At 26.7% G+C, this 115,343-nt stretch carries 112 protein-coding genes and 1 other annotated feature (1 of these 113 cut by a window edge); of the genes, 62 read left to right on the top strand and 50 right to left on the bottom strand.

What is annotated here, in order from left to right; translation table 11 throughout:
• Positions 1–103: 103 nt before the first annotated feature.
• Positions 104–898: an HAD family hydrolase gene (locus Q0G30_RS01085; RefSeq protein WP_294385375.1), complete on the top strand. Its 795-nt coding sequence runs from the start codon at positions 104–106 to the stop codon at positions 896–898.
• A gap of 58 nt (positions 899–956) precedes the next feature.
• On the opposite strand, the gene dusA is transcribed toward Q0G30_RS01085, so the two are convergent.
• On the bottom strand, positions 957–2,000 hold the full coding sequence (gene dusA, locus Q0G30_RS01080) for a tRNA dihydrouridine(20/20a) synthase DusA (RefSeq protein ID WP_294385373.1): 1,044 nt from the start codon (positions 1,998–2,000) through the stop codon (positions 957–959).
• A gap of 196 nt (positions 2,001–2,196) precedes the next feature.
• On the opposite strand from dusA, the gene Q0G30_RS01075 reads away from it, so the two are divergent.
• A complete protein-coding gene (locus tag Q0G30_RS01075; protein ID WP_294385370.1) occupies positions 2,197–2,760 on the top strand; it encodes a hypothetical protein in 564 nt (187 codons plus the stop codon).
• 150 nt (positions 2,761–2,910) lie between these two features.
• Here Q0G30_RS01075 and Q0G30_RS01070 read toward each other — a convergent pair whose 3' ends face one another.
• The gene (locus Q0G30_RS01070) at positions 2,911–3,345 is read right to left on the bottom strand and encodes a MarR family winged helix-turn-helix transcriptional regulator (protein WP_294385367.1); all 435 of its coding nucleotides are present in this window, start codon (positions 3,343–3,345) and stop codon (positions 2,911–2,913) included.
• A gap of 98 nt (positions 3,346–3,443) precedes the next feature.
• Here Q0G30_RS01070 and Q0G30_RS01065 point away from each other — a divergent pair, with 98 nt between their 5' ends.
• Positions 3,444–4,841, top strand: a complete 1,398-nt coding sequence (locus Q0G30_RS01065) for an MATE family efflux transporter (protein WP_294385365.1) — start codon at positions 3,444–3,446, stop codon at positions 4,839–4,841.
• A gap of 42 nt (positions 4,842–4,883) precedes the next feature.
• On the opposite strand, the gene greA is transcribed toward Q0G30_RS01065, so the two are convergent.
• Positions 4,884–5,348 carry a transcription elongation factor GreA gene (gene greA / locus Q0G30_RS01060; protein WP_294385363.1) on the bottom strand — a complete coding sequence of 155 codons (465 nt, stop codon included), beginning with the start codon at positions 5,346–5,348 and terminating at the stop codon, positions 4,884–4,886.
• A gap of 309 nt (positions 5,349–5,657) precedes the next feature.
• Here greA and Q0G30_RS01055 point away from each other — a divergent pair, with 309 nt between their 5' ends.
• On the top strand, positions 5,658–6,176 hold the full coding sequence (locus tag Q0G30_RS01055) for a CarD family transcriptional regulator (protein WP_294385360.1): 519 nt from the start codon (positions 5,658–5,660) through the stop codon (positions 6,174–6,176).
• Between the two features lie 56 nt (positions 6,177–6,232).
• Here Q0G30_RS01055 and Q0G30_RS01050 read toward each other — a convergent pair whose 3' ends face one another.
• Complete coding sequence (locus Q0G30_RS01050; protein WP_294385357.1) at positions 6,233–7,276, bottom strand: nitronate monooxygenase; 1,044 nt, start codon at positions 7,274–7,276, stop codon at positions 6,233–6,235.
• A 420-nt stretch (positions 7,277–7,696) separates the two neighbouring features.
• On the opposite strand from Q0G30_RS01050, the gene Q0G30_RS01045 reads away from it, so the two are divergent.
• From Q0G30_RS01045 to htpG, 14 genes are all read left to right on the top strand, one after another.
• Positions 7,697–8,674, top strand: a complete 978-nt coding sequence (locus Q0G30_RS01045; protein WP_294385355.1) for a beta-ketoacyl-ACP synthase III — start codon at positions 7,697–7,699, stop codon at positions 8,672–8,674.
• A gap of 67 nt (positions 8,675–8,741) precedes the next feature.
• Positions 8,742–8,969 carry an acyl carrier protein gene (acpP, locus tag Q0G30_RS01040; RefSeq protein WP_294385352.1) on the top strand — a complete coding sequence of 76 codons (228 nt, stop codon included), beginning with the start codon at positions 8,742–8,744 and terminating at the stop codon, positions 8,967–8,969.
• A 16-nt stretch (positions 8,970–8,985) separates the two neighbouring features.
• A complete protein-coding gene (gene fabK, locus Q0G30_RS01035; protein ID WP_294385349.1) occupies positions 8,986–9,912 on the top strand; it encodes an enoyl-[acyl-carrier-protein] reductase FabK in 927 nt (308 codons plus the stop codon).
• Between the two features lie 19 nt (positions 9,913–9,931).
• Positions 9,932–10,885 carry an ACP S-malonyltransferase gene (gene fabD / locus Q0G30_RS01030; protein WP_294385537.1) on the top strand — a complete coding sequence of 318 codons (954 nt, stop codon included), beginning with the start codon at positions 9,932–9,934 and terminating at the stop codon, positions 10,883–10,885.
• Positions 10,879–11,622 (top strand): 3-oxoacyl-[acyl-carrier-protein] reductase, encoded by a 744-nt coding sequence (gene fabG, locus Q0G30_RS01025; RefSeq protein ID WP_294385345.1) that lies wholly within the window; start codon positions 10,879–10,881, stop codon positions 11,620–11,622. The genes fabD and fabG overlap by 7 nt, the downstream gene beginning before the upstream one ends.
• 13 nt (positions 11,623–11,635) lie before the next feature.
• Complete coding sequence (fabF, locus tag Q0G30_RS01020) at positions 11,636–12,871, top strand: beta-ketoacyl-ACP synthase II (RefSeq protein WP_294385342.1); 1,236 nt, start codon at positions 11,636–11,638, stop codon at positions 12,869–12,871.
• Between the two features lie 5 nt (positions 12,872–12,876).
• Positions 12,877–13,356 (top strand): acetyl-CoA carboxylase biotin carboxyl carrier protein, encoded by a 480-nt coding sequence (gene accB, locus Q0G30_RS01015; RefSeq protein ID WP_294385339.1) that lies wholly within the window; start codon positions 12,877–12,879, stop codon positions 13,354–13,356.
• Between the two features lie 91 nt (positions 13,357–13,447).
• Positions 13,448–13,864: a 3-hydroxyacyl-ACP dehydratase FabZ gene (fabZ, locus tag Q0G30_RS01010; protein WP_294385335.1), complete on the top strand. Its 417-nt coding sequence runs from the start codon at positions 13,448–13,450 to the stop codon at positions 13,862–13,864.
• A 16-nt stretch (positions 13,865–13,880) separates the two neighbouring features.
• Positions 13,881–15,224 (top strand): acetyl-CoA carboxylase biotin carboxylase subunit, encoded by a 1,344-nt coding sequence (locus tag Q0G30_RS01005; RefSeq protein WP_294385334.1) that lies wholly within the window; start codon positions 13,881–13,883, stop codon positions 15,222–15,224.
• Between the two features lie 12 nt (positions 15,225–15,236).
• Positions 15,237–16,106, top strand: a complete 870-nt coding sequence (accD, locus tag Q0G30_RS01000; RefSeq protein WP_294385332.1) for an acetyl-CoA carboxylase, carboxyltransferase subunit beta — start codon at positions 15,237–15,239, stop codon at positions 16,104–16,106.
• Entirely contained in the window at positions 16,099–16,890 is a 792-nt protein-coding gene (locus Q0G30_RS00995; protein ID WP_294385330.1) for an acetyl-CoA carboxylase carboxyltransferase subunit alpha, read from the top strand. The genes accD and Q0G30_RS00995 overlap by 8 nt, the downstream gene beginning before the upstream one ends.
• A 257-nt stretch (positions 16,891–17,147) precedes the next feature.
• A complete protein-coding gene (locus Q0G30_RS00990) occupies positions 17,148–17,822 on the top strand; it encodes a biosynthetic peptidoglycan transglycosylase (RefSeq protein WP_294385328.1) in 675 nt (224 codons plus the stop codon).
• 171 nt (positions 17,823–17,993) lie between these two features.
• Positions 17,994–19,343 (top strand): alpha-amylase family glycosyl hydrolase, encoded by a 1,350-nt coding sequence (locus Q0G30_RS00985; protein ID WP_294385326.1) that lies wholly within the window; start codon positions 17,994–17,996, stop codon positions 19,341–19,343.
• 370 nt (positions 19,344–19,713) lie between these two features.
• Complete coding sequence (gene htpG / locus Q0G30_RS00980; RefSeq protein WP_294385322.1) at positions 19,714–21,594, top strand: molecular chaperone HtpG; 1,881 nt, start codon at positions 19,714–19,716, stop codon at positions 21,592–21,594.
• 99 nt (positions 21,595–21,693) lie between these two features.
• Here the strand turns inward: htpG and Q0G30_RS00975 are convergent, their stop codons facing one another.
• The gene (locus tag Q0G30_RS00975; protein WP_294129716.1) at positions 21,694–21,996 is read right to left on the bottom strand and encodes a hypothetical protein; all 303 of its coding nucleotides are present in this window, start codon (positions 21,994–21,996) and stop codon (positions 21,694–21,696) included.
• Positions 21,997–22,227: 231 nt separating this feature from the next.
• On the opposite strand from Q0G30_RS00975, the gene Q0G30_RS00970 reads away from it, so the two are divergent.
• On the top strand, positions 22,228–22,755 hold the full coding sequence (locus Q0G30_RS00970) for a hypothetical protein (RefSeq protein ID WP_294129717.1): 528 nt from the start codon (positions 22,228–22,230) through the stop codon (positions 22,753–22,755).
• 20 nt (positions 22,756–22,775) lie between these two features.
• On the opposite strand, the gene Q0G30_RS00965 is transcribed toward Q0G30_RS00970, so the two are convergent.
• The gene (locus Q0G30_RS00965) at positions 22,776–23,681 is read right to left on the bottom strand and encodes a radical SAM protein (protein ID WP_294385321.1); all 906 of its coding nucleotides are present in this window, start codon (positions 23,679–23,681) and stop codon (positions 22,776–22,778) included.
• A gap of 126 nt (positions 23,682–23,807) precedes the next feature.
• Here Q0G30_RS00965 and zapA point away from each other — a divergent pair, with 126 nt between their 5' ends.
• From zapA to Q0G30_RS00850, 23 genes are all read left to right on the top strand, one after another.
• Positions 23,808–24,818 (top strand): cell division protein ZapA, encoded by a 1,011-nt coding sequence (gene zapA, locus Q0G30_RS00960; protein WP_294385318.1) that lies wholly within the window; start codon positions 23,808–23,810, stop codon positions 24,816–24,818.
• Positions 24,819–24,973: 155 nt separating this feature from the next.
• Complete coding sequence (locus Q0G30_RS00955) at positions 24,974–27,334, top strand: U32 family peptidase (RefSeq protein ID WP_294385316.1); 2,361 nt, start codon at positions 24,974–24,976, stop codon at positions 27,332–27,334.
• Between the two features lie 10 nt (positions 27,335–27,344).
• Positions 27,345–27,680, top strand: coding sequence for a hypothetical protein (locus tag Q0G30_RS00950; protein ID WP_294385313.1), 336 nt, complete (start codon positions 27,345–27,347; stop codon positions 27,678–27,680).
• 20 nt (positions 27,681–27,700) lie between these two features.
• Positions 27,701–30,058, top strand: coding sequence for an endonuclease MutS2 (locus Q0G30_RS00945; RefSeq protein WP_294385310.1), 2,358 nt, complete (start codon positions 27,701–27,703; stop codon positions 30,056–30,058).
• A gap of 77 nt (positions 30,059–30,135) precedes the next feature.
• Positions 30,136–30,600: a DUF523 domain-containing protein gene (locus Q0G30_RS00940; RefSeq protein WP_294385309.1), complete on the top strand. Its 465-nt coding sequence runs from the start codon at positions 30,136–30,138 to the stop codon at positions 30,598–30,600.
• A complete protein-coding gene (locus Q0G30_RS00935) occupies positions 30,587–31,597 on the top strand; it encodes a hypothetical protein (RefSeq protein ID WP_294385306.1) in 1,011 nt (336 codons plus the stop codon). Before Q0G30_RS00940 ends, Q0G30_RS00935 begins: the two co-directional genes overlap by 14 nt.
• A gap of 140 nt (positions 31,598–31,737) precedes the next feature.
• Positions 31,738–32,553, top strand: coding sequence for an amino acid ABC transporter substrate-binding protein (locus Q0G30_RS00930; RefSeq protein ID WP_294385303.1), 816 nt, complete (start codon positions 31,738–31,740; stop codon positions 32,551–32,553).
• 53 nt (positions 32,554–32,606) lie between these two features.
• Positions 32,607–33,248, top strand: a complete 642-nt coding sequence (locus Q0G30_RS00925; protein WP_294385535.1) for an amino acid ABC transporter permease — start codon at positions 32,607–32,609, stop codon at positions 33,246–33,248.
• Between the two features lie 10 nt (positions 33,249–33,258).
• A complete protein-coding gene (locus Q0G30_RS00920) occupies positions 33,259–33,957 on the top strand; it encodes an amino acid ABC transporter ATP-binding protein (RefSeq protein WP_294385300.1) in 699 nt (232 codons plus the stop codon).
• Between the two features lie 182 nt (positions 33,958–34,139).
• Positions 34,140–34,376, top strand: coding sequence for a DUF1292 domain-containing protein (locus Q0G30_RS00915; protein ID WP_294385297.1), 237 nt, complete (start codon positions 34,140–34,142; stop codon positions 34,374–34,376).
• Positions 34,377–34,546: 170 nt separating this feature from the next.
• Positions 34,547–35,428 carry a DMT family transporter gene (locus Q0G30_RS00910; protein WP_294385294.1) on the top strand — a complete coding sequence of 294 codons (882 nt, stop codon included), beginning with the start codon at positions 34,547–34,549 and terminating at the stop codon, positions 35,426–35,428.
• A gap of 109 nt (positions 35,429–35,537) precedes the next feature.
• Complete coding sequence (locus tag Q0G30_RS00905) at positions 35,538–38,414, top strand: SNF2 helicase associated domain-containing protein (protein ID WP_294385292.1); 2,877 nt, start codon at positions 35,538–35,540, stop codon at positions 38,412–38,414.
• 30 nt (positions 38,415–38,444) lie between these two features.
• Complete coding sequence (locus Q0G30_RS00900; RefSeq protein ID WP_294385288.1) at positions 38,445–39,224, top strand: tetratricopeptide repeat protein; 780 nt, start codon at positions 38,445–38,447, stop codon at positions 39,222–39,224.
• Between the two features lie 51 nt (positions 39,225–39,275).
• On the top strand, positions 39,276–39,638 hold the full coding sequence (locus tag Q0G30_RS00895) for a hypothetical protein (protein WP_294385284.1): 363 nt from the start codon (positions 39,276–39,278) through the stop codon (positions 39,636–39,638).
• Positions 39,639–39,755: 117 nt separating this feature from the next.
• Positions 39,756–40,289, top strand: coding sequence for an isopentenyl-diphosphate Delta-isomerase (idi, locus tag Q0G30_RS00890; protein ID WP_294385281.1), 534 nt, complete (start codon positions 39,756–39,758; stop codon positions 40,287–40,289).
• Positions 40,290–40,385: 96 nt separating this feature from the next.
• The gene (locus Q0G30_RS00885) at positions 40,386–40,730 is read left to right on the top strand and encodes a hypothetical protein (protein ID WP_294385280.1); all 345 of its coding nucleotides are present in this window, start codon (positions 40,386–40,388) and stop codon (positions 40,728–40,730) included.
• 47 nt (positions 40,731–40,777) lie between these two features.
• Positions 40,778–41,031 (top strand) — a binding site (T-box leader).
• A 111-nt stretch (positions 41,032–41,142) separates the two neighbouring features.
• Positions 41,143–41,691, top strand: coding sequence for a tryptophan transporter (locus Q0G30_RS00880; protein WP_294385279.1), 549 nt, complete (start codon positions 41,143–41,145; stop codon positions 41,689–41,691).
• Between the two features lie 155 nt (positions 41,692–41,846).
• The gene (locus Q0G30_RS00875) at positions 41,847–42,260 is read left to right on the top strand and encodes a hypothetical protein (protein ID WP_294385276.1); all 414 of its coding nucleotides are present in this window, start codon (positions 41,847–41,849) and stop codon (positions 42,258–42,260) included.
• 237 nt (positions 42,261–42,497) lie between these two features.
• Positions 42,498–45,695 carry a type I pullulanase gene (gene pulA / locus Q0G30_RS00870; RefSeq protein WP_294385273.1) on the top strand — a complete coding sequence of 1,066 codons (3,198 nt, stop codon included), beginning with the start codon at positions 42,498–42,500 and terminating at the stop codon, positions 45,693–45,695.
• A gap of 138 nt (positions 45,696–45,833) precedes the next feature.
• Positions 45,834–46,802 carry a DUF523 and DUF1722 domain-containing protein gene (locus tag Q0G30_RS00865; RefSeq protein WP_294385271.1) on the top strand — a complete coding sequence of 323 codons (969 nt, stop codon included), beginning with the start codon at positions 45,834–45,836 and terminating at the stop codon, positions 46,800–46,802.
• Between the two features lie 123 nt (positions 46,803–46,925).
• On the top strand, positions 46,926–47,741 hold the full coding sequence (locus Q0G30_RS00860) for a TerC/Alx family metal homeostasis membrane protein (protein WP_294385266.1): 816 nt from the start codon (positions 46,926–46,928) through the stop codon (positions 47,739–47,741).
• A 125-nt stretch (positions 47,742–47,866) separates the two neighbouring features.
• Entirely contained in the window at positions 47,867–48,814 is a 948-nt protein-coding gene (locus Q0G30_RS00855; protein WP_294385263.1) for a hypothetical protein, read from the top strand.
• A gap of 87 nt (positions 48,815–48,901) precedes the next feature.
• Positions 48,902–49,819 carry an LD-carboxypeptidase gene (locus tag Q0G30_RS00850; RefSeq protein WP_294385262.1) on the top strand — a complete coding sequence of 306 codons (918 nt, stop codon included), beginning with the start codon at positions 48,902–48,904 and terminating at the stop codon, positions 49,817–49,819.
• 97 nt (positions 49,820–49,916) lie between these two features.
• On the opposite strand, the gene Q0G30_RS00845 is transcribed toward Q0G30_RS00850, so the two are convergent.
• A complete protein-coding gene (locus Q0G30_RS00845; RefSeq protein ID WP_294385259.1) occupies positions 49,917–50,873 on the bottom strand; it encodes an alpha/beta hydrolase in 957 nt (318 codons plus the stop codon).
• Positions 50,874–51,062: 189 nt separating this feature from the next.
• Between Q0G30_RS00845 and pyrE the strand changes: the two genes are divergently transcribed.
• Positions 51,063–51,734 carry an orotate phosphoribosyltransferase gene (gene pyrE, locus Q0G30_RS00840; protein WP_294385256.1) on the top strand — a complete coding sequence of 224 codons (672 nt, stop codon included), beginning with the start codon at positions 51,063–51,065 and terminating at the stop codon, positions 51,732–51,734.
• 67 nt (positions 51,735–51,801) lie between these two features.
• Here the strand turns inward: pyrE and ilvA are convergent, their stop codons facing one another.
• Entirely contained in the window at positions 51,802–53,001 is a 1,200-nt protein-coding gene (gene ilvA, locus Q0G30_RS00835; protein ID WP_294385253.1) for a threonine ammonia-lyase, read from the bottom strand.
• A gap of 251 nt (positions 53,002–53,252) precedes the next feature.
• On the opposite strand from ilvA, the gene Q0G30_RS00830 reads away from it, so the two are divergent.
• From Q0G30_RS00830 to Q0G30_RS00765, 14 genes are all read left to right on the top strand, one after another.
• Positions 53,253–53,993 carry a pseudouridine synthase gene (locus Q0G30_RS00830; protein ID WP_294385249.1) on the top strand — a complete coding sequence of 247 codons (741 nt, stop codon included), beginning with the start codon at positions 53,253–53,255 and terminating at the stop codon, positions 53,991–53,993.
• Between the two features lie 10 nt (positions 53,994–54,003).
• Positions 54,004–54,543: a class I SAM-dependent methyltransferase gene (locus tag Q0G30_RS00825; RefSeq protein WP_294385246.1), complete on the top strand. Its 540-nt coding sequence runs from the start codon at positions 54,004–54,006 to the stop codon at positions 54,541–54,543.
• Between the two features lie 114 nt (positions 54,544–54,657).
• Positions 54,658–55,554 (top strand): MurR/RpiR family transcriptional regulator, encoded by an 897-nt coding sequence (locus Q0G30_RS00820; RefSeq protein WP_294385243.1) that lies wholly within the window; start codon positions 54,658–54,660, stop codon positions 55,552–55,554.
• 81 nt (positions 55,555–55,635) lie between these two features.
• Positions 55,636–56,850 carry an NAD(P)/FAD-dependent oxidoreductase gene (locus Q0G30_RS00815; RefSeq protein WP_294385240.1) on the top strand — a complete coding sequence of 405 codons (1,215 nt, stop codon included), beginning with the start codon at positions 55,636–55,638 and terminating at the stop codon, positions 56,848–56,850.
• Between the two features lie 155 nt (positions 56,851–57,005).
• A complete protein-coding gene (gene cmk, locus Q0G30_RS00810; RefSeq protein ID WP_294385533.1) occupies positions 57,006–57,668 on the top strand; it encodes a (d)CMP kinase in 663 nt (220 codons plus the stop codon).
• Positions 57,669–57,712: 44 nt separating this feature from the next.
• The gene (locus Q0G30_RS00805) at positions 57,713–58,558 is read left to right on the top strand and encodes a 4-hydroxy-3-methylbut-2-enyl diphosphate reductase (protein ID WP_294385238.1); all 846 of its coding nucleotides are present in this window, start codon (positions 57,713–57,715) and stop codon (positions 58,556–58,558) included.
• Between the two features lie 2 nt (positions 58,559–58,560).
• Positions 58,561–59,619 (top strand): 30S ribosomal protein S1, encoded by a 1,059-nt coding sequence (gene rpsA / locus Q0G30_RS00800; RefSeq protein ID WP_294385236.1) that lies wholly within the window; start codon positions 58,561–58,563, stop codon positions 59,617–59,619.
• A 93-nt stretch (positions 59,620–59,712) separates the two neighbouring features.
• A complete protein-coding gene (locus Q0G30_RS00795) occupies positions 59,713–60,648 on the top strand; it encodes a GNAT family N-acetyltransferase (protein WP_294385234.1) in 936 nt (311 codons plus the stop codon).
• 201 nt (positions 60,649–60,849) lie between these two features.
• Positions 60,850–62,193, top strand: a complete 1,344-nt coding sequence (miaB, locus tag Q0G30_RS00790) for a tRNA (N6-isopentenyl adenosine(37)-C2)-methylthiotransferase MiaB (protein ID WP_294385232.1) — start codon at positions 60,850–60,852, stop codon at positions 62,191–62,193.
• A gap of 222 nt (positions 62,194–62,415) precedes the next feature.
• On the top strand, positions 62,416–65,148 hold the full coding sequence (mutS, locus tag Q0G30_RS00785; RefSeq protein ID WP_294385229.1) for a DNA mismatch repair protein MutS: 2,733 nt from the start codon (positions 62,416–62,418) through the stop codon (positions 65,146–65,148).
• A 10-nt stretch (positions 65,149–65,158) separates the two neighbouring features.
• Positions 65,159–67,174, top strand: a complete 2,016-nt coding sequence (mutL, locus tag Q0G30_RS00780) for a DNA mismatch repair endonuclease MutL (RefSeq protein WP_294385227.1) — start codon at positions 65,159–65,161, stop codon at positions 67,172–67,174.
• A 13-nt stretch (positions 67,175–67,187) separates the two neighbouring features.
• Complete coding sequence (gene miaA / locus Q0G30_RS00775) at positions 67,188–68,114, top strand: tRNA (adenosine(37)-N6)-dimethylallyltransferase MiaA (RefSeq protein ID WP_294385225.1); 927 nt, start codon at positions 67,188–67,190, stop codon at positions 68,112–68,114.
• Positions 68,115–68,164: 50 nt separating this feature from the next.
• Positions 68,165–68,401 (top strand): RNA chaperone Hfq, encoded by a 237-nt coding sequence (hfq, locus tag Q0G30_RS00770; RefSeq protein WP_195469187.1) that lies wholly within the window; start codon positions 68,165–68,167, stop codon positions 68,399–68,401.
• 126 nt (positions 68,402–68,527) lie between these two features.
• A complete protein-coding gene (locus Q0G30_RS00765; RefSeq protein ID WP_294385223.1) occupies positions 68,528–69,805 on the top strand; it encodes a methionine gamma-lyase family protein in 1,278 nt (425 codons plus the stop codon).
• A 43-nt stretch (positions 69,806–69,848) separates the two neighbouring features.
• Here the strand turns inward: Q0G30_RS00765 and Q0G30_RS00760 are convergent, their stop codons facing one another.
• A complete protein-coding gene (locus Q0G30_RS00760) occupies positions 69,849–70,763 on the bottom strand; it encodes a DUF3267 domain-containing protein (protein ID WP_294385219.1) in 915 nt (304 codons plus the stop codon).
• A gap of 66 nt (positions 70,764–70,829) precedes the next feature.
• Positions 70,830–71,438: a transcriptional repressor LexA gene (lexA, locus tag Q0G30_RS00755; RefSeq protein WP_294385217.1), complete on the bottom strand. Its 609-nt coding sequence runs from the start codon at positions 71,436–71,438 to the stop codon at positions 70,830–70,832.
• Positions 71,439–71,583: 145 nt separating this feature from the next.
• Here lexA and Q0G30_RS00750 point away from each other — a divergent pair, with 145 nt between their 5' ends.
• A complete protein-coding gene (locus Q0G30_RS00750) occupies positions 71,584–71,982 on the top strand; it encodes a hypothetical protein (protein WP_294385215.1) in 399 nt (132 codons plus the stop codon).
• Positions 71,983–72,103: 121 nt separating this feature from the next.
• On the opposite strand, the gene Q0G30_RS00745 is transcribed toward Q0G30_RS00750, so the two are convergent.
• The 6 genes from Q0G30_RS00745 to purB form a co-directional block, all read right to left on the bottom strand.
• Positions 72,104–73,051 carry a tyrosine recombinase XerC gene (locus Q0G30_RS00745; RefSeq protein WP_294385531.1) on the bottom strand — a complete coding sequence of 316 codons (948 nt, stop codon included), beginning with the start codon at positions 73,049–73,051 and terminating at the stop codon, positions 72,104–72,106.
• Between the two features lie 554 nt (positions 73,052–73,605).
• Positions 73,606–73,794, bottom strand: a complete 189-nt coding sequence (locus tag Q0G30_RS00740) for a hypothetical protein (RefSeq protein ID WP_294385212.1) — start codon at positions 73,792–73,794, stop codon at positions 73,606–73,608.
• A gap of 109 nt (positions 73,795–73,903) precedes the next feature.
• Complete coding sequence (locus Q0G30_RS00735) at positions 73,904–74,515, bottom strand: acetate uptake transporter (RefSeq protein WP_294385207.1); 612 nt, start codon at positions 74,513–74,515, stop codon at positions 73,904–73,906.
• Positions 74,516–74,585: 70 nt separating this feature from the next.
• The gene (locus Q0G30_RS00730; RefSeq protein ID WP_294385205.1) at positions 74,586–76,511 is read right to left on the bottom strand and encodes an ABC-F family ATP-binding cassette domain-containing protein; all 1,926 of its coding nucleotides are present in this window, start codon (positions 76,509–76,511) and stop codon (positions 74,586–74,588) included.
• 115 nt (positions 76,512–76,626) lie between these two features.
• A complete protein-coding gene (locus tag Q0G30_RS00725) occupies positions 76,627–78,465 on the bottom strand; it encodes a hypothetical protein (protein ID WP_294385202.1) in 1,839 nt (612 codons plus the stop codon).
• Between the two features lie 135 nt (positions 78,466–78,600).
• A complete protein-coding gene (gene purB, locus Q0G30_RS00720) occupies positions 78,601–80,031 on the bottom strand; it encodes an adenylosuccinate lyase (RefSeq protein WP_294385200.1) in 1,431 nt (476 codons plus the stop codon).
• A gap of 138 nt (positions 80,032–80,169) precedes the next feature.
• On the opposite strand from purB, the gene Q0G30_RS00715 reads away from it, so the two are divergent.
• Positions 80,170–80,382 (top strand): DUF378 domain-containing protein, encoded by a 213-nt coding sequence (locus tag Q0G30_RS00715; protein ID WP_294385198.1) that lies wholly within the window; start codon positions 80,170–80,172, stop codon positions 80,380–80,382.
• A 66-nt stretch (positions 80,383–80,448) separates the two neighbouring features.
• Here the strand turns inward: Q0G30_RS00715 and Q0G30_RS00710 are convergent, their stop codons facing one another.
• From Q0G30_RS00710 to Q0G30_RS00670, 9 genes are all read right to left on the bottom strand, one after another.
• The gene (locus Q0G30_RS00710; RefSeq protein WP_042398687.1) at positions 80,449–80,709 is read right to left on the bottom strand and encodes an HPr family phosphocarrier protein; all 261 of its coding nucleotides are present in this window, start codon (positions 80,707–80,709) and stop codon (positions 80,449–80,451) included.
• A 139-nt stretch (positions 80,710–80,848) separates the two neighbouring features.
• Positions 80,849–81,109 (bottom strand): stage V sporulation protein S, encoded by a 261-nt coding sequence (locus Q0G30_RS00705; protein WP_005212907.1) that lies wholly within the window; start codon positions 81,107–81,109, stop codon positions 80,849–80,851.
• A 163-nt stretch (positions 81,110–81,272) separates the two neighbouring features.
• Positions 81,273–82,808 carry a ribonuclease Y gene (rny, locus tag Q0G30_RS00700; RefSeq protein WP_294385529.1) on the bottom strand — a complete coding sequence of 512 codons (1,536 nt, stop codon included), beginning with the start codon at positions 82,806–82,808 and terminating at the stop codon, positions 81,273–81,275.
• Positions 82,809–83,081: 273 nt separating this feature from the next.
• Entirely contained in the window at positions 83,082–84,125 is a 1,044-nt protein-coding gene (gene recA / locus Q0G30_RS00695) for a recombinase RecA (protein ID WP_294385196.1), read from the bottom strand.
• A gap of 168 nt (positions 84,126–84,293) precedes the next feature.
• Complete coding sequence (pgsA, locus tag Q0G30_RS00690) at positions 84,294–84,881, bottom strand: CDP-diacylglycerol--glycerol-3-phosphate 3-phosphatidyltransferase (RefSeq protein ID WP_294385194.1); 588 nt, start codon at positions 84,879–84,881, stop codon at positions 84,294–84,296.
• On the bottom strand, positions 84,865–86,202 hold the full coding sequence (gene rimO / locus Q0G30_RS00685) for a 30S ribosomal protein S12 methylthiotransferase RimO (protein WP_294385189.1): 1,338 nt from the start codon (positions 86,200–86,202) through the stop codon (positions 84,865–84,867). The genes pgsA and rimO overlap by 17 nt, the downstream gene beginning before the upstream one ends.
• A 73-nt stretch (positions 86,203–86,275) precedes the next feature.
• Positions 86,276–88,657: a DNA translocase FtsK 4TM domain-containing protein gene (locus Q0G30_RS00680; RefSeq protein ID WP_294385186.1), complete on the bottom strand. Its 2,382-nt coding sequence runs from the start codon at positions 88,655–88,657 to the stop codon at positions 86,276–86,278.
• Positions 88,658–88,784: 127 nt separating this feature from the next.
• The gene (locus Q0G30_RS00675; protein WP_294385180.1) at positions 88,785–89,555 is read right to left on the bottom strand and encodes an ATP-dependent Clp protease proteolytic subunit; all 771 of its coding nucleotides are present in this window, start codon (positions 89,553–89,555) and stop codon (positions 88,785–88,787) included.
• 52 nt (positions 89,556–89,607) lie between these two features.
• Complete coding sequence (locus Q0G30_RS00670; protein WP_294385178.1) at positions 89,608–90,282, bottom strand: hypothetical protein; 675 nt, start codon at positions 90,280–90,282, stop codon at positions 89,608–89,610.
• Between the two features lie 497 nt (positions 90,283–90,779).
• Between Q0G30_RS00670 and Q0G30_RS00665 the strand changes: the two genes are divergently transcribed.
• Positions 90,780–91,169, top strand: a complete 390-nt coding sequence (locus Q0G30_RS00665) for a PadR family transcriptional regulator (protein WP_294385176.1) — start codon at positions 90,780–90,782, stop codon at positions 91,167–91,169.
• A 14-nt stretch (positions 91,170–91,183) separates the two neighbouring features.
• Here Q0G30_RS00665 and Q0G30_RS00660 read toward each other — a convergent pair whose 3' ends face one another.
• Positions 91,184–91,804, bottom strand: coding sequence for a hypothetical protein (locus tag Q0G30_RS00660; protein ID WP_294385173.1), 621 nt, complete (start codon positions 91,802–91,804; stop codon positions 91,184–91,186).
• Positions 91,805–91,949: 145 nt separating this feature from the next.
• Here Q0G30_RS00660 and Q0G30_RS00655 point away from each other — a divergent pair, with 145 nt between their 5' ends.
• Positions 91,950–92,381: a hypothetical protein gene (locus Q0G30_RS00655; protein ID WP_294385169.1), complete on the top strand. Its 432-nt coding sequence runs from the start codon at positions 91,950–91,952 to the stop codon at positions 92,379–92,381.
• A 19-nt stretch (positions 92,382–92,400) separates the two neighbouring features.
• Here the strand turns inward: Q0G30_RS00655 and Q0G30_RS00650 are convergent, their stop codons facing one another.
• A complete protein-coding gene (locus tag Q0G30_RS00650) occupies positions 92,401–93,417 on the bottom strand; it encodes a hypothetical protein (RefSeq protein WP_294385168.1) in 1,017 nt (338 codons plus the stop codon).
• 301 nt (positions 93,418–93,718) lie between these two features.
• On the opposite strand from Q0G30_RS00650, the gene Q0G30_RS00645 reads away from it, so the two are divergent.
• Positions 93,719–94,519 carry a tyrosine-type recombinase/integrase gene (locus Q0G30_RS00645; protein WP_294385165.1) on the top strand — a complete coding sequence of 267 codons (801 nt, stop codon included), beginning with the start codon at positions 93,719–93,721 and terminating at the stop codon, positions 94,517–94,519.
• 104 nt (positions 94,520–94,623) lie between these two features.
• On the opposite strand, the gene Q0G30_RS00640 is transcribed toward Q0G30_RS00645, so the two are convergent.
• The 23 genes from Q0G30_RS00640 to Q0G30_RS00535 form a co-directional block, all read right to left on the bottom strand.
• The gene (locus tag Q0G30_RS00640) at positions 94,624–94,872 is read right to left on the bottom strand and encodes a spore coat protein (RefSeq protein ID WP_195467576.1); all 249 of its coding nucleotides are present in this window, start codon (positions 94,870–94,872) and stop codon (positions 94,624–94,626) included.
• A gap of 12 nt (positions 94,873–94,884) precedes the next feature.
• The gene (locus Q0G30_RS00635; RefSeq protein ID WP_195467577.1) at positions 94,885–95,070 is read right to left on the bottom strand and encodes a hypothetical protein; all 186 of its coding nucleotides are present in this window, start codon (positions 95,068–95,070) and stop codon (positions 94,885–94,887) included.
• Between the two features lie 38 nt (positions 95,071–95,108).
• Positions 95,109–95,780 carry a manganese catalase family protein gene (locus Q0G30_RS00630; protein WP_195467578.1) on the bottom strand — a complete coding sequence of 224 codons (672 nt, stop codon included), beginning with the start codon at positions 95,778–95,780 and terminating at the stop codon, positions 95,109–95,111.
• 164 nt (positions 95,781–95,944) lie between these two features.
• On the bottom strand, positions 95,945–96,874 hold the full coding sequence (locus tag Q0G30_RS14380; protein WP_366013232.1) for a molybdopterin cofactor-binding domain-containing protein: 930 nt from the start codon (positions 96,872–96,874) through the stop codon (positions 95,945–95,947).
• A 12-nt stretch (positions 96,875–96,886) separates the two neighbouring features.
• On the bottom strand, positions 96,887–98,128 hold the full coding sequence (locus Q0G30_RS14375) for a molybdopterin cofactor-binding domain-containing protein (RefSeq protein WP_366013230.1): 1,242 nt from the start codon (positions 98,126–98,128) through the stop codon (positions 96,887–96,889).
• Between the two features lie 25 nt (positions 98,129–98,153).
• A complete protein-coding gene (locus Q0G30_RS00620) occupies positions 98,154–98,630 on the bottom strand; it encodes a (2Fe-2S)-binding protein (RefSeq protein ID WP_294385161.1) in 477 nt (158 codons plus the stop codon).
• The gene (locus tag Q0G30_RS00615; RefSeq protein WP_294385159.1) at positions 98,623–99,471 is read right to left on the bottom strand and encodes an FAD binding domain-containing protein; all 849 of its coding nucleotides are present in this window, start codon (positions 99,469–99,471) and stop codon (positions 98,623–98,625) included. The genes Q0G30_RS00620 and Q0G30_RS00615 overlap by 8 nt, the downstream gene beginning before the upstream one ends.
• Before the next feature lie 51 nt (positions 99,472–99,522).
• Positions 99,523–100,803: a guanine deaminase gene (gene guaD / locus Q0G30_RS00610; protein WP_294385157.1), complete on the bottom strand. Its 1,281-nt coding sequence runs from the start codon at positions 100,801–100,803 to the stop codon at positions 99,523–99,525.
• Between the two features lie 24 nt (positions 100,804–100,827).
• A complete protein-coding gene (gene xdhC / locus Q0G30_RS00605; RefSeq protein WP_294385151.1) occupies positions 100,828–101,307 on the bottom strand; it encodes a xanthine dehydrogenase subunit XdhC in 480 nt (159 codons plus the stop codon).
• 11 nt (positions 101,308–101,318) lie between these two features.
• On the bottom strand, positions 101,319–102,182 hold the full coding sequence (xdhB, locus tag Q0G30_RS00600) for a xanthine dehydrogenase subunit XdhB (RefSeq protein ID WP_294385150.1): 864 nt from the start codon (positions 102,180–102,182) through the stop codon (positions 101,319–101,321).
• Between the two features lie 11 nt (positions 102,183–102,193).
• Positions 102,194–104,485: a xanthine dehydrogenase molybdenum-binding subunit XdhA gene (gene xdhA, locus Q0G30_RS00595; protein WP_294385148.1), complete on the bottom strand. Its 2,292-nt coding sequence runs from the start codon at positions 104,483–104,485 to the stop codon at positions 102,194–102,196.
• Positions 104,486–104,606: 121 nt separating this feature from the next.
• Positions 104,607–105,107: a hypothetical protein gene (locus tag Q0G30_RS00590; RefSeq protein WP_294385147.1), complete on the bottom strand. Its 501-nt coding sequence runs from the start codon at positions 105,105–105,107 to the stop codon at positions 104,607–104,609.
• Positions 105,108–105,260: 153 nt separating this feature from the next.
• Positions 105,261–106,091, bottom strand: a complete 831-nt coding sequence (locus Q0G30_RS00585) for a deoxyribonuclease IV (protein WP_294385144.1) — start codon at positions 106,089–106,091, stop codon at positions 105,261–105,263.
• A 165-nt stretch (positions 106,092–106,256) separates the two neighbouring features.
• Positions 106,257–106,529: a hypothetical protein gene (locus Q0G30_RS00580; protein WP_294385141.1), complete on the bottom strand. Its 273-nt coding sequence runs from the start codon at positions 106,527–106,529 to the stop codon at positions 106,257–106,259.
• Positions 106,530–106,535: 6 nt separating this feature from the next.
• The gene (locus Q0G30_RS00575; RefSeq protein ID WP_294385138.1) at positions 106,536–106,688 is read right to left on the bottom strand and encodes a hypothetical protein; all 153 of its coding nucleotides are present in this window, start codon (positions 106,686–106,688) and stop codon (positions 106,536–106,538) included.
• Positions 106,689–106,898: 210 nt separating this feature from the next.
• Positions 106,899–108,284, bottom strand: coding sequence for a peptidoglycan binding domain-containing protein (locus tag Q0G30_RS00570; protein ID WP_294385135.1), 1,386 nt, complete (start codon positions 108,282–108,284; stop codon positions 106,899–106,901).
• Positions 108,285–108,417: 133 nt separating this feature from the next.
• Positions 108,418–109,962, bottom strand: coding sequence for a cardiolipin synthase (cls, locus tag Q0G30_RS00565; protein ID WP_294385133.1), 1,545 nt, complete (start codon positions 109,960–109,962; stop codon positions 108,418–108,420).
• Positions 109,963–110,027: 65 nt separating this feature from the next.
• On the bottom strand, positions 110,028–111,191 hold the full coding sequence (locus Q0G30_RS00560; RefSeq protein WP_294385130.1) for an SAM-dependent methyltransferase: 1,164 nt from the start codon (positions 111,189–111,191) through the stop codon (positions 110,028–110,030).
• A gap of 399 nt (positions 111,192–111,590) precedes the next feature.
• Complete coding sequence (gene cax / locus Q0G30_RS00555; RefSeq protein ID WP_294385127.1) at positions 111,591–112,634, bottom strand: calcium/proton exchanger; 1,044 nt, start codon at positions 112,632–112,634, stop codon at positions 111,591–111,593.
• Between the two features lie 105 nt (positions 112,635–112,739).
• Positions 112,740–113,384 carry a pentapeptide repeat-containing protein gene (locus Q0G30_RS00550; RefSeq protein WP_294385124.1) on the bottom strand — a complete coding sequence of 215 codons (645 nt, stop codon included), beginning with the start codon at positions 113,382–113,384 and terminating at the stop codon, positions 112,740–112,742.
• A gap of 140 nt (positions 113,385–113,524) precedes the next feature.
• Positions 113,525–113,878, bottom strand: a complete 354-nt coding sequence (locus Q0G30_RS00545; protein WP_294385122.1) for a DUF1667 domain-containing protein — start codon at positions 113,876–113,878, stop codon at positions 113,525–113,527.
• 1 nt (position 113,879) lies between these two features.
• Entirely contained in the window at positions 113,880–115,130 is a 1,251-nt protein-coding gene (locus Q0G30_RS00540) for an FAD-dependent oxidoreductase (protein WP_294385120.1), read from the bottom strand.
• A 17-nt stretch (positions 115,131–115,147) separates the two neighbouring features.
• A protein-coding gene (locus tag Q0G30_RS00535; protein WP_294385117.1) for an NAD(P)/FAD-dependent oxidoreductase crosses the window boundary here: on the bottom strand, positions 115,148–115,343 show its 3' portion. The gene runs 1,232 nt beyond the window's last position; 196 of the gene's 1,428 nt are visible here — the last part of the coding sequence; its start codon lies off the right edge, out of view — the gene reads right to left on this strand; it ends in the stop codon at positions 115,148–115,150.

Here is a 115,343-nt window from a genome sequence, read left to right as displayed (position 1 = left end):
ACTTCTTATTTATTCCCATTTTAGTATACTATTCTTATTAAGTCAATTGACAATAAGGAATGAGTGGGATAAAATAGGAATAAATAGGAGTGGAGGGGATTTAATGAAAAAAGCTATATTTTTTGATATTGATGGAACATTATTAGACTACTTTGGTGGTATAACTGATATGACTCCCGTAGTTAAGGAGTCAATTCGTTCTCTTCAAAAAGAAGGACATTATGTATTTATATCAACTGGAAGACCATATGCATTTTTAAGTAAATCTATATTAGATTTTGGATTTGATGGTTATATTTTAGCAAATGGAGCACATGTAATTATAAATAATGAGGTAATACATAGCGATCAGATGGATAGAAAATTTATAAAGAATCTAATAAATGAATTAGATGAACTTAATATTCAATATATATTAGAGGGTGAATACTATTCTTATATGGATAAAAAATTCAAGGAATTCTATGAGTTTTATGACACAGTTGGTGTTTCTAAGGAATTAATTAAAAGTGAATTTTCTTTAGATAAAATTAAAACTTATAAAATTGAGATGATGTGTCCAAATGATGAAGTAGTTGATTCATGCTTAAAAATAGTTCAAAGAAATGAAGAATATGACTATGTTAATAGTATTGCTTTAAAATCTTTTGAACTATATTCAAAGAAGAATACAAAAGCAACTGGAATACTAAAGGTTTTAGAATACCTTAATATTGATATTCAAAATAGTTATGCTTTTGGTGATGGTAAAAATGATATAGAAATGCTTTCAACTGTAGGATGTGGAATAGCTATGGGAAATGCCAATGATGAAGTAAAAAAATATGCTAATAAAATTACAGATACGGTTCATAATGATGGTGTTGCAATTGGTATAAAAGAGTTTGTATTTAGCTAAAATTGATAAAAAGTACTTATAATTTACCGTAGTAAATTATAAGTACTTTTTTAATTCTTTACAAGTTCCATAACACGTCCTGTGGCATAATTTCCAATATATTATTTAAGATTTCTATTAGAGTTTCTCTTTTTACATTAGATGAAGATAGCAATTGTTTAAATTTTCTACTTCCTTTTTGACCTTGAAATAAACTTTGAAGTGGAGCAGATAAGGTATGTACATTACTACCTTTTTCAAGTTCTTCAGCAATATATGGAATATATAGTTTTATAATTTCCCCACGGGATATTGGTTTTATATTTTTATTTTCTTCATTAATTTTATGCAAATTAGCTAAAAGATAACAGTCCTCATATGCAGCTCTTCCAATCATAACTCCATCTACTTTGTCTAATGCATTATTAATACTTTCTAAACTCTTAAATCCACCATTTATCTCTATATTTAAATAATTAAAATCTTTTTTCAATCTATAAACCATATCATAATCTAATGGTGGGATTTCCCTATTATCCTTAGGACTTAGTCCTTTTAATATAGCTGAACGTGCATGAACAGTATATCTATCAGGTTTTGCCTTAGATATTGTATCTAAAAAGTCCAATAGATCTTCATATCCATCCATAATAATCTTATTATTTTTACTATCAATTACTCCAGTCCCATCAATTCCGATTCTATGTTTTATAGTAATGGGTTTATCTGTTGCTTCCTTCATTGCCAAAAGTATTTCATATACTAAACTCTTATCAGACATTAGTGCTGCTCCCATTAAATTACCTGATACTCTATCTGAAGGGCAGCCACAGTTTAAGTTGATCTCGTCATAATTATAATTTTCAGCAAGTTTAACTGCCTTGTAGGCATCCTCAGGATTTGAAGCAGCTATTTGAAGTGCAACAGCACCTTCATCCTCTCTAAAATAAAGAATTTTATCTAAATCCCCATTAATTATTGCTTGTGCAGTAACCATTTCTGTATAGAGTAGTGCTTCTTTATTCATTATTCTACAGAAATATCTAAAATGTCTATTAGACTTATCCACCATTGGAGCAATACTTATCTTAGGTGTTTTTATATTAGAAATATATTTTTCCATCTTTTGTATCCTTTCAAATTTAAGAAATTTATTATGATTTATTATAGCATATAAAGGTTTAATTATATAAATAAGATTAAATTTTTATATTAATTAATATAAAATATAGATTTTATTACCAATTTAAGTGTATAATTTGATTATACATAATAAAATATAATTTAAGAATCTTCTTATAATAAAAAGGAGGAAATCTATGAAAAAAATTATATTATTAAATTTAGTTATTTTGTTAAATTTATTTCTTATAGGCTGTGTAGAATCTACAGTTTATTTAAATAAAAATAATGAAAAATTAAAGAATATCGATAAAGAAAAATTAGAAAATATAGTTGATGAGTATAGTCTTTATGTTATAGATGAAATCTATGTTGCAGATACGAAAATAGTTGGCTTTTCAACGGATAGTATGCACGGAGTTTTTGTTTATGAAAAAGATAATAAAGGAGATTATGTATTAAATCAAGCTAATAAATTAGAAATAGATACAAATGACTTAGGAATATCAAATTATAGAATAATTTATCAAAACTATAATGATATAAAAAACGCTAAATACGGTTATATTATAATATCTAATGGTAAAAAAGTTTCTAGAGTTGAAATTACAATAAATGATATTTATAAATATAATGCCGATTTAGAAATTGGAAAAGCCTCTATGGTTCTAATAAAAGAAAATTTAACTTCTGAAGAAAGTGCTGGTATACGTTTAGAGGTAAAATATTTTGATGAGAACAACAATGAATTACTTCAATAAATAAAGTTTTAGTTTATTGGACAAATAAATATATAGATTTTATTTATATAGAGTGGAAAGCATTTATAAAAGTATTTCTATTTAATGATTTTGGATTTATAAATTGAATAAGTAATTAAAAAAGCAATTATTTAATAATTGCTTTTTTAATTACTTTAAAGCATTTTCTGAAAAGTGTTGAATTACATCAAGATACTTTTCTATATCCTTTTTATCTATTCCTTCTGTAATTTTATTTACAAATTTACTTTGCATCTCATGTAGTTTTATTACTATGGGCTTAGACTTTTCTGTTAACTTTAAATGTTGGCAACGTCTATCATCTTTATCAACTTCAACTTTTATAAATCCTTTTGATATTAATGGTTCTACTGCCTTAGAAACATATGCTTTAGAAAATCCTTTTAATTTAACTATATCTCTTGCCGTATCACAAGATGGATTATTATTTAGAAAAGCTAGTATATCTGCCTCAGGCTTACTAATTCCACATTCATATGCTGTTTTTACAGATAAGTTATAGTATAAATCATTTATATTTTTTATTGAGTATAGTATTTCTGTAATATCAAATTTAGTTTTCATCATTACCTCCAATATGGTTGACAAATAAACAGTTTCTTTATAAACTATTTTATAAGAATTATTATTTTTTGTCAATTTTATTAAAGGAGAAAGATATTATGCAACAAAATCGCACAGAAGAATTAGGAAGCTGTAGTGTAGGAAAATTACTTCTAAAACTAGCCGTTCCTGCAATTGCAGCACAAATTATTAATTTATTATACAATTTAGTAGACCGTATGTATATTGGTCATATAGCTGAAGTTGGTAAATTAGCACTTACTGGAGTTGGAGTATGCTTACCACTTATTATGCTTATTTCAGCATTTGCTGCTCTAGTAAGTATGGGTGCGGCTCCAAGATCTTCAATTTTTTTAGGAAAAGACGAACATGAAAATGCAGAAAAGACATTAGGAAATTCATTTTCACTATTAATCATTTTATCTCTTACTATTACAGTTATATTCTTTTTCTTTTCAAAAGACTTGCTTTTATTATTCGGAGCAAGTGAAAATACAATACAATATGCAGTAAATTATATGAAAATATATAGCTTAGGAACTATTTTTGTTCAACTAACTCTTGGACTTAATGCATTTATAAGTGCCCAAGGCTTTGCTACAGTTAGTATGATGACTGTTTTAATAGGGGCTATAAGTAATATTATTCTTGATCCTATATTTATATTTGGATTTAATATGGGAGTGTCCGGTGCTGCTTTAGCTACAATAATATCTCAATCATTCTCTATGATTTGGATACTATTTTTCTTAACAGGTAAGAAATCAACCTTAAAATTAAAAAAGAAAAACTTTCGATTATCAAGGGAAATTATTATACCTTCAATAATGTTGGGATTAGCACCTTTTATAATGCAATCTACAGAAAGTTTAATAGCAGTATGTTTTAATTCTTCATTATTAAAATATGGTGGTGATATTGCAGTAGGAGCAATGACAATTCTTACAAGCGTAATGCAATTTTCAATGCTTCCTTTAACAGGATTAACTCAAGGTGGACAGCCAATAATAAGCTATAACTATGGTGCTAAAAATCCAACTCGTGTAAAAAAAGCCTTTAAAATATTACTTATTTCTTGTATATCTTATTCAGTTATATTATGGGCATTAGCAATGATAACTCCTCAAACATTTGTATTAATATTTAATAACGATCCAGAGCTAGTTAAGTTTACAAGTCATGCTCTTAGAATATATATGGCTGTTTCATGTGTATTTGGTATACAAATTGCTTGTCAGCAATCTTTTATTGCATTAGGAAATGCAAAAACATCATTATTTTTAGCATTATTAAGAAAAATAATATTATTAATACCGTTAATTTATATTATGCCTATATTTATGGCAGATAAAACAACAGCAGTATTTATGGCAGAACCTGTAGCAGATTTATTAGCAGTTTCTACTACAGCAATATTATTCTTCTTACAATTTAGAAAGGCTATGAAAGAGATTTCTAATCCTATAGTCTCACAGAATGAAATTAAAGCATATTAAAATAATGAGGTTATATCATAATGTTGATATAACCTCATTATTTTAAAGTATTTCTAAAATTTTTACAGAATAATTTTCCCCAGGTGCTTCAACTTCAACTATATCTCCAACTTTTTTACCTGCTAATGCTTTTCCAAGTTCAGATTCGATGCTTATTAGCATTTCCTCAGGTTTTGCATCTAATGTTGTTACTAAAGTAATAGTATCTTCAAAACCATCATCAATAAATTCAATTCTAGCTTTGGTGTTTATTCCTAAAATAGATTTATCAATACTTTCATCTTCTATAACTGTAGCTGTAGTTATAAGAGTTAATAGATGTTGAATTCTATTATCATTTTCTCTATACTCTTCACAAGCAGCCTTATACTCAGCATTCTCTGATCTATCTCCATGCGCTGCTGCAATTAGCTTTTCTTTAGCAATCTCAGCTCTTCTTACAGTCATTCTGTAATCTAATTCTTCTTGTAATTTTTTAATATTAGATTCTGTTAATATTTTACTCATAAAATAAAAATCTCTCCTATAATATATTATGATACTATTATAAAGACTTATTAAAGAAAATGAAAGATAACATTAAAATATAAAATAAATTATTCTTATATTTTGATTGTATATATTTTAAAAATTATTAATTTAAACTATAAAACTTTGAAAAAATATTATTTTAAATGTATAATAATAGTATAGAAATAATGTTGAGTTTATTCAATATGTAAATTATAAAATAAACAACGTGTAGTTTGTCGATATACAACGTAAGTCCAGTTGTCGGTAAATTTACACGTTTTTTTATTAAGGAGGAATAATATAATGTTTGCAAAAAATGACTATATTATTTATGGTACAACAGGAGTATGTAAGATAACTGGTATAGAAAAAAGGAAATTTAATAATATAGAAAAAGAATATTATATTCTTAAACCAGCTTATGATTCTAATTCAACAATTTATGCACCTATTGATAACGATATGATAAATATTAGAAAAATTATGACAGTGAAGGAGGTGTATGATTTAATAAGAACAATGCCAGATAATGGACCTATATGGATTGACGATATTAATCTTCGTAAAGAAAAATATAATGAAATTTTAAAGAAAGGTAATAAGGTAGAGCTTGTTAAACTAATACGCACTTTATACCTAGAAAAAGAAAAGAAAAAAACTGAAGGTAAGAAACTATATGTTGGTGATGAGAAAATAATGGCTGAAGCTGAAAGATTATTACATGAAGAATTTGCCGTAGTTCTTAATATAAAAGTTGATGAAGTATTACCATTTATATTAGGAGAATTAGAGCCTACTGAAAAATCTAATATTAATTTATAAAATATAATATAAAGGCAAGTAGGAGAGTTAGATTTAAACATCCTACTTGCTTCTTTCTAAACAATTAATTCATCTAGCAATTCTTTAACTGACAACATTTTATTAATTCTATACGCATTTGCCCCACAAAATATTAATCCATTATCAATATTCCCTCGAGCCGCATTTATTAAGGCCTCACTTATGCAATATGGGGTAGTAGATGGATTACATGGAACTAAGCAATTATAACATTTACTTATTTTATTATTTTCATTATTAATTTTTTTAAAAAAATTATTATTTATTGCTCTTCCTGGCATACCAACAGGACTTTTAACGATTTTAATATCATTTTTAGTACAATTTAAATAAGCTTCTTTAAATTTAATATGAGCATCACATTCATATGTTGCAACAAATCTACTTCCTATCTGAACTCCATTAGCTCCTAATTCCATGTATCTTTTTATATCATTAGAATCAAAAACTCCCCCTGCAACAATTACAGGTATTTTTTGGCCATATTCAATTTCTAAATTTTTAACTGTTTCTAATATATCTTTAACATTATTTTCAAATTTATTTATATCACTTTCTATACTATCAGCCTTAAATCCTAAGTGACCTCCAGCTTCAGGGCCTTCTATAATAATACCATCTGCAATTTTATTATAATGTTTTTTCCAATATGATAATATAAGCTTTGTTGCTTTAGATGATGATACTATTGGTAATATTTTTATTTCACTATTTTTTGTATATTCAGGTAACTTTAGTGGTAATCCGGCACCGGATATTATTAAATCTGCTCCACTCTCAATACTAGATTTAACTAATTCCTTATAATTTTTCATTGCCACCATTATATTTACACCGATTATTCCATTGTTACTTATTTCTTTTGCTTTTATTACATGTTTTTTCAATGCTCTTATATTTGCTTGCAATGTATTCTTTTCAAAGTCTTCTTCAAGATAGCCAGGGTGTGCTGCAGAAATGACTCCTATAGCACCATGTTTTGCAACATTTCCAGCTAAACTTGAAAGTGAAACTCCAACTCCCATACCACCTTGTATTATTGGTAATTTCGCTATTAAATTTCCTATTTTTAATTCCATATGATTCTCCTTCACTTAAAATACTTTGATAATCAAAATATATTTAAAAGTATAATATATACTTAACGAAAAGGCAATATTGTAAAAAAATATTGACAAAATTTAAAAGTAGAATTATTATAAAGATGTTTGATAATCAAAATATTTGAAAGGAGAGTGGATAATTTTAGAAGTTAAGTCGCTATTTGAATTATTTTTATATGAGACAGTAAATCTACATTTATTGTTATTTCGGAATTATTTTTACTTTATATAAACTTTTACAATAATCTACTATTATATTTTTTGTTAAATATAATAGCAACTTATTATTTATTATGAGATTAACTAAGGAGAAATATTAAAAAATTTAATATTTCATATTTTTAACAATATTATTTGATTATCAAATAATTATATTTTTAAAACAAAGGTGCTAAGATGAGTATAGTAAAAATAGTAGGTGTTGGACATTATTGTCCAGAAAATGCTGTAAGTAATGATCAATTATCAACTTTAGTTGATACATCACATGAATGGATAGTTAAGAGAACTGGGATATCTGAAAGAAGGATTTCAAAAGGTGAAGGTACAGTAGATTTAGCTGTTAAAGCAGCAATTAATGCTATGGATATGGCAAGATGTACACCAGAAGATATTGATTTAATTATAGTTGCAACGACTTCACCAGATAGAATTATGCCATCTACAGCTTGTAGTGTTCAAAGTATATTAGGTTGTAATAATGCAGCAGCATTTGATATAACAGCTGCTTGTTCAGGTTTTTTATATGCAACAATAATTGCTAATTCATTAATGAAAAATGGAGAGGGTAGCAAAGCTTTAGTTATTGGTAGTGAAGTTCTTTCAAGAATAGTAGATTGGAATGATAGAAATACTTGCGTATTATTTGGTGATGGTGCTGGTGCCGCTATTCTAGAAATAAGTACTGATAATAGTAGAATAATAAGTACTTATTTTGGCTCTGATGGAAAAACAGGTGCTAAAGCATTGACTGCTAATCAATTTCCAATTGAAACACCATTTGCAGATACATCTTTAAAAAGAGAAGAATATATACAAATGGATGGTAGAGAAGTTTTCAAATTTGCTATATCAATAATTCCTAAGGTAGTAAATAAGCTACTAGAGAATTCAAATGAAGATATATCAAATATTAAATATATTATTCCACATCAAGCAAATCTTAGAATAATAGATGATGCTGCTAAAAAGTTAAATATAAGTAAGGACAAGTTCTATGTTAACTTAGAATCTTATGGAAATACTTCTGCAGCTAGTGTACCTATAGCTTTTAGTGAAGCTATTAACAAGGGTTTACTTAATAAAGGTGATAAAGTTATTTTAGTTGCTTTTGGTGGTGGATTAACTTGGGCTGGAATATTACTAGAATTATAATATTTCGTTAATTGTTAAATTTATAAAATAAATAAAAAAATAGTTAAATTTTTAGGAGGAAATTAAAATGATATTTGAGAAAATTAGAGAAATAATCGTAGAACAATTAGGGGTTAATGAAGAGGATGTTAAATTAGAAACAAGTTTCATAGAAGATTTAGAAGCTGATTCGTTAGATTTATTCCAAGTAATAATGGAACTTGAAGATGCTTTTGATGTAAAAGTTGAAGAGGTGGAAAATATAAAAACAGTTTCAGATGCCGTGAACTTCATTGAAAAAGCAACAGCAAAATAGTATTGGAGGTAAATATATGAAAAAGGATATATGCGGTATTTTAGGTATTAAGTATCCTATTTTTCAAGGTGGAATGGCTTGGGTTTCAGAAAGTACTCTTGCTGCAGCAGTTTCCAATGCTGGAGGTCTTGGTATTATAGCAGGAGCAAATGCTCCTGCTAGCCATATAAGAGATGAAATAAGAAAAACTAAGAAGCTTACAGATAGACCTTTTGGACTTAATATAATGCTCTTATCTGATAATGCTGATGAATTAGCAGATATTGCAATTGAAGAAGGAGTTAAAGTTATAACTACAGGTGCAGGTAACCCCGGTAAATTTATGGATAAATGGAAGGAAGCTGGTATTGTAGTGATTCCTGTTGTAGCTTCTGTTGCATTAGCTAAAAGAATGGAACGTTGCGGAGCTGATGCTATTATAGCCGAAGGTTGTGAGTCAGGTGGGCATGTTGGTAAGCTAACTACAATGGCGTTATTACCACAAGTCGTTGATGCCGTAAATATTCCTGTTATAGGTGCTGGTGGCATAGCTGATGGAAGGGGTATTACAGCTGCATTTGCTCTTGGAGCTAGTGGTATTCAAGTAGGTACTAGATTTTTAGCATCAGAAGAATGTCAAATTCATGATAATTATAAAAATGCTGTAATAAAATCGAAGGATATTGATACTGTAGTTACTGGAAGATGCACAGGACATCCAGTTCAAGTGCTAAAAAATAAGCTTGCAAAAGAATATTTAAAACTTGAAAATGCTAATGCAAGTATTGATGAACTTGAAGAATTGGGTAAGGGAGCTCTTAAAAAGGCCGTAGTAGATGGCGATATTGAAAATGGTTCATTAATGGCAGGGCAAATATCTGGAATGGTAAAAAAGGTTCAAAGTGTTAAAGAAATAATTGAAGAAATGTTTAATGAATACGAAGAAGTAAAAAGAAGTTTATAACTAATAGATTAATGGAGGAATTATGAAGATAGCATTTATTTTCTCAGGTCAAGGTTCTCAATATATAGGAATGGGAAAAGAATTATATGATAATATTCCTAGTTGTAAAAAAATATATGATAAAGCTAATGAAGTTTTAGGATTTGATTTAAAAGAATTAATATTTAATGGCGATAAAGAAGATTTAAATATTACTGAAAATACACAACCTGCAATATTAACAACTTCTATAGCAATTCTTCAAGCTATAAAGGATAAAGGTATTAATCCAGATATAGTTGCAGGATTAAGCTTAGGAGAGTATTCTGCACTTGTTGCTAGTGAAGCTTTAGATTTTGAAACAGCAGTTTCTTTAGTAAAAAAAAGAGGCCGTTTTATGCAAGAAGCAGTACCACAAGGTATTGGTTCAATGGTTGCAGTAATTGGATTAGATGAAAATAAAATAAAGAAAACATTAAAAGTGGCTAGTGAAAAAGGAGTAGTGGAGATAGCTAACTATAATACTAATAATCAAATAGTAATAGGTGGAGAAAAGCAAGCTGTTGAATTTGCAAGTGAACTACTTAAAGAATGTGGTGCAAGAAGGGTTATTCCCCTAAAAGTATCAGGACCATTCCATACTTCATTATTAAACGAAGCATCTATAAAATTAAAAAATGAATTTAAAAATATACATTTTAATGATCCAAAAATAAAGACAATAACAAATGTTACAGCAGATTTTATTGAAAATGGAAGTGAAATTAAAAATTTATTAATAAATCAAGTTAAGTCTTCTGTAAGATGGAGTGAAACTATTGAAAGAATGATTGATGAAGGTATAGATACATTTATTGAAATAGGACCTTTAAAAACTTTAAGTAGTTTTGTTCGTGAAATAAGCAAAGAAAAAAAAGCTACAGTAAAAATCTTTAATGTAGAAGATTTAAAATCGCTTAATAAGACACTAGAAGGGATGGAAGCTATATGTTAAAAGGAAAAAATGTAATAGTAACTGGTGCTACAAGAGGAATCGGTAAGGAAATTGCATTAACTTTAGCACAAAATGGAGCTAATATAGCTATGAATTATAGGAACTTAAATAGTGAAGTAGAAGATTTAATCAATGAAATTAAGAGTTTTGGTGTAGATGTTTTAGCAATAAAATGTGATGTAAGTATTACTGATGAGGTTGATAACTTTGTAAAGGAAGTAAAGTCTCATTACAATACAATAGATATTTTAGTTAATAATGCTGGTATCACTAAAGATGGATTAATTCTTAGAATGAAAGAAGAAGACTTTGATGATGTTCTAGATGTTAATTTAAAGGGGACTTTTAATACTACAAAAGCAGTTTCTTCTATTATGGTTAGGCAAAAATATGGAAAGATAATAAATATTTCTTCTGTAGTTGGTATATCAGGTAATGCAGGGCAATGTAATTATGCGGCTTCAAAAGCTGGAGTTATTGGCTTCTCTAAATCAGTAGCAAGAGAGCTTGCTTCAAGAAATATAAATGTTAATGTAGTAGCTCCAGGATATATAAATACTGATATGACTAAAAACCTACCTGATAAGGTTAAAGAGGAAATAATTAAAAGTATACCTATGAAAAAAATAGGTGATCCAAAAGAAGTTGCTAATTTAGTATTATTCTTATCATCAAATTTATCAGACTATATTACAGGCCAAGTAATAAATGTTGATGGTGGAATGGTAATGGCATAAAGGAGGCATTAAATTGAAAAGAAGAGTAGTAATTACTGGACTTGGAGCTATAACTCCAATAGGAAATAATGTAGAAAGTTTTTGGAAAGGTATTAAATTAGGCAAAAACGGAATAGATGAAATATCTTTATTTAATGCCGAAAATTTAAAAGTAAAAATGGCTGCTGAGGTTAAAGATTTTGACCCTAGCAACTTTATAGATAAAAAAGAAGCAAAAAGAATGGATAGATACACTCAATTTGCTATTATAGCAGCAGAAGAATCTATCAAGGATAGTAACCTTGATTTTAATAATTTAAATAAAGAAAGAGTCGGAGTAATGTTTGGATCCGGTATTGGTGGACTTTGTACTATTGAAAGCCAAATAAGAACTTTAGCTGCTAAGGGGCCTAATAGAGTATCTCCTCTTACTATTCCAATGGCTATATCAAATATTGCTTCAGGTACTATTGCAATAAAATATGGTATTTTAGGAAGTACATTAAGCTTAACTTCTGCATGTGCTACTTCAACTCATTGTATAGGTGAAGCTTATAGAAGTATAAAAGATGGTTATCTTGATGTTATTGTCGCTGGTGGCGCTGAAGCATCTATATGTGAATTTGGTATTGCAGGCTTCCAATCACTTACTGCATTAAGTAGAAGTGAAGATAAAAACAGAGCATCAATTCCATTTGATAAAGAAAGAAATGGCTTTGTTATGGGTGAAGGCGCTGGAGCATTAATATTAGAAGACTTAGACAGTGCTTTAAAAAGAGGTGCCAAAATTTATGCTGAAATAGTTGGTTATGGTTCAACTTGTGATGCTTATCATATAACATCACCTTGCTTAGATGGTGATGGTGCATATAGGGCTATGAGAGATGCATTAAATGATGCTGATATAAGTTCTGATAAAATATCATATATAAATGCACATGGTACATCAACAGAAATTAATGATAGAGTTGAAACTTTAGCTATTAAAAAAGCTTTAGGTGATAATTATATGAATGCATATGTTAGTTCTACTAAATCAATGACAGGTCACTTATTAGGTGCTGCTGGTGCTATTGAAGCCATTGTTTCAATAAAATCACTACAAGATAATTTTGTTCCAGCAACAATTAATTATGTAAATAGAGATGAAGATTGTGATTTAAACCTTGTTGTTAATGAAGGAAAAGAATGTAACGTAGAATATACAATGTCAAACTCTTTAGGATTTGGTGGACATAACGGCACTCTTATATTTAAAAAATGGAGGTAGTTAGAATGTTAGACTATAACCAAATAAAAGAGCTTATTAAAGAGATAGATACATCATCTCTAAGAGTATTTGAATTAGAAAATAGTGATATAAAATTAAAGCTTAGTAAAAACGAAGAAAACTCTTCATATAAAGAAAATATTATTAATACAACATCTTTTGAAAATTCTACAGCCTTTAAAAAGGAGACTACAACTTCACCTGAAGAAACTTTAGTTGAAACTGAAGAATTAATAGAAGAAAACTTAAATATAGTTAGATCACCATTAGTTGGAACTTATTACGCATCTTCAACTCCTGGAGGCGCTCCATATGTTGAGGTTGGATCTAAAGTAAAAAAAGGTGATGTACTTTGTATAGTTGAAGCTATGAAGATAATGAATGAAATCACATCAGAAGTTGATGGTGAAATTGTTGAAGCTTTAAGAAGTGATGAAGAAATTGTTGAGTTTGGAATGGAATTATTTAAAATTCGTTCGTTATAATAAATATATTATAGATATCGGTGGTGGTGAAAATCTAATAATATTTTTACTGCCACTTATTAAAATATCTATTATTTAAGGAGATTTTAAAATGGATATTAAGGAAATTATGGATATAATACCTCATAGATATCCTTTTCTTTTAATAGATAAGGTTATAAAAATTGAGGAAAATAAAATAACTGCAATAAAAAATGTTACAGCAAACGAACATTACTTTCAAGGTCATTTTCCAACTGAACCTGTTATGCCAGGTGTTTTAATAATTGAAGCCTTAGCACAGGCTGGCGCTGTAGCTCTTTTAAGTAAAGATGAATTCAAAGGTAAGATTGCATATTTTGCAGGAATAAATAATGCTAAATTTAAAAGAAAAGTTGTTCCAGGTGATACATTAAGATTAGAAGTTGAACTTACTAAAATACGTGGCAAAGCTGGTATAGGATACGGAATTGCTTATGTTGAAGATAAGAAGGTTTGTGAAGGAGAATTAACCTTCATGGTAGGTTAATAAAAAGAGGTGTTTTATGATTAGAAAAGTTTTAATAGCTAATAGAGGTGAAATTGCTGTAAGAATTATAAGAGCTTGTAGGGAGCTTGGACTAAAAACTGTTGCTATTTATTCTGAAATTGATAAAGATGCCATGCATACAGAACTTGCAGATGAAGCTATTTGTGTTGGAACTTCAAAATCTAAAGATTCTTACCTTAATGAAAGTAATATCATCAGTGCAGCAGTAGTAACAGGTTGTAACGCAATTCATCCAGGCTTTGGATTTTTATCAGAAAAAGCTAGCTTCGCAAGTATGTGTGAAGACTGTAATATTAAGTTTATTGGCCCAAGTAGTGAAACAATAAATATTATGGGAAATAAATCAGCAGCAAGAGAAATAATGAAAAATGCAGGCGTTCCAGTTATTCCTGGTAGTGATGGTCTTATTGAAAATATTGAAGTGGCTAAAATAGAAGCTAAAAGAATTGGATATCCAATAATGATTAAAGCTTCCTTAGGCGGTGGAGGAAAGGGTATAAGAATTGTTACTAATGAAGATGAATTAGAAAATTCGTTTTTTACTGCAAAAACGGAAGCCAAAAATAACTTTGGTGATGATTCAGTATATATGGAGAAATTCATAGAAAATCCAAGACATATAGAATTTCAAATTTTAGGAGATATCTTTGGTAATGTTATTCATCTTGGCGAAAGAGATTGTACTATTCAAAGAAGGAATCAAAAGGTCCTTGAAGAGGCCCCATCTTATATATTAAATGATGAATTAAGAAAACAAATGGGTGAATTCGCAATTAAAGCTGCAAAGGCAGTTAATTATGTCAATGCTGGTACAATTGAATTTTTAGTAGATAAGCATGGTAACTTTTATTTTATGGAAATGAACACAAGAATACAAGTTGAACATCCTATAACTGAAATGATAACCTCTGTTGATATAGTAAAGGAGCAATTAAAAATTGCTAACGGCGATGAATTACAATTTACACAAGATGATATAAAAATAGAAGGTCATGCTATTGAGTGTAGAATAAATGCTGAAAATCCAAAGAAGGCATTTGCTCCTTGCCCTGGTAAAATTAATTTTTTAAACATACCAGGAGGTAATGGAATTAGAGTTGATACGGCTGTTTATACTGGTTATACTATTCCACCAACTTATGATTCTATGATAGCAAAGCTTATTGCTCATGGAAAAACTAGGGAAGAGGCAATTAATAAAATGTTGCGAGCTCTAGATGAATTTATTATTGAAGGAATAGAAAGCAATATAGACTTTCAAATTGATATTTTAAATAATAATATATTCCGCTTAGGAACTTATGATACAAGTTTTATAGGCAAAGAATATAATCTATAAGTTGGTGAAATTATGGGTATTTTTAAGAAAAAACAATATGGTGTAATAAATATGCCGTCTGTTGATAATAATGATACTCCTATTGTTCCTGATGGAGCATGGGTAAAGTGTGATCATTGTGGAAAGATTTTATATAAAAAAAATTTAGAAGAAAATTATAAAATGTGTCCTAATTGTAATTATTATTTTAGACTAACTGCAAATGAAAGAATATCTTTAATTTGTGATAAGGATACATTTGTTGAATTTAATAAATGTCTAAAATCAAAAAATCCAATGAACTTCCCTGGCTATGATAATAAATTAAAAGTAAATAAAGAAAATTCCAAAATTAATGAAGCTGTTATAACTGGTAAATGCGAAATTAATGGAAATAAATCTATCATTTGTGTAATGGATTCTAGCTTTATGATGGGAAGTATGGGTACTGTTGTTGGTGAAAAAATAACTTTTGCTATAGAAAAAGCAATTAGTGAAAAACTTCCTATAATAATCTTTACTGCTTCTGGTGGAGCTAGGATGCAAGAAGGAATTCTTTCATTAATGCAAATGGCTAAAATTAGTGCTTCACTAGCAAAACATAGTAAAGAAGGATTACTTTATATTACAGTTTTAACCGATCCTACAACTGGTGGAGTTACTGCGAGCTTTGCAATGTTAGGAGATATAATTCTTGCAGAACCAAAAGCTTTAGTAGGATTTGCAGGAAGAAGAGTTATTGAAGGAACTATTAAAGAAAAATTACCTGATGATTTTCAAAGTGCAGAATTCTTATTAGAAAAGGGATTTGTAGATAGTATTATAGATAGATCTGAATTAAAGACTACACTATCCCTATTATTAGAATTACACAAACCTCAAGGAGGTGAATCATTTGAGTAAAAAAATTAAAGCATGGGATAGATTAACAATTGCTAGAATGGTTGAAAGACCTAACGCTGAAGATTATATAAAATTAATTTTTAATAACTTTTTTGAATTACACGGAGATAGAAACTATAGAGATGATAAATCTATCATTGGAGGAATAGGGTTATTAGAAAATATTCCAGTTACTATAGTTGGTATCCAAAAAGGTAAAAACTTAAAAGAAAATATGGAAAGAAATTTTGGCTCTCCTTATCCCGAAGGATATAGAAAAGCATTAAGATTGATGAAGCAAGCTGAAAGATTTAACAGACCTATTATTTGTTTTATAAATACTTCAGGAGCATATTGCGGTGTAGAAGCTGAAGAACGTGGCCAAGGAGAAGCTATTGCTAGAAACCTATTGGAAATATCTCAACTTACTGTACCTATTATTTCTATAATTGTAGGTGAAGGAGGTAGTGGAGGTGCTATAGCATTAGCTTGTGGTGATAGAGTATGGGCATTAGAAAATTCTATATATTCTATTTTATCACCTGAAGGGTTTGCTTCTATATTACTAAAGGATTCATCAAAAGCTCAAGAGGTTTCAGAAATAATGGGAATAACATCTTATGACTTATTAGAAAAAGGAATAATTGAAAAGATTATTAAGGAGCCTATTGGTGGAGCTCAAAATGACATTGCTTTTGTTGCAAATGAAATTAAAGATAATTTAATAAATGAAATTAAAATTTTGCAAAATAAAACTGTAAGAGAACTTTTAAACGAAAGATATTTACGTTATAGAAGCTTTTAATAAATAAAATAGATGAGCAGGTAATTTTAAAACCTGCTCATTTATTTTAAGGTAATTATACAGAGGTATGTGTTGCTCAATACACTAAATGTATCTACATTAAAGATTATTACCACTTTTCTTATTTTATACACAATATTAATATTTTTTTATTATTAAATTACTAAATTGTAATTTAAATTAAATGTATTTATATGGATATATTGCGAGTTTTTGTTGTATAATGTATTTATAATTAAATTAAAGAGAAGGAATTTATGTGTATGGCGAAAAAAGTTAGATTTAAACTACTAAAATTTTTATTTATTTTCATTATTTTAACATGCTTTACTTCTGTATTAATAATTTCTAGTGTTTATCGTTCTATTATTAATGATATAGAAATTCAAAATATAGTTAACGAAATACAAGCTAGTTCTAATTATGTACAAGTTGAAGATATCAATGAAATTTTTTTGGATGCAATTGTTGCAATTGAGGATCATCGCTTTTATAAGCATGGTGCAATTGATTTAATTTCTATAGCTCGTGCAACATTCATCAACATAAAAAATAAAGATATTGTTGAGGGTGGAAGTACTATTACTCAACAATTAGTTAAAAATTTATTTCTAAATATGGAGCAAACTTTAGAAAGAAAGCTTAATGAAATATTTATAGCCTTTGAACTAGAAAAATTATATTCTAAAGAAGAAATTTTAGAACTCTATGTTAATATTGTGTATTATGGAGATGGATTTACAGGAATAAAATCTGCATGTAATGGTTATTTTAATAAGGAACCAAAAGATTTAAGTAAAGATGAAGCAACTCTTTTAGCAGGCTTACCACAAGCTCCAAGTGCTTATGCTTTGAATAGCAATTATGAAAAAGCGCTTGAAAGACAACAACAAGTTATTGAAGCATTAAATAACTTAAATATTACTTATTAAATATTATATAATAAACTTATAACTATAAAATGTATGCCTTTTGGATAAAATAATTATTTAAAATCCAAAAGGCTTTATTTATAGGAGAATATTATGAGTTTTTTTATATTATATATTATATTGTGAATAGTTATATTTATGATAATAGTAAATGTTTTAGGAGGGTATTAGATGTTAACTTCAATAAAAGATGCAGTATTTTATCACATTTATCCATTAGGATTCTGTGGAGCTATAAATAATGGAAAAGATATATCGTCAACTTCTGGTTTTAATAAATTTGATGATAGATGGATAAAACACTTAAAAAATATGGGTATAAATGCAATTTATTTTGGACCTATATTTAAATCTAGCTATCATGGCTACGATACAATAGATTATCTAAAAATAGATGATCGCTTAGGAACCAATGATGATTTTAAAAATATAGTAACTAAACTTCATGATAATAATATAAGAGTTATTATTGATGGAGTATTTAACCATGTAGGAAGAGAATTTTGGGCTTTTGAAGATGTTAAAAATAACAAATCAAATTCTCAATACGCTTCTTGGTTTAACATCGATTTTAATGGCAATAGTAACTATAATGATGGTTTTTATTATGAAGGTTGGGAAGGACATTATGATTTAGTTAAACTAAACCTATATAATAAAAATGTAAAAGATTATTTACTTCATGTTGTTGAATATTGGATTGATAAACTCGATATCGATGGTATAAGGTTAGATGTTGCATATTCATTAGATAAAAACTTTATAAAAGAATTAAGATTTGCAACAAATAAATTAAAAAAGGATTTCTGGTTAATGGGAGAGATGATTCATGGAGATTATAACTCTATAGTTTCACCAGAAATGCTACATTCTGCTACGAATTACGAATTATATAAGGGATTATATTCAAGTCATAATGATAAAAATTATTTTGAAATAGCTTATTCTCTAAATAGACAATTTGGTGAATATGGAATATATAAAAATTTAACATTATATAACTTTGTTGACAACCACGATGTAAATAGAATAGCTACTATAATAAATGATAAGAGATATTTAAATAATATATATACTTTATTATTTACAATTCCAGGAATACCATCAATTTATTATGGTAGTGAATGGGGAATAGAAGGAGATAGGAGTGTAACTGATCTTACTCTAAGACCAGAACTTTCAATAGATGATTTCGATAACAATGAAAGCTCAAAAAATCTTGAAACCTTTATAACCAGATTAATTAATATAAGAAAAAATAACAAAGAACTTACTTTAGGAATATACAAAGAGTTTATTGTTAAGAATAGACAATTTGTATTTGGTAGATACCTAAATAATAATTGGATAATAATATTATTAAATTTAGATGACAAAGAAGCGTATATTGAGCTTAATAGCCCATTTAAGAATAGCACTATTATTAATTTATTAGATGAAAATGATAAGTATGTAAATGAAAATAATAAAATTACTATAAAAATGAATGCTTTTAGCAGTAAAATATTAAAGGAAATTTAATTTACTTTATAATAAAAATATAACTCTCATTGATTAAATATTAAGAAGAGTTATATTTTTATTATTTTAATTATAGATTATAAAAAAAATTAATTATTTATAATTAAATATATGTAGATATAATAAGATTTTATTTTTTTACAGTATCTTCTCTTATTAACCCTCCATAATATAATTGATATATTCTAATTATATTCATAATTTTTTCAAACTAGAGTAATTTTAAAAACATTATAATTAAAATAACTATCCTAAAATATACCTTTAAGATGTTGACATTAAAATTTAAAGGAGTAAAATAAATATATAGTTAGCACTCACCGCTATAGAGTGCTAACAGTAATATGTTAACTTAAAAGGAGAGAGTTTTATGGAAACAAAACAATTTAAAGCTGAATCTAAAAGACTTTTAGATTTAATGATTAATTCAATTTACACACATAGAGAAATATTTCTAAGAGAGCTTATATCTAATGCTAGTGATGCAATTGATAAAATTTATTATAAATCTTTAAGTGATGATAATATAAGTTTCAACAAAGAAGATTTCTTTATTAAGGTTTCTATAGATAAAGAAAATAGAACTATAAAAATTTCTGATACTGGAATTGGTATGAACAAGAGTGAATTAGATGACAACTTAGGTGTTATTGCTAAAAGTGGTTCTCTTCAATTCAAAAAAGAAAATGAAATTAAAGATGGTTGTGATATAATAGGTCAATTTGGTGTTGGTTTCTATTCATCATTTTTAGTAGCTGATAAAGTTACTGTAATCACTAAAGCCTTTGGAAGTGATGAAGCATATAAATGGGAATCTACTGGTGTTGAAGGATATACAATAGAACCTTATACTAAGGATACAGTTGGTACAGATATTATATTACATGTAAAGGCTAATACTGAGGATGAGAATTTTGATGAATATTTAAATGAATATAAAATTCAATCTTTAATAAAGAAATATTCAGATTTTATTAGATATCCAATCAAAATGGATCTTACTGAAAGAAAACTTAAAGAAGGAACTGAAAATGAGTATGAAGACTACATAGAAGAAAAAGTAGTTAATAGTATGGTCCCAATTTGGAGAAAAAATAAAAATGAATTAACTCAAGAAGATTACAATAATTTTTATAAAGAAAAACATTATGGATTTGATACTCCTTTAAAACATATTCATTTAAGTGTTGATGGAACTGTAAGCTATAATGCAATATTATATATTCCTGAAAATATGCCTTATGATTTCTATACAAAAGATTATGAAAAGGGATTAGAGTTATATTCTAATGGAGTTATGATAATGAATAAATGCTCCGACCTTCTTCCTGACTATTTTGGATTTGTTAAAGGAATTGTTGATTCAGAAGATTTATCATTAAATATATCTAGAGAAATTCTTCAACATGATAGACAATTAAGATTCATTGCTAAAAATATTAAAAATAAAATCAAAAGTGAACTTGAAAAAATGCTTAGAAATGAAAGAGAAAATTATGAAAAATTCTATAAAGCATTTGGAAGAACTTTAAAATTTGGTGTATATGATAATTTTGGAGCTGAAAAAGAAGTACTTCAAGATTTATTAATGTTCTATTCATCAAAGGAAAAGAAGATGGTTACATTAGATGAATATATTACAAGAATGAGCGAAGAACAAAAATATATTTACTATGCTGTTGGTGAATCTATTGATAGAATTGAAAAAATGCCACAAACTGAACTTTTACTAGATAAAGGATATGAAATTCTATACTTTACAGATGATATTGATGAGTTTGCTATAAAAATGTTAATGAAATATAAAGAAAAAGAATTTAAATCTGTATCTAGTAGTGATTTAGGTATAGAAAGTAATGATGAAGAAAATAAAACAGAAGAGAATAATGAAGAAAATAAATCATTATTTGATGCTATGAAAGAGATTCTAAGCGATAAAATAAGTGCTGTTAAAGTTTCGAATAAATTAAAAAATCATCCTGTTTGCTTATCAAACGAAGGAGATTTATCTATTGAAATGGAAAAGGTATTAAATTCAATGCCAAATAATCAAGCTATAAAGGCTCAAAAGGTATTAGAAATTAATGTTCATCATGAAGTATTCAATGCTTTAAAGGATGCATATGAAAATGATAAAGATAAATTTAATTTATATACTAATCTTTTATACAATCAAGCATTGTTAATAGAAGGATTATCAATATCAGATCCTGTTGAATTCACAAACGACATCTGTAAATTAATGAAATAATTTGTTAATATAAAATCCCTCATTTAATTTATTATATTAAATGAGGGCTTTTATATCTTATATTAAGTTATAAAATTCTTAATATAAAAAAAGTATAAGCTATACGTATTTAAATTTCACAATAATTTCCTTGATTTCACCTTTTGAATTTTTTCTAATTGAAAAGTTTTTAATATCTTTAAACTCATTTTCTAATTGAAATGAAAGTTCATTAATAGTAGCTTTACATTTTTTTGATAAATCATTATCCTCAACTACAACAAATCTTGATTTTCTACAAGTTGTTTCATTTTGTAAATCATCAATTACTACATAGTAATCTGAATTTTCCTCAATTACATAATACTCCTTATTTAATGTTAAGCTTGAACATAAGTTATTATCTATACATCTTAAAATCATGATAAAATCCTCCCTACCCCTTTTTTTAAAATTATAAACTATAATTTACAAAAATTAAATAGTAACATTACATAAATTTAACATCAATTTTTAGTAAGAAGTTCTATTAATTTTATAAATATATTTTACAAGTATATATTAAATCCTGTATAATCAACAGTGCTAAAGAAATTTAATATGCTATTTTAATCTAAAGAAAAAACTTTTATTAATAATATTGGAGGGAAATACATGGAAATAAAGGATAGAGGATTAAATGAAAAAATTAATCAATTAAAAAAAGGTTTAGAAATAGTTGGTGGAAAATCTGCTCTACTATTAGAAGATAATAACGAAATTTTAAACTATATTATAGAAAAAGCTTTTAATGATGGAGTTGTTAAATTTAATATAAACAATATTGAATATACTATTAATGAATTAATTAAATGTAAACAAGCTTATGAAATTTATTTCCTAAAAAATAAATTAACTACTCTAAATTCAATAGTTTATAAAATTAAAAAATATGATACATCTTTAGACTCGCTGATTAGAAAATATAAAAAAAGCAGATCATTAGAAGAATATAATGAAATTACTAATAGAATCAAAAAAACTTATAGACTTGATATTAATAAGTTAGTACTAAGTAGCATTAATGGTGAAGTTTTAAATGAGTTGAGTTTAGAAGAACAAGAAGCTTTTTATAGTGAATATTTAACTCAAAAAAGAAAGCAGATAATAGATGGTGTTATTAGTAAAATGGGGATAGTTTAATATAAACTATCCTTTTTATCTTACACACCTTCATTGTTGAAATTTGGTACAAATTCTTCTGAATCTGTTCCAGATTCTTGAATAAATCCATTTCTTACTCCTATTGAAAGAGCATAATTAACAATAGAATCATAGGTTTTTTCATTAATACTTTTATTAATTTCAGGATACATTTTTGCATTGTACATTGGAGTATATTGATTCATTAATGATATATATACATTGTCTCCAAATTTTTTATAAATAGCATCAATAATCTTTTTGGAATCAAATAATAATCCAGGCAATAATAAATGTCTTATAATAACCCCTTTCATAATGATTCCATCTTCATTAAACTTTGGATTACCTACTTGTCTTATCATTTCATCTATTATTTCTAATGCATTCTTTGAATATCCTTTTATTTTTGAATATTTTAAAGCATATTTATCTTCAAAATACTTAAAGTCAGGTAAGTAAACATCTATATATCCATCTAAAGCTTTTATTGTATCTAATGTATCTATAGAATTAGTATTATATATTATAGGTAAATTTAGTCCGTTATTCTTTGCTATTTTTAATGCTTCTATAATTTGGGGTACAAAGTGAGTTGGCGTAACTAAATTTATATTATTTGCTCCTTTATCTTGTAGTTCTAAAAATATTTCTGCTAATCTTTCTAGTGTTATTTCTGTACCAAAACCTTCACTTGATATTTTATAGTTTTGGCAAAAAACACATTTTAAATTGCAATTAGAAAAGAATACTGTTCCTGAGCCATTTTTTCCTGAAACACAAGGTTCTTCCCAAAAATGCAGGGCAGCTCTTGCTATTTTTATACTATTATTACTATTGCATACACCTTTAATTCCTTTATTTCTGTTTACATTACACTTTCTCATACATAAAGTACAATTTTCTAATAATTTTATATAATCCATAAAAACACCTCATAAAATTTAGTATATCAGTATATATTACATTAATCAATTTAAGGTAACATATAGTTATTTTAGGTCAAATGTGGTATAATTATGGCATAATGAAAATTCGAGAGGTGTAATATAATGAATACGGTAACGGTTGTAATAAATGGTATTGAATATAATTTGAGAGGAAAAGAAGATGAAAGATATTTGTCTGAAGTTGCCGCTTATGTAGATACTAAAATAAGAGAAATTTCAGGAAGCAATAAAAAATTAAGTACAAGTTCTGCTGCAGTTCTTACTGCTGTTAATATTGCTGATGAACTTTTTAAATGTGATTTAGAAATTGGAAATATTACTAAGAAAAAAAATTCTCTTGAAGAACGTCATTTAACATTAAAAGAAAGATTAAGAGAACTTAAAGTTGAAATAGACGAAACTGCAAAAGCAAGGGCCTCGGAAGTTGAGTCTCTAAAGTCTGTTATCTTTGATATGGAATCAAAGTTAAAAGAGTTAGAAAGCTATAAATTATTAAGTGAAGAGTTAACAGAGAAAGTAAAAACATTAACTGAAATAAACAATAATAATGAAACTCAAATTTCAGAGTTAAACAAAGAATTATTAGACTTGCAAAGTACAAATCAAAAACTTGAAGATAAGGTTAAAAGTTGTACTGATGAAATAAATAATAGAGTATCAATTTCTGAATTTGAAGAAGCCATTACAAAATTAGAAAAAACACAAAAAATTAATCTTATATTAAGTGATGAAAATGATGACCTTAAGGAAAAAGTATCAACATATCAAGTTCAAGCTAATAACTATTCTATTGAAAACTCTGAATTGAAGGAAACTGAATGTAAGTTAATAGAAAAATTGAAATTTAAAGAAGCTGAATTAGAAGAATTTAAACTATTAAATGAAAAACAAACTTTAGAAGAAAAAAATACTATGGAGAAAAAGATTAACTCATTAGAAATAGAGTTACAAGATGCATTAAAGAAAAAGGAAACTTATAGATTGCGTAATAAGGATATTAACTTCCAATTACAAAACTATAAGTACAAAGTTTTAGATTTAGAGAAAAAACTTATTGATACTCAATTTAATCTAGCATTAGAAAAAAGAGATAAAAATCCACTATTAAGATAAGTCTGTTCATCAATGAGCAGACTTATTTTAATTAGTATAGAAAAACAATAACAATTATGTTATAACAATAAGTAGTTATGCTAAATTAATTAGTCAATATTATAAATTTCAAACAAAAGATTACATTAATTTTTTTAAATTTAGGAGAGATTATTATGAATAAAATAGAGGTTTTAGCACCTGCTGGAAGCATGGAAAGTTTATATGCTGCTATAAATAAAGGCGCTGATGCTGTTTATCTTGGTGGAAACAAATTTTCTGCTAGAGCTTATGCATCTAATTTTGATAATGAAAATATGCAAAAAGCTATTGATTACGCACATAGTTATGGTGTTAAGATTTATGTAACCATAAATACAATACTAAAAGAAAATGAAGTTGAAGAGGCAGTTAGATATGTTGGATATTTATATGAAATAGGTGCAGATGCCTTAATAATCCAAGACTTAGGTCTTTTTAAACGAATTAAAGAAGATTATCCTGATTTTGAACTTCATGCTTCTACACAAATGACAATTCATAATGGAGAAGCTGCTATATATTTTAAGGAAAAGGGATTTCATAGAGTTGTACTCTCTAGAGAAATGACAATTGATGAAATTAAATACATTTCAAAAGATTTAATGATAGAGACTGAAATGTTTGTTCATGGAGCAATTTGTGTTAGTTATTCTGGACAATGTTTAATGAGTTCAATAATAGGTGGAAGAAGTGGTAACAGAGGAAGATGTGCTCAACCATGTAGAATGGAATATATATTAAAAGGTGAGAAATCAGGTGAACAAAAAGGTCATTTATTAAGTCCAAAAGATATGTGTACTATAGATGATGTTAAAGATATAGTTGAAAGTGGAACTCATTCTTTAAAAATAGAGGGAAGAATGAAAAGACCTGAATATGTAGCTGGAGTAGTTGACAATTATAGAAAAGCTGTAGATAAAGTGCTATTTAAGAAAAAATATAATGAAAAAGAAGGTAAAGTACAATTACTTCAACTCTTTAATAGAAGTGGATTTACCAACGCATATTTAAAAGGAAATACCGGTCGCGATATGATGAGTTTCAATTCACCTAAAAATACTGGAGTTCCACTAGGTGTAGTTGAAAAATCTGGTGAAATTAAACTTAAGGAAAGTTTATCTTTAGGGGATGGAGTTAGATATAGGGATAAAGGCTTTTCAGTAAGTAAAATTTTATTAAATGATAAAGAAGTTTCAAATGCTAAAAGAGGTGATAGTGTTAAACTTTTCCCTATAGATTATAAAAAAGGTGATGAACTATTTAAGAGTTTAAATAAACAACTTTTTGATGAATTAGAAGACTATATTAAGCCTTATAGCAAGAAGATTTCTTTAAATGCAAGAGTTAAATTTGTGGTTAATTCTCCAATAGAATTAAGCATAATACATAATAATAAAGAATATATCTTTATTGGTGAAATTGTACAAAAGGCAGAAAAAAGACCTTTAGATAGAGAAAGAATTGAAGAAGCATTAAAAAAATCTGGTGATATTCCATTTAAGTTAGATTTTATTGAATTTACTGACTTTGAAGATGGATTCTTACGTATTGCTGATTTAAATAATTTAAGAAGAGATGCTTTAGAAGGTATTGCAAAAAGTATTTGTAAAGAGTCTAGAAGAAAACGATCAAAAAAAGAAGATAAAAAACTATCTAACTCAATAAATAATAATATGAATATTGCTGAAATATATAGTTGCATTACAAAGGATCAACTTAATGCATTATTAGATTGTAATATAAAACATATAGCCATTGACATCTTTAGTAGAGAATCAGGTGCTCTTAGAATATCAGATTTAATAGATATATTTGAAAAGGTAAATGATGATGTAAATTTATATATTAAAACATCTTCTATAATAAAAGGTGAATTTGATAAGGTGTGTAAATTTATAGATAAAGCTAAACCTTATATAAAAGGGCTAATAACCTCTAATATAGGATTAATTAATGTATATAAAGATTCACTTACTATAATTGGTGATTATAAACTTAATATAATGAATTCTCAAAGTTTAGAATTTTATCAAAAAGAAATTGCAATTCCTACATTAAGTATGGAATTAAACAAATCTGAAATTAAAGAAATAACTCGTAAAAATAAAGGTAATAATGCTTATGTTATTTATGGTAAACCTGAGCTTATGATTAGTGAATATTGTCCTATAGGAAGTACTTTTGGAGGTAGAAAAACTAATGTAGAATGTAATGCAATTTGTACTAGAGATAAATTCACTCTTATAGATAGAGTAAATGAAAAAAATAGAGTAATGACTGATTTATTCTGCAGAAGTTATATTTTAAATCCAGTACCACTAAATTTATTTGATGAAATTAGTACATTAAAGGAAATTGGAATTAAAACATTTAGATTTGATTTTAGAGATGAAAGTTATGACGAAGTTAAAAAAGTAATTAATATGTATAAAAATAATGAAGCTTATGATAAAAATAATTATACAAAGGGGCAATTTAGAAGAGGAATAGAATAGGAGGGGCGCTATGAGAATACTAAATGTAGTGTTGTTAATTTCTGTATTTTTATTTGGAGTTATTCAAATGAGAAAATCATCATCTATAATTAAAACAAATTGGTTTAAAAATTTATCTTATAATGAAAAAGTTGAAGTAACAGCTAAAATAAAAGGTAATTGGAAAACAAGTATTATTTTACTTGCTATTGTCGTTTGTGCAATGTTAATTTTAATTTCTTCTTTTATTGGAAAAACTCATTATTATGAAAGTACAATTAATATGTTAATTTTAATTATAAATATTGTAGTAACAATACTATTAATTCTTAATAATCAAAAATTATCAAAAGATATAAAAAAATAGCGTTTATATAGGAGAAATTTATGAAGGAAAGAACTTTACGAATTTTAGAATTTAACAAAGTAAAAAATAAACTTAGAAATTATGCTGTAACTAGTGGTGGAAAGGAGTTGATAGATGCTCTTTCTCCATATAATTCAATTTATGAAGTTGAAAATAAACTAGAAGAGACTAATGAAGCTTTAGATATATTAATAAAAAAAGGAACTCCACCATTTGAAGGCTTACATGAAACAAAAGAAGAACTTGAGAGAGCTGGAAAAGGAGGCACATTAAATCCTGGTCAGTTAATAAAAATTGGATCAATGCTTAGATGTTCTAGAAGGTTTAAAGAGTATGTTTCAAGGAAAGAAGAAGAAATAGGATATAAACATCTTGAAGACTTAGCTTATATTTTAGTGCCACTAAAAAACCTTGAAAATGAAATTAATTCTGCTATTATTTCTGAAGATGAAATAAGTGATAAAGCAAGTGGAACTTTATATAACATAAGAAGAAGTCTAAAAGAAAAAAATTCATCTGTTAGAGAAAAAATTAATTCTATAGTTAGAGCTAATTCGAAGTATTTACAGGATTCTCTTTATACAATGAGAGGAGATAGATACGTAGTTCCTGTTAAATCAGAATATAAAGGTGCAGTACCAGGTCTTGTACATGATCAAAGTTCTACGGGAGCAACACTTTTTATTGAACCAATTAGTTTAGTTAATTTAAATAATGAAATCAAGGAATTAATGCTTAAAGAAAAGGCTGAAATAGAAAGAATATTAAGTGATCTTTCTGCAAAAGTTCATGATAATATTGATGCTTTAAGAAGTAATTCTAATATTTTAAGAGAATTAGATTTTATATTTGCTAAAGGTAAATATGCTTCTTCATTAAATGCAATAAAGCCAGCTGTTAGAAATGATAGGAGTTTTGATATTTTAGGTGGAAAACATCCTTTAATTGATCCTAAAGTAGTTGTTCCTTCTGATATATATTTAGGTGAGGAATTTACTACCCTTATGATTACAGGACCTAATACAGGTGGTAAAACTGTAACACTAAAAACTGTTGGTTTATTACATTTAATGGCCTTAAGCGGATTATTAATACCAGCAAAGGATGGATCTTCAATTGGATTCTTTAAGAATATTTTTGCAGATATAGGTGATGAACAAAGTATAGAACAATCATTATCAACTTTTTCATCACATATGACTAATATAGTAACAATTTTAGAGTCTGCTTCTTTTGATTCTTTGATACTATTTGATGAGCTAGGTTCAGGTACTGATCCAACTGAAGGTGCTGCATTAGCAGTGGCAATCATTGAAACTTTAAATAAACGAGGATGTAGAATTATAGCTACAACACACTATAGTGAATTAAAGGGATACGCTTTAAGAACAGTAGGTGTTGAAAATGCCTCTGTTGAATTTGATGTAGAAACCTTGAAACCTACATATAGATTATTAATAGGTGTTCCTGGTAAATCTAACGCTTTTGAAATATCGAAAAGACTTGGATTAAGTAATGATGTTATATTAAAGGCTAAAGATTTTATGTCCGAAGAAAACCTTCAATTTGAGGATTTAATTAGAGATCTTCAGGAAAAAAGCATATTAGCCAATCGTGATGCAAGAGAAGCTAAAAGAATTAAAGATGAAGCAGAAGCTCTAAAAAAGAAATATGATGAGAAGCTAAAAAAACTAGATATAATTAGAGATAAGGTTTATAATGAAGCTCGTCAAGAAGCTAAACAAATTATTTCTGATGCAAAAGATGAAGCTGATGAAATAGTAAAAGCAATGAGAGAACTTGAAAAAATGGGAATAGCTGAAGGTGGTAGAAATAGACTTGAAGAAGAAAGAAGAAAACTTAAAGCCAGCCTTGAAGAAAAAGAAGCAGCTATGATTAAATCTAGAGAAAATACTGGTGAAGCTATTACTAAAGTTACTCTTGGTATGGAAGCATTCCTACCATCATTAAATCAAAGAGTAATAATTGTATCAAACCCTGATAATAAAGGTGATGTACAGGTAGAAGCAGGAATAATGAAAATTAGCGTTAAGCTAAAGGATTTAAGAAAAGTTCCTGATGAACCAAAGAAAAAAGAAAAAAGAAAAAGAGAAGTTAAATTAAACATGAAGTCTGTTGATAGCAGAATAGACTTAAGAGGAATGGATTCTGAAGAAGCTTGCTATAGAACAGATAAATATTTAGATGAGGCATACTTAGGAAACTTAGGTGAAGTTACTATAGTTCACGGAAAAGGAACAGGAATATTAAGAAAAGCTATTAATGACATGTTAAAAAGACATCCACATGTAAAATCATATAGACTAGGTGTATATGGCGAAGGTGGAGATGGTGTAACCATTGTAGAATTAAAATAGAGTTAAATTAATAAATTAAATTCATTTTAACCCCTTTCTTAGTATGCTATAATTAAAGCATAGTAAGGAGGGGTTTTATGTATTTAATAAGCGCATGCTTGTGTGGAGTAAATTGTAAATACAATGGATTGAATAATTATAATGAAATATGTGATAAATTATTTACTTCTGGAAAAGCTATTTTAGTTTGTCCAGAACAATTAGGGGGATTACCTACACCGCGAATACCTAGCGAAATTATAGGGCAATCTTTAAATATGCTAAATAACAATAGATTAGTAATTGATAAAAATGGTAATGATGTAACGCCACAATTTATAAAAGGTGCACAAGAAACATTACAACTTGCAAAAAAATTAAACATAAAAAAAGCTATATTAAAAGATGGTAGTCCATCATGTGGTGTTAATTATATATATGATGGTAAATTTAACGGAACAAAAATAAAAGGTATGGGCATAACAGCACAATTATTAAAAGAATCATCTATAGATGTAATAAGTGAACTTGAATTAGGAGGTAACATAAATGGGGATATTTGATTTTTTTAAAAGAAAAAAAGATATTGAAGAGAACATTGATTTAGAAGAAGCTTTAAATATAAAAGAAATAAAAGAAGAAGATAATACTATTATAAATACTATAAATAATGAAACTGATAACTTTAATTATAATTTTGTAATAGATAATGTAGAAGAGTTTCATAATAGAAGTGAACTTACACCAGAGGAATTAAAATCTTTAATAACTGGTGAAATATTAAAAGTAGTTGATAAGTCTCAAAGCTTTGATTCCATGGAAGTATATGCAAAGGAAGCTGCAAGGGCAATAGGAATAGAAAATATACAACCCTTAACAGAATATCTATATGGTGGTATTTCAAAACCTAGTGCATTAAAAGGAAGATATAATGGATTAGGAGCTTGGCCTAATGCTGTAAAGAATGCCGTTTTAACTATATTATATTCATTTAATGAAAATAGTGTTGATGAATTATTGAAAATAGCTAATGATAAATCTAGTAGTAGCATAAAAGCCGTAAACTTATTATGTAAAATGGCAGCTAAAGGAATTGAAGAAGATAAAATTATAGATTCTATTATTTATATAATGGAGAATTTTAGTGATGAAAATATAATTTCAACATTAGGTTTTTTATCACAAGTTAAAAATAATCCAAAGGTTTTAAGAACTCTAGAAATTTACTTTAAAAAATATATCTATGATAATAATATTGAGTCGGCATATGATGTTACATTAAGCATAATAAATAATGTAGGAAAATTTACAAGAGAACAATTAATATTTTTGAAAGCAGTAGCACTTAGTGACGAAGTATTAGAATTATCTTTAATTTTGAAGAACGAGAACGGTGAATTTGATTTATCATCTGTAGATGAAGATTTAAGACTTAAAGCAGCTTTAAGTTTTTACTCTTTACATAATAAGGATGAAGAAATAAACAGTAAATTAATATATCTAAGAGATAACTCCTTAGATATGGAACTTAGAAAATATTTAACTGATATTTTAGGTTAATTTTAAATATTGTAATAAAAATGATGAATTTATATTCATCATTTTTTTATTTATATCATAATATAAAAAAAGATTAATTTTAATACTTTAACATATTAAAGTATTAAATAAAAAAGTATTTGATAAGGGGGTATATATTTATGAATTTTTGCAAATTAATAAAAAATATATTTTTAGGAGGAAGTATTTTAGTTTTAATAATTGCAGGTATTGGATGCTCTAATAAAGCATCTGAAAGTACATTAGATAAAGATATACTTATTGTTGGAATGGATGATGCATTTGCGCCAATGGGGTTTAAAGATGAGTCTGGTGAAATAACTGGTTTTGATGTTGATTTAGCAAAAGAATTAGGTAAAAGGCTAAATAAAGAAATTATTTTTCAGCCAATTGATTGGACAATGAAAGAATCTGAACTAAAGTCAGGTAACATAGATCTAATATGGAATGGATATACAATAACAGAGGAAAGGAAAAATAAAGTAGACTTCTCAGTTCCATATTTAAAAAATAAACAAGTTATAGTAACACTAGCTGATAGCAATATTAATTCAAAATCAGATTTAGCTAATAAAAAGGTTGGTGCACAAAGCGAATCCTCAGCGGTTGCTGCAATGGAGAAAGAAGAGGACTTATATGCTAGTTTTAATGGTGGATGTGCTATTACTTTTGAAGATAATAATCAAGCTTTAATGGATTTAGAAGCTGGTAGGATTGATGCTGTAGTAGCAGATGAAATTCTTGTAAGATACTATTTAAACTTAAAGGGTGAAGATAAATTTAAAATATTAGATGATAACTTTGGAGATGAAGAGTACGGTGTTGGCATAAGAAAAGGTGATACAGAGATGGTAGATGCCTTTAACAAAGCTTATAAAGAAATGCAAAAAGATGGAACATTACAAGAAATATCAAAAAAATGGTTTAATGAAGATATTACAATAAAATCTGAATAAACAAAAAGGGAGTAACTAAATTGGAAAATATAATAGTCACAATTAATACATTTATAAATTACTTTTTCACCTTATTGCCACAAGTTTTAGAAGGGTTAAAGCTAACACTTGAACTATTTATTTTAACATTAATATTAGCTATTCCTCTAGGAATTGTTGTTGCATTAGGTAGGCTATCTAAAGTAAAAATCATTAATAAAATAACAAAATTTTATATTTTAATAATGAGGGGAACTCCTCTTCTTCTACAAATAGTATTTATATTTTTTGGGCTTCCTAATCTAAATATTGTAATAGATAGATTTCCAGCTGCTATAATTGCATTTACATTAAACTACGGTGCATACTTTGGGGAAATTTTTAGAGCAGGCATATCCACAGTAGATATAGGTCAATATGAGGCATCTCATGTATTAGGTTTATCAAAAAAAGATACATTCTTTAGAATAATTCTTCCACAAGCTTTTAAAATTGTATTACCACCTGTATCAAATGAAATAGTAACTTTAGTAAAAGATACAGCTTTAGTATATGTTATAGGATTAGATGAATTATTAAGAGTTGGTAAAATAGCTTGTAATAGAGATTCCTCCTTACTACCATTACTAATTATCGGAATAGTTTATCTAATTCTTATAGGAATTTTAACAAAGATATTAGACAAGCTTGAAAAAAAATATCAATACTATAATTAAGAGGTGGATTATGTTAAAGATTAGAAGGCTAAAAAAAACTTTTGGCAATACAACAGTATTAAAAGATGTAAATCTAGATATAAGTGAAGGTGAAATTGTTGTAATAGTAGGACCATCCGGTGGTGGAAAAACCACTTTACTTAGAACAATAACAGGTTTAGAGACATGTGAAGAAGGCAGTATAGAAATTAATGGAGAAATTCTTTGTAAAAATGGAACGTATGCAGATAAAAAATTAATTAATAATATTAGAAAAAATATAGGGCTTGTTTTCCAAGGATTTAATCTTTTTCCTCATAAATCTGTATTAGAAAATATTATTGAAGCTCCCATTAGAGTATTAGGCGAAAACAAAGATACTGCAATACAAAATGCAAATGAAATTTTAACATTTTTAGGATTATTAGATAAGGCTAATAACTATCCTTGTGAATTATCTGGTGGACAGAAACAAAGAGTAGCTATTGGTAGAGCTTTAGCATTGAAACCTAAATTAATGTGTTTTGATGAACCAACTTCGGCTTTAGATCCATCATTAACAAAGGATGTTGCTTCATTAATTAAAAGTTTGAGTAAAAATGGTATGTCTATGCTTATAATTACTCATGATATGGAATTTGCAAAGCTTGTTTCTAATAAAATTGTATCCATGGATTCAGGAAAAATCATAGATAGGCATATATATAATGATAAAATTGAAATATCATAAAATCCTATTATGTAAAATTAAACTGTTAATTTAATGCAGTATTAATTGATAATTTAACACTAAAATGACATTTTTATTAAAAGAGAACATAAGTTCTTATGTGTGTTTTTTATAAACATATATAATAATTTCCTCTTCTTTTTATAATACTAATACTATTAATGTTATAAGGAGAGATTAAAATGTCTGAAAAAACTATGAAATTTACAGATGAAGCAGGAAATAAAATTGAATATGCTATATTAGAGCAGAAGCTAATTAATAAAACTGAATATGTTGCAATGGCTCCAATAAATAATAAAAGCGATGTAGAAATATTTAAAATTGCTTTTGATAAGGATTGGAATGAAACATTAATTCAAGTTGAATCTCAAAATGAATTAAATATGGTTAGACAAGTATCTAGCATTAAATTTTAAATAAGTAAAGAAAGATCTATAAAAATAGTATTATCTCTATTCACTATAGGGTGTTCTACTAAAAAATAGATCTTTTTTTATTTAAATTTATATCTTAATTAATAATTAGATATAGATGATGATTATTATTTATGGTAATCTATAAAAAGAAAAGTTTTTTAGGAGGATATATGAAAAACATAACATTAAGTAATAGAACAAAAGGAGTTTTATTTATAATAATATCTGCATTTGGATTTGCTATGATGTCTGCTTTTGTTAAGCTTTCAGGAGACTTACCATCTTTTCAAAAGACGTTTTTTAGAAATATAACATCTTGTATAATTGCATTTGTATTAATACTTATTAATAAAGAAAGTTTCTTTGGAAAATTAGAAAACCAGAAAATTTTAATTTTACGCTCATTATTCGGTACATTGGGAATAGTTTTCAACTTCTATGCAATAGATAAATTAGTATTATCTGATGCTAATATGTTAAATAAATTAAGCCCTTTCTTTGTAATAATATTTAGCGCTCTTTTCTTAAAAGAAAAAATAAATCTAAAACAAGGACTAGCTATTATTGTAGCTTTTATAGGAGCATTATTTATAATTAAACCACAATTCAATTTTGATATGATTCCTTCATTAATTGGTGTATGTGGTGCTATATGTGCAGCTGCTGCTTATACATGCTTAAGAGTTCTAGGTGGAAAAGAGAAATACTATACTATTGTATTTTACTTTTCATTCTTTTCTACAATAGTTATATTGCCATTTATGTTAATTGTATATAAAGAAATGTCTATGTTACAGTTTATTTATTTAATCTTAGCTGGTATATTTGCTAGTATTGGACAATTTGGTATTACTATAGCTTATAAATATGCAAAGGCAAAAGAAATATCTATATTTGACTATAGTAACATCCTTTTCTCAGCAATAATAAGTATAGTTTTATTTGGTGTTATCCCAGATTATCTAAGTGTTCTTGGATATATAATTATATTTGCTGTATCACTATATATGTTTTTATACAATAAAAAATTAGATAAAATTGAAAATCAGTAAATTGATAAAAAAGCCCTACTAATTTATAGTATGGCTTTTTTTACTCTCTCACTACTTCTAAATACTTATTTACATATGATATAATTAAAAATTGTAAAGGAGGAGGAATATGTATAATAATAAAAACTCAAATGTTTTAGACATCCTTCTTAGAGATAAAAATAAAGAAGAATTAAAGATAGAACTATATTTAAATAAAATAGACTATAAAGGGCAGCTTTCTATAGAATTTAAAATTGGATTAAAAAATAAACCTTCTAATAAATTAAATATAATAAGAGATATAAGACAATTTCTAGTATATTATGAAAATAACATATCTCTAAAATATAGTAATGATTTCACATTTGATATAAATAAGCAATACTTTTCAGGTAAAGATCTTGCTTTAATTGATTTTATTTATGAACTTCTAGAAATAGAAGGTAATAAACCTAAATATCTAAAATCTAATGACAAATTAATTGAAGGTAAGTATATATATCCGCCTAAGTATTTAATTAAAGAATTATTTTATATTATAAAAGATCATCGTGTTTACTTTAATGATGGATTCTTTAATAGACCTGTTGATTGTGAGATACTATTCGGCAACCCATATATAGAAATCAACTTAGAATATATAGATAAAGAATATAGACTACAGCTTCTATCTGACTTACCTATAATACTAAATAACAATTATAATGTTTTATTTAAAGGTACCACTATATATTTACCTGAGAGAACTTTTATTAATAAAATAAAACCTTATTTTCAAATCTTTCAAAAAGATAATAAAATTATTATTCCAAAAAGTGAAGAGGAAAGAGTTTTAAAAGAACTTATTCCAACCCTTAATAATATAAGTGATAATTTAATATTATCTTCTAACATTAAAGAAAAGGTTGTTTTAGCTAAACCAAAATTCAACTTTTATTTTAATAAGGAAAATAACTTTGTGCTAATGACTTTAAAAGTTCAATATGATAAATTTGAGTTTAATATCTTTAATGAATTTGATGAAAAAATAATATATCGAGATTTTAATAAAGAACAAGAGGTTATGTCAGCTTTAAAATCACTTGGATTTGATTCTGTTAATGATAAGTATTACTTAACATTAGGTGATGATTATATATATAATTTCTTTAAAAATAAGGTTCATGAATTGCAAAAATTTGGTGAAGTCTATTATTCAGAAAATTTCAAAGGAATTCGTAGGATAGACTCTAAGGGGATAATGGGTCATATATCTGCTGGGAAATATGATTATTTTGAATTAAAATTTGATATAAAAGACATTCCACAATTTGAAATAAGTAATGTTTTAAGATCCTTTAGAGATAATTTAAAATACTATAAACTTGAAAATGGCGAATATTTAGATTTAGAGTCCTTAGAACTAAATAATTTTTTAAAACTAATAGATAATCTTAATTCTTGTAATAATATAAAAAATAACACAATAGAATTTCATAAAAGTAAAGGCTTATACGCAAATGAATTTATAAAAGAAAATAATATAAAATTTATGAAGGGAATTGGGTATCTAAGAAATCTTAAATCACAATTTAATAATATAAATAAATTAAAATATGAACTTCCAAGAGAGTTTGTTGGAGAGCTTAGACAATACCAATATACTGGTTATTGTTTTTTAAGAACTTTATATAACCTAGGATTTGGTGGAATATTAGGAGATGAAATGGGATTAGGGAAAACCATACAAACCATTGCATTTATATCTTCTATTAAAGGTGAACCTTCATTGATTATAGCTCCCTCTTCACTAGTTTTTAACTGGAAACAAGAATTTAGCAAATTTGCTCCTGCATTAAATGTTAAATTAATTACAGGAGGAATAGATGATAGAAGTAAAATTTTAGACAATACTGAAAAATATGATGTTCTAATAACTACATATTCACTATTTAAAAATGATATAGATAAATACTTAAATATAGATTTTAATTGTGTGATATTAGATGAAGCACAAAATATAAAAAACTATACATCACAAAATTCAATATGTGTAAAAAAACTCAATAGTAAAAGTAAGTTTGCTCTTACAGGAACTCCTATTGAGAATTCTTTATTAGAGTTATGGTCTATATTTGATTTTATAATGCCTGGATACTTATTTGATAGGGATACTTTTATAGTTAAATATTATAGAAGATTTATGGATAATAATGAATTATCTATTGAGTTTAAAAACTTAATAAAACCTTTTATATTAAGAAGACTAAAAAAGGATGTTCTTAAAGAACTTCCTCTAAAAATCGAAAAAATTATTGAGGTAGAACTTCCTAAATCCCAACAAAAAGTTTATAGCATTTATAATAATAAGGTTATAGATTTAATTGAAAAGAAAATACGTGATGATGAGTTTTCTAATGGTAAGATAGAAATACTATCATATATAACAAAATTAAGGCAAATAGCATTAGATCCAAGCGTTGTACTAGAAAGTTATCAAGGTGAAAGTGGTAAAATAGATGCTTTAATAGAATTATTGCATCAATGTAATGATGAAGGTCATAAAATATTAGTCTTTTCTCAATTTACTTCTGTTTTGCACAATATAAGAAGAAGACTAGAAATAGAAAATTTGAAATATTGTTATTTAGATGGTACACTGTCACATAAGAAAAGAAATGAGGAAGTAGACACTTTTAATAAAAGTAATATACCCATATTTCTAATAAGTTTAAAGGCTGGTGGTACCGGACTAAATCTTCAAAGTGCAGATGTTGTTATACACTTTGATCCATGGTGGAATCCATCTGTAGAAGCTCAAGCAAGCGATAGAGCTCATAGAATAGGTCAAAAAAATATTGTTGAAGTAATAAAGCTTATAGCAAAAGATACAATAGAGGAAAAGGTTATTAAACTACAAAATGAGAAAAAGCAATTAATAAATAAAATTTTAGATGATAACTCTCTAGACACTAATAATATTTTTGAACTATCAAAAGATGAAATACTAAGATTATTTGAATAATCTTGCTAAAATACAATAAAAAGAGGTATTATGATGGAATTAAATAAAGACTTTTTAGAAAAATATAATGATTTAATGAATGAAGATGTTGAATTAGCTCTTGACTTTTCATTAAATGCATTAAAGAAAAGTAATAATTCAGATTTTTATGCATATATTGCTGATTGTTATATGTCATTAGATGAATTTGATAAAGCTGTGAGTACTTTAAAAACTGGCTTAGATAATAATTGTACTAACATTACATATGCTAAAAGCTTATTAGGAGAATCTTTATTTTACTTAAATAAATTTGATGAAAGTAAGTCTGTATTTGAAGAGTTAAGAGTAGAAAATCCTACTAGTTTTTTTGTTACAGCTTACTTAATTGATATTAATATTAATTTAAATAAATATGAAGAGGCTATTAACTTAGGTGAGGATATATTAAACTATAATGTATTAAATTCTAATGATACTGCATATATATTAATTAATTTAGGATGGATTAATCTAAAATATCTAAATAATAAAGATAAAGCACTAGACTTCTTTAATAAAGCATTAGATATTGATGAAAGTGTTGGTAGAGCCTATATTGGATTAGGTGAATACTATTTTAGTATTGGAGATTATAACAGCTCATTAGTAAATTATGAAAAAGCAATAGATTTACAAGAAGGTACAATAGATGTATATTTCGGTATTGCAATGTGTTATAAAGCACTAAAACAATATGATGATGCTTTAACTTATTTATATATAGTACATGATGCAGATAATACTAATGAAACATATATAAAAGAAATTAGAGAAATAGAAAAGTTATAAATTTGAATTAAGTTTAAAAAAAGTGATTATACTAAGGTTGAGGTGATACTTATGTACCAAAGTATAGGAATAAACTTAAGCAAAAATTTAGATGCAGCTACAAAAAAAATAAAAGTTCCTGCTATTACTCAAAGAGCATATTACAAAGACTTAGATAATTGTGAAGAAGAATTTATTAATTTTTATAAATCTGATTCTGATTATAATAATATTGATTATGATGATAGTATTAACTATTTAGATGATGATTATGATGATTCTATAGATGATGATTCTGAATGTTCATGTGAATGCTGTAATATTAATTCAATAATGGATAAAATGAAGAATATAGATTCTAAGGTTGCAATTATGGCTGGAGTAGGTGCTTTAATAGGATTTATTGGTTTGTATAAATTGCTTAAAAGAAGATAAAGTATTTATAAATATTTTAAAATAAGCGTCGTAAATTACTAGCGACGCTTATTTTATCTAAGATATCTCAATTCTATAAAAGATTATTTATAAAAAGTTATTAAGGAGATTTTTGAAATGAAAGAAATTATAATTTGTGTTGATGAAAAAGATAAAGAACTGGGATATATTGAGAAAATGGATGCTCATATTAAAGGAGTACTTCATAGAGCATTATCAGTATTTATTTTTAATGAAAAAAATGAACTACTTTTACAAAAAAGATATAGTGGAAAATATCATTCACCTAGTCTTTGGACAAATACTTGTTGTACACATCCTAATAAAAATGAAGATACAGCTTATGCTGCTAAAAGACGTTTGCAAGAGGAAATGGGATTTTCTTGTGATTTAAAAGAGGTATTTTCTTTTATCTATTATATTAAGTTTGATAATAACCTTATAGAACATGAATTTGATCATGTATACTTTGGTAAATATTCAGATAAGGTTTATATAAATCCCTTGGAAGTTGAAGATTATAAATGGATATCAATAAATGAAATAAAAACTGATTTAAAAAACAATCCAGAAGCCTATACTTATTGGTTTAAATATATAATGGAAAATCATATAAAAGAAATTGAAGAAAGCTTAGATTTTTTAGAGTAATATAATATATTAAAAACTATTGTAAGTAAATTAATAGTACTATAAAATATTTTATATAAAATATAATATTTTACAAATGAAAGGAAATAACTAAATATGAATAATAGAAAGCCACAAGAATATATAGCTAATATAGCAAAAGCCTCATCTTACTTTGCATTTAAAAATGGTCCAATTAAAGAACTATGTAAAGAAGGAAAAATTTCCGAAGAAGAAATGAATAATATACAATCATATATGCAAAATCATTTAGCTTATCTTTATACAGTATTACTTGAAGAAAATAATCTAAAAAAATTTGACTTAGTAATAAGTACTATGAATAAATTTTATGTAGATGATAAAGAAGAAGTGTTCTTAGTTGATGATGGCTTCGATAAGTTTTATGAAAACTTATTTCCACAGGTTTCAAATATATCAATAAATAATATTAAAAAATAATATTGACTTTTTTCCAATTTATGCATAATATAATATTAAAGATAAATTTAAATTCTTAGACAAGGGATAGTAGTATATCTTAGTTTCATTAAAGAGAGTTAAGGCTGGTGAGATCTTAGCAAGAAAGAGTTATATGAATGGGCCTTAGAGAAGTAAAGGGAAAAGATTTCTTAGTACCGGATACCGTAGCCTACACGTTATAGTAGGACAAGTATCTTAGTACTTGGTTTTAAGTGATGAAATTTATTATTTATTTTTCATAAATTAGGTGGTACCGCGGATTATTTACTCCGTCCTATTTTTTATAGGATGGAGTTTTTTTATTTTTATAAAATTAAAGAAGGTGATAATTATGGTATGAAAAGTAGCTAATTTTAAAATTTATTATTATTTAAATTTAGGGGGAATATCAATGAAAACAAATATAAATACAAAAAAAATGATTATTAATGCTCTTCTTTTAGCTATAGGTGCTATATTACATCAAATTACTCCGGCTTTAGGTCTACCAATGCAACCTGATTTTGCTTTAGCAATGCTTTTTATTATAATGATAATTAATAATAATGATTATAAAACATCTCTAATTGCAGCAATAATTACAGGGATATTTACTGCTTTAACAACTAAATTTCCTGGGGGGCAACTACCTAATATTATAGATAAGATAGTTACTGTAAATTTAATGTATATTATTTTATTATCTTTAAATAAGATAATAAAATATATAAATATTAATAATATCAAAGAAAAACTATTAGTAATAATAAGCTTTCCTTTAGGGACATTAATAAGTGGAACTACTTTTTTATTATCTGCTCAATATATTGTGGGATTACCAGCTGACTTTTCAATACTTTTTGTAACTGTCGTAATTCCAGCACTTTTTATAAATACAATAGGCGGATTTATTCTTTATGAAGCAATAAGTATATCATTAAAGAGAGTTATAAAAATATAAAATATTAAAATGCAAAATTAAAAATTATTATTTGCTGTTGATATTTATACTTTATTTTGTTAAATTATAAATAAGATTTTTGGATATAATATCTTTTGCAAAAATTATATTAACTTTTGCAAAAAACAAATTAAAACCTAGGAGGAAATAGAGTAGTGTATATAGCGTTTGGAAATAGAGTTTTAGATAGTAAGGATATTAAAAATATAATTGAAGAAAATACTGAATTTAAGGTAATAAAGGATATGAGTAAGGGTTCTAAAAGAGAAGATATAATTGCTTTCAACTTAAGTGTAAGTATTGATGTGTTAAATGAAGAAATAGCAGAAAGTATTAATATTAATGAATTAGATGAGGATTCTTTATTTGATGAATATATGGCTTCTACAGAAGAATTAGGTTTTGAACTAGAAGAATACTTACCGGAAGATTCTATAATAGATTTTAAGGCCTATAAATGGGAACCATCTGATAATGATATAAAGGCTGTTTTAGTAATGGCTAATGATGAATTAGGATATAATAAACTTAAAGATGTAATGAGAAGATTATTAACACAAGTTGAATAAATTTAAAATTCAATTTATATGATATTAGCTTAAGTTTCTAAATAAATACTTTAATTGTGAAACAAGATAAAACGTTTTATAAAATGTCTTATCTTGTTTTTTTTATAGACTTTTATAGGAAAATCCCCTTAAAAATGTTACAATTATTTCATACTATGGTTAAAATATATATTTTCGCTTACTTTTAATGTATTTATCATTAGATTTTAGACTAGAATTATATAGCGGGGTGTTTATATGAAAAGTACTAATTATATTGAAAAATTCGAAATAAACGATAATGAAAGAGGAAGTTACTCGGTAGATTTATGTCCTCTTTCTAATACAATAAGATTTACAGCAAAATATGATGGTTGTATCTATGGATATGTAGTAGGTGATTTCAATGCTTGGGAGAAGTCAGAAGATTATAAATTAAACTGGCAAGTAGATACAAATGATGGTGTTCTTAAAATGATTAGAGAGATAAATTTTCCACAAGGTCTTAAACCAGGAGAATATAGATATAAATATATATTAATTGACTGTAATGGAAATGAAATATGGATAGATTCAGAAGGAAACGAAAAAAACAGTTTTAGTTTTATATGGGAAAAAATCACTGATATAATAAAAATCTATTCATCTAATAATATAGTAACTTATAAAAGACCGGTAGAACTAATTGGTGTATGTACTGGTTTATATGGAAGAATATCACTTCCTGAAATGACATGGTCATTAGAAAAAGATATTGATGGTGTAAAAATAGAAAATGGCTACCTAATAGTAAATGATAATGTGAAGGAAGGAACTGAAATTATTGTTTGTGGAAAAGTTATTGATAAAGATTTAATTGCTACTAAGAAAATAATTGTTGAAAGCAATAAATATAGTGGTACATTAGTACATTTTTATTTAGAAGATAATAACTATCAAGGTCATGATTATATATGGAATTGCTGGTTATTTGGTGAGAATTGTAATGGTGAAGAAAGAGATTTTGCATTCAATACTGATTATGGATTTGCTTCATATATAAAAGAAGATTACTTAATTATTCGAAAAAAACAATGGGGAAATAATTGGATAAATTATTGGTCAGAGCAAACCAATACTTATGATTTAAAAGGAAATTATAAAGACATATATATAGCCTATGGTGATGCAAGGAGATATACATCTCTAAAATCTGCTATAATAGCAACTCAAACTAATATAAAGTTTGCTATTATGGATGATTATAATAAAGTAAAAGTGTATCTTTCAAGTGAACCTTTATTAGGGGCTGATTTTGAATTATATTTAAATGGTGAGAAAGTTGAAGGAACCTCTTCTATAATACGCGGAAAAGAAGTTATTATAACTAATATTCCTAAACATATACGTGCTAATGACTTACTTTTAGTTTCTGCTTCTAATTCTTATAAACCTTATAAAGTACTATTTAGAAAATTTTTAGATAAATTCTACTACTCAAAGGAAGATTTAGGAATAGTTTATCTAAATACTGCAATTTCTTTTAAGCTTTGGGCTCCTACAAGTTACAAAGTAGAATTATTACTCTATAAAGAATGGTATATTAATGAAGAAGATCCATCAAGCAAATATCCTATGATATATGATTATAAAACAGGAGTATATACAACTGTTATAAATAAAGATGATGCAAATGAAATGTATTATTTGTATAAAATTTATTTCAAGGATATTGATATAAACGGTAAACTATGTGATAAGATAACCTATGCAGTAGATCCATATGCAACTTCAGTTTGTGTTAATGGTGATAAGGGGTATGTACTAGACATAAATGATAAAAGTACAAAGCCCTACGGCTTTATAAATCATGCTATACCTGAATTAAAAAGAAAAGAAGATTCTATTATCTATGAAATGCATATAAGGGATTTTACAATTGATGAAAGTTCTGGTGTAAATGATAGTCTAAGGGGAACTTATTTAGGAGCAGTTCAAGAAAATACAGTATATAAAGATATTAATAGTGGAAAAACTGTTACAACAGGATTAGATCACTTGGTAGAATTAGGAATAACGCACGTTCATTTAATGCCAGTTTTTGATTTTGGTTCAGTAGATGAACGTTTTCCAAGTTCTAATAATAGGAATTGGGGATACGATCCGAAAAACTTTAATGCTCCAGAAGGTAGCTACTCAACAAATCCCTATAATCCAATAACAAGAATTATTGAACTAAGAGAAATGATTATGAAATTTCATTCAAAAGGTATTAGAGTTGTTATGGATATGGTTTATAATCATATGATGAGTACTGTGAATATGGATAATATTGTTCCAGGATATTACTTTAGAACTGATTCCCTTGGAAGATTTACTAATGGATCTGGTTGTGGAAATGAACTTGCAACTGAAAGACCAATGGTGAGAAAATTTATAGTAGATTCATGCATGCACTGGATAAGAAATTATAAAATTGACGGATTCAGATTTGATCTAATGGAACTAATTGATATAAATACTACTAAAGAAATAGTTCGTAAATCTATTAAACTTGATCAAAACTTTTTAATTTACGGTGAGCCTTGGAAAGGCGGAAACTCACCTTTAATGAACGGAACATTCAAAGGCTCTCAAAGAAATGAAAATTTTTCAGTCTTTAATGATACCTTTAGAGATGCAATAAGAGGAGATAATAATCCATCAAATGGATTTATAAATGGTAAGCAGCATAATAATATTTGTAATTGGACTATAATTGAGGGATTAAAAGGTTCTATTTATACATTAACATCTAATCCAAAAGAAAGTATAAACTATGTAGATGCACATGATAATTATACCCTTTGGGATCAAATAGAAAAAAGTCAAAATCTATCTTTATCTCAAGGTAATTACAGAAAAAATATAGGTATTTACCCATTAGATAATATCTTGGTAAGACAGAACTTATTAGGTTTAGCAATATTATTTACAGCTCAAGGAATTCCATTTATTCAGCATGGATCGGAATTTTTAAGGACAAAACAAGGGGATCATAATAGTTATAGAAGTAGCGATGAAATAAATTCAATTAAGTGGAGTGACAAGTATAGATTTAGAGATGTATTTAATTATATTAAAGGATTAATAGATATAAGAAAAAAATTACCATATTTCAACATAGATAATGTTGAGATTATAAAAAACAAAGCAAAGTTTATATTTGCTAATAATAATGAAAATAGTGGAGTTATAATAAACCATATTGATTTAAGTGAATATGATAATGGGGAAATTATAGTTATTTATAATGCTACAGACATTGATAATTATGATGTAAATTCTTATATACCTATTTCTAAAACTGGATATTGGAATATCATTGCTAATGATAAGATATCAGGATTAAAAATATTAGAGAAAGTTAATTGTAATGAAATTCCAAAATTAAAATCATTTTCGATAATGATTTTATGTAATAAAATTAATAAATAATACCTTCCTTATAACACTATAAAATATCTTATTTTATAATTTGATATTTTATAGTGTTATTTTCTTTATAATTTCCCTTTGTATAAATAATATAGATTAGAGAAAAAATAATTATATAATCATCAGAAAGGATAGATAATGATAGTGAATACTAATAAGCCAATTATAGTTATAAGTAAATGTTTAGGTTTTGAAAGTTGTAGATATAACGGAAATATTGAACAAAATGAATTTATAGATAAACTAAGTAAATACGTTGAAGTTATACCAGTTTGCCCTGAGGTAGAATGTGGATTAACCATTCCAAGAAATCCTATTAGAATAGTTGAAATAGATAATAAAAGGGAGCTTGTTCAACCTAAGGATAATAGAATTATCACAGAGGATATGATACATTTTTCTGAAGAATTCTTAAAAAAGCTAAATGCTGTTGATGGGTTTATATTAAAATGTAAATCACCTTCTTGTGGAGTTAAAGATGCTAAAATATATACAACATTTGAAAAGGGTAGAGCTATAAGACGTGAGAAGGGATTCTTTACCGAAGCTGTTTTAAAGCATTTCCCCTATATACCTATTGAAGATGATGGAAGATTAACAAATTTTAAGATACGTGAACATTTCTTAGCTAGAATTTTTATATTATGTGATTTTAGAAATGCTAAAAGTACTCTTGACTTTGAAAAGCTTAAGAAATTTCATTTAAAAAATACTTTATTATTTTTATCCTATAGCCAAAAGTACTCTAGAATACTTGATGAATTTATTTATAAAGATAAAATTGAAAATTTAGAATCATTATTTAAAGAATACGAATTCTATCTTCATAGATTATTAGAAAAAGCTCCTAGATATACATCTAATATTAATGTTTTATTAAAATCATTAGATCAATTTAATGACAAAATATCTTCTGATGAGATGCAATTTATTTGGAGTACAATTGATAAATATCAAAATGGATATGTACCATTTTCTGTTCCCCTATACTTGGTTAAAAGCTATATTATTAGATTTGATCTTAATCATTTGATTGATCAGACATTTTTTATGCCCTATCCAGAAGATCTGGTTCTTGTTAATGATTCAGGTAAATTAATTCACTAATATTTATTAGTAAGATTAAATTTTAAATTTAATCTTACTTTTTTTATTCTTTCTATTATAAATAAATTTATATATTAAATCATATAATTATTCTGTGAATTAATTTAATAAAGGAGAAGTATTTTGAGAGCAAGAAGTGCATTAAGAAATTTTGTAATGTGGGCAAGCCTTGCCTTTATAGTTAATGTATTTATTTATTTTATTTTCGGAGCAGATTATGGTCTTGAATTTTTAGGTGGATACATAATTGAATTAAGTTTGAGTGTAGATAATTTATTTTTATTTTTAATTATATTTACATCTTTTAATATTCCAATTTTATATCAAAAAAGGGTGCTTACTTATGGAATTATAGGGGCCGTAATATTAAGATTTATATTTATTTTTCTAGGTGTTGCTATAATTAGTAAATTTAATTGGCTTTTATATATTTTCGGACTTTTCTTAGTTTGTAGTGGACTAAAAATATTATTAAATAAAGAAGAAGAAACTGATTTTTCTAAAAGTAATGTTTTAAATCTTATGAAACATTTAATTCCGGTTACAAATGAATTACATCATGAAAAGTTCTTCATTAGAATTAATGGAGTATTACATGCCACTCCATTATTATTAATTTTAGTATTAATTGAAAGTTCTGATATTATATTTGCGTTAGATTCTATTCCAGCAATATTTTCAATTACAACTAATCCATATATAGTTTATACCTCCAACATATTTGCTATTTTAGGCCTAAGAAGCCTTTATTTTCTATTAGCAAAATTAAATAGCATGTTTAGTTATATAAAATATGGTGTTGCATTTATTCTAATATTTACAGGAATAAAACTATTTGTTGCATTCTGGGGAATTAATATATCAACAATAGTATCTTTATTAGTTATTGCTATTATTTTATTAAGCAGCGTTTTATTTTCATTAATAAGAAGTAATTAATTATTATATTTAGAATACTATATATAAGTCTCTTATATTTTAATATTATAGATAAAAAAAATAATAAACTTTATAATATAAATCATTATGATATTGTATAAAACTCTATAAGGAGGTAATATCTTTTGAGTGATGCTCTTGACTTACTTATTTATCTTGATGAGGCCTTAACTAAAAATTTAAACTCGTTAGTTATAGATGGATATATTGAAAAAAGAACCTCTAGATTTATAGAAGATAGAACCTTAAATGCAAAAACAGGAATTGAAGGAAGTAACCAACATTATGGAGAAGATAGATGTGTAAGAGATGAACGTGATGGATATAAAGGAAAAAACTTCACTGAAGCTGACACCGTAACAACAGTAAATAGAGATAATCAATCATTAGAAGGTAGAAGATTTGTTAGACGAGAAGAGGAGCTAACTCGAATATATACAACCTTCGAAATACATCAACAATTACTTGAAGGTTTAAACCAATCACACTTAATTAAAGAATTTAACAGTAGTAATTATTCAATATCTAATATAAATTCAGGTGATTATGTTAAATTAAGTGGTCAAATATCTAGTGAATCTATGGTATCTTATATAGATAGTTTATCTAACTTATTAGCTTGTATTGGAACAGATAATCTAAATTCATATTGTCAAACATTAAAAAGCACTAATAGTTCCTTTGTAAATTATGATACCATGTATAAACAAGTTAATTACTTACAATCACTTTTAACAACTAATAACAGTCAAGATATGATTGTTAAATGTGGAGATATGGATGTTGTATTAACTGTTAATAATAGTAATTTCATTAGTACTTATGCAAATATTTACGATAGTGCGGATTGTCCTTGTACAATAGTTGGAAAGGTTATTAGGAAGTGTAATTCTAATCAATACATTCATTTATTAAGAAAGTCAGGACAGGCTAACTTCTATGAAAATTTTTTAGGATGTTGTTCTCCTCTTATGAAAAATCTATCAAGCTCAGGTATTTATTTACCAGAACAACCTAGATTTAAGATTCCGGGAGAATCTTTACTTTTAATACCTATTAGTATGCTAATTTAAAATTGTAATAAAATAGTAGTTAATAGTCACTAATTATCACTTGTAAATAATATATTAAAGTATATAAATTATAAGAGGATGATAAAAATGATTAAACCAAAACCATTACACCAAGGTGATACTGTGGCCATAATATCTCCTGCAAGTCCTACTGATAAAAATTTAATTGATAAATGTGTAGATTCATTAAATACATTAGGATTAAAAGTGGTAGTAGGAGAGAGCTGTCTATCAGAACATGGATTTTTATCAGGCACTGATGATATAAGAGCAAAGGATATAAATTGTATGTTTGCAGATAAAAATATAAAAGGTATTTTTGCACTTCGTGGTGGATACGGTTGCGCTAGATTATTAAACCTTATAGATTTTAAATTAATCAAAAAAAACCCCAAAATTTTTGTTGGATATAGCGATATTACAGCTCTTCATATTGCTATAAATCAAAAAAGCAAGCTTGTGACATATCATGGTCCTATGATATCAACCGAGCTAATAAAAGGATTAGATGAATATACCGCTAGTTACTATAAAAAATTTATTTTTGGTAACGACAAAGTAGAAGAAATTTATAATCCAGAAGGATATAATCTTGAAAGTATTAATACTGGTATAAGTAGTGGTCAACTTATTGGTGGAAATTTATCATTAATTTGTTCTTCATTAGGAACAAAATATGAAATAAATACGAAAAATAAGATATTATTTTTAGAAGAGGTAGAAGAACCACCTTATAAAATAGATAGAATGCTCACTCAATTAAAGCAATCTGGAAAATTAAAAGATGTAAACGGAATAGTTTTAGGGACCTTTACTAATTGTATCGCTCCAAATACGAAAAAAAGTTTATCTTTACAAGATGTTTTTAATGAAATTATTTTACCATTAAATAAACCAACCTTAAGTAACTTAGCTTGTGGACACTGTCTTCCAACTTTAACCCTACCTTTAGGTTCAAAAGTACTTCTTGATGCTAATACTAAAAAAATTAAAATACTTGAATAATGTTATTGAGAACATAAAAGAGAAAATATTAATTATATATCATATATAATTAATATTTTCTCTTTTACTTTAATAAATTATAATCTAGTATTAAAATTTAATTAGTTTTACTTAATATGTAATCCACTATTTTCATATATAAATTTAAAGCTTCTGTATTTGATAAGTTTTCTAGATAGTGAGTACAACTTTGCAATGTGTATAATTCAAAATTATTATTATATTCTAATGCAGTTTCATATAATTCTACAGAACTTTCATATGGTACAATATTATCCTTTAAACTATGAATTATAAGTGTATCCGGTAAATCTTCTCTTACATATTCAATAGGACTAAACTTTTTAGATAATTGCTCTATATCATTATCAGAAAACTTTTCAACAACCTCTTCTGGACCAACTGATAAATTTACTTCACTTAATCTAGTTGGACCAAATAAATCAATTATGTACTTTACTTTAGATGAATATGACTTTAAAGATTGATCTCCTATAAACTCATTATCTCGTGAAAAAGTAGCCATCATTGAAAGTTGAGCACCTGCAGATGGACCTATAATACCTATATTATTTACATCAAAATTATACTTATCCTTATTCTTATATACCCATCTAATTGTATCTTTAACATCTGATATTTGATCTTCTAAAATAACTTCATCATCCATTAATTCATATGATGTACTAATTATTGCATACCCTTCATCTTTAAGTAAATTAATAATAGATTCTATAGCGGAGGGGATTACTTTGTCCCCGTACATCCATCCATTACCAAATACATATATAATTACTGGTGTTGCTTCCTTAGCTTCTCTATTTGTATAAATATCTAATTTAATTTCTTTGTTACCTCTTTTTTTATATACAATATCTTTATAGGTAATATCTTTAATTGGTTCATTATAAAAATTACTTGATATAGTAGGTAAACTATTACTTAATTTTATAATTTCAAATAAAAATTTTAATCTCTTTACTTGAGTAACTGAAATAATAACTATTATTAAAATAATAGCTATGCTAAATAATTTTTTTTTATTTTTTCTCATATCTACCTCCTAAAAAATAAGATACCCCTATATCTTATATCCCTTAGATTTCACATTTTAATTATTGACATCTTCAAAATATACTAACCATAAATATAAATTTTATTTATTTTAAATATTTATTGGCTTTTTTTACGAATAATGTTACAATGTTTAAGAAAAATATACATATTAGAGGAGTTGTTTTCTATGCAAAAATACAAACAAGAATTTATAGAATTTATGGTAAGAAGTAATGTTTTAAGATTTGGAGAATTTGTTACAAAAAGCGGACGTCAAACGCCATTCTTTATTAATACAGGAAACTATACTACAGGAGAACAACTTGAAAAATTAGGCGAATTTTATGCTAAAACTATTAATGAACATATTGGTTCTGATGTAGATGTATTATTCGGACCTGCTTATAAGGGAATTCCTTTAACTGTTACTACAGCTATAGCTATGAATAAATTATATGGAGCAAATGTTGAATATTGTTCAAATAGAAAAGAAGTTAAAGACCATGGTGAAGGTGGAATTTTACTTGGTGCTAAACTAGACAGTAGCAAAAGAGTAGTTATAGTTGAAGATGTTATGACTGCAGGAACTTCAATTTATGAAACAGCTCCAATATTAAAAGTTCAGGGGGACGTAGAAATTGCTGGCTTAGTTATATCTGTTGATAGAATGGAAAAGGGTAAGGGAGAACAGTCAGCTCAATCTGAGATCAAAGAAGCATTTGGAATTACAACTTATCCTATAGTTACAATGGCTGAAGTTGTTGAATATTTATATAATAGAGAAATTGATGGAACTGTATATATTGATGATAAGATAAAAGCTGCTATAGCTGAATATTATAAAAAATACGGAGTTTAGAATTTAAACATAAAAAATATAAGTCTTTACTTTTAAAGTAAAGACTTATATTTTTTAACTTTATATATTAATACATAACCTTAATAGAATATTTTTCTCTTTCAAATGAATTAATAATTTTCTCAATATGCTCATGGCCATTAGTTTCTACAGTAACTTCTAATAATACATTGTGTATCCTATTGATAGCTTTAAATTGATTATGTTCAAGCTTTACCACATTTGCACTTTCTTTTGCTAAAATTTCAGATATTTTTAATAACTCTCCTGGTACATTTTTAAGCTCTACCGAGAAACAGAATAGTCTACCTTTTGAAACAAGACCATTATTTATTAATGTTGATATTGTTAGCATATCAATATTTCCACCACTTAGTATGCAACATACTTTTTTATTTTTTGCTTTTAATTTCTTTAATGCAGCTAAAGTTACAACACCAGAAGCTTCAGCTACTAATTTATGCTTTTCAACTAATAAAAGAAATGAATCTACAATATCACTTTCTGAAACTATTATAATTTCATCTACATATTCTCTAACAATTTCAAAAGTAGTACTGCCAGGTGTTTTTACCGAAATACCATCAGCAATTGTATTAACACTATCTAATGTGCAAATTTTATCTTTTTCTATACTTAATGCCATTGAAGGTGCTCCTTCAGCTTGTACACCAATTATTTTTATATTTGGATTTAAGGATTTAGCAGCAATACTTATACCTGATATTAAACCACCCCCACCTATTGGAACAAGTATATAATCTAAATCATTAATTTCTTCAAATATTTCCAGTGCAATTGTACCTTGTCCATAAATTACATCCATATCATTAAAAGGATGTATAAAAACCTTACCTTCCTCTTCTTCAATAGTTTTTGCTTTAATAAAAGCATCATCATAACACTTTCCATGAAGTATTATATTACCACCATAATTTTTAGTTGATTCAACTTTTAAGTATGGAGTAGTTTTCGGCATTACTATACTAGATTTTACATCCATTAATGATGCTGCATAAGCAACTCCTTGAGCATGGTTTCCTGCAGATGAACAGATAACACCTTTAGATTTTTCCTCTTCAGTTAAAGATATAATTTTATTTAAAGCACCTCTAATTTTATACGCCCCTGTTAATTGAAGATTCTCACACTTCATATATACATCATTATTACTACTTTTACTAAATACATTACTATATAATAATGGCGTTTTAGTAACTACATCTTTTATATTTTCTCTTGCTTCTTTAATTTTTTCCAAACACATAATATAGCCTCCCTTTTCATATGTAACAACAATTGTTTTTTCTAATATATATATATTATCACAGAAATATACAATTTTTGAATAAAAATTAACAATTTATACATTATATATAAAAACAAGTAACTTTTATTATTTATAAATATTAACTTACATTATTTCATTTTAATAATATAAACCTATAAATATTTAGTTGTATTAATTAACTATAAAATATATAATTACTTTGAATATTAAGAGACGGAGTGAATAAAATGGAAGAAAGATTACAAAAGTACATGGCTAGATGTGGTATCGCTTCAAGAAGAAAATGCGAAGAAATAATTTTAGATGGAAAAATTAAAGTAAATGGTACAGTCATAACAGAAGTCGGAACTAAAATTAATCCTGAAAAAGATATTGTTGAATATAATAATAAAATCATAAAGGTAGAAGAGAAAAAAGTTTACATAATGCTTAATAAACCAGAAGGATATATAACTTCTGTTAAAGATGAAAAGGGTAGAAAAACAGTTTTAGATATAGTTAATGTTGAAGAAAGAATATATCCTATAGGTAGATTAGACTACGATAGTTCAGGATTATTAATATTAACAAATGATGGTAGTATTTATAATAATATAATACATCCTAGAGTATCTATAAAGAAAAATTATATTGCTGTATGTAGAGGGAAATTTAGTGAAAATGATATTAAGCGTTTTAAAAAAGGGATAGATATTGGTGGTTATGTTACTGCTGAAGCAGATATTGAAATAATATCTGAAGAAAAGAGATTTAATAAGAAAAAAAATTGCGATGAGATTTTATCAACTGTTGAAATTTCAATACACGAAGGTAAAAATAGACAAATAAGAAGAATGTGTTCTTCTTTAAATCATGAAGTTATAAGTCTTAAAAGAGTTTCAATAGGAAATATAAAATTAGGTTATCTAAAAAAAGGTGAATGGAGACCTTTAACTGATAGAGAATTAAATTATATTAGAGGTTTGTAGAGGTTAGAGTATGTTTAAATATGTTTCAGATGTCAGTATATTAGCACACAATATTATTAATGAGTATGTAGAAAATAAAAATGTGGCTGTTGATGCTACACTAGGAAATGGATATGACTGTGACTTTTTATCTTCATGCTTTAAAAAAGTGTATGCTTTTGAAATTCAAAAAGAAGCTTGTGAAAAATACGTAGATAAAAATAATAACGTAATAATAATAAATGAATCTCATCATAAAATAGATGAATTTATTAATGAAGAAATTGATTGTATATGTTATAACCTTGGATATTTACCAGGTGGTAATAAGAATATAACAACATTAGCAGAAACTAGTCTTAAAAGTATACAACTTTCTTTAAATTTATTATCTAGTAATGGAATAATGGCCATAGCTATTTATAGAGGTCATAATGAAGGTAAAGAAGAAGAAAATTGCATTCTTCAATATTTAAGAAACTTACCTAAAAATAAGTTTGGAGTTATGATACATGAATGCATAAACAGATCTAACACATCTCCATTACTAGTAATAGTAGAGAAAAAATAGTTTTTGTTTGAATTATTATTTGTAAGTCTTGCAATTTTTAATATACGAACATTGATTAAATTTATAAATAATGCTAAAATAATTGAAGTTAATTAAATTAGGAGCGTACAATAAATGGAACGAAGTATTAATGATGAATCAAGGGATTTAATGAAGTTAATTCAAATGAGATTTCCTAGGTTAAGTAAGGGGCAAAAATTAATTGCTGAATACATATTAAAAAATTATGATAAAGCAGCATTTATGACAGCTGCTAAACTTGGTACCTCAGTTGGAGTATCAGAGTCAACTGTAGTAAGGTTTGCAATAGAATTAGGCTTTTCAGGATATCCTAAGCTTCAAAAATCTCTTCAAGAGTTAATAAAAAATAAATTAACAACAGTACAAAGATTAGAGTTATCTAGTGACTATATAACTGAAGGTCATGCTTTAAAAGGTGTTTTAAAAGCAGATATGGAAAATATTCGATCTACAATGGAAAAAATCGATTATAATACATTTGAAGATGTTGTTAATAATATTTTTACTGCTAAGAGAATTTATATAATAGGTCTTAGAAGTTCAATGGCATTAGCTGAATTTTTAGGTTTCTACTTAAATATTATTTTACAGAATGTAAAAACTGTTGGTTATGGTATCTCTGATATATTTGAACAAATGATAAATGTTGGTGAAGGTGATTTAGTAATAGGAATTGGTTTTCCTCGTTATGCTAGTAGAACCATAGATGCTTTAGCATTTGCTCAAGATAGAGGTGCAACAGTTGTAGCTGTAACAGATAGCTTTTTATCTCCATTAGCAACGAGAGCTGATTATGCATTAATTGCACAAAGTAATATGGCCTCTTTTGTTGACTCTTTAGTGGCACCATTATCGGTAATAAATGCTTTAATAATAGCTGTTGGAATGAGAGAAAAAGAAAACATTTCTTCTACATTTAATAGTCTTGAAGAAATATGGCAAGAATATAATGTCTACTCCTATAATAATAGAAATGTCGGGGATGATTAAGATATTTTATTCTAAAAGAGGAGGAATTAACAAATGTTAATTCCTTTAGTTATTATAAATAAAATTTTAGGAGGATTTTAAATGGCAAAAGTAATTGTAATAGGCGCTGGCCCTGCAGGAATAATGGCCGCAATCACTGCCTCTAAAAATCATGAAGTTATTCTTTTAGACGGAAATGATAGAGTTGGTAAAAAACTTTTTATAACAGGCAAAGGTAGATGTAATGTTACAAATGCCAAAGATATAAGTGAATTTTTTGATTATATTTATGGAAATCCTCATTTCCTATATAGCTCACTTTACTCATTTACAAATGAAGATACTATACACTTCTTTGAAAACCAAGGAATTAAATTAAAAACAGAACGTGGCGGAAGAATATTTCCATCATCTGACAAATCATCTGATATTATAAAAGGCCTTTCTAATGGATTAAAGGAGAATAATGTTCAAGTTAAACTTAATTCTAAGGTAACTAATATTTTATCTAAAAATGACAGAATATTAGGGGTTGAAATAAACAATTCTCAAAAAATAATAGGGGATCATTTTATTATAGCTACTGGTGGAGCATCTTATCCACTTACAGGCTCTAAAGGTGATGGATATGACTTTGCAAAAAAACTTGGACATAGCATAATTGATTTAAAACCTTCATTGGTGCCTATTGAATTAAATGAAAAATGGCTGAAAGAATTAATGGGATTATCTTTAAAAAATATTTCATTAAGTATTTTAAAAAACAATAAAGTTTTATATAAAGAGCAGGGGGAAATGCTATTTACAAGTTATGGAATATCAGGTCCATTAGTCTTAAAAGGTTCAAGATTTATAAAAAATGATTCAAGTTATACAGCATTACTTGATTTAAAGCCAGCATTAGAAATTAATGAACTTGATAAAAGAATTCAAAAGGACTTTTTAAAGTATCAAAATAAAGAGTTTAAGAATTCTTTAAATGACTTATTACCTCAAAAACTAATTCCTTTAATAATTAGACTAAGTGGAATTCCAGCGGATAAAAAAGTAAATGTTATAACTAAAGATGAAAGAAAAAATCTTGTATATATAATTAAAAATATAAAAATGAACATTAAGGGATTAAGGCCTATAGAAGAGGCAATAGTAACAGCCGGTGGAGTTAATACATTAGAAATTGATCCATCTACTATGAAATCTAAATTAATTTCAAATTTATCATTTGCAGGTGAAGTTATAGACGTAGATGCATTTACTGGTGGTTATAACGTACAAATAGCGCTATCCACTGGATATATTGCTGGAAATAATATTTAATAAAAATATTTATAGAATGAAATTTCGTTATTAGGAGCTAAAGAAAGAATTTATTTTACAATATAGGTAGTTTTCTTTAACGATTGTTATATTTAAAATTTAATTATATAATTAATAAGAACATAAGATAGAGGTTTTATTTGAAAGGTGGAAAAATTATTATGAGAATATCAGTAGCAATAGATGGACCAGCTGGTGCGGGGAAAAGTACAATAGCTAAGCTAGTAGGTAAAAAATTTGATTTAATGTATATAAATACTGGAGCAATGTATAGAGCTGTGGCTTTATTAGCTAAAAGAAATGATATTGATACTACTAATATTACTGCATTAATGTCTATGATAGATAACATGGAAATGCATTTTGAAAATGATGATTTAATATTAGATGGAGTTAACATTCAAAATGAAATAACAATGCCAGAGATAAGTGCAATAGTTTCTAACTATGCTTCTATTCCTGAAGTAAGAAGTAAGCTTGTTTCTCTACAAAGAAAAATGTCAGAAAAATATAACGTAATTATGGATGGTAGAGATATCGGAACAGTTGTATTAAAAAATTCTAAATTTAAGTTTTTCCTAACTGCATCACCTGAAGAAAGAGCAAGAAGAAGGTATACAGAACTTCTAAATAGAGGCTTAGATGTTAATTATGATAAACTTTTAGAAGATATAATTAAAAGAGATTACATTGATAGTACTCGTGAAGTTGATCCATTAAGAAAAGCGGACGATGCTATAGAAATCGATAGTTCTAATTACAATATTGATGAAGTTACTGAAATAATTTGTAATTTTATAGAAAATGCTTTACAATAGATTAAGAGATATCATTTAAAAACTAAAGATATAGGAGAAAATTTATGAAAGTATTATTAGCTGAAAATGCTGGTTTTTGTTTTGGAGTTAAAAGAGCAGTAGATGAAGCAATAAAAACTCAAAAACAATTTAATAAAAGAATATATACATTAGGCCCATTAATACATAATGGTGATGTAGTAAAATACTTAGAAGAAAATAATATATATGCAATAGACCTAAATAATATAGACAATCTATGTAAAGGAGATGTTATCTTAATAAGATCTCATGGTGTATCAAAAAAAACATTTGATGATTTAAATGAAAAAGGGTTAATTGTTATAAATGCAACATGTCCGTTTGTAACTAATATCCAACAAAAAGTTAATAAATTCTCTAATGAAGGATATAAAATTGTTATTCTTGGTGATGAAAAACATCCTGAGGTTGTTGGTATTAATGGTTGGTGCAATAACGATGCTATAATTACTAATGATGGTAGCTTTAAAGAACATCTTCCAAATAAGGTCTGTGTAGTTTCTCAAACTACAGAAAAAGAAGAAAATTGGGATAAAACAATGGATAATTTATCCAAGGAATCTATTGAAGAATTAAAATCCTTTAATACAATTTGTGCAGCAACTGAAGAAAGACAAAAAAGCGTATATGACTTATCTAAAAATGTTGATTTCATGATTGTTATAGGCGGAAAACATAGTTCAAATACAACTAAACTATATCAAATAGCTAAGGAAAATTGTAAAAATACAATTCATATTGAGAATGCTAGCGAATTGCCTAAGGATTTATTAGAAAATAAGAATATTAAAAATATCGGTATAACAGCTGGAGCTTCAACTCCAGATTGGATTATAAAGGAAGTAGTCAAAATTATGGAGGGATTATAAAAATGGAAGAACAATTATTATTAATGAATGAAATGGACAGAAGATTTAAAATTGGTGATGAAATTGAAGGAGAAATACTTTCAATAAAAGATGGTCAATTACAAATATCATTAGTTGGATATAAGTCTGATGGAGTAATTCCTTTTAAAGAATTAGCATCTGAAGATAGACTTAATTCAGTATTATCAACTTTAAAAGTTGGAGATACAATAAAAGCTAAAGTAATAAAATTAAAGAATGAAGATAATTATGTAGTTTTATCTAGATTAGAATATGAAAAAGAAGAAACATTAGCTAAATTAGAAGAGTTATTCAATAATAAATCTGAATTTGATGTTATTGTTAAAGATGCTAAAGAGAAAGGATTAGTAGCCTACTATAATGGTGTTAGAATTTTCATCCCTGCGTCTCAAATAGATACAAAGTATGTTGAAAATAAGGAGAACTTAGTTGGAACTACTTTAACTGTAAGATTAATTGATTTTTCAAGAGATAATCTTTCAAAAATAGTTGCATCAAGAAGAATAATATTAGAAGAAGCTAAAGCTGCAAAAGAGAAATTAGCTTGGGATTCATTACATGAAGGTGATATCGTAAAAGCTGAAATCAAAAGATTTACTAAATTTGGTGCTTTTGCAGAAATTAATGGAATAGATGGTTTAATACACTTATCTCAACTTTCATGGAGACATGTTAATTCTTGTGAAGAAATATTAAAAATTGGTCAAATAGTTGATGTTAAGATTTTAAGCTTAGATAAAGAACAAAAGAAATTATCTTTAAGTATAAAAGCCTTAACTCCAGAACCATGGAGCGTAGTAGATGAAAAATATGCTATTAATTCAGCTGTTTTAGGTAAAGTAGTTAGAATCAATGATTTTGGTGCTTTTGTAGAATTAGAACCTGGAATAGATGGTTTAGTTCATATTTCTAAAATAAGCCATGATCACATTAAACATCCTTCTGAAGTATTAAAAATAGATGAAGAAGTTAAATGTATAATTTTAAGTATAGATAAAGAAAATAAAAGAATTGCCTTAAGTATAAAAGATGCGCAATAAATTTTAGAAATAAAAAAAAAAGATTACACATATATATAAGTGTAATCTTTTTATATATTAAGGGTTATGAGAAAATTAGAATAGGGGTTAAGTATGGTATTTTTAGAAAGGTTGTCTAGTAATAATTTTGAGAATTTTAAAACTTTAAATTTAGAGAGATTCAGTAAAGAAAACTATGATAAAAACTTTTTTGAATACTATGAAAATGAAAAGTTTTTTTTAAAAATTTTTTTAAAAAAGTTTGTTAAGCTATTTACTTATAATAAAACTGTTATAGGATATATCTGGTATGAGGTTCCAGTAGATATTCCTGTTCGAGTATGGTCTTTATATGTTAAACAAGAATATTTAGATTTATTATCTCCTAATATTTTAAATAGCTTTAATAATACTGTTCTCTCTTATGAAACTTGTGATGACACATGTAATAATAAAATGCTTTCAAAACTAGGCTTTAAAAAAGTAAAACCTTCAATTTTGATGAGTATAAATTTAAAAAATTATAATAAAGAACAACAAACAAATAATCTAATATGTTCATTAAAAGATAATAATGACTTATTAAAGAAAATAAATATGTTATATAATTCTAACATAAATGAAGTTAAAATATCTATAGAAAAGGTTGTTTTAAAAAAGGATGAAGAGCTTCGATGTAAATTACAAAATTCTATTTTTTCTGCTTCTACTAGAGTTCCATTAGAGATTGAGGATATAAAAAATGATATAGAACAAGATTATTATATTGAAGATTTATCACTCTTTCTTAAAGTGAATGATGTAGCTATTGGATATGGTCAAATAATTTATAATAGAGATATGTATACTGTGGTTAATTTTGGAATAATAAAAGAATTCAGAAATTATGGTTTTGGTAAAATCTTATTAAATAATTTAATTCAAAAAGCTAAAAATATGAATATTAATGAATTATTTATAAGAGTTGAAGAGACTAATTATGGTGCATTAAAATTATATAATTGGATAGGATTTACTCCCCAATCTATAATTAATAGATGGGAAAGATAAACTTATTTTAATTTTTTTTACTTATCTTTCTTTACACATATTAAAGTTTTTATAAGTGATAGTTAAAGCTATCCTTATTTTTTTACAAAAAAAGATATTAAAGAAAAAAATACTAAGTGGTTTAGTATTTATTTTTTACAAAATATTATGTTATAATACATTAAGAATTGAATATATAAGTAACAATGGAGGAAATTTTTTATGGTTAACGAAACAAATAATGGATTATTAAAATATTATATAGAAACTTGGGGATGCCAAATGAATGAAGAGGATTCAGAAAAACTTTCAGGTATGCTTAAAAGACTTGGATATACAAGAACAGAAGATAAAAATGAAGCTGGAATAATATTATATAATACTTGTTGTGTTAGAGAAAATGCTGAAAATAAAGTATTTGGTAACTTAGGTCAATTAAAAAAATTAAAAGAAAAAAATCCAGATTTAATAATTGGTATATGTGGATGCATGATGCAACAAGACGGTATGGCTGATAAAATATTAAAACAATTCCCATATGTTAATATTATCTTTGGAACTCATAATGCATATAAATTCCCTGAATACTTAAATAGAGTAAGAACAGAAGGAGTTCAAATAAAAGAAATATTTAATAAGGAAGAAGAAATTGTTGAAGGACTACCAATAGATAGACAAAGTGATGTAAAAGCATTTGTAACTATCATGTATGGATGTAATAATTTCTGTACTTATTGTATAGTACCATTTGTAAGAGGTAGAGAAAGATCAAGAAAACCTGAAGATATTATAAATGAAATAAAGGATTTAGTTTCAAAGGGATATAAAGAAGTTACTTTACTAGGTCAAAATGTTAACTCTTACGGAAAAGGACTTGAAAATGAAGTTTCATTTGCAGAGCTTTTAAGAATGATAAATGAAATTGATGGTTTAGAAAGAGTTAGATTTATGACATCTCATCCAAAAGATTTAAATGATGATGTTATTAAAGCTATTAAAGAATGTGGTAAACTATGTGAACAAATCCACTTACCTGTACAAAGTGGTTCTGATAGAATCTTAAAGAAAATGAATAGACATTATACAAGAGAATACTATATGTCTTTAGTAAATAAAATTAAACAAGAAATACCTGATGTTGCTATAACAACAGATATAATTGTTGGGTTCCCAGGTGAAACTGAAGAAGACTTCTTAGATACACTAAACTTAGTAAAAGAAGTAGAATATGATTCAGCCTTTACTTTTATCTATTCTAGAAGAAATAATACACCTGCTGATATGATGTTAAATCAAGTTTCTGAAGAAGATAAACATCACAGATTCAATAGATTAGTTGAAGCCGTAAATAATGGTGTTATAGCTAAGAATAAAGCTTATGACGGTAAAGTTGTTGAAGTATTAGTTGAAGGTACTAGTAAAAATGATGAAAGTAAACTTTCAGGTAGAACTAGAAATGGTAGACTAGTTAACTTCTCTGGAGAAGATGTAAAAGTTGGTGATATAGTAAATGTTAAAATTACTAAGGCACAAAACTTCTCTTTAATTGGTGAAGCTGTAAAATAATTTTTTAGGAGCTATCGCATTAAATAATTAGTGCGAGGCTCCTTTTTTAGCTTTCTAATAGTATACTCTATAATATTGTAAGAACAGTATATATAAGCTCTTTCAATTACAGAAATTACTTTCATTTTTATCACTTTCTATTAATTTAGAAATGTTGTATAATTGTTGATAAACGGCTAAGATGTTGAATTTAGCATATAAAATATAACTGAGGTGATTAACATGGCTTTAACTCCAATGATGAGACAATATGTGGAGATAAAAGATAAATATCAAGACTGTATTCTTTTTTATAGATTAGGTGATTTTTATGAAATGTTCTTTGAAGATGCAAAAACTGCCTCTAAGGAACTAGAATTAGTTTTAACTGGTAGAGAGTGTGGACTTGAAGAGAGAGCACCTATGTGTGGTATTCCTTTTCATGCAGCTTCAAACTATATTTCTAGACTAGTAGCTAAAGGATATAAGGTTGCTATATGTGAACAAGTAGAGGATCCTGCTCAAGCTAAAGGAATTGTTAAGAGAGACGTAATAAAAGTTATTACACCTGGAACATTCTCTGAGGGAAATGGAGAAGAGGAATATAAAAATACATATATAATGGCTATATACAGTCAAGATGGATATTATGGAATTGCATCATCAGATATTTCTACTGGTGAATTCAAAACTACTTTCTTTAAAGAATTAAAAACAACTCTTTTAGATGAAGTTTCTAAAATTTCACCTAAAGAAGTAATTGTTGATATAAACTTTGACGAAGAGTTAATAAATGAAATTCATAATATAAGCAATGCATTAATAACAAAGAAAGATATACTTCACTTTAACTGTACTGATGAGGAACTTATAAATCAATTTAGCGAAGTAGAAGTTGTTGGATTAGACTTAAGAAGTAAAATAGCCTCTTCCGTATTATTAAAATATATATTGGATACTCAAAAAATGAGCCTTTCTAATATAAATATTCTTGAAACTTACGATATAGTTAATTATATGACTATTGATAGTAGTTCTAGAAGAAACTTAGAATTAACAGAAAACCTTAAAGAAAAATCAAAAAAAGGTAGTTTAATATGGGTTTTAGATAAAACCTCTACTACAATGGGGGGAAGGGCTTTAAGAAAATGGATAGAAGAACCTCTAATCAATATAGATGAAATTAATAATAGATTAAATTCTGTTGATGAATTATTTAATAATATTTATTTTACAGAAGAATTACGTGAAGCCTTAAGAGACATATATGATATTGAAAGAATAGTAGGTAAGATTTCTAATAAAAATGTAAATGCAAAAGACTTGGTATCTTTAAATATCTCTTTAAAGAAATTACCTGAAATAAAAGAAAGACTGTCTGTATGTAAAGCAGATTTATTAAATAAATGGTATAAAAACTTAGATGTATTAGAAGATATAAGTACATTACTTTCAAAGGCATTATTAGACGATCCTGCCACTTCTATTAAAGAAGGTAATATAATAAAGGCTGGTTACTCTGATAAAGTAGATGAACTAAGAGAGGCAAAATTAAACGGTAAACAATGGATAGCTTCATTAGAAAGTAAAGAAAGAGAGTTTACTGGAATTAAATCATTAAAAATAGGATATAATAAGGTTTTTGGATATTATATAGAAATTTCTAAAGCTAACTATAATTTAATACCTGAGGGAAGATATATAAGAAAGCAAACATTGGCAAATGCTGAACGTTATATTACAGAAGAATTAAAGGTAGTTGAGGAAAAAATTCTTGGGGCTGATGAACATTTAATGGCACTTGAATATGAACTATTTGTACAGTTAAGAGATAAAGTAGAAGCTCAAATTCCTAGATTAAAAAATAGCGCTAATATAATATCATCTTTAGATGCTCTTACTACTTTAGCTAAAGTTGCTGTTGATAATGATTATATTAGACCTAATATAAATAATGAAGGAATAATAGAAATAGAAGATGGTAGACATCCTGTAGTGGAAAAGGTAATAGGTAACGGAGAGTTTGTATCTAATAACACATGTATTAATAAGAATGATAATAGATTACTTTTAATAACAGGACCTAATATGGCCGGTAAATCAACTTATATGAGACAGGTTGCACTAATTACTCTTATGGCTCAAATAGGTTCATTTATACCTGCTAAAAGCGCTAATATATCTGTTTGTGATAAAATATTTACAAGAATAGGTGCATCAGATGATTTAGCTGGTGGTAAATCAACTTTCATGGTAGAAATGTGGGAAGTATCTAATATATTAAAAAATGCTACTCCTAATAGTTTAGTATTATTAGATGAGGTTGGAAGAGGAACATCAACTTATGATGGTTTAAGTATTGCATGGTCTGTTATAGAGTATATATCTAAAAATAACGATTTAAAATGTAAAACATTATTTGCCACTCACTATCATGAACTAACTAAACTAGAAGGAATAATTGATGGTGTTAAAAACTATTCAGTTGCTGTTAAAGAAACAGAAGGGCAAGTTATATTCTTAAGAAAGATAGTTGAAGGAGGAGCAGATCAATCTTATGGTATTGAAGTTGCTAAACTTGCTGGATTACCGTTAGAAGTAATAGATAGGGCTAAGCATATATTAGCTAAATTAGAAAATGAAAAATCAATAGAAATAGATAAATTATTTAATACTTATAAAGAAAAAGAAACTGAAATAAAACCAGAGAATACTAATGAAAGAGAAGTAGCTATAGAAAAAGAAGACATTGTTGTAGAGGATACTATAAAAGAAGTATCTAAGGATACAGACAAAAAGATTAATGAATCTACTATAGTTAAAGAAAGCAATGAACCGCTACAAATTGACTTTACTATGTTGGAAAAGGAATCTTTATTATCTGAAATTGCAAATATAGAGGTTATGACTATGACGCCTTTAGATGCAATGAATACTTTATTTAAAATAGTTCAAGATGCCAAAAAATTAAAGTAGGAGGTGCTCTATGAAACGAATTAACATATTAGATGAACATACTTCTAATAAGATAGCTGCAGGGGAAGTTGTAGAGCGTCCTTCCTCTGTAGTTAAAGAACTTGTAGAAAACTCTATAGATGCCGGTTCTAAGAATATAACTGTTGAAATAGAAGAGGGAGGAATATCCCTTATAAGAGTTATTGATGATGGATCTGGAGTTCATAATTTAGATATAGAAAAGGCCTTTTTACCTCATGCTACATCTAAAATAAAAACTGTAGAAGACATATATTCTATAAACACTTTAGGTTTTAGAGGAGAAGCTTTACCATCTATAGCTTCTGTATCCAAGTTAACATTTAGAAGTAAACCTTCTGAATGTGACTTTGGTAAAGAAATAGTTTTAGAAGCTGGAGAAAAGTTATCTTTAACTGATATAGGAATGAATAATGGCTCTGTAATGGAAGTTAAAGATTTATTTTTCAATGTTCCTGCTAGAAGAAAATTTTTAAAATCCACTTCAAGAGAAAGTAGTTTAATAAATGATATTATTTTAAGAATAGCTTTATCTAATCCCGATATATCTTTTAAACTATTTAATAATGGTAAAAAGACATTGCATACATATGGAGATGGTAAATTAAGTAATGTTATAAGAACCATCTATGGTAAAAATATATCTGATCATATATTACCTTTTAATTATGAAGATGAATCTTTAAAGGTTCATGGTTATATAGGAAAAGAAATTATAGCTAGAGGTTCTAGAAATAATGAAAGTATATTTGTTAATAATAGATATATAAAAAATAAAACAATTGTAGCAGCTGTAGAAAATGCTTTTAAATCATTCTCAACAGTTAACAAATTCCCTTTCTTTGTACTTTTTATAGATTTATCACCAGATTCTATAGATGTTAATATACATCCTACAAAAGCAGAAATAAAGTTTAAGGATGAAAGAGTTATTTATAAAAGGGTATTTGATGCAGTTCATACAGCTTTAAAGGAAGATATATTTAATTCCTTTGCAGTAGACAATAAGTTTGTAAATGAAGAAATTGTTGAAGAAATTAAATTAGATTTAGATACAGCATCTAAAAGTAGTAATATAGATGAACCAATTATCTCTAATAAAGTTGAGCCTTCTATAAAGGATATATATAATAATGTAACTATACATGATGTTGCTAAAGAAGAGGATTTATATAATAAATTGAAAGAATTAAATAGAAATAAAGCTATTAATTCTTTTAATGATAATGTAAATACTAATTCTGAATCATTAAATAATACAACTGTAAATGAAAATACTAATAATAGTGAGTATTATACTACAAATGATTTTGCCTCTTCACAAGCTACTTTACCTACGGTAGAAAAGTCTGATAATTTTAATTCATCTACAGCTTCTGTAGAAATAAAAAAAGAAACATCAACAGAAAAAGAAGTAATTAAGGCTAAATTTCCGGATTTACGAGTTATTGGACAATTTAGTAAGACTTATATATTAGCTGAGTATTTAGATACACTTTATATAATCGATCAACATGCTGCTCATGAAAAAATATTATATGAAAAGTATGTTAAAGATATAGAAAGCAAAGAAATTGTAGTACAACAATTACTAATTCCTTGCATAATAGATTTATCTTTAGATGACTATGAATGTTATAAGGAAAATACAGATATATTCACTAATTCAGGCTTTGTTATAGAAGAGTTTGGCGGTAATACCATTGCATTAAAAGAAGTTCCTTATTTCTTAGGAAAATTAGATGCTAAAAACTTCTTATTAAGTATAATCGATAATTTAAAAAACTTAGGTAGTGGTAAAACAGTAGAAGTTAAGTTAAATAAAATTGCTACTATGGCATGTAAAGCTGCAGTAAAGGCAAATGATTACTTAACACAAGTAGAAATGGAAAAACTTATTTCTGATTTAAGATATATAGATAATCCTTTTAATTGTCCACACGGAAGACCTATAATAATTAAATTTACAGAATATGAATTAGATAAAAAGTTTAGAAGAATAGTATAGAAAGGTTTATGATATGAAAAATAAAATATTAGTTTTAGCAGGTCCAACAGCAGTAGGAAAGACAGCTTTATCTATAGAACTAGCTAAGAAATTAAATGGAGAAATAGTATCAACAGATTCTATGCAAATATATAAATATATGGATATAGGTTCTGCAAAAATAACCCCCTCTGAAATGGAAGGTATAAAACATCATATGATAGATGTAACTACACCAGATAAACCATTTTCAGTTGTAGATTTTAAAACTTTAGCAGAACCAATAATTGATGATTTATTACTAGAAAATAAGCTTCCTATTTTAACTGGTGGTACTGGACTTTATATAAATGCATTAACTTGCAATATGAACTTTACTGATGCTCCTAGTGATGAAGAATATAGAAAAGAATTAGAAGAACTTGCAATAGCCAAGGGAGATGGTTACATTCATGAAATGCTAAAAGAAATTGATCCTATAAGCTATAACTCAATTCATCCTAATAACAGGAAGAGGGTAATAAGAGCATTAGAAGTGTATAAAGTAACTAATAAGCCATTTAGCTCATTTAATGCTGGTGAAGACTTTTATAAAAGCAAATATGACGTTCATTACTATGTTTTAGATATGAATAGAGAAAAGCTTTATGAGAGGATAAATAGAAGAGTAGACATAATGTTTGAAAATGGTCTTCTAGAAGAATGTATTAAATTAAAGGAAAATGGGTATAATTCATCTATGCAGGCAATGCAAGGAATAGGATATAAAGAGGTGCTTTTATACCTTGAGAATTCTATAACATTAGAAGAAGCTATAGAAATGATTAAACAAGGGTCTAGGAATTATGCTAAGCGTCAATTAACTTGGTTTAGAAAGGATCCAAGAGCTAAATTCTTAAATAAAGATCTATTATCTGATGATGAAATACTTCAAATAATAATAGATGATTTAAATAATTAACAAGTTTATAATTATATAAAAATAAATACTTAACCATGGAGGTTGTTATTATGAATAAACAAAGTAACAATATTCAAGATATTTTCTTAAATAACGCAAGAAAAAGTAAAACATTAGTATCTATTTATTTAGTTAATGGTTTTCAACTAAGAGGATTCGTTAAAGGTTTCGATAACTTTACGGTCATTTTAGATTGCGAAGGAAAACAAATGTTAGTATATAAGCATTCAATTACAACAATAACGCCATCAAAACCTCTACCTTTTTTAGATAATGAAAACTTATAGGAACTGCTTATAGCAGTTCCTTTTCTCTAATTATATTAATTTTATAACTTTTAATATAAAAAACTTTATATTTTATATATTATTATATATAATTATTATGAAATAATGTATAATGGAGGAACTTTAATGTTAAGAGAAACAGAAAAGTTAATGATGGAATCTTACAACATAAAGCCACATGTATTTGAACTATATAAAAAGGCTTTAAATGATGTAGAAGAACAATTTAAAATTTATGATGAAATAAGAGAGTATAATCAATTAAAAGTACTTAATGCCTTTCAAGAAGAAAGAATAAGCGATATGCATTTTACAAACTCATCAGGATATGGATATGATGATATTGGTAGAGATACTTTAGATAAAGTATATGCAAGAATTTTTAATACTGAAAGTGCTTTAGTTAGACCACACTTTGTAAATGGAACTCACGCTATCGGTTGTGCTTTAATGGGAAATTTAAAAACAGGAGATACTATGGTATGCATTACTGGTGCTCCTTATGATACTTTACATAACATAATTGGTATAAGTGGAAAAGAAAATATAGGTTCTTTAAGAGAGTATGGAGTTAACTATAAACAAGTAGACTTAAAAAATGGTACTTTTGATACTGAAAAAATTATCGAAGTCCTTAAAGAAGACTCTACAATTAAATTAGTACATATACAAAGAAGTACAGGGTATGGATGGAGAAAATCATTCTTAGTTTCTGAAATAGGTGAAATAATTTCAAAAATAAAAGAAATAAGAAGTGATGTTTGCGTTTTTGTAGATAACTGCTACGGAGAATTAATAGATAAAATTGAGCCTACAGATGTAGGTGCCGATTTAGTTGCTGGATCACTTATAAAAAATCTAGGTGGCGGAATAGCACCAACTGGTGGATACGTAGCTGGTAAAGCAAAATATGTAGAGCAAGCTGCTTACAGATTAACAACTCCAGGAATAGGAGGGGAGTGTGGATCTACATTTGGCGTTATGAGACAACTTTATCAAGGATTATTCTTAGCACCTCATATAGTTATGGAAGCCCTTAAAGGTGCTGTATTCTGTTCTAGAATAATGGAAATCGCAGGATTTGAAGTTTTACCTAAGTATAACGATAAAAGAAGCGATATTATTCAAGCTATTAAATTTAACGACAGAGATAACTTAATAAAATTCTGTAAGGGTATTCAAAAGGGATCTCCAATCGATTCTTATGTTGAATGTGAACCATGGGCAATGCCTGGATATAATGATGAAGTCATAATGGCAGCTGGTGCATTTATTCAAGGTTCATCTATTGAATTATCTGCAGATGCTCCTATAAGAGAGCCTTATATAGCATATTTACAAGGTGGCTTAACATTTGACCATGCAAAAATAGGTATATTAATTTCATTAAATAACATAATTTAAATATTTAAAAAGAGAGGCTATGTTAAATTTATAGCCTCTCTTTTTAAATATTATTTTTTTTAATATATAAATCATTACTATTAGCAATATATTCTTTATTATCTGATTCTCTATTATCTACATTAGCCTCATGATCTAAAGCATCTATATTTATATCTTCTAACTCTCCAGTATTATCTATATCCATATTTATATCTTCATTTTCTTTAATTATAATTTCTATATCATTATTTAATTCATCTCCATTTTCTAGCTTATCAAATTCACTATCTATGGTACTTTCCGCAAGTCTTTCTTCAATTATTTCAATATTACTATTTTCTAAAATATTATTTTCAAGAGAGTTTTTATTATTAATTAAATAATCATAATTATTTGGTACAACAAAAAGTCTTTTACATCCTTCTTCATTAGATTTAATAAAAAACTGTAAAACTATATTAAGCAAATCATCAGAAGATAATATAGAATTAGCAAAGGAAAGGGAATATAAGTATAAATCAAATTTCTTTAAACAGTAAATTAGTATTAGTGGTAAAATAGAGAATAGTATAAATGGCATAATTAAATTTAAACATAATAGAGTAGGGTGTATATTTTCATTTAATTCAACAGTAACAATCCTTTTTTTGTTAAAAAAAACTAAACTATTATTATTTTTAAAAGGATTTTTATAAAACAAAGTATGAATAAATTCATGAGGAATTTGAATTAAATAAAAGTTAAGAATATAAAAGATTACAAAGTTTATAACTACCATTTTCAGATTTTGAATAGTTGAAGATTCAATAGCCAGCATATATCCAAAGCCATACCCATATAAGAGAATGAATAGAATTCTTATAAGAATTCTTCTATTTAAATACTTATCTCTATCATAATCTTCTATAGGGCACACTATATTTTCACTATCGTAATCTCCAGCTTTCTTAATAAACTTACCTAGAGATATTCTCATATTAATCACACACCTTTACATAAAAAAATAAAAAGAGTCATACAATATTGTATGACTCCTTAAGTATTAATATGTCCTAAATAGCCCAACTAATTTGCCTAAAATTATGCAATCATCAACTATAATAGCGTCCATATTATCATTTTCTGGTTGTAATCTAATATGATTTTTTTCTTTATAAAATCTTTTAATAGTAGCTTCATTTTCTATCAATGCAACAACTATCTCACCGTTATTTGCCGTTTTACATTCTTCAATTATAGCTAAATCGCCATCGAATATCCCTGCATTAATCATGCTATCTCCACTTATATTCAGCATAAATAGCTCTTTATTATGACTTACATAATCAAGTGGAATAGGGAATATATCTTCTACATTTTCACTTGCTAATATTGGTAAACCAGCAGTTACTTTTCCTATTATAGGAATATTAACCATCTCTCTTTTCATTGAATTATCTATTATCTCTAACGCTCTTGGCTTAGTAGGATCTCTCTTTATTAACCCCTTACTTTCTAAACGTTTAAGATGTCCATGAACTGATGATGTAGATTTTAATCCTACAGCTTCGCAAATTTCTCTTACTGAAGGAGGGTATCCTTTGTTATCGGTGTAAGTTTTTAAGAATTCATATATTTCGTTTTGTTTTTCGCTTACTTCACGCATTTTCAACACCTCACTTATTTAAATATATTATAACATATACCAATTACAATATCAAACTTATGTTCTTTATAATAATAAATATTATTTATTATTGAAATATAATAAAATAACTGATAGAATGATAAGGTTAATAGAACTAGGTGGTGATTTTATGACTTATAAATATACTGAAGATGATTATTGTGATTTATTTTCTAAAAAAATCTGTGATAATTGTGGAAAATGCTTAGAAGAAGATGGAATTGACATTAGAGCCATTAATATTGATGATATAGCCAAAACCGTTGAAGAAAATGCATTTATTGAAGAGGAGCTAAAGAACGCTTTAGATGCATTAAAAGAAGAAGAAAAAGACTGTGAAAATGATTCTGAAGAGGAACTTACATTAGAAAATTACAATGACATTTTAAATAACTTAGATAATAATGAAGATTATGTTGATGCTTTTGATAATATTGTTTACTTTGATGAACTTGGAGTAGATAATGATGTAGAGTTAGAAGAATTAACTGAAGAAATTTATCCAGGTATAAGAAAAATGAAAAAATAGAAAATATTAAAATTAAAAGAAACTCTTATTATTTTTGAGTTTCTTTTAATTTATTAAGTGTTTTTTTGTCTATTTAATATAAAAATGAAGTTTTTACGCTTCATGAACATATGTTCTTTTGTTATTTATTTTTTATATTTGCAAGAGGATTTGAGTTTGCTGCTTCCCTTAAAATCTCTTCATCTACATGGGTATAAATTTGTGTTGTAGATATATTTTCATGCCCCAATATACTTTGTAAACTTCTAATATCAACATTTCCGTGTTTATACATTAAAGTAGCTGCAGTATGCCTAAGTTTATGTGGTGTATATTTAGCATTTGTTAAACCAGCATTTTTAACATGTTTTTTAACTAATAACTCTACAGTTCTTTTATTTATCGGAGTATTTCTAGATGATAAAAATAAGTATTTCTTATTTTCATCTGTAGCTTTAGAATCATTTCTTTTAGAAAGATAATTATTTATAGACGATATACATGCATCATTTAAATAAACAGTACGTTCTTTGTTTCCTTTTCCTATTATAGTTAGGGTATCTCCCTTTATTTTATCTATTTTTATTGAACACAATTCTGATAAACGCATTCCACAATTAAGAAATAAAGTTAATATACAATAATCTCTTAAATAATTACAATTATTTGTATCTAAAGAGGAGAGTAGTGAAACACTTTCATCTAACGTAAGATATATCGGATGCCTTTTATTTATTTTAGGAGATTCCAATTCTGTTGCTGGATTAGAATTTATTATCTTAGCTTTCCCTTGTAGGTAATTAAAAAAAGATTTAAAGGTAGCTACTTTTCTAGCTCTAGCATAAGCTCCATTACCCCTTTGCTTTTCTACAAAGGATAAAAAGGCATAAAGATCTGTTAAAACAATGCTTCTTACAAAGTCTTCTCCCAAATCATTTATATGTATATCTTCAAACTCTATATCATCCGGTATATAATAACCCTTATATACCTTTAAATATTTGAATAATAAACATAAATCTATTTTATAAGCTTCAATAGTATTTTGTGACTTACCCTTAATAGTTTCTAAATAGTTTAAAAAATCCATAATAACCTTAGGAAGTTTATTTACTTCTTGAACCTCAATACCAAATCTATTCTTTATATTATTAATATACTTTTCATCATCTTTAATAATAGAATTTATATCAATTTTACTTTTGATCCTTTTCCCATCTGAGCCATGTGTTTCAGTCATTTAAATCCTCCTTATATGCAATTTAGCATTAATTTCATTATATCATAGGAATTTTATGCTAACAATAATAATTATTTCGCTAAATGGTTATTTAGCGAAATAATTATTAGGTTTTTTTCCTCTATTTTTTAGTATTTTAATATTATTTCTATAATATTATAAATATTATATTTCACTTTCTATATTTACCTTTGTATCTTTATAAAAAGTTCTTAAAAATATTTTTTCTTCATTTACTTCAAATTTGTCTATTAATTATTAATTTCATTTGTATTAAATTTAAAATTTCAACTTTTTCTTAATACTAATAAATCTACATTCTGCAAAAATATAAATTTTATTTTTTACTTAAATCGATGTTCTTATTTTATTCATAAAAAAATAAAACGCATTTAAAATACGTTTTATTTTTCAATTTCTACAATTTTAATAACTAAATCAGATTTCAATAATTCTGATTTAGAAAAACCTTTTCTAAAATATCGTATTTGCTTATATTTTTCTCCATTCATTTCAAAATCAAGAATATCGATACGATCACCACTATATATTATTGGTTCCTTTTGTCCTTTAATACTAATCTTAATTTTCATAACTTACTCCTTTGTGTAATTATATATTTAGTATACATCATCATTTTAATTTTATAAAGAAAAAAGGGAAAGTTTATACAAACTTTCCCTTAACTTTATAAATTGATTTTTACTTCTTGAAAATTCCAAAAGGCTTTCCAACTGGTAAAAATACTTTTCCAAAATGTTTATTTAATACAGCAGCTCCTGAACCATAGAATGACATTATTGCAATTAATAATTCAGACCATGCAGCTATTCCATGTGTTAATTCAGGCATAATACCAAAAGCATTTAATGATAATCCTATAAATAAGAAATCAATTAAAACAAATATTGTAAATAATACCTTATGAGTTTCCATAGCTCCTACTGTCATAAATACAGTAAATATTAAATAACCTAAGAAAGCAAATCCTAATTGCTTAGTATCTGTAGCTTGAGCTAATTTTTCTCCAAATACTCCATTTTGAATTAACCAAGTGAATCCCATTGAATACCAGAAAAATGCATAAGCACCGAATGCTGTTGCACCAAAAGTATTATCATGTTTAAAATCATTTATACATGCAAATAATTGAGCTGTTGCACCTAAGAATATAGCCCATGGTAATACTAAAGATACCCCTGATGTTAATCCTAATTTTTGAGATGAAGCAACTAATGTTATTATAGCTAGTCCAAATAATCCTAATGCTGACGGATCAGCAGTAACAATTTTTACCTTTTGTGTGTTTTCCATTTTTTCCTCCTAAGTAACGTTTATTATGACCTAATCAAGATTATCAGAAACTCAATATCTTGTCAACATTTTATAACTTATTCTTATTATATTCCTCTATCTTTCTAGCTATCTCCTCTAAATATTCTTGACGTTCATACTTTTCTAACAGCTCTTCTTCTAACTTTGTTTTCTCTTGATCTAACTCATTTATCAATACATAACTACTAGAATTCTTATTCATTTCCTCTTCTATTTCAACTATTTTCATTTCTATCTTTTCAATATCATTATAAATATTTTCAAATTCCTTTTGTTCTTTAAATGTAAACTTAGGTCTTTCATCCTTATTTTTTACATATTCCTTTTTCTTACTATTATCACTTTTTAAAACTTGTTCTTCTTTTTCTCTTAAAAATTTAATTTCTTTATTTATTAAATAGTCACTATAATTACCATTATAAATATTAATTAAGCCGTTACTTTCAAAAGAAAAAATCTTATTACAAATTCTATCTAAAAAATATCTATCATGAGAAACAACTATTACAACTCCTATAAATTCATCAATAAAATCTTCTAAGATTTTTAGAGTTTCTATATCAAGATCATTTGTAGGCTCATCTAATATAAGAACATTTGGTGCTTCCATCAGAACTCTTAATAAATGTAACCTTCTTCTTTCTCCACCTGATAATTTTTCAATCATTGTATACTGCATTGTTCCATCAAATAAAAACCTCTCTGCTAGCTGAGAAGCACTTATTTTACTTCCATCTTCAGTAGGAATCCATTCTCCACCTTCTTTTATATATTCTATAGCTTTCATAGATAAATCCATATGAGAATCATCTTGTGTAAAGGTAGATATTTTTACAGTATCTCCTACCTCTATATCGCCACAATCAGGATTAATAGAACCCCTTATCATATTTAATAATGTCGTCTTACCAACTCCATTATCCCCTATTATTCCAATTCTATCTTCTTTCAAAATAGTATAATTGAATTTGTTTATAAGATTTTTTTCACCATAGCTTTTACTTATATCATGTAACTCAATAATTTTCTTTCCTAACCTAGTGCCTATAAATGACATCTCTAGACTTGGTTTTGGTGCTATGTATTCTTGATTAATTAATTCATCAAACCTTTGAAGCCTAGCTTTTTGTTTAGTTGTTCTAGCCTTAGCCCCTCTTCTTACCCACTGTAATTCTTTTGCAATCAATTTTTGTCTTTTTTCTTCTGATGAAGATTCTATCTCTAATCTCTCAGCCTTTTTTTCTAAAAAATCACTATAATTACCTAAGTATTGATATATATTTCCTCTATCTAATTCTAATATCTTGTTAGATACTCTATCTAAGAAATATCTATCATGTGTAATCATTAATAAAGCACCCTTACGATTATTTAAATATTCTTCTAACCATTCTATAGAATCTGAATCTAAATGGTTTGTAGGCTCATCTAGCACTAATAATTCACAAGGTTTAATTAAAGCTGAAGCTAAAAATACCCTTTTCTTCTGTCCTCCAGATAAAGTACCCATTTTCATTGAATAATCTGTTATCCCTAATTTATTTAATATTACCTTTACTTCACTTTCTAAGTTCCATAAGTTTAACGCATCTATTTTTTCTTGAATTTTAATTAACTTATTATTATCCTCTTCATCAAAATCCTTATTACTTATTTTTTCAAGCAACTCTTCATACTCCATTAACAACTTCATTTCTGGAGTATCACCTTTAAATATTTGTTGAAGTATAGTTGCATCAGCATCAAATTCAGAATTTTGCTCTAAATACTCTACTCTTACCCCTTTTCCTTTAGTTATACTTCCATCAAAAAACTCATCTCTACCAGTAACAATCTTTAATAAAGTAGACTTCCCACTTCCATTAAGACCAATAATCCCAATTTTATCTCCTTCATTAATTCCAAAAGATACATTATTTAATAATACTTTTTCACTATAGGTTTTGCTAATATTTTCAACATTTAATAAATTCATTTCCTTCTCCTTTGATTCTTCATTTTATTCACTAATTTTATCATATTTTAATAATATAGTTCAAATTTAATAAAATTAATGGCACCTTTTATAGATGCCATTTTAATAAATTAAATTACTCATTTAATAATTTGTGTATTTTCTGAACTTCTTCGCTTTTATTCATCCACCAGTTTCTATACCATACAAAAATTACCTTGCAACCAGAATTCATTAAATCTATTATTTTAATTAATTCTTTACAATCAAAAAACTCTTTATTATTTATATATATAACTTTATTTTCTGCTTTTCCAAAATCAACGTATATAATTGAAATATCATCTTCTTTTTGGAAAATAGTATATCCTAAATTATTAAGCATTTTAAATATACTTCTATCTAAATTTTCCTTACAAACTTCATCACATTCTATTTCTTTATTATCTGATATGTCCACTAAATCTGCTTCATTAATAATGAAACTAAATAATTCATCTATCTTTTCTTTATTTTCAATATATTGCTTTTCATCCAAAATTACCATTGGAAATATTTTTAATAAAAACTCTATATTCTCTTTGGTATACCTTTCATTAATCAATTTATCAATATCTAATTTATCTAATTTCATATTAGCTTCTTTAATAAACATATTAGCTGCTTCATTACATTTTTTTCTTATAACTTTTAATAATATTTTATCATATGATTTTAAAGCTTCATTTAATATAGCTATTTTTTCATACACCTTATTATAAGAATTTATAGCATCACTCTTGTCATTTTCCATATTTTCTATTTTTCTGTAATAATAATAGTTAGGAATAAATTCTAATATGTTATTTAAATCATTTTTATCACTTAACTTTTCATAAAGATAATTTAAAAGTTCTTTAGAAGTCTCACTCAACATTTCAACTTTATCCTCCACTTCTAAATAATCTTTATATATAGATAATGTTTCTTTAATATATTTTATATAATTATATAACTCCTCTTCATTTGAAATTCTATTATTTATTTCATATAAAACTTTATCTTCATAAACACTATTTATAAAAGAAAATGATTTTGAAAACATATTTAAATTCTCTATATTTTCAATATATTGATTATATATTATTTTTTCTTTTTCATTATATTCCTCATATAATCTTCTTTTCTTAATAAGCATTTCTTTATATTTTTTAATTCCAATACATTTATACCACTTAAAATCTTCAGCTTGATTAAGAATTTCTTTATTATGTTTGTAATTAATATTTTTCACTAGCTCCTTAATATCATCGTCACTATAATTTTCATAATACACTTTTTCTTCTTGAAAATCATTTGTATATTCATTGAAATAAATTGGTGGTATAAATGCAAAAGTATTATTTAAAATTCCACCTAATTTACTTATAACATTATCAATATCATCATTATTAATATCACTTTTTATTATCTTAAATTTTTTATTATTCTTAAATTTCTTATATTTAATAAAATAATTTATATATTTATTTTCTATTAGATAATTAGCTTCTTCAATGATATTTAAACTATCACCCTCTACAACCAACTTAGATTTACTTAATATAGAATAATACTCAAACTCCTTATCTTTAAACTCAATACTTTTATTAGTAATTGAATATAAATCATTTAATGAATAGTTTGTCTCGTCCTTCTTAATAAATGCAGAAAATGTTTTTATAATATTTTCTGTATTATTATTTATCTGTCTTCTCAAAACAGTCATTTTTTTAATATCTAGATCTCTATAATTATCTTCTTGTTCAATGTTACTAATAATTTCACATAATACTTTTTTATCAAACTCATTTATTATAAAATCACCAAAGTACTTAATAAGATTATTAAGTCTATCACTTTTCTTTATTATTGCAACATTCTTTTTATTTATTAAATTTTCAACAATATCATTAAAAGCTTTATTATTTAACATAAGTTTATAAATACTATTCATAGTAATATTCCCCTTATACTATTATTACTATAAGATATGAATTCTCTATTAATTACATTACTAACATTTATAATTTAATACAAAAACTCGCTTAAAGCATAATACTATGCCTAAAGCGAGTTTTTCTAAAAATAACTAAACATTAATTTCACTTTTTATATCTAGAGCATCTTTATTTTCTTTTATAATAGGCTCTACATACTCTTCTATAAATTCAACAACTTGGCTTGGAGCTCTTCCAACAAATTTTTGTGGATCTATAATAGCTAATATTTCTTCTTTACTTAAATTAAATGATTTATCTTCTATAATTCTATCTATTAAATCATTATTCAATCCTTCACCTTTAACTCTTTGAGATGCAGCCATAGAGTGTACTCTTATTTTTTCATGTAACTCTTGTCTATCTCCACCTTTTTTAACAGATTCCATCATTATGTTTTCTGTAGCCATAAATGGTAATTCGTTGTTAACATGGCTTGCAATTACCTTTTCATATACAACCATATTTTCAGCAATATTAATATATAAATTTAATACACCATCTAATGCTAAGAATGCTTCTGCAACAGATATTCTTTTATTAGCAGAATCATCTAACGTTCTTTCAAACCATTGAGTAGAAGCTGTTATTGCAGGATTTAACGCATTTACAATTACCGTTCTTGCTAAAGCACCTATTCTTTCACTTCTCATAGGATTTCTCTTATAAGCCATTGCTGATGATCCTATTTGATGTTTTTCAAATGGTTCCTCTACTTCCTTCATGCTTTGTAATAATCTTAAATCATTACTAAATTTATAAGCACTTTGAGCTATTTCAGATAATGTATTTAATACTATTGAATCAACCTTTCTTGGATATGTTTGACCTGTAACCCCATAACTCTTATCAAATCCCATTTTTTCAGCAACATATGTATCTAATGCTTTAACTTTGCTTTCATCGCCTTCAAATAAATTCATAAAACTAGCTTGAGTACCAGTTGTTCCTTTTACTCCTCTTAATTTTAATTTGCTTAATAAGAAGTCTATATTTTCTATATCTAAAACTAAATCTTGCATCCATAACGAAGCTCTCTTACCAACAGTTGTTAATTGAGCAGGTTGGAAATGTGTAAATCCTAAAGTCGGCATATCCTTATATTTCATTGCAAAATTAGAAAGGTGATATAATACAGTAACTATTTTTTTCTTAGTTAATAATAAAGCATCTCTCATTATTATTATATCCGTATTATCTCCAACATAGCAACTAGTAGCACCTAAGTGTATTATCCCCTTTGCTGTTGGACATTGTAATCCATAAGCGTAAACATGGCTCATAACATCATGTCTTACTTCTTTTTCTTTTTTTATTGCTTCTTCATAATTTATATTATTTATATTAGACTTTAATTCATTTATTTGTTCATCTGTAATATTTAATCCTAGTTCTTTTTCACCTTCAGCTAAAGCTACCCAAAGCTTTCTCCAAGTTGAAAATTTCATATCATCAGAAAATATATAGCTCATTTCCTTTGATGCATATCTTGAGTTCAACGGTGAATTGTATAGATTTGTCATTTAAATACCTCCGAATATTCATTATTAATAATATAATATAATTCGTATTATATCATATTTTTATTTGTTTTGTTAGTTATATTTTTAAAAAAATTTCATATTATTTTATATAAATAATTATAATACGGAGGATTTATTATGTGTAAGTTAACATTTTTTGATAAGATATCCGCTATACTTGTTTTACTTGGCGCAATTAACTGTGGTGGTATAGGGCTTTTTACTACTAATATTATAGCCTTTTTAGTAGGTAATAATATTATTATATTTAGAATAATATATATATTAATTCTAATAGGTGCTATAGATTTAATTTCTCTTCTATTTAGATGTAATATTTTTAAAATATAAAACAATAATTAATTTTACTACATAAAATGACAAAATAAAAAAAGTGCATAAAGCACTTTTTTTATTTTAGTCTTCTAAAGTTTCTATTAATTTAGCGATTTCTTCAGCTGCTAAAGTTTCATCATCACCACTAGCTGTTACTGTGATGTTAGCTCCTTTAGTAACTCCTAATGATAAAACACCGATTAAGCTTTTAACATTAGCTTTCTTTCCGTTAAATTCAATGCTTACATCTGATTTGAAAGATGAAGCCTTCTTAACTAATAAAGTCGCTGGTCTTGCGTGTAGACCAGTTCCATTGTTTACTATAACTTCTTTAGATACCATTAAACACACCTCTTTACGTATAATATATTATATATCTAACGATTACATTATATACTGTCTTTTAAATAATTTCAATACTAAAATACTTTTTAATAAAAAAGTTAAGCACTTTTTTATTCTCAAATATGTTTTTATTTACTTATCTAGGTTGAACAATTAATTTTATTGCAGTTCTTTCCTCTCCATCTATCTCAATATCTGTAAAGGCAGGTACACATACTATGTCTCTTCCACTTGGTGCTACAAAGCCCCTTGCAATTGCTATAGCCTTTACCGCTTGATTTATTGCACCTGCACCTACAGCTTGTATTTCTACAATATTTTTTTCTTTAATTATTGCTGCAAGAGCACCTGCCACTGAATTTGGATTAGATTTTGTTGATACTTTTAATACTTCCATTTGTATTTCTACCTCCTAATTTAAAATCGTTTACATATGATAACGTATAATTACTTATATGATTATATATTCTACAAAATACTTAGATTTCCTTCTTTTATTAAAAAAAAATTTATAAATAAAAAAAACACATTTTGTATCTTTACAAAATGTGTTTTTTAATTTATTTAGCAAAATCCACAGCTCTTATTTCTCTTATTACATTAATCTTAATTTGCCCTGGATACTCTAATTGTTCTTCAACACTTTTAGCTAAATCACGAGCTAATTCAATAGAACCAGCATCGTCTAATTGTTCTGGTTTAACCATGATTCTAATTTCTCTTCCAGCTTGAATGGCATATGACTTATCTACGCCCTCATAAGAATTTGCAATTTCTTCAAGTTTCTCTAATCTCTTAATATAAGCTTCTAGCGTTTCTCTTCTTGCACCAGGTCTAGCTGCTGATATTGCATCAGCTGCTTGAACTAAAACAGCTTCTAAAGACATCATTTCAACATCACCATGATGAGCTGCAATAGCATTAACAACTAAAGGTGATTCATGATACTTCTTAGCAAAGTCCCCACCAATTAAAGCATGAGGTCCTTCTTGTTCTTGATCTATTGCTTTTCCAATATCATGTAATAATCCAGCCCTTTTAGCTAGATTTACATCAAGACCTAATTCTGAAGCCATTACGCTTGCTAAGTATGCAACTTCTATTGAATGTTTTAACACATTTTGACCATAGCTAGTTCTATACTTTAATCTTCCTAAAAGTCTTATAATTTCAGGATGTAAACCATGTACACCTGTTTCTAAAGTCGCTTGTTCGCCTTCTTCTTTAATATCATTTTCAACATCTTTTTTGGCTCTCTCAACCATTTCTTCAATTCTAGCTGGATGTATTCTTCCATCTACAATTAATTTCTCAAGTGCTATTCTAGCTACTTCTCTTCTTATAGGATCGAAACTAGATAAAATAACTGCTTCTGGAGTATCATCAATTATTAAATCCACTCCTGTTAATGTTTCGAGTGTTCTTATATTTCTACCTTCTCTTCCAATAATTCTGCCTTTCATTTCATCATTTGGTAATGCAACTACATGAACTGTTGATTCAGATACATGATCAGCTGCACATCTTTGAATTGCAGTAGTTATAATTTCTCTAGACTTTTTATCAGCCTCTTCTTTAGCTTTTGATTCAATTTCTTTAATCAATAAAGCTGCATCATGAGAAACTTCCTTTCTAACTTCTCCTAGAAGAATTTCTTTTGCTTCTTCTGTTGTTAAGTTTGAAATTCTTTCTAATTCTTCTCTTCTTTTTGCATATAACTGCTGAATATTTTCTTCCATTTGATCAACTTCTTGCAATCTCTTATTGATAGTTTCTTCTTTCTTTTCTAAAAGATCACTCTTTTTGTCTAAAGATTCTTCTCTTTGAAGAATTCTTCTTTCAAGCCTTTGAATTTCATTTCTTCTCTCACGAGAATCTCTGTCTAAATCATTTCTTAGTCTGTGAACCTCTTCTTTAGCCTCTAAAATTGCTTCCTTTTTAGTTGCTTCAGCTTCTCTTTTAGCTTTTTTCACTAAATCATCAGCTTCTTTTTCTAAAAATAGAACTTTCTTTTGTGTGGCTTTTTGTATAGCTTTGTATACGATAAAACCGAATACTACTAATAATAAAATATCAACTAATATTACTGTTAATATATTATTCAAACTAACACCTCCTCGCATAAATCTCTATTTATATTTGAATAGAGAACGTCTAGGTGTCATATTATTCTCACTGTCCCTATGAATATGATAAACCAGTATTTGTTATTATTTTACCTTAAAAACAAAATTATGTCAAGATTAGTTGACTGTTATATAGCTACAGGAAATTATAGCCACATACTTCTTTTTTAGTATTCCCTATTTAAAAAGATATATTAAAAGAACCGTATAATATATATATAATTATACGGTTCTTTTAATTACTTATTTATTTTCTTTTTTCTCTACTTTTTTGCTTTTATCTTCCATTAATGGTAGCTCATATTTTGCTCTTATTTTGTTTTCAATTTCTAAAGCAACTTCTGGATTTTCCTTTAAGTATTGTTTTGCATTTTCTCTACCTTGCCCTAATCTTATTTCTCCATAAGAGAACCAAGCACCACTTTTTTGAACAATATTTTCTTTTACACCAACATCAACAATATTTCCTGTTCTTGATATACCTTCATTATACATTATGTCAAATTCAGCTTGTTTAAATGGAGGTGCAACTTTATTCTTCATTATCTTAACTCTTGTTCTGTTACCAACGATTTCGTCACCTTGCTTTATTGAATCTATTCTTCTTACATCCATTCTTATACTTGAGTAGAACTTAAGAGCTCTTCCACCTGTTGTTGTTTCTGGATTACCGAACATAACCCCAACCTTTTCTCTTAATTGGTTTATAAAAATAACTACACATTTAGACTTGTTAATTGTACCAGTTAATTTTCTTAATGCTTGAGACATTAATCTTGCTTGTAATCCTACATGAGAATCACCCATTTCACCTTCTATTTCAGCTCTAGGAACTAAAGCTGCAACTGAGTCAACTACAAGAACATCTATAGCTCCAGATCTAACTAATGCTTCTGCAATTTCAAGACCTTGTTCCCCAGTATCTGGTTGAGATACTATAAGATTTTCTGTATCTACTCCTACATTTCTTGCATAACTTGGATCTAAAGCATGCTCAGCATCTACGAAAGCTACTGCTCCCCCTAATTTTTGAGCTTCTGCAGCTACGTGTAATGCAACAGTTGTTTTACCTGAACTTTCTGGTCCATAAATTTCTATTATTCTTCCTCTAGGAACTCCGCCTATACCTAAAGCTATATCTAAATCAAGACAACCAGTAGAAATTGAATCAACATTCAAAGTACTGTGCTCACCTAATTTCATTATAGAACCTTTACCAAATTGCTTTTCAATTTGGCTCATTGCATTCTCAATTGCTTTTAACTTATTTTCATCTATATTTGCCATAAAATAACCACCCTTTCATGAACATTTGTTCTTATATGATTAAATTATAATTTATATTTAATTTATAGTCAATATTTATTATATTTTTTATATATTAAAAGTTCCTACTATAAAATATAGAAGGAACCTTTTTTTAAAATTATATCCACTTAAGCTATTATTAAACATCTATTTCATAGAAATTGCATGTTTATTTTTCACAAAATAATCAATTCCTGAAATTATTGTTATTAAAACAGCAATATACATTATAGTTTCTGGTACATAAGTAAAGAAACTATTTAAAAAGCTATTATTACTTACAAAACTTATTGCGCTTACAGATGTATTAATATTAACCTTTAATAATAGTAATAATATTGCTATCATCTGTGTTACTGTTTTAATTTTTCCCCACCAACTAGCAGCAATAACTATTCCATCAGATGCAGCTAATGTTCTTAATCCTGATACAGCAAACTCTCTTGCTAAAATCACTACTACAGCCCAGCCTGCTACTAATTTAAGTTCAACTAACGAAACTAATGCTGCTGTTACTAATAACTTATCTGCTAACGGATCCATAAATTTTCCAAAATTAGTTATTTGATTTCTACTTCTAGCTATATGTCCATCTAATTGATCAGTTAGCGATGCTATTATAAATATAATAGTTGCTATTATCGATCCATAAGGAATATCTTTTACTGTTATAAAAACTAAGAAGACAGGCACTAAAAATATTCTAATCATTGTCAGTTTATTTGCTAAATTCATCTAAAACCTCTCCCATTAAGTCGTACTCCATAACATCAATAACCTTAACTTTTACCATATCACCTAAATTTAATGATTTTTCTTTTTTTATGTAAATAAGACCATCAATTTCAGGAGCCATCTCATAACTTCTTCCAATGTAATATTCACCATTATTTCCATCTATAATAGTATCATAAACATTTCCTATTTTCAATTTATTTTGAGTCTTAACCACTTCTCTTTGAATTGCCATAAGTTTCTTTTGACGTTGACTTTTAACCTCTTCATCAATTTGACAATCCATTTTAGCAGCAGGTGTATCTTCTTCTTGAGAATATGCAAAAACTCCAACATTTTCAAGTTTATAATCCTCTAAGAATCTTTCCAACTCTTCAAAATTTTCTTCTGTCTCACCTGGGAATCCAACAATTAAAGATGTTCTTAGAGCAATTCCAGGAACTTTACTTCTTAAAGTATTAATTTTACTAATAATAGCTTCTTTATTAGTTCTTCTTCCCATCTTCTTTAAAACATCACTACTTATATGTTGAATTGGTAAATCTAGATATTTAACAACTTTTTCATTTTTAGCAATTTCTTCAATTAATTCATCAGTAATTTCTTCTGGATAACAATATAATAATCTTATCCATTCAACACCTTCTACTTTAGATATTTTAGATATTAAATCATGAAGCATTCTTTTACCATAAATATCAACTCCATAATCAGTCAAATCTTGAGCAATTAGAATTATTTCCTTAACCCCATTATTAACTAACATATTTACTTCATCTAGAATATTCTTTTCTAATCTACTTCTAAACTTTCCTCTAATTTTCGGAATTATACAATAAGTACAGAAATTATTACATCCCTCAGCGATTCTAACATATGCAGTATGTTGCTTAGTTGTTAATAATCTAATACCCTCATTAATTCCTTCATCACTATAGCTTGCTGATGAAACTCTTTTTTGATCCTTTATAAAATCTAGTATTAATCTGTGTAATTTCATATAATCATTAACACCCATTAATATATCTATTTCAGGAATTAAATCTAGTAATTCATCTCCATATCTTTGAGTTAAGCATCCTGTAGCAATTAACATCTTGCATTTATATTTATTTTTATACTCTGCCATTTCTAAAATTGTATCAATAGATTCTTGTTTAGCACTTTCTATGAATCCGCATGTATTAACAATTATTATATCAGCTTCCTTTGCATCATTAGTTATCTCATAATGCTTATTTATTGATCCTAATATTAACTCTGAATCAACTCTATTTTTATCGCATCCTAAGCTGACCATTCCTACCTTATATTTTTTCAAAATAATTTCCTCCTAAGTTCAAATAATAATATTTATTTTAATTTAACTATCTTATATTTACAAGTACTTTGTACTATTGATTATCATATATATCTTCTTTTTGAATTAATACTTGTCTCGGCTTACTTCCATCCTTTTCAGAAATAACCCCACATTGTTCCAATTCATCCATTATCCTAGATGCTCTATTAAATCCTACTCTTAATTTTCTTTGTATAAAAGATGTTGAAGCTTGTTGATACTCAACAACTATCTTCATAGCCTCTTCTAACAACTCATCTCCTTCATTAGTTACTACAGATTCAGTACTAACTTCATTATTTATATGATTTAATATATCTTCTGAATAATCCATATCTTCATCAGATTGCTTTATAAATTCAACTACATTTTCAACTTCTTCTTCAGAAATAAATGCACCTTGAACTCTGAGTGGTTTATTCTCCCCTATAGGATAATAAAGCATATCTCCCCTACCAAGCAGTTTTTCAGCTCCAACCTGATCTAATATAGTTCTAGAATCTGTTCCTGAAGAAACAGCAAAAGAGACTCTAGATGGTATATTAGCTTTTATTACACCAGTTATTACATCTACAGATGGCCTTTGTGTTGCTATAATCAAATGCATTCCAGCAGCTCTAGCCATTTGCGCTAATCTACAAATATAATCTTCCACATCATTTGGACAAGCCATCATTAAATCTGCAAGTTCATCTACAATCACTACTATATAAGGTAATTTTTCTTGTATTTCTCCCTTTTCAAAAAGATTATTATATGACTCTATATTTTTAACTTTCATTTGAGAGAATAAGTTATATCTTTTGTTCATTTCATTAACTGCCCAGTTAAGAGCTCCAGCTGCTTTTTTAGGATCTGTTACAACTGGAATTAATAAATGAGGTATTCCATTATATACGCTTAATTCAACAACCTTTGGATCCACCATAAGAAGTTTAACTTGGTCTGGTGAATACTTATATAATAAACTTATTATAAGAGAATTTATACAAACAGATTTCCCTGAACCTGTTGCACCTGCAATTAACATGTGAGGCATTTTACTCAAATCACCAACTATACATTTCCCTGTAATATCCTTTCCTAAGGCAAAGGCTAAATTTTTATTAGTACTTGTGAACTCTTTAGAGTCAAGAACCTCCCTTAAAAATACAGGTGATTGCTTTTTATTAGGTACTTCAATACCTATAGCTGCCTTTCCAGGAATAGGCGCCTCCATTCTAACTCCATTTGCAGCTAGTCCTAATGCGATATCATCTTGTAAATTAACTATTTTAGACACTTTTACTCCTGGACTTGGTTGCAACTCAAATCTAGTAACTGAAGGTCCTTTAGTAACTTGTACTACTTTAGCATCTACTCCAAAATTAGAAAGAGTTTCTTCTAATTTATTTGCATTTTCAATTAAATCTTTCTTATCTTCGCTCTTTAATTTTAATTTGGAATTTATATTTAATAAATCCATAGTAGGGAATGAATAATCTTTCTTAACTGTTTCACCTACTTCACTTATTGAATGTTCTATTTCTTTATTTACAACTTCTTTATCTTCATGAGATAAGTTTTTACTATGCCTTTTTGAGCTACTACTAACATTATCAGACATATTATTTCTTTCGTAAACTTCAGTATTATCTAAATTAAAATTTTGAAGAGGATTCACATCTTGTAACTCTGAGTTTTTCATAAAGTCTAGTATTTGTATTTTATTGTTTATACCTTTTATAAATTCATCCTTTTCATTCTTTTCATAAGGAACTATAACTTCAATAGTATCATTATTAATATTTTTTTCTTTTTTCTTTCTAATATTATCTTTTTTAATTTCATTTTTAGAAAAACCACTGCCTATAAATGCAATTATCATCTTCTTAGATTTTACATATATATCATATAAGGTTATATCCATTAATAATATCATTCCTATTAAAAATAAAGTACTATATAATATATAACTTCCTATATAACCTACTAATTTTGATAAAGGATATGTAATTAGAAAACCAAAAAAGCCACCATGAAGAGAATAGTTATTTGAAAAGTGCATTTTCTTTATCATTTCTAAAAAACCTTCATTATTATATGCAGATCCACTAACAAATTGAATTGACATAGTACTACAAAATAACCATATAACTACAGCAAGTACTGTAATGCTAAAAAATCTTCTTGAATATTTTATTGTCCCTTTAGATCTTATTGTATCTATGCCAAAATAAATAAGATATACAGGTATAAGATATACTATAACACCAAAAATATTATACATTGTCTTTCTAGATATTACTGATAAAACTCCAGCTAAATCAGTATAAGTTGAAAAAGCTAACAATATCCCTATAGCTATATATAATACTGCTTTAACATCTCCCTTTTTTTCATCAACTTCACTACCTTTCTTTTTTGAACTTCTTTTTTTGCTCCCTGTTCCCATTAAATCACCTCTATATCAAAAAACATCATTTTTAGCAAATTTTATTATATTATAGCTTATAAATATTTTAAACATATTTCAAATAAAAAAGAAACTCCTTTACAGGAATTTCTTTTTTTATTTGAATTTATTTATTTTTTTCCTCATTAATTTTTATAAGTTCATCTAATTTATTCAAAGCATCCTTTATTCCACCTACATTATCTATAAGTCCACATTCTACTGCTTGTTCTCCAATTAAAATAGTACCCATATCATTTAATAATTCATCTGATTTTAACATCATCCTTTCTAGTTCATCCTTATCTATTTTAGATGTTCTAACAATAAAATTATTTATACGTTCTTGCATCTTCTTAAAATAATGGAATGTTTGTGCTACACCAATCACAAATCCATTCATTCTAACAGGATGAACTATCATAGTTGCTGATGGAGTAATGAATGAATAATTTGCAGAAGTAGCTAAAGGAACTCCTATAGAATGTCCACCACCAATTACAATAGAAACTGTTGGCTTTGATAAAGAACATATCATCTCTGCGATTGCTAATCCCGCTTCAACGTCTCCTCCTACCGTATTCAATACAATTAATATTCCTTTTACTTTATCATTTTGTTCCATAGAAATTAATTGTGGTATTATATGTTCATATTTTGTAGATTTTGTTTGTGGTGGTAAAACTACATGACCTTCAATTTGACCAATTATGGGTAAAATTTGAATGCTTTGATCTGGTCCAGTCATGTTAGTAGTTCCAAGCTCCTTTATTTCAGAAACCTTTGCTTGTTCTTTTTTAAAATTTTCATCTACATCATTTTTTCTTTTTTCATCTTCATTAACATTTCCACATTTTAACTCTTGGTTGATATATTTTTCATAGTTTTCTTTTTTCATAATTATTTATTACCTCCATATATAATCTTCTAAATAATAGCTTTTAAATATTTTAACCTCTAACATCTAAAACAACTGCATAAAGTATTTTTCCATTTTTATATGTCCCTTCAACTCCAACTACTATTTTTTTATCTAATTGTGGAACTTTTATAGTCCCCCTATTCATCTTTAATTCCTTAATTTCGTCATCCCAAATATACGCTCTAACTTTAATAGGTTTTTCACTAAACTCAAAATTTACTACCTCTCCAGCTCTAACTTTTAAAGATGGTTTTTTTAGAAGCTGATTGTAATCATCGAAATTAGTTTTATCAAGTTCACTTTCGGTATTATCATTTTCTATAACAAAATGATATGAACATAAATATTTAGTAGAATGCTTTCCTCTTAACCTAACTATTAATGAGGGTATATACTCATTTTCTTTATTCTTTTTTTCCTCACTTTTTTTCTTTTCATTATCATTTTTATCTGTATTTTCAGGTTCACCTAATTCTTCTCTCTTTTCCTGTTCCCTTTTTCTAATTTCCTCCAATCTTTGTTGATCTATTTGCCTCCTTTCTTCTTTCAATTCTTTTTTTAACTCTTCTAATGTTTTGTATGGCTGACTTTCTATTTCTTCATTTTGTTTCGTATTTTCTTTTGGTTCTGAATATGCCATATTGTAATTTAAAGATATTAACATACTTAATATTAAGTTAAATAAAAATATATTTTTTCGCATGTAACAACACCTCTAGAGTTTCTTTCTAAAATAGTTTCCCCATAAATCTATAAATAAATTTATACTTAATAAAAAAGTGCACCAAAAATTTGATACACTTTTTGGTACACTAAGCTATAAATTACCAGCAACCGCCACCGAAGAAGAATAATAATAAAATTATCCACCACCAGCCACCGCCGCAACCGCCGTAGCCGCCGTAGCCGCCAAAGCCGCCACAATTACCATAGCCGCCATAACCGCCATAACCACAATTATTACAACAATTATTGCAAGGGTTGTAACAAGTACAGCAACAATTGTTTCGGCAGCAATTGTTTCTTCTACAACAACACTTCTTTGACATGTTTCCCATCTCCTATCTTTGGTACTTTAATATATAATATTCAACTTTACTTTTTTCTGTTCACTAATCTAAATATATTCTTTATAATTAGACATCATCTATGTTTTTTGTTATTATAATCATATATGGTAATCTAAGGAGTGATAAATATATGAATACCAATAGAAATAGGCTTATAGCCCCTCGAAATGTAGTAAATACAAAAATGTTATATTCATTTTATATATTAAAAGAATTATCAAAAGGAGAAGTTATATTTGGAAACAAAGTATTAGAAGCATTTAGAGATGTATTTCAAAATTCCAACTTACCCTTCCCTGTATCTTCAAGTACAATTTACGAAACTTTATATGATCTTGAAAGCAAAGGTTATGTAATAAGCAAATGGACAGGCGATGATTTTTTAAATAAGCGAAGCAAAAAAATCTATTCTATTACTGACGAAGGTGTCTATTATTATAAGCATCACATAGCAGATTATATAGATAATTTAAAAAAGACTAAAAACACATTAGATTTAATGATTGAAATGTTAACATAAAAAGATGATGAATATTATCCATCATCTTTTTTATAATCTTCTATATTACAAATTTCATCTAAAGACTTAAGGACTTTTCTATATCCTTCTTTCATTAAAGAATCACTATATAACTCTTTATAACTAATATCATCAATATTTTTAGATAAAATTTTAAGATAATTATCTCCATAAATTTTTTCTAATACATTTTTATAAGAATTCCTAATAATAATATTATCTAAGGATCCACCTTTCCAATAAAATTCAACCATTTTAGAGCATTCCTCTAAAACGCCATACAATTGATATATATAGCTCAATTCTTTTAAAGAATACTCACTTCCTAAAGAAGCAATTACCTTATGATAATCTTTATATAGGGGTATAGAGCTATAAAACTGATACTTTTCCTCATTCTGCAAATATCTTATACTTTGATAAATTGCATTACAAAAATCTAGTCTAATAATATTTGCATTATTATATTTTTCTTGACATTTACACTGCTGTTGATAACTTAAATTTTCTTTTTGGATCCTTTTTTGTTCATGCAAGGAAAATTTACTTATGAACCAACTACAAATAGCTCCAATTACTGAACCTAATATTAATCCTCCAGCCGATATTAAAGCAGTAACTAGTGCAATAGGCAAAAAAATCCCTCCTTATTAATATTAATAATATTATTATTAATCATTACCACATAAAATATTATTTTTATAATTTTAATATTTTATGTCTATTTTTTAAATCCTGCATAATATATTTATTAATAACAAATTTGAAGGAGGTAATATATTGTCATTTGCAATAAATAATTATATTAAATCATCATATATAAAAAAAATTTCTTTAGAAAAATGTATCAAAAACAATAATAAATTAATCCTTTACTTTTCGCCTATAGATTACGAATATTTAAACCCTTTAATGGTAATTATTAAAAACACCAAAAATAGGGAAGAATTTATTTGTCCATTTACAAAAGAACTTCCTAATACACTTACTCTTGATTTAACTTCTCTTTGTTCTTATTTTACAGATTACGAAGGATCTATTTTCATAAATACCCAAAATAATATAAACGATACAATATTAATTCCTATATTACCTAAAAAAAGTATAATAACTTTTGAAAATAGCTTAAATAATACACAATTTAAATGGTTTATAAGAATTTTAGATAATGGAGAGTTACGACTTTCTAGCATAGTTAATAAAAGACACTAGGGATATTCCCTAGTATCTTTTATTCCCCTGTTTTCATATGCTGATTCAAATTTAACTTTAGTTCATATAATTCATCTTTTAGTTTACTAATGATACTATTTGCTTCCTTTAAATCTCTAGCACTTGTTTCTTCAACCATTCTTAAAGCTTTATTTTTTTCGTTATTAATCATTGTTATTTCATTAGACTTTTCAAGCAAAATCTCTTGTATTTTATTATTTAATTCAGAACTATACTCTTTATATTCATTTTTTTCCTTCCTTAACTCTGAAATTTCTGAGATATATCTTTCATTCTCATTTTTTAAATACTCAAATCTCTGCACATCTATTTTAGCCTCAGTTAACTTTACTTCTAATATTCTTATTTTTTCCCTTAAGTCACTATTTTCCTCTTTGATACTTCTATCTTCCTTAGATATATCAGAAAGCGAAGCTATATGTAGCTGTAAATTTTCAATAACTTTTGACTTTTCATTTAATTCTTTTTCAACAGTAGTTAACGCTAGGTTAACTCTAGTAAAGCTTTCTTTTGTTTCATCCAACTCTTTGATTTTATCTCTAACTTCAATCTCATTTTCTTTTATTTTTCTATTTAAGGAGCTATTTTCATCTTGTAACAAAGCTATAACTCTATCCTTTTTCTTTATTTCTCCCTTCATTCTTTCATTATATTTGTCTTCAATATATGTAGCCATTTCTAATGAGTTAACAAAACAACCTTTTATAGAGTCCATAAGAAAATTAAATCTTTCAATTTCACCTTTTCTATCTGAAAATTTATCATTACTTTCAATTTTAAAAACTTCATATTGATTTAACAAAGCTACTACCATACTTTCTGCATCATCGAAGCTTGATTGAAGTAAATTTAATCTTTCCTTTGTAGATTTTTTTAGTTTTAATCCTTTAGTTTCTATCTTATCTTTATCTTCTTGCGGTAATTCAAAAGAATTTAATTCATTTTCTAATCCCTTTTCTCTATCATTTTCTATAATTATTTCTTGATTTTCATTCTTTTTATCATTAATTTTCATCTTCTTAAAACCTCTTTCATTTTCTACTCAGTTAACTAAAGTTAACTATGTTAACTGTGGTTAACTTAACAATATAATTATATCATATAAATACTTGAATTTCTATAAAATTTAGGAATATTATTCTCTATAAAAACTGCGCACATTCCCGAATGTGCGCAGTTTTTTATAAAACCCTTGATTTTAAGCCGTTTTACTGATATTATAAATATATAAAAATACAAAATACGCAGTTTTAAAATATAAAATGCGCAGTTTTATTTTGGCTAAAAATCGATTTGTACACGAAAGGAAATTTCAAATGAATTTAAATGATGAAATGCTAGATATGATGAAATTCTATGAATTTTATAAGCAAATGAAAGCATATGAAAAAAATAATGAGTTTACTGAAAAAACTCAAGAAAATCTCATCAAAACAGAGGGAGCAAATAATATTTCTAAAAAAATAGCTCAAAAAACAGAGGGAGCAATTTTAAATGATAAAAATATAAAAGAAGAGGGTAAAAAAAAGAATTATAAAGCCACAAGACCATTAGAGGTGGAAGAGTATGAAACTATAATTAAACTATGTAAGGAAGGTTTTACTTATTTAGATAAAAACACAGGGAGAGAAAAAAAGTTTAGACCAAATCCATCTTTAGCTTTTGCATTAGCACTTCAAGCAACATTGGGATTTAGAGCTTCAGATATAGTTAATTTGAAGGTTTCAGATTTTAACAGAAGCAAATTTGCAATTAAGGAGATAAAAACAGGTAAATGGCAAAATAGAGATTTAAATGATGCAATGTATAATAAATTATTAGAATATGCAGTTAATAATAATTTGGATAAAGATGATTTTATTTATCCTAATAAAGTAAGAAATATGCAACAGCAATTAAAAATAATTACCGACTATTTAGGTTATAAAAATATTGGTACTCATTCATTTAGAAAACTTTTTGCTCATACACTATATGAAGAATCGGGACATGATATAGAATTAGTTAGACATGTATTAAATCACTCTGATATAAAAACAACTATGAGATATTTAGGGGTAAGTATGAAGAAGTTAAAAGAAATGAGCAATAAAATAGATTTCTCTTATGCACTATAAAACAGATGGAGCATTCTAAAATTTTTATCTCATACAAAAATACCGTATTATTCAAATATGAATATACGGTATTTTTAATATATTAATATAATTAAATAAAACTATTATCCTTGTGAAAGTTGTTGTTTAACTGTAGCAATTTCAGTAGGTGTTGCTTGTTGAGCAGGTATATAATATCCCTTTTCTTTAGCTATTTTAAAAAGAGCATATTGACGAATCTCATCTTGATCCCTCATAAGCTGAATTGTAGAACGTAATTCTTCATTTTCACATTGAGAGATTATAGTACCATACCCTGATAAACTCGCATTTAAACCAGCTAGATAATCACTTATCATTTCTTTTTCTTGCATACTATTATCCTCCTATTCTAAAAAGAACATTAATTTTTCCTTATTAATTTTTGCATCTTGTGCATCTTTAGCCAACATATTTTTTAAGGTTGGATCAGTGCATTGTTTAGAATAAAACTCTAACTTTTTTTCAATAGTACAATGAGCTCCAATTAAATGACGTAAATTTTGTAATTCAACTTGATTTAAATTTGCCATTATTTATTCCTCCAATATAACAATTTCAATAATTAATATTATCTTCTAGGATTTTCAAATGAAGGTGGTGTTGGATTAGGAGCTTCATGCTTAGGCCCTGGTGTTGATAAATCAAAGTATAATTTAGAATCTTCAGTAACTCCAAAATCTTTATTTGAACCACTCTTTTGCACTTTATTTAAAGCTTCTCTAAATAATGCATTATGTGCCTCTTCTCTATTAAGTAAAAAATCTATAGTTGCTCTAACTTCTTTATCTTCTATTTGTCTATAAAGGTATTCATAAACAACTTTTGCTCTTTGTTCAGATGCTATATTTGATAATAAATCTGCAACTAAATCGCCAGTAACAGTTACATAATCAGCAGTCCAAGGAGCTCCTGATGAATTTATAAGTACTGGTGATAATCCACATTGTACATGAGTTTGAATTTCACCATTGCAAACTTCATCATTATTAACATCATGACCATTTAATAAATTAATAGTTTGTGCAACCATTTCCATATGGCTTAATTCTTCAGCTCCGATATCTAAAAATAAATCCTTAATTTCAGGATCCTTTATTCTAAAACTTTGAGAAATATATTGCATTGCTGCTTTAAGCTCACCATTTCCACCACCTAATTGTTCTTGCATTAATACTGCATATTGCGGATTAGGTCTTTCAACCTTTACTTCATGCAATAGTTGCTTTTTATGTTCAAACATTATTTTACCTCCAATCAATTTAATAATTTTATTATTTGAATTTTTAATTGTTAATATTCAAATATTAAATTATTAAAATTTAAAGGAACATATTTTATTTTTTAACCTATATAAAATGGACTATATCTAAATTTATAAGATATAATCCATTTATAAATAAAATATTATTTTCTTTTTAATGATGCTAACACTTTTTCGCAAGTTACTGGTAGTTCATAAAATCTAACTCCAATAGCATCATAAATTGCATTTAAAATAGCTGGAGCTGTTGGCAGCATTACTGGTTCACCTAATCCTTTTGCTCCAAAAGGGCCAGTAGATTCATTTTCCTCAACAAAATATGTTTTTATATTAGGCATATCCATAGAAGTAGGGATAATATAATTAGAAAAATTAGTGTTTTTAATTTTCCCCTTATTTAAATTAACTTCTTCCATAAGTGCATATCCCACTCCCATTAAACATCCCCCTTCTACTTGACCTTCTGCTAAAGTAGGATTAATAATTTTTCCTGCATCATTAACAGATACAATTTCTAATATATCTATCTTACCAGTTTCAGTATCTACTATAACAGTAGCTCTTTGAACTCCAAATGTATATGGCCAATAAGGGTTTCCTTGCCCATCTTTTTCATTAATTTTTGATGTATTTGCTTTAAAATAACCATCTTCACATGTTGAAATATTATTTTTATTCATATCATGAAGTATCTTTTTAATCTCATCTGATGAAGATAGTTTTTTTGTTTTATCAATAACAGTATTAATATTATCTCTCAATTTATCACAAGCATTTAAAACAGCATTACCAGTATTATAAGTCTGTCTACTAGCAGCAGCAGTTCCTGAATCCTTCATGTTATTAGTATTTGTATTAACTACATTAACTAACTTTTCATCTATATTCAAAGTTTTAGTAGCAATTTGCCACATTACACTTTTTCCACCTGAACCTACATCTGATACCTCAACATAAATATTAATGGTTCCATTATTCTCTATTTTAGCCGTTGCTCTTGATTCATCAGGAAATCCATTGCCATAACCAGTTCCGTAAAAAGTTGAGGCATATCCAACACCTTTCTTTCTCATATTAACAACTCCTTACAAATCAATTCCATCAATAGAAGCTAATTTTTCTATGCACTTTTTAACTCCAACACTTTCTTCTAACTTTTGTCCTGTTGCAGTATAACTTCCAGATGTAAAAGTATTAATATTTCTAAATTTAAGAGGATGAATATTAAGCTTTTCTGCTAAAATATCCATTTGAGACTCATAAGCTATTGGTACTTGTGCTGCTCCAAAGCCTCTCATTGCTCCACAAAATGGATTATTAGTGTAAATAGCATATGCTTTTATATCTACATTAGGTATTTCATAAGGACCTGTAGCATGTACTGCAGCCTTTCTTATAACATTAATTCCCCAAGATGCATAAGCACCAGTATCAGCATATATTCTAGCCTTTAATGCAGAAAGCTTTCGATCACTGTTAACAGCTGTTTTATAATACATTTTCATTGGATGCCTTTTACTGTGAGATATAGTAGATTCTTCTCTTGAATAAATTATCTTAACAGGCTTTTTTGTTAAATAAGATGCAATAGCTGCATGGCATTGAGGATTTATATCTTCTCTTCCACCAAACGCCCCTCCAATAGACATATTAATAACATTAACTTGCTCTTCCTTTAAATTAAGACATCTAGCAACTTCTTCCCGATCATAATGTGGATATTGTGTTGCAACATATAAATCTAATTCATTATTAATTTTATAATCTGCAATAGCTACTTCTGGTTGCATAAAAGCATGATCAGTCATTTGCGTATAATAATTGTTAACTGTAATAAACTTAGAATTTCTAAAAGCCTCTTCAACATTTCCTTTTTTAATTTCTATATGATATAAAATATTATTTTTATCACCCAATATAGGTGCATCACTTTTCAATGCATCTTCTATTGTAAATATCCCCTTGTACTCTTCATACTCTATATTGACTTTTTCTAAAGCATTTTCTAAGCTTGCTTTATCTTTTGCTATAACTAATACTATACAGTCCCCAATTCTTTTTATAATATCTTTAACTAAAATAGGAATATCTTTAAAAACTACACCATGAGTAATTTCACCTGGTATATCTTTATAATCTATAACATCAATTACACCATCTAGCTTTTTAACTTCATCTATATTTACAGACTTAACTTTTCCATAAGCAATAGAACTTCTCTTAACACCTGCATAAAGCATATTTTCAAATTCTAAATCATCTGGAAAAATTGCTTTTCCTAATACTTTTTCATATGCATCTGGTCTTATTACACCTTCACCAACCAATTTTTCACCTCCAAAAGTATTAGAGCTATTTGTTATTTAATTTGTCTTTTGCTAAATTTACAGCTTGTATTATTTTTTTATATCCTGTGCATCTACAAAGATTTCCAGATAAAGCTTCTTTAATTTCCTCTTCATTTGCATTTGGTTTTTCATCTAAAAGTGCCTTTGCACTTAATATCATACCAGGAGTACAATAACCACATTGAACAGCTCCAACTTCCATAAAAGCTTCTTGTATAGGATTTAATTTATCATTATCTGTAATACCTTCAATTGTTATTACATTTTTTCCATGAGCAGAAGAGGCTAACATTAAACAAGAATTTACCGTTTTTCCATTAATAATAACTGTACATGCACCACATTCTCCCTCACCACAGCCCTCTTTAGTTCCTTTAAGCTTTAAATCCTCTCTTATAAAATCAATTAATCTTGTTGTTGAATCAATATCCTTAGTATAATTTATTCCATTTACATTAATAGAAACCTTAATATTAAACACCTTCAATCTTTAATGCATTATATAAAGCCTGCTTATATACACCTTTAACAGCTTCTTTTTTAAACTCTACAGTACTTCTTCCCTTTATGCTATTATATACTGAATTTTCTAAAATACTTAAAATTTCATTTTCAAATAAAGCTTTCTTTTTTTCATTTATTATAACTCTTTTAACATCTGTAACTTCAAATGGTACTTTACCTGCTGCACCAATAACTATAATTATATCTTTTACTATATCTTCTTTTAAAGTTAATCTTACAGCTACACTTATTCTAGCTATAGATAAAGAATTTCTCTTTCCAAGCTTATAATAACCACTTATATCTTTATTTTTAGGAATAATGAATTTCGTTATTATTTCCTTTTTCTTTAGATGTTCAATATTGTAGTTTTTAAAATAATCTCTTAAACTAACTTCTCTAATACCATCAATAGATTCTAAAATTATTTTACTATCTAAAGACATTAAACAAGGTATAGAGTCTGCTGCTGAAGCACTATTTGCTACATTCCCACCTATAGTAGCAACATTTCTTATCTGTGGAGAGCCCATAGTTTTACTACATTCATATAAAGAGTTACATCTCTTTTTTATTATTTCACTTTCTTTAAGTTCCCTAAAGGTTACCCTAGCTCCAATAGATATACTATCATCATTTTCTTCTATATTTTTTAATTCTTCTATATTACCTATATCTAATAAACTATCTAGTATATATTTATTTTTTCTAATATTAATTATTAAATCCGTACCACCAGCTAATACTTTTATATTTTCTTCACTATTTAATATTTTCTTTGCTTCATCTAAAGTTTTTGGTTTAAATATATCAATCAAAAACTCACCACACTTTACTTTAATAAGAATTTAATTTCAAATTATATAATTCTATAAAATAGGTTTATTTATAAGCTTTCCAGAAACATATCTTTCAATTATATTATTGCAATTACCTATATATAAGAACTTTTGTAATCTTTCTTCTATTGAAAGATTATTTCCAATCAGTAAATTACTATCATCTATAACTAAAGCATCAAATTCATAATCTTCTTCAAAACTACCAACTTTACCAAAGAATTTTCCTCCCCCTTTAGTTGCCAGATAAAATAGTTCTGCTGTTGTTAATTTTTCTTCAACCTTACTACTATTAATCCATCTTAGATTTGATACTTGCGCTGAAGAGGTTATAACTTCTGGCATTGATAACGTATGTCCACCTGATATATCTGAAGCTAATCCAACATTAACTTTTCTCTCAATTAATCTTCTAACTGGAGCTATCCCACTAGATAAATTTAAATTGGATGTTGGGCAATGGGCTACAAATACCTTTTTGTCTCTTAATAAATCTATTTCTGTTTCATTCACTAATACACAGTGAGCCATTATACTCTTATTTTCCCTTAATAAATTTGCTTTATCATATACTTCAGCATAGTTTCTACATTCAGGATGAAGTTTTTTTACTAATTCTATCTCACCTAAATTTTCACAAAGATGAGATTGTACTGGTATATCATATTTATCTGCTATCTCACCTAAATTTTTTAATAATTCAAAACTACATGTTGGAACAAAGCGTGGAGTTATTATTGGCCTTACCAATTTATACTTATCTTTATACTCCATTACTAATTCTATAGTTTCTAAAATTGATTTATTAGTATCTTCTATTAATTCATCTGGTGATTCTCTATCCATGTTAACTTTTCCAATATATGCACCTAATCCAGATTTATTAAATAAATCTAAAAGTAACCTTGTGCTTTCCTTATGAATTGTATTAAATATACAACATCTAGTAGTACCAACACTCCATATTTTTTTTATTAGCTTCTTATATACATTTTCAGCATATTGTAAATCATTATATTTTGCTTCTTCAGGAAATGTATATTTGTTTAACCAAGGCATTAATTCTCTATCCACCCCTAATCCCATATTAGGAAATTGAGGAGCGTGCAAATGTAAATCAATAAATCCAGGAATAATTAATTTATCTTTATGATTTTTTATATTAATACCTTTATAATTTACTGGTAATTTATCAAAAACCCCTTTAACCCTCTCATCTTCTACTAGAAGTATTCCATTATTTAAAACTTCATATTTTCCAAACTCTTTTGTATATATTATATTTCCTTTTATTCCATAAATGTTTTTCACTTTAGTTCTCCCCTTAATCATTATTTAGTCAGTTTTTTGCAAAGATCTTTTAGTTGCTTTAAATATTTTTTGGTATCCTGTACATCTACATAAATGTCCTGATAACTCTCTTTTTATCTCTTCATCTGTATAATCTTTTCCGCTATTAACTAATGATGTTGTTGTTAATACAAGTCCTGGAGTGCAAAATCCACATTGAATAGCACCTTCATCTATATATGCTTGCTGAACCTTGCTTAACTTTCCATTTTTAGCTACACCTTCAATAGTTAATATTTTTTTCTTATCAGCCCATATAGCAAGATAAATACATGAATCTACTGGTATTCCATCTATAAGAACAGTACAAGCTCCACATTCACCTACAGAACAGCCTCTTTTTACACCGGTTAAAAAAAGTCTATTTCTCAATACATCTAAAAGAGATTCTCTAATATCAACTTCTAAATTATATTCAGTATCATTTACTATAATATTAATTTTTTTCAACATAGAATCATCCATATTACTTTACCTCACTTTTTTATTAATTCATTGCTTAATATTCTTTTAATTAAAGTACTTATTAGATGTAATCTATAATCTCTAGAACCTCTCCATGAATTTCTAGGATTAGAATCTACTTTTGCTAATTCAGCAATTTTATTAATAACTTCATTGGTTACACCATTACCTATAGCAAAGTTTTCAGCAGTTCTACATCTTATAGGTTTTGGAGCTGCTACACCTAGAGAAACACGTAAATCCTTAAAAATATTATCTTCTACCTCATATACAAGAGCTACTCCCAACATTGATATATCAAGTGCTTTTCTATTAGCAAACTTAATATATTTACCTTTCTTATTTTTATAATCCTTTTCCTTTATTAAAATTTCAGTTAATATTTCATTTCTTTCCATTTTAATCTTACCTGGTCCATCATAAAACTCTGTAATTTTAACTATACGCTCATTATTTAAACTCCTAATTTTAAGTTCTGCATTAAGAGAAAATAAAGCTGGTGCACTATCTGCTGAAACTGCTCCGTTACATATATTTCCACCTACAGTTGCCATATTTCTTATTTGAGGACCTCCCATTGATACAGCAGCTTCGCTTAATATAGGAACATTATCATTAATTATTTCACTTCTAAAAATATCCGAAAATGTTGATGTTGCTCCTATTGAAATTGTATTATCTTCTAAAATCTTAATGGTTCTTAATGGTTCTAAATTGTTTATGCTTAAAAGTTCTGCATCGTTAATTTTGCCATGATGTAATTTTATTAGTACATCAGTGCCTCCACTTATTATCTTTAAATTAGTATTACTACTTAATATTTCTAATGCTTCATCTATAGATTTTGGCTCCTCTATTTTCTTTATATCAAACATATAGCGCCCCCTTAAATCAATCCAACTTCTTTGAATTTTTCAAAAACACTTTGGGGACTCATAGGTATTTTATTAAATGCTACCCCAGTTGCATCTAATACCGCATTTCTTATTGCTGGAGCAGGAGAAATAGTAGGATTTTCACCTAAAGATTTCTGTCCAAAACTACCTGCTGGATCTGATTCTTCTACAAAATCTACACCAATAGTAGGAGTATCTAATATTGTTTGAAGTTTATAATCTAATAAGTTATTATTTAATGGCTTACCTGATTTTTTATCAAACAACAATTGTTCTGATAATGCATATCCAAGCCCCATACTTACTCCACCTTGGACTTGTCCTTCTGCAAGCTTATGATTTAATATTTTTCCTGAATCATGTATATTATATATTTCTAAAACTTCAATTTTTCCTGTTTCAATATCAACTTCAACCTCTGCAAAAGTTACACCATATGCTACTGCATTAATTCTTACATTTTCAGATGTATCACTTGTTATTGGTTGCGCATTTATTCTATCGTAATAAGAATATAATGCTATATCCCCTAATGAACATAGTACATCGCCTATTTTTTTCTCAATTATATTTCCATCTTCAATATCTAATTCCTCAATATTTAAGCCATATTTTTTACTGGCAATAGAAAGAACTTTATATTTTACTTCTTGTGCTGCTTTTTTTACTGCTGCACCTGTAACAAAACTCTGCCTTGAAGCATATGCACCTGTATCAAATGGAGTAATATCAGTATCTTGAGTTGTAATAATATGAACATCCTCCATATTTATTCCTAAAACCTCAGCTACCATTTGACAAAATACAGTATCACTACCTTGTCCTATTTCTGTTGCTCCAACTTGTAATTGAACAGATCCATCTTGATTCATTACAATTCTTGCACCTGCTAATTCTAAAGATACAGGATGAGTACCTGAAAAATAACTAAAACAAGCTAATCCTAGTCCCCTTTTTTTGTTTGATACCTGTTTTTTATATTCTTTCTTTTTTTCATCCCATCTTATTAATTCTTTTCCCTTTTCAATACATTTATCTAATTCAAAGGATCTTACCTTAATTTCATTTAAAGGATCAATATGACCAAGTGATATAAAATTATCTTTTCTAAATTTTATTGGATCTATATTTAACTTTGTTGCTATATCATCAATATGGGATTCTAAGGCAAAACAAACTTGTGGTATTCCATAACCTCTCATAGCACCTGCAGTTGGTAAATTTGTATACACAGTTTTTGGTTCTACTCTTATAGATTTAAAATCATATAAAGGTCTAAATTTACTTGCTGCACTCATTGCAATTGAATGCCCATGAGAAGCATAAGCACCGTTATTAACGATATTCTTCATATAAATCCCTAATAATTTGCCTTCTTTTGAAACTGCACTTTTAATATTAAACTTCATAGCATGTCTAGTTCTTGTATCAATAAATACTTCTTCTCTACTTAAGGAAAATCTAACAGGCCTTCCATTTACCGCTAAAGTCATAGCTGCAGTTAGCGGTTCTATTATTACATCCTGTTTATTTCCAAAGCCACCACCAACATATGGTTTAATAACTCTAATACGCCCCCACGGTATATTTAATGCCTGGCCAACTATTCTCCTAACTATATGCGGTATTTGAGTTGATGTTACTATAACTATTCTATTATCACTATCAACATAAGCATATGCTGTTTGATTTTCTAGCTGACAGTGTTGGACTATACTAGTTTCATATTCACCTTCAAATATAAAATCTGAATTTTTAAATTCATTTTCAATATTGCCTATATCTATAACAGAAGAGGCAAGTATGTTATTTTTTCTATCTTCATGAATTTTAGGTGCATCATCTTTAGCTGCTTCTTGGGAATCAAATACAGCAGGTAAAACTTCATAATCAACTTTTATTAACTTCAATGCTTTTTTAGCTATTATTTCATCTTTAGCCACTACTGCTGCAATTGGATCTCCTACTAATCTAGCTTTATCTGCCAATATTAATCTATCCTCTACGTCTCTATGAGTAGGGTCTAATGAATAGGGATGTCCTGCCGTTGCAAATTTTATTTGTGGTAAATCCTTAGATGTAATTATTGCATATACCCCTTCTAACTTTGATGCCTCTTCTATATCTATATTTTTAATATAAGCATGAGCATAAGGACTTCTAAGTACTTTTCCTACAAGCATATCTCTTTCTATAAAATCATCTGTATATTTAGCTTTACCAGTTACTTTTGCAACAGCATCAACCCTATTAATATCACTACCTAAAATTTTATAAGGCATTAACTCACCCCTCACTATTTATTTTTCATCCTCATAACCCTTGTAACTTATACCAATATATGTTACTTTAATTATAATATAATTAAGTTAATTATTAAATCATTTATAACTTTTTCCCAATTTATATTAAAGGTCTTCTTATAAAAAGTCCTTCAGATTTAAACATATCCATAACAAATCTTAAATCTATACAACCAAAATCCATAATTTTAATGCACCATGAATTTATCTCTACTCCTATTTTTAGCTCATTAAATATAATATCCATCCTCTTCTCAGGAACAGATAAATTATAAATTACATCATCTATAAATCTATTTAAATCGTTATTATATGGTTCAAAAGATAAACTATCACCCTCTTCATGTACTAATTTAAAAATGTGACTATCATAAAGATATAACTTACTCATTGATAAAATAAATTTATTTAAAATATTATAACTATTATTTTTTAAGATAATATTTTCAAAATCACTATATTTTCCTATATTTGATACCTTTCTAGGAAGTATATCAATTACATAAATATCTCTATATTCCTTTTGCTTATAGTTATCATTTATTAATTTTTGAAATAATACCTCAATTGCTTTACTTTCCTTACCGTTATTTTCATTCATAAAAAATCACCTCTAAATTTTTAACTTTTATTATATTTATATTATTATTTTAGTCTTTTTTATAAGTTTATATTATAATTAATTATTTTTTTACAAAAAAAATGAAAGTATTTCCCTAGCTTGGTAGCTATAAGAATACTTTCACTTACATTATTATTTATACTGTTCTTTTAATAACTCTATTTCATTTTTATATCCCTCTAATTCATTAGGCGTTTCCAAGAAAAATGGTAAATGTCTAAGCTTTGGATGATTTATTATTCTGCTTATTCCCTCAAGCCCTAAACTTCCTTCACCTATCTTCTCATGTCTATCTTTATGACTCTTAAAAGGATTTTTACTATCATTTAAATGAATAGCTTTTAATCTATTCAATCCTATTATTTTATCAAATTCTTCTAGAACATTATCTAAATCATTAACTATATCATATCCAGCATCATAAACATGGCATGTATCTAAACATACACCTAAATGGTCTTTTAACTCAACTCTATTTATAATTTCTGCAATTTCTTCAAATGTTCTACCTATTTCAGTTCCCTTTCCAGCCATTGTTTCAAGTAAAACAGTAGTTGTTTGCTCAGGCTTTAATACTGTATTTAACATTTCTACAATATAGTCTATTCCTACATCAACCCCTTGTTTAACATGGCTTCCTGGATGAAAATTATATAAGTTATTAGGTAAATACTCCATTCTAACTAAATCATCAGCCATCATTTCAGTAGCAAATTTTCTTGTATTTTCATCTGCTGAACATCCATTTAAAGTATATGGAGCATGTGCTAATATCTTAGCAAAATTATTTTTTTTCATTATTTCTAAAAGCTCATTAATATCTTTTTCATCTATATCTTTAGCTTTTCCACCTCTAGGATTTCGAGTAAAAAATTGAAAAGTATTAGCTCCAATAGATAAAGCTTCCTTCCCCATATTTTTGAATCCTTTTGTAGTAGATAGGTGACATCCTATGTTTAACATGTGTAGCCCTCCAATATTATATATTTATACTAAGTAAAATTCTAAATCACTAATTTAGTAAATTAAGCTTAAACCTACAAACAAATATATGTAGTGTGTTTTATTACTTTTAATATACTACAATATTACAACACTATCAATAGATAATAATTATTATTAGATAATTCATTCTTTATTTATTTCTTGATTCAATATCTTGACTATAAATTCTTCTATTGAATCATATCCATAATCACAGGCTAAATTTCTCAACATATACTTTTCATCTTCATCTATTTCTAATAATATCTCTGTTTTGTATTGATCATCTATTTTTTCTTTTATTCTTTTTTCAATTTTATTTTTCTCTTTAATATCAGAATAAAATCCATAAACTATAATAAGAATATAAAAAATAATAAATAACTTATGTAATATACTGCCACTTACAAAGTCCATATTCCCTTATTCCTCATAGTTTTCAATCCAGGGATCATATATACATATTTGCTTTATATATTCAGTTATGCTTTTATTATTTATTATAGCTTTATCTCTAATCTTTCTTTCATCATTTCTTGATAATTTTAAAATTATGGTCTCTGTTCTATTTACCATAAATTTTCACCCCTTTAATTGAGATTTTAATTTTATAATTTAAACTTAATATATTTTATTATGTATACTAATAAATTATTACTAAAATAATAAGAAGGATTATATTAAAACAAATCAAAATATAATCCTTCTTATTTTCTCTATTTGATCTTATCTTTTCTGTGCACTATGAAAGTTACTATATTATCTATCATATTTATATTTTTATTTCTATTTCTCCTTGTAACAAACAATAGGAGTTCCTGGTTCTATATTTTCATATATTTTTTTAGCCAAATACTCAGGTGCATTTACACATCCATGGCTCCCATCAGACTTGTAAATAGAACCTCCAAAAGCTCCTCTCCAACTTGCATCATGTATACCAATATTACAATTGAACGGCATCCAATACTTAACATCAGAACTATATCCTTGACCCTTTAATGTTGCATTTTTTTGCTTATAGTTTAATACATAAGTGCCCTGTGGAGTTGCATTTCCCCGACTTACATTCCCAGTTACAATATCTCCTTGTACAATTAACTCTCCATTTTTATAAAACCATAAACATTGATTAGTTAAATTTATTTCTACATAAGTATTTCCAATATCATTTTCTCTAGTTCCCCATGCTTCTTGTATATATAAAGGCTTCCTTTTTACGGTTTCACCATTTTTTACATTATTGATTAATTCATCAAACTCTTTGGTTTTATCAATCTTCCATCCATAATTCCCCCCCACTACTTCAACTGTTCTTCCTGTTGTAGTTTTAAAAGTACGAGTTTTTCCATAAGTGTCATATTTAACGCTTAGATCATTTAAATATTCTTTAATTTTCTTTTCGTTAAGTACAACATCCATAGATTGATCTACTTCTAACCACTCGTTAATAATACCTCCATCTAAAATTTCTATTTCGTCATCAAAATTATAATATACTGTAGTTGCTACAAATGTATTTAATTGTTTTTGAGCTTCTATAACTTTTTCACTGGTTGATGTAAAGTCTGGATATTCATAAGCATTTATATCCTCTAAATCAATAGCTTTTCTTCCTATTAATACAGAATTCAATATATAAGCATATAAATAATCTTTATTAACTTTATTTCCATATACTTCTTCAATTATCTCATATTCAGTACCATTATAATGGAAACAAGCATCTAAAGGCTCAATAATATTCTCCTTATCAAAACATGATAACTCATTAAATTCCTCATCAAGTAAAGCTTTTTCATAAGAATAAATATTATTTATATTATAATCCTCTTTAGTAAATAAAAACTTAGGCCATAAAAAGCCATTTTGTTTTTTCTTTAACTCACCAATTTTATCCGTTCCATTATATTTAAAATTAATTTTATCACCTTTAATATACTCTATTATATCTTTTCTCTCCCTAATTTCTAAAACATAATTATATGATTCATTTAATAATTTATTATCAGCTTCTTCTACTGTTTTAAATGATACATTTACACCATTTATATATGTTCCTATTAGAAAGTGATTATTAAAATATATAGAAATTAAAAAATATATTATTAATAAAGTAAAAATAGTAGTAATTGTTATAAATGTTATACTATTTTTATTATTATTAATCAAAGTAATCATTCCCCCTTATGATATTTATAAAAATGCTTGTACATTCTATTATTATGTAATTATTTTATCTTTTAAGACAAATAAAAAAATAATAATGAAAGAGTTGTATTCTTTCATTATTATTTTTTATTTGCTACATTAATGGTGCAATTAATTTTAAAATTCCTCCACCAATTTTATAAAAAATATTTAATTTCTTATAATCCTCCATAGTTACCAACTTACATTTTAATAATGTATTTTGAAAATCATTTTCTACAGACTTTATAGTATTACTTTTATAAAAGAAGGTTGCACATTCAAAGTGAAGATATAAGCTTCTAAAATCTAAATTTATGGTTCCTACTACAGCTTTTTCATCATCACTTGAAAATACCTTAGCATGTACAAAACCTGGAGTGTACTCATATAGCTTAACACCAGCTTGTATAAGTTCAGGATAATATGTTCTTGCTAACATAAATGCGCTTTTTTTATCAGGAATACCTGGTAATATTAATTTTACATCAACATCTCTTTTCGCTGCATATGTTAAAGCCGTCATCATTTCATTATCAATAATTAAATATGGCGTCATAATATGAACATATTTTTTAGCTGTAGCTAATATATCTAAATATACATTTTCCCCAACACTTTCATTATCTAAAGGGCTATCACCATAAGGCATTACATATCCAATAGTATTCTGTTCTTCTTTTTCTATAGATATATATTTTTCAAAATCATCATGATTCTTTTCATTAATATTCCACATTTGTAAAAACATCAAAGTGAAACTTTTTACTGCATCTCCAGTTAACATTATTGCAGTATCTTTCCAGTGCCCATACTTTTCAATACGGTTTATATATTCATCTCCTAAGTTTATTCCCCCATTAAAGGCTACTGTTCCATCAATAACAAGTATTTTTCTATGGTCTCTATTATTCTGAGCTGTTGAAAGAACTGGTCTAAGTGGAGAAAAGATTTTACACTTTATCCCTAACTTTTCTAGTGTCTTAGGATAATCATATGGTAATAATGATAATGAGCACATACCATCATACATAAATCTAACTTCAACACCTTCTTTCACCTTTTCTTCTAGCAGTTCTAAAATAGAATTCCACATATAACTTTCTTCAACAATAAAATATTCCATAAAAATAAATTTTTGAGCTTTTTTTATTTGTCGTTTCATTTCCTTAAACTTCTCTTCACCTAAAGAAAAGTATTCTATATTTGTATTTTTATAAATAGGATATCCACCTGTATTAATCATATATTTAGCTAAATTAGCTACTTGCATGTCCATCTTTTCTAGTTCATCAATAACTTTCTTATCTTGTGATAGATATTGTTGGGTTTCTCCTATAATTTTTAGTAATTTATAGTTAATAAGTTTACTTTCAACTTGAAACTTTACAAACAAATAAAATAACGCCCCAAAAACAGGTGACACAACAAAAGGTACTATCCATGCTAATTTAAAGGATGGATTTTCATTTTTATTTAAAATATAAATAACTAAAATTACTGTAAGTGTAGTAAATCCACCATATATATATGGGAAGTATTCACTTAACCACCTAAATGTAAACCCTAATATAGCAATCTGTATTATTAATAAAGCTATTATCATTAAACTTCTTCCATAAATAACAACATTAAAAGGTTTCTTTCTAACTACCTTCATAAAACTCTCCTTACATATATTTAAAAATAAAAGCAGTAAATGTAAATCTTTACTGCTTTCATTAATTAGATTAAATTATCATTTTTTAATAAACTATATAGCGTTGGATTAAAATTAAATGTTTCAATTAAATTATTAACCTCTTTAAGAGATTTTTCTCTTTTTTCCTTTGATATATTTGATTTTGAGGCTCTAATTAAAATGTTTTTTGGAGAATGTGAAATATCTATAAATTCTAATAGTTGAGTCTTATACCCTGCACATTCTAATAAGTTTGCTCTTACACTATCAGTCATTAAAGCAGCTACTCTTTCTTGAACTATACCGTATTTAGTTAATATTGATAATTCATCAGCTTTCATTTGACTATTAAATTCATGCTGACAACATGGTACAGAGAAAATCATTTTACTATTCCACTTAACAGCATTATATAGTGCATAATCTGTTGCTGTATCACATGCATGTAATGTTATTACCATATCAACCTTGTTATTATATTTAAATCCATTAATATCCCCTAATTCAAAGTGTAAGTTTTCATATTTATATCTTTGAGCTATTTCATTACATTTCTTAATTACATCTTCTTTTAGATCTAAACCTATCATTTTAACATTTATATTCTTTATTTTAACAAAATAATAATATAATACAAATGTTAAATAGGATTTACCGCATCCAAAGTCTAGTATTGTTAACTCTTTATAATTATTCTTTTTAATTTCATCATCAATTATTTCAATAAATCTATTTATTTGTTTGTATTTATCATATTTAGAATTAACAACTTTCCCCTCCTTAGTAAATACACCTAAATCTATAAGAGGCTCAATTATCATACCTTCTTTTAATATATAATTTTTCTCTTTATTATGTCCCTTTTTAACAACCTTGGAATTATCGCTTTTCTTTTTACCTAAAAATACTTTTCCCTTTTTTGATATTTTCATATCATATGTATAATTATCTGACCATGCTGAAAGTTGTTTATAAGCTCCATTTAAGCACTCATATATTTTTTCATTAATACTTTCTACATTTACATTTTCATGAAAAACCTGTTTATCAGTAAATTTTTCTATTTGATAAAATCTACCTTTATTTGTTTCCTTTAGATTAACTGATATCTTATTGTATTTAATTTCTTTATTAATCTTATTACTTATAACAACTTTTATTATTTCATCTTTAAATACTTCATCTAATGCTTTTTTTAATTCTTCCATTTGCATCCACCTTGTTTATATATAATCTCATTTTAATTTATATAATATCATTTTTCTATTATTAATTATATATATTAATTTGAATTATTCAATTTTTTTATATAAAAAATAAATAGCTAGTATATAGCATACACTAGCCATTTATTTTCTAATAATTTTCTTTTATATTTTGAGCCTTTTTCCCTTTTCTATGTTTACATCCACAGTTATTTGCCTTTTTTTCTTTTTCTTGTTGACTTGAACAACAACAGCTATGTTTTTCACTCATAGTATTATTCCTCCTATAAGAAAATACATTATAATGTTATTTCACATTACAAAGTTATTTTACTCATTTATAGATATATAATGCTATGTAATTACAGTACTAATTAGTAGTATTATTATGTGATGTTAACTTTATACTATAAAGAATCCATCTGCAATTATTAAATATACAGCAACTAACTGAGCTCCTTCTAACCAATTGGATTCACCATCACTAGCTACTTTATTAGCTATTAAAACTGAAACAATAAGAGCAATTAATTCAAATTGATTAAATATTATAGTCATAGGTGTAAACATTAAGCTTAAAAACACAAGTACTGGAGCAACAAATAATATTATTTGTAAACTTGAGCCTATTGCAATTTCAATTGAAACATCCATCTTATTTTTTAATGCCATTGTAATTGCAGTAGTATGTTCTGCTGCATTTCCTATAATCGGAATTAATATAATACCTACAAAAGATTCGCTTAAACCTAATTTACTAGTTATTCCTTCTACTCCACCTACTAAAAATTCACTTTCAATTGCAATAAAAATAGTAACTATTATTAATATTATTATAGCTTTTTTTAATGACCATTTTGCCTTTCCTTCTTCTTCGTAATTAACTGCATATAACTCCTTATGAGTAAAGAAAGAAAATACTAAGCTTAATATGTATAGTATAAACATTATAACTGCTACTGCTATACTTAATCCCTCATATTTAGTATTTAACAAATCACTAGAAAAGGTATGAGTAAATACTGCAGGTATAGATAATCCTATAACTGCAAATAGTAACATACTTGATGTTACTTCTACTATATTTCTATTAAATTTTTGACTTTTATGCTTAATACCTCCCATTAACATACTAGCACCTAATACTAATAAAATATTTCCTATTATTGATCCAGCTATTGAAGATTTAACAACTTCAAATAATCCTTCCTTTAATGCAAAAAATGATATTATTAATTCTGTTGCATTTCCGAAGGTTGCATTTAAAAAGCCTCCAATTTTAGGTCCCGAATAAAAAGATATTTCTTCTGTACCTTCTCCCATTAATCCTGCAAGAGGTACAATTGATAAGGCTGCTAAAATAAACATAACTGCTGGGGAAAAGTTCATAAATTTTCCTACTATGCTGATTGGAATAAAAATCAACATGTATTTTAGAATTTTCATATATATCACATCCAATTCATATCAGTATCTGTATTATTTTCCCCATTAAACTAAAATATTATTATAAAAAAATATCTATGATTTTTCATAGATAGTTTTAATAGTTTATTTTATATTTAATCCTAATAATCTACTTAACTCTAAAGCTTGCATTGTTGTTACTGTAGTACCATATATATTAGGGATATCTACATCGATATTTGTAATATCACAAGTAGTAAAATCAATTTTTCCTAGGAATGTTTTACTAAAAAATCCATTAGTTAAATTACAATTTTCAAATACACATTTTTCTAGATTAACTTCTTGTAATGCAACTTCCATCATATTACATTCCACAAAGTTTACATTATTTATTTTACTAAAAGAAAAATTAGAGTATTTTCCTAATATATTTTCAAACAAAGTATTTTTTAAGTTACATTCATCAAATCTTGTTCCAATTAGTTTACAATTTATAAATTGAGTTCTATGTATGCTCCCACCAATAAATGATACATTAGACAAATCACAATTTTTAAATATTGTATCTATTAAATCAATTCTTTCAAAATTACAATCAATAAAAGTTACATTATTAAATATACAGGAATCTATAGTAATACCTATATCATTCTTACTTTCAATATCTGTGTTTTCTATAAGTTTATTTTGTATTTTTTCACTATATATAAATTCATCTCTTATATCTACAATATTTTTAACATCATCAATAAATTTAGGATTTTGTATTTTTATTAACTTAGGCATTAAACTTTCTCCTCGTTTTTATATCATATTATGTATATTATATACTATATTTACCATATGTCATATACTTTTAAATTTAGAATTTAATATCCCAACAAATAAACCCTTAACCTTTTATCTGCTGGGATTATTCTAATTACTTATAATCTATTCATACTCTTAGTTGCAACTAAACCTATACCTGTATTCAAGATATTGCTTATAATAATATCTCCACACTTAATAGGAGCTATAACAGTAATACTATTAATTACTTTCATAACTTCAAAATTTAAATTCTTGGGAATAGCACCATTTGTTTTAACTGGTAATACAGGTAAGAACGCATCTTTAATTTTCACTGTAGAGGTAATTACTCTAACTGGATTAATAACTTCATTTAATCCATATATTTCTCCACGTTTGCATGTATTCCCATAAACCCTTTTATTTTCAGCATCTACAGTTAAATTACATCCCATAGGACAACATATACATATTAATTTTCTCTCCAAATTATTCACCATCCTCTAAAGAAACTACCAAGTCACCTTTTATATTTTCTAAAAAAGATTTATTTATAATTATTTTTTCCATTTCAGAAGGAACTAAATGTTTTCTTTTAAACTCCGCAACTATATTTTTACCTGTTCTTACAATAATCTTTTTATTATTATAAATATTATTCACCCTCATAAATATAATAAGCTTATCTTCTATAGAATTTATATTTAACTTTTGAGGTACAGTATAATTTATACTTTCTCCATTAACTATATTTATATAGTTTTTTGACTTCATTTTTCCCATTAAATATTTAGAAACAGACTTGCCTGCTCTTTTAGCTTCTTCACTAACAAAATCAACTAAATCATGTACATGTAAAACATTGCCACAAGCAAAAATTCCTTCTATTGATGTTTCCATACTTTCATTTACAACTAATCCATTAGTTCTATTATCCTTTTCTATACCAGCTTTACTTGATAATTCATTTTCAGGAATCAACCCAATAGATAATAATAAAGTATCTACATCAAATTCTATTTCAGTTCCTTTAATTGGTTGTCTATCTTTATCAACTTTTGCTATTATAACCTTTTCCAATCTTTCTTTTCCTATTATGTCTATAACGGTGTAAGATAAATATAATGGTATATTATAATCATTTAAACATTGAACTATATTTCTATTTAACCCATTAGAATATGGCATTACTTCAATAACACCCTTAACACTTGCTCCTTCTAAAGTCATTCTTCTAGCCATTATAAGACCAATATCTCCAGATCCTAATATTAATACATTTTTACCTGGCATATACCCTTCCATATTTATATACCTCTGAGCTGCTCCCGCTGTGAATATTCCTGATGGTCTATCTCCAGGTATAGATATTGCCCCTCTGCTTCTTTCTCTACATCCCATTGCGAGAACTATTGATCTTGCTTCTAATGTCATATACCCATCTTTACTGTTAACTGCATGTACAACTTTACGCTTATCTACCTCTAAAACCATTGTATCAAGCTTAACCTCTATATCTGTTGCAGTAACCATATCAATAAACCTTTCAGCATACTCTGGTCCTGTAAGCTCTTCTTTAAATGTATGAAGACCAAATCCATTATGAATACATTGATTTAAAATACCTCCTAACTCCTTATCTCTTTCTATTATCAAAATTTTATCAACTCCCTCTGACTTAGCTTCATATGCTGCAGCTAAACCAGCTGGCCCTCCACCTATTACTATTAAATCATACATACCCTTAGTCCTTCCTCCTATTTAGTCTTTCCATATAATATAATAGAATTGTTTTTTTCTAATACTACTTCTTCCATTTTTATATTTAATTCTCTTGCAATAATTTCTTGAACTCTTGGTCCACAGAATCCCCCTTGACATCTCCCCATCCCTGGTCTACATCTTCTTTTTACACCATCTAATGTTATTTTTCCAAAAGAGTGTTTAATTGCA

The sequence above is a fragment of the uncultured Clostridium sp. genome (assembly GCF_934754925.1).
Classification (GTDB): domain Bacteria; phylum Bacillota; class Clostridia; order Clostridiales; family Clostridiaceae; genus Clostridium.
Note: the sequence above shows the minus strand (reverse complement) of the source record. Positions and strands in the feature narration are given on the sequence as shown.

Bases quoted from the DNA above. Each gene is read 5' to 3' on its own strand.
- Q0G30_RS00965 (WP_294385321.1), bottom strand. From the start codon at position 23,681: ATGGATTATATAAAATTATTAGAAAATTGTACTTTATGTATGAGAAAG.
- recA (WP_294385196.1), bottom strand. From the start codon at position 84,125: ATGGCAAATATAGATGAAAATAAGTTAAAAGCAATTGAGAATGCAATG.
- Q0G30_RS00985 (WP_294385326.1), top strand. From the start codon at position 17,994: ATGTTAACTTCAATAAAAGATGCAGTATTTTATCACATTTATCCATTA.
- fabG (WP_294385345.1), top strand. From the start codon at position 10,879: ATGTTAAAAGGAAAAAATGTAATAGTAACTGGTGCTACAAGAGGAATC.
- miaB (WP_294385232.1), top strand. From the start codon at position 60,850: ATGGTTAACGAAACAAATAATGGATTATTAAAATATTATATAGAAACT.
- Q0G30_RS01005 (WP_294385334.1), top strand. From the start codon at position 13,881: ATGATTAGAAAAGTTTTAATAGCTAATAGAGGTGAAATTGCTGTAAGA.
- acpP (WP_294385352.1), top strand. From the start codon at position 8,742: ATGATATTTGAGAAAATTAGAGAAATAATCGTAGAACAATTAGGGGTT.
- Q0G30_RS00650 (WP_294385168.1), bottom strand. From the start codon at position 93,417: ATGAAAATTAATGATAAAAAGAATGAAAATCAAGAAATAATTATAGAA.
- Q0G30_RS00665 (WP_294385176.1), top strand. From the start codon at position 90,780: ATGAATACCAATAGAAATAGGCTTATAGCCCCTCGAAATGTAGTAAAT.
- Q0G30_RS00955 (WP_294385316.1), top strand. From the start codon at position 24,974: ATGAATAAAATAGAGGTTTTAGCACCTGCTGGAAGCATGGAAAGTTTA.
- Q0G30_RS00795 (WP_294385234.1), top strand. From the start codon at position 59,713: ATGGTATTTTTAGAAAGGTTGTCTAGTAATAATTTTGAGAATTTTAAA.
- Q0G30_RS00585 (WP_294385144.1), bottom strand. From the start codon at position 106,091: ATGTTAAACATAGGATGTCACCTATCTACTACAAAAGGATTCAAAAAT.
- purB (WP_294385200.1), bottom strand. From the start codon at position 80,031: ATGACAAATCTATACAATTCACCGTTGAACTCAAGATATGCATCAAAG.
- Q0G30_RS00935 (WP_294385306.1), top strand. From the start codon at position 30,587: ATGGGGATATTTGATTTTTTTAAAAGAAAAAAAGATATTGAAGAGAAC.
- Q0G30_RS00540 (WP_294385120.1), bottom strand. From the start codon at position 115,130: ATGTATGATTTAATAGTAATAGGTGGAGGGCCAGCTGGTTTAGCTGCA.
- Q0G30_RS14380 (WP_366013232.1), bottom strand. From the start codon at position 96,874: ATGAGAAAGAAAGGTGTTGGATATGCCTCAACTTTTTACGGAACTGGT.
- htpG (WP_294385322.1), top strand. From the start codon at position 19,714: ATGGAAACAAAACAATTTAAAGCTGAATCTAAAAGACTTTTAGATTTA.
- Q0G30_RS01065 (WP_294385365.1), top strand. From the start codon at position 3,444: ATGCAACAAAATCGCACAGAAGAATTAGGAAGCTGTAGTGTAGGAAAA.
- Q0G30_RS00950 (WP_294385313.1), top strand. From the start codon at position 27,345: ATGAGAATACTAAATGTAGTGTTGTTAATTTCTGTATTTTTATTTGGA.
- xdhB (WP_294385150.1), bottom strand. From the start codon at position 102,182: ATGTTTGATATAAAGAAAATAGAGGAGCCAAAATCTATAGATGAAGCA.
- Q0G30_RS00550 (WP_294385124.1), bottom strand. From the start codon at position 113,384: ATGCCTAAGTTAATAAAAATACAAAATCCTAAATTTATTGATGATGTT.
- pyrE (WP_294385256.1), top strand. From the start codon at position 51,063: ATGCAAAAATACAAACAAGAATTTATAGAATTTATGGTAAGAAGTAAT.
- Q0G30_RS01045 (WP_294385355.1), top strand. From the start codon at position 7,697: ATGAGTATAGTAAAAATAGTAGGTGTTGGACATTATTGTCCAGAAAAT.
- Q0G30_RS00845 (WP_294385259.1), bottom strand. From the start codon at position 50,873: ATGAGAAAAAATAAAAAAAAATTATTTAGCATAGCTATTATTTTAATA.
- Q0G30_RS00745 (WP_294385531.1), bottom strand. From the start codon at position 73,051: ATGGATTTTTTAAACTATTTAGAAACTATTAAGGGTAAGTCACAAAAT.
- Q0G30_RS00675 (WP_294385180.1), bottom strand. From the start codon at position 89,555: ATGAAAAAAGAAAACTATGAAAAATATATCAACCAAGAGTTAAAATGT.
- miaA (WP_294385225.1), top strand. From the start codon at position 67,188: ATGAAAAATAAAATATTAGTTTTAGCAGGTCCAACAGCAGTAGGAAAG.
- Q0G30_RS00825 (WP_294385246.1), top strand. From the start codon at position 54,004: ATGTTTAAATATGTTTCAGATGTCAGTATATTAGCACACAATATTATT.
- Q0G30_RS00805 (WP_294385238.1), top strand. From the start codon at position 57,713: ATGAAAGTATTATTAGCTGAAAATGCTGGTTTTTGTTTTGGAGTTAAA.
- Q0G30_RS00830 (WP_294385249.1), top strand. From the start codon at position 53,253: ATGGAAGAAAGATTACAAAAGTACATGGCTAGATGTGGTATCGCTTCA.
- Q0G30_RS00900 (WP_294385288.1), top strand. From the start codon at position 38,445: ATGATGGAATTAAATAAAGACTTTTTAGAAAAATATAATGATTTAATG.
- dusA (WP_294385373.1), bottom strand. From the start codon at position 2,000: ATGGAAAAATATATTTCTAATATAAAAACACCTAAGATAAGTATTGCT.
- cax (WP_294385127.1), bottom strand. From the start codon at position 112,634: ATGAAAATTCTAAAATACATGTTGATTTTTATTCCAATCAGCATAGTA.
- zapA (WP_294385318.1), top strand. From the start codon at position 23,808: ATGAATACGGTAACGGTTGTAATAAATGGTATTGAATATAATTTGAGA.
- Q0G30_RS00820 (WP_294385243.1), top strand. From the start codon at position 54,658: ATGGAACGAAGTATTAATGATGAATCAAGGGATTTAATGAAGTTAATT.
- Q0G30_RS00670 (WP_294385178.1), bottom strand. From the start codon at position 90,282: ATGCGAAAAAATATATTTTTATTTAACTTAATATTAAGTATGTTAATA.
- Q0G30_RS01085 (WP_294385375.1), top strand. From the start codon at position 104: ATGAAAAAAGCTATATTTTTTGATATTGATGGAACATTATTAGACTAC.
- ilvA (WP_294385253.1), bottom strand. From the start codon at position 53,001: ATGTGTTTGGAAAAAATTAAAGAAGCAAGAGAAAATATAAAAGATGTA.
- Q0G30_RS00815 (WP_294385240.1), top strand. From the start codon at position 55,636: ATGGCAAAAGTAATTGTAATAGGCGCTGGCCCTGCAGGAATAATGGCC.
- Q0G30_RS00910 (WP_294385294.1), top strand. From the start codon at position 34,547: ATGAAAAACATAACATTAAGTAATAGAACAAAAGGAGTTTTATTTATA.
- Q0G30_RS00715 (WP_294385198.1), top strand. From the start codon at position 80,170: ATGTGTAAGTTAACATTTTTTGATAAGATATCCGCTATACTTGTTTTA.
- xdhC (WP_294385151.1), bottom strand. From the start codon at position 101,307: ATGGATGATTCTATGTTGAAAAAAATTAATATTATAGTAAATGATACT.
- greA (WP_294385363.1), bottom strand. From the start codon at position 5,348: ATGAGTAAAATATTAACAGAATCTAATATTAAAAAATTACAAGAAGAA.
- Q0G30_RS00970 (WP_294129717.1), top strand. From the start codon at position 22,228: ATGGAAATAAAGGATAGAGGATTAAATGAAAAAATTAATCAATTAAAA.
- Q0G30_RS00645 (WP_294385165.1), top strand. From the start codon at position 93,719: ATGAATTTAAATGATGAAATGCTAGATATGATGAAATTCTATGAATTT.
- Q0G30_RS00575 (WP_294385138.1), bottom strand. From the start codon at position 106,688: ATGGTAAATAGAACAGAGACCATAATTTTAAAATTATCAAGAAATGAT.
- accD (WP_294385332.1), top strand. From the start codon at position 15,237: ATGGGTATTTTTAAGAAAAAACAATATGGTGTAATAAATATGCCGTCT.
- Q0G30_RS00865 (WP_294385271.1), top strand. From the start codon at position 45,834: ATGATAGTGAATACTAATAAGCCAATTATAGTTATAAGTAAATGTTTA.
- Q0G30_RS01055 (WP_294385360.1), top strand. From the start codon at position 5,658: ATGTTTGCAAAAAATGACTATATTATTTATGGTACAACAGGAGTATGT.
- Q0G30_RS00905 (WP_294385292.1), top strand. From the start codon at position 35,538: ATGTATAATAATAAAAACTCAAATGTTTTAGACATCCTTCTTAGAGAT.
- Q0G30_RS00975 (WP_294129716.1), bottom strand. From the start codon at position 21,996: ATGATTTTAAGATGTATAGATAATAACTTATGTTCAAGCTTAACATTA.
- Q0G30_RS00580 (WP_294385141.1), bottom strand. From the start codon at position 106,529: ATGGACTTTGTAAGTGGCAGTATATTACATAAGTTATTTATTATTTTT.
- Q0G30_RS00915 (WP_294385297.1), top strand. From the start codon at position 34,140: ATGTCTGAAAAAACTATGAAATTTACAGATGAAGCAGGAAATAAAATT.
- Q0G30_RS00740 (WP_294385212.1), bottom strand. From the start codon at position 73,794: ATGAAAATTAAGATTAGTATTAAAGGACAAAAGGAACCAATAATATAT.
- Q0G30_RS00990 (WP_294385328.1), top strand. From the start codon at position 17,148: ATGTGTATGGCGAAAAAAGTTAGATTTAAACTACTAAAATTTTTATTT.
- accB (WP_294385339.1), top strand. From the start codon at position 12,877: ATGTTAGACTATAACCAAATAAAAGAGCTTATTAAAGAGATAGATACA.
- Q0G30_RS00630 (WP_195467578.1), bottom strand. From the start codon at position 95,780: ATGTTTGAACATAAAAAGCAACTATTGCATGAAGTAAAGGTTGAAAGA.
- Q0G30_RS00850 (WP_294385262.1), top strand. From the start codon at position 48,902: ATGATTAAACCAAAACCATTACACCAAGGTGATACTGTGGCCATAATA.
- Q0G30_RS00885 (WP_294385280.1), top strand. From the start codon at position 40,386: ATGAATAATAGAAAGCCACAAGAATATATAGCTAATATAGCAAAAGCC.
- fabK (WP_294385349.1), top strand. From the start codon at position 8,986: ATGAAAAAGGATATATGCGGTATTTTAGGTATTAAGTATCCTATTTTT.
- pgsA (WP_294385194.1), bottom strand. From the start codon at position 84,881: ATGAATTTAGCAAATAAACTGACAATGATTAGAATATTTTTAGTGCCT.
- Q0G30_RS00880 (WP_294385279.1), top strand. From the start codon at position 41,143: ATGAAAACAAATATAAATACAAAAAAAATGATTATTAATGCTCTTCTT.
- Q0G30_RS01050 (WP_294385357.1), bottom strand. From the start codon at position 7,276: ATGGAATTAAAAATAGGAAATTTAATAGCGAAATTACCAATAATACAA.
- mutS (WP_294385229.1), top strand. From the start codon at position 62,416: ATGGCTTTAACTCCAATGATGAGACAATATGTGGAGATAAAAGATAAA.
- Q0G30_RS00920 (WP_294385300.1), top strand. From the start codon at position 33,259: ATGTTAAAGATTAGAAGGCTAAAAAAAACTTTTGGCAATACAACAGTA.
- Q0G30_RS00725 (WP_294385202.1), bottom strand. From the start codon at position 78,465: ATGAATAGTATTTATAAACTTATGTTAAATAATAAAGCTTTTAATGAT.
- rpsA (WP_294385236.1), top strand. From the start codon at position 58,561: ATGGAAGAACAATTATTATTAATGAATGAAATGGACAGAAGATTTAAA.
- Q0G30_RS00635 (WP_195467577.1), bottom strand. From the start codon at position 95,070: ATGGCAAATTTAAATCAAGTTGAATTACAAAATTTACGTCATTTAATT.
- Q0G30_RS00945 (WP_294385310.1), top strand. From the start codon at position 27,701: ATGAAGGAAAGAACTTTACGAATTTTAGAATTTAACAAAGTAAAAAAT.
- xdhA (WP_294385148.1), bottom strand. From the start codon at position 104,485: ATGCCTTATAAAATTTTAGGTAGTGATATTAATAGGGTTGATGCTGTT.
- cls (WP_294385133.1), bottom strand. From the start codon at position 109,962: ATGAAGGTAGTTAGAAAGAAACCTTTTAATGTTGTTATTTATGGAAGA.
- Q0G30_RS01070 (WP_294385367.1), bottom strand. From the start codon at position 3,345: ATGAAAACTAAATTTGATATTACAGAAATACTATACTCAATAAAAAAT.
- mutL (WP_294385227.1), top strand. From the start codon at position 65,159: ATGAAACGAATTAACATATTAGATGAACATACTTCTAATAAGATAGCT.
- Q0G30_RS00680 (WP_294385186.1), bottom strand. From the start codon at position 88,657: ATGGGAACAGGGAGCAAAAAAAGAAGTTCAAAAAAGAAAGGTAGTGAA.
- Q0G30_RS00710 (WP_042398687.1), bottom strand. From the start codon at position 80,709: ATGGTATCTAAAGAAGTTATAGTAAACAATGGAACTGGTCTACACGCA.
- Q0G30_RS00705 (WP_005212907.1), bottom strand. From the start codon at position 81,109: ATGGAAGTATTAAAAGTATCAACAAAATCTAATCCAAATTCAGTGGCA.
- Q0G30_RS00750 (WP_294385215.1), top strand. From the start codon at position 71,584: ATGACTTATAAATATACTGAAGATGATTATTGTGATTTATTTTCTAAA.
- Q0G30_RS00560 (WP_294385130.1), bottom strand. From the start codon at position 111,191: ATGGAAGAATTAAAAAAAGCATTAGATGAAGTATTTAAAGATGAAATA.
- Q0G30_RS00940 (WP_294385309.1), top strand. From the start codon at position 30,136: ATGTATTTAATAAGCGCATGCTTGTGTGGAGTAAATTGTAAATACAAT.
- Q0G30_RS00760 (WP_294385219.1), bottom strand. From the start codon at position 70,763: ATGAGAATATCTCTAGGTAAGTTTATTAAGAAAGCTGGAGATTACGAT.
- Q0G30_RS00640 (WP_195467576.1), bottom strand. From the start codon at position 94,872: ATGCAAGAAAAAGAAATGATAAGTGATTATCTAGCTGGTTTAAATGCG.
- fabZ (WP_294385335.1), top strand. From the start codon at position 13,448: ATGGATATTAAGGAAATTATGGATATAATACCTCATAGATATCCTTTT.
- Q0G30_RS00930 (WP_294385303.1), top strand. From the start codon at position 31,738: ATGAATTTTTGCAAATTAATAAAAAATATATTTTTAGGAGGAAGTATT.
- Q0G30_RS00730 (WP_294385205.1), bottom strand. From the start codon at position 76,511: ATGAATTTATTAAATGTTGAAAATATTAGCAAAACCTATAGTGAAAAA.
- Q0G30_RS00735 (WP_294385207.1), bottom strand. From the start codon at position 74,515: ATGGAAAACACACAAAAGGTAAAAATTGTTACTGCTGATCCGTCAGCA.
- Q0G30_RS00765 (WP_294385223.1), top strand. From the start codon at position 68,528: ATGTTAAGAGAAACAGAAAAGTTAATGATGGAATCTTACAACATAAAG.
- hfq (WP_195469187.1), top strand. From the start codon at position 68,165: ATGAATAAACAAAGTAACAATATTCAAGATATTTTCTTAAATAACGCA.
- Q0G30_RS00590 (WP_294385147.1), bottom strand. From the start codon at position 105,107: ATGAATGAAAATAACGGTAAGGAAAGTAAAGCAATTGAGGTATTATTT.
- Q0G30_RS01075 (WP_294385370.1), top strand. From the start codon at position 2,197: ATGAAAAAAATTATATTATTAAATTTAGTTATTTTGTTAAATTTATTT.
- pulA (WP_294385273.1), top strand. From the start codon at position 42,498: ATGAAAAGTACTAATTATATTGAAAAATTCGAAATAAACGATAATGAA.
- Q0G30_RS00895 (WP_294385284.1), top strand. From the start codon at position 39,276: ATGTACCAAAGTATAGGAATAAACTTAAGCAAAAATTTAGATGCAGCT.
- idi (WP_294385281.1), top strand. From the start codon at position 39,756: ATGAAAGAAATTATAATTTGTGTTGATGAAAAAGATAAAGAACTGGGA.